Source organism: Bacillus sp. S14(2024), assembly GCF_050473785.1.
Lineage (GTDB): Bacteria > Bacillota > Bacilli > Bacillales > Bacillaceae_G > Bacillus_A > Bacillus_A yunxiaonensis.
In genome coordinates this window covers 3,959,624-4,074,966 of sequence record NZ_JBFLUP010000006.1, presented here as the reverse complement: position 1 = coordinate 4,074,966, position 115,343 = coordinate 3,959,624, and the positions used below count along the sequence as shown (strand labels likewise).

At 37.1% G+C, this 115,343-nt stretch carries 108 protein-coding genes, 19 tRNA genes, 3 rRNA genes, 1 pseudogene, 6 riboswitches and 2 other annotated features (2 of these 139 running past the window's edge); of the genes and pseudogenes, 86 read left to right on the top strand and 45 right to left on the bottom strand.

What is annotated here, in order from left to right; all coding sequences use genetic code 11:
• The 3 genes in view from AB1279_RS20690 to AB1279_RS20680 are tightly spaced (each overlapping or abutting the next) and all read right to left on the bottom strand, a layout consistent with a single transcriptional unit that may run on beyond the window.
• Window positions 1-773 carry the 5' portion of a nucleoside recognition domain-containing protein gene (locus AB1279_RS20690; RefSeq protein ID WP_429760725.1) on the bottom strand. 628 nt of this gene lie to the left of the window's left edge, so 773 of the gene's 1,401 nt are visible here — the first part of the coding sequence; the start codon lies at window positions 771-773; its stop codon lies beyond the left edge, outside the window.
• Window positions 751-1,473, bottom strand: a complete 723-nt coding sequence (locus AB1279_RS20685; RefSeq protein ID WP_429760724.1) for a FeoB small GTPase domain-containing protein — start codon at window positions 1,471-1,473, stop codon at window positions 751-753. The genes AB1279_RS20690 and AB1279_RS20685 overlap by 23 nt, the downstream gene beginning before the upstream one ends.
• Complete coding sequence (locus AB1279_RS20680) at window positions 1,470-1,727, bottom strand: FeoA family protein (protein ID WP_429760722.1); 258 nt, start codon at window positions 1,725-1,727, stop codon at window positions 1,470-1,472. Before AB1279_RS20680 ends, AB1279_RS20685 begins: the two co-directional genes overlap by 4 nt.
• 509 nt (window positions 1,728-2,236) lie before the next feature.
• Here AB1279_RS20680 and AB1279_RS20675 point away from each other — a divergent pair.
• From AB1279_RS20675 to AB1279_RS20660, 4 genes are all read left to right on the top strand, one after another.
• The gene (locus tag AB1279_RS20675; protein ID WP_429760721.1) at window positions 2,237-3,136 is read left to right on the top strand and encodes a phosphate ABC transporter substrate-binding protein PstS family protein; all 900 of its coding nucleotides are present in this window, start codon (window positions 2,237-2,239) and stop codon (window positions 3,134-3,136) included.
• 70 nt (window positions 3,137-3,206) lie between these two features.
• Window positions 3,207-4,091 (top strand): phosphate ABC transporter permease subunit PstC, encoded by an 885-nt coding sequence (gene pstC, locus AB1279_RS20670; protein ID WP_336483948.1) that lies wholly within the window; start codon window positions 3,207-3,209, stop codon window positions 4,089-4,091.
• Window positions 4,092-4,093: 2 nt separating this feature from the next.
• Window positions 4,094-5,014 carry a phosphate ABC transporter permease PstA gene (gene pstA / locus AB1279_RS20665; RefSeq protein WP_429760720.1) on the top strand — a complete coding sequence of 307 codons (921 nt, stop codon included), beginning with the start codon at window positions 4,094-4,096 and terminating at the stop codon, window positions 5,012-5,014.
• Between the two features lie 625 nt (window positions 5,015-5,639).
• Window positions 5,640-7,142, top strand: a complete 1,503-nt coding sequence (locus AB1279_RS20660) for a malate:quinone oxidoreductase (protein WP_429760718.1) — start codon at window positions 5,640-5,642, stop codon at window positions 7,140-7,142.
• Window positions 7,143-7,347: 205 nt separating this feature from the next.
• Here the strand turns inward: AB1279_RS20660 and AB1279_RS20655 are convergent, their stop codons facing one another.
• On the bottom strand, window positions 7,348-10,392 hold the full coding sequence (locus tag AB1279_RS20655) for an efflux RND transporter permease subunit (protein WP_429760717.1): 3,045 nt from the start codon (window positions 10,390-10,392) through the stop codon (window positions 7,348-7,350).
• A 423-nt stretch (window positions 10,393-10,815) separates the two neighbouring features.
• Between AB1279_RS20655 and AB1279_RS20650 the strand changes: the two genes are divergently transcribed.
• The 24 genes from AB1279_RS20650 (at window position 10,816) to AB1279_RS20535 (ending at window position 20,141) form a co-directional block, all read left to right on the top strand.
• Window positions 10,816-12,366, top strand: a 16S ribosomal RNA gene (locus tag AB1279_RS20650).
• A 242-nt stretch (window positions 12,367-12,608) separates the two neighbouring features.
• Window positions 12,609-15,530: ribosomal RNA gene (locus AB1279_RS20645) — 23S ribosomal RNA — on the top strand.
• Between the two features lie 93 nt (window positions 15,531-15,623).
• Window positions 15,624-15,739 (top strand): 5S ribosomal RNA (gene rrf, locus AB1279_RS20640).
• The 16S, 23S and 5S rRNA genes sit together here with 19 tRNA genes alongside, the layout of an rRNA operon.
• Before the next feature lie 4 nt (window positions 15,740-15,743).
• Window positions 15,744-15,819 (top strand) — tRNA-Val (locus tag AB1279_RS20635).
• 16 nt (window positions 15,820-15,835) lie between these two features.
• Window positions 15,836-15,919: transfer RNA gene (locus tag AB1279_RS20630), tRNA-Tyr, on the top strand.
• 65 nt (window positions 15,920-15,984) lie between these two features.
• Window positions 15,985-16,059 (top strand) — tRNA-Gln (locus AB1279_RS20625).
• Window positions 16,060-16,064: 5 nt separating this feature from the next.
• Window positions 16,065-16,140: transfer RNA gene (locus AB1279_RS20620), tRNA-Lys, on the top strand.
• Between the two features lie 17 nt (window positions 16,141-16,157).
• Window positions 16,158-16,238: transfer RNA gene (locus AB1279_RS20615), tRNA-Leu, on the top strand.
• Window positions 16,239-16,274: 36 nt separating this feature from the next.
• Window positions 16,275-16,349 (top strand) — tRNA-Gly (locus AB1279_RS20610).
• Window positions 16,350-16,363: 14 nt separating this feature from the next.
• Window positions 16,364-16,452 (top strand) — tRNA-Leu (locus tag AB1279_RS20605).
• Between the two features lie 3 nt (window positions 16,453-16,455).
• Window positions 16,456-16,529 (top strand) — tRNA-Arg (locus AB1279_RS20600).
• 9 nt (window positions 16,530-16,538) lie between these two features.
• Window positions 16,539-16,612, top strand: a tRNA-Pro gene (locus AB1279_RS20595).
• Between the two features lie 14 nt (window positions 16,613-16,626).
• A tRNA-Ala gene (locus AB1279_RS20590) sits at window positions 16,627-16,702 on the top strand.
• Between the two features lie 10 nt (window positions 16,703-16,712).
• A tRNA-Ser gene (locus AB1279_RS20585) sits at window positions 16,713-16,805 on the top strand.
• 28 nt (window positions 16,806-16,833) lie between these two features.
• Window positions 16,834-16,910: transfer RNA gene (locus AB1279_RS20580), tRNA-Met, on the top strand.
• 2 nt (window positions 16,911-16,912) lie between these two features.
• A tRNA-Asp gene (locus AB1279_RS20575) sits at window positions 16,913-16,988 on the top strand.
• Window positions 16,989-16,998: 10 nt separating this feature from the next.
• Window positions 16,999-17,071 (top strand) — tRNA-Phe (locus AB1279_RS20570).
• Between the two features lie 20 nt (window positions 17,072-17,091).
• Window positions 17,092-17,167, top strand: a tRNA-Thr gene (locus AB1279_RS20565).
• Window positions 17,168-17,170: 3 nt separating this feature from the next.
• Window positions 17,171-17,241: transfer RNA gene (locus AB1279_RS20560), tRNA-Trp, on the top strand.
• Window positions 17,242-17,254: 13 nt separating this feature from the next.
• Window positions 17,255-17,331: transfer RNA gene (locus tag AB1279_RS20555), tRNA-Ile, on the top strand.
• A 3-nt stretch (window positions 17,332-17,334) separates the two neighbouring features.
• A tRNA-Asn gene (locus AB1279_RS20550) sits at window positions 17,335-17,409 on the top strand.
• A gap of 1 nt (window position 17,410) precedes the next feature.
• A tRNA-Glu gene (locus AB1279_RS20545) sits at window positions 17,411-17,482 on the top strand.
• 625 nt (window positions 17,483-18,107) lie between these two features.
• Window positions 18,108-18,527 (top strand): CBS domain-containing protein, encoded by a 420-nt coding sequence (locus AB1279_RS20540; protein WP_429752158.1) that lies wholly within the window; start codon window positions 18,108-18,110, stop codon window positions 18,525-18,527.
• Between the two features lie 462 nt (window positions 18,528-18,989).
• The gene (locus AB1279_RS20535) at window positions 18,990-20,141 is read left to right on the top strand and encodes a DUF3965 domain-containing protein (protein ID WP_429760715.1); all 1,152 of its coding nucleotides are present in this window, start codon (window positions 18,990-18,992) and stop codon (window positions 20,139-20,141) included.
• Window positions 20,142-20,574: 433 nt separating this feature from the next.
• Here AB1279_RS20535 and AB1279_RS20530 read toward each other — a convergent pair whose 3' ends face one another.
• Window positions 20,575-20,910 carry a hypothetical protein gene (locus AB1279_RS20530; protein WP_429760714.1) on the bottom strand — a complete coding sequence of 112 codons (336 nt, stop codon included), beginning with the start codon at window positions 20,908-20,910 and terminating at the stop codon, window positions 20,575-20,577.
• Window positions 20,911-20,916: 6 nt separating this feature from the next.
• A complete protein-coding gene (locus AB1279_RS20525; RefSeq protein ID WP_429752152.1) occupies window positions 20,917-22,071 on the bottom strand; it encodes an SH3 domain-containing protein in 1,155 nt (384 codons plus the stop codon).
• 498 nt (window positions 22,072-22,569) lie between these two features.
• A riboswitch (TPP riboswitch) is annotated at window positions 22,570-22,678 on the top strand.
• A gap of 58 nt (window positions 22,679-22,736) precedes the next feature.
• Window positions 22,737-22,837, top strand: a riboswitch (TPP riboswitch).
• An 85-nt stretch (window positions 22,838-22,922) separates the two neighbouring features.
• Here AB1279_RS20525 and tenA point away from each other — a divergent pair.
• The 19 genes from tenA (at window position 22,923) to AB1279_RS20430 (ending at window position 39,080) form a co-directional block, all read left to right on the top strand.
• The gene (tenA, locus tag AB1279_RS20520; protein ID WP_429752150.1) at window positions 22,923-23,618 is read left to right on the top strand and encodes a thiaminase II; all 696 of its coding nucleotides are present in this window, start codon (window positions 22,923-22,925) and stop codon (window positions 23,616-23,618) included.
• On the top strand, window positions 23,587-24,336 hold the full coding sequence (locus AB1279_RS20515) for an ABC transporter ATP-binding protein (protein WP_429760712.1): 750 nt from the start codon (window positions 23,587-23,589) through the stop codon (window positions 24,334-24,336). The genes tenA and AB1279_RS20515 overlap by 32 nt, the downstream gene beginning before the upstream one ends.
• Complete coding sequence (locus AB1279_RS20510) at window positions 24,333-25,085, top strand: ABC transporter permease (RefSeq protein WP_429760711.1); 753 nt, start codon at window positions 24,333-24,335, stop codon at window positions 25,083-25,085. The genes AB1279_RS20515 and AB1279_RS20510 overlap by 4 nt, the downstream gene beginning before the upstream one ends.
• Window positions 25,082-26,083 (top strand): ABC transporter substrate-binding protein, encoded by a 1,002-nt coding sequence (locus AB1279_RS20505; protein WP_429760710.1) that lies wholly within the window; start codon window positions 25,082-25,084, stop codon window positions 26,081-26,083. Before AB1279_RS20510 ends, AB1279_RS20505 begins: the two co-directional genes overlap by 4 nt.
• A gap of 10 nt (window positions 26,084-26,093) precedes the next feature.
• Complete coding sequence (gene tenI / locus AB1279_RS20500) at window positions 26,094-26,723, top strand: thiazole tautomerase TenI (RefSeq protein WP_429760709.1); 630 nt, start codon at window positions 26,094-26,096, stop codon at window positions 26,721-26,723.
• The gene (thiO, locus tag AB1279_RS20495) at window positions 26,707-27,816 is read left to right on the top strand and encodes a glycine oxidase ThiO (RefSeq protein ID WP_429760707.1); all 1,110 of its coding nucleotides are present in this window, start codon (window positions 26,707-26,709) and stop codon (window positions 27,814-27,816) included. Before tenI ends, thiO begins: the two co-directional genes overlap by 17 nt.
• 15 nt (window positions 27,817-27,831) lie before the next feature.
• Entirely contained in the window at window positions 27,832-28,035 is a 204-nt protein-coding gene (gene thiS, locus AB1279_RS20490) for a sulfur carrier protein ThiS (RefSeq protein WP_429760706.1), read from the top strand.
• Between the two features lie 2 nt (window positions 28,036-28,037).
• A complete protein-coding gene (locus tag AB1279_RS20485; RefSeq protein ID WP_429760705.1) occupies window positions 28,038-28,808 on the top strand; it encodes a thiazole synthase in 771 nt (256 codons plus the stop codon).
• Entirely contained in the window at window positions 28,801-29,820 is a 1,020-nt protein-coding gene (locus AB1279_RS20480) for a thiazole biosynthesis adenylyltransferase ThiF (RefSeq protein WP_429760703.1), read from the top strand. The genes AB1279_RS20485 and AB1279_RS20480 overlap by 8 nt, the downstream gene beginning before the upstream one ends.
• Window positions 29,821-29,834: 14 nt before the next feature.
• Complete coding sequence (thiD, locus tag AB1279_RS20475) at window positions 29,835-30,647, top strand: bifunctional hydroxymethylpyrimidine kinase/phosphomethylpyrimidine kinase (protein ID WP_429760702.1); 813 nt, start codon at window positions 29,835-29,837, stop codon at window positions 30,645-30,647.
• Between the two features lie 95 nt (window positions 30,648-30,742).
• Window positions 30,743-30,889: riboswitch (cyclic di-AMP (ydaO/yuaA leader) on the top strand.
• Window positions 30,890-30,982: 93 nt separating this feature from the next.
• Window positions 30,983-31,384 (top strand): hypothetical protein, encoded by a 402-nt coding sequence (locus tag AB1279_RS20470; RefSeq protein WP_429760700.1) that lies wholly within the window; start codon window positions 30,983-30,985, stop codon window positions 31,382-31,384.
• Between the two features lie 17 nt (window positions 31,385-31,401).
• A complete protein-coding gene (locus tag AB1279_RS20465; protein ID WP_429760698.1) occupies window positions 31,402-31,638 on the top strand; it encodes a hypothetical protein in 237 nt (78 codons plus the stop codon).
• Between the two features lie 240 nt (window positions 31,639-31,878).
• Window positions 31,879-32,022, top strand: a riboswitch (cyclic di-AMP (ydaO/yuaA leader).
• A gap of 98 nt (window positions 32,023-32,120) precedes the next feature.
• Entirely contained in the window at window positions 32,121-32,222 is a 102-nt protein-coding gene (locus AB1279_RS20460) for a signal peptide protein (protein WP_336483268.1), read from the top strand.
• Entirely contained in the window at window positions 32,222-32,302 is an 81-nt protein-coding gene (kdpF, locus tag AB1279_RS20455) for a K(+)-transporting ATPase subunit F (RefSeq protein WP_429761517.1), read from the top strand. The genes AB1279_RS20460 and kdpF overlap by 1 nt, the downstream gene beginning before the upstream one ends.
• A gap of 19 nt (window positions 32,303-32,321) precedes the next feature.
• The gene (gene kdpA / locus AB1279_RS20450; protein ID WP_429760697.1) at window positions 32,322-33,989 is read left to right on the top strand and encodes a potassium-transporting ATPase subunit KdpA; all 1,668 of its coding nucleotides are present in this window, start codon (window positions 32,322-32,324) and stop codon (window positions 33,987-33,989) included.
• A gap of 13 nt (window positions 33,990-34,002) precedes the next feature.
• On the top strand, window positions 34,003-36,102 hold the full coding sequence (kdpB, locus tag AB1279_RS20445) for a potassium-transporting ATPase subunit KdpB (protein WP_429761516.1): 2,100 nt from the start codon (window positions 34,003-34,005) through the stop codon (window positions 36,100-36,102).
• A gap of 18 nt (window positions 36,103-36,120) precedes the next feature.
• Window positions 36,121-36,702 (top strand): K(+)-transporting ATPase subunit C, encoded by a 582-nt coding sequence (gene kdpC, locus AB1279_RS20440; RefSeq protein WP_429760696.1) that lies wholly within the window; start codon window positions 36,121-36,123, stop codon window positions 36,700-36,702.
• 216 nt (window positions 36,703-36,918) lie between these two features.
• Window positions 36,919-38,064, top strand: coding sequence for a KdpD-like non-kinase potassium sensor (gene kdpDN, locus AB1279_RS20435; protein WP_429752124.1), 1,146 nt, complete (start codon window positions 36,919-36,921; stop codon window positions 38,062-38,064).
• Window positions 38,065-38,225: 161 nt separating this feature from the next.
• Entirely contained in the window at window positions 38,226-39,080 is an 855-nt protein-coding gene (locus AB1279_RS20430) for a patatin-like phospholipase family protein (protein WP_429752122.1), read from the top strand.
• A gap of 36 nt (window positions 39,081-39,116) precedes the next feature.
• Here AB1279_RS20430 and AB1279_RS20425 read toward each other — a convergent pair whose 3' ends face one another.
• From AB1279_RS20425 to AB1279_RS20410, 4 genes are all read right to left on the bottom strand, one after another.
• A complete protein-coding gene (locus AB1279_RS20425) occupies window positions 39,117-40,127 on the bottom strand; it encodes an ABC transporter permease (RefSeq protein WP_429752120.1) in 1,011 nt (336 codons plus the stop codon).
• A complete protein-coding gene (locus AB1279_RS20420; protein WP_429761514.1) occupies window positions 40,111-41,595 on the bottom strand; it encodes a sugar ABC transporter ATP-binding protein in 1,485 nt (494 codons plus the stop codon). The genes AB1279_RS20425 and AB1279_RS20420 overlap by 17 nt, the downstream gene beginning before the upstream one ends.
• A complete protein-coding gene (locus AB1279_RS20415; protein WP_429760695.1) occupies window positions 41,592-42,704 on the bottom strand; it encodes a sugar ABC transporter substrate-binding protein in 1,113 nt (370 codons plus the stop codon). Before AB1279_RS20415 ends, AB1279_RS20420 begins: the two co-directional genes overlap by 4 nt.
• An 84-nt stretch (window positions 42,705-42,788) precedes the next feature.
• Window positions 42,789-42,897, bottom strand: a riboswitch (SAM riboswitch).
• An 89-nt stretch (window positions 42,898-42,986) separates the two neighbouring features.
• Window positions 42,987-44,288, bottom strand: coding sequence for an NCS2 family permease (locus tag AB1279_RS20410; RefSeq protein ID WP_429752114.1), 1,302 nt, complete (start codon window positions 44,286-44,288; stop codon window positions 42,987-42,989).
• Window positions 44,289-44,521: 233 nt separating this feature from the next.
• On the opposite strand from AB1279_RS20410, the gene AB1279_RS20405 reads away from it, so the two are divergent.
• The 3 genes from AB1279_RS20405 to AB1279_RS20395 all read left to right on the top strand — a co-directional run bounded on the left by AB1279_RS20405 (window position 44,522) and on the right by AB1279_RS20395 (window position 46,970).
• Window positions 44,522-45,391 (top strand): SDR family oxidoreductase, encoded by an 870-nt coding sequence (locus tag AB1279_RS20405; protein ID WP_429760693.1) that lies wholly within the window; start codon window positions 44,522-44,524, stop codon window positions 45,389-45,391.
• Window positions 45,392-45,784: 393 nt separating this feature from the next.
• Window positions 45,785-46,558 carry a L,D-transpeptidase gene (locus AB1279_RS20400; RefSeq protein WP_429760692.1) on the top strand — a complete coding sequence of 258 codons (774 nt, stop codon included), beginning with the start codon at window positions 45,785-45,787 and terminating at the stop codon, window positions 46,556-46,558.
• Between the two features lie 139 nt (window positions 46,559-46,697).
• Window positions 46,698-46,970 (top strand): hypothetical protein, encoded by a 273-nt coding sequence (locus tag AB1279_RS20395; protein ID WP_429760690.1) that lies wholly within the window; start codon window positions 46,698-46,700, stop codon window positions 46,968-46,970.
• Between the two features lie 51 nt (window positions 46,971-47,021).
• Here the strand turns inward: AB1279_RS20395 and AB1279_RS20390 are convergent, their stop codons facing one another.
• From AB1279_RS20390 to AB1279_RS20370, 5 genes are all read right to left on the bottom strand, one after another.
• The gene (locus AB1279_RS20390) at window positions 47,022-47,237 is read right to left on the bottom strand and encodes a DUF1540 domain-containing protein (protein WP_429752108.1); all 216 of its coding nucleotides are present in this window, start codon (window positions 47,235-47,237) and stop codon (window positions 47,022-47,024) included.
• A 74-nt stretch (window positions 47,238-47,311) separates the two neighbouring features.
• Complete coding sequence (locus AB1279_RS20385) at window positions 47,312-47,728, bottom strand: thioredoxin family protein (protein ID WP_429760688.1); 417 nt, start codon at window positions 47,726-47,728, stop codon at window positions 47,312-47,314.
• Window positions 47,728-48,159 carry a disulfide oxidoreductase gene (locus AB1279_RS20380; protein WP_429760686.1) on the bottom strand — a complete coding sequence of 144 codons (432 nt, stop codon included), beginning with the start codon at window positions 48,157-48,159 and terminating at the stop codon, window positions 47,728-47,730. The genes AB1279_RS20385 and AB1279_RS20380 overlap by 1 nt, the downstream gene beginning before the upstream one ends.
• A 153-nt stretch (window positions 48,160-48,312) precedes the next feature.
• Window positions 48,313-49,212: an LCP family protein gene (locus AB1279_RS20375; RefSeq protein WP_429760685.1), complete on the bottom strand. Its 900-nt coding sequence runs from the start codon at window positions 49,210-49,212 to the stop codon at window positions 48,313-48,315.
• 176 nt (window positions 49,213-49,388) lie between these two features.
• Entirely contained in the window at window positions 49,389-49,646 is a 258-nt protein-coding gene (locus tag AB1279_RS20370; RefSeq protein WP_429760683.1) for a YhdB family protein, read from the bottom strand.
• 161 nt (window positions 49,647-49,807) lie between these two features.
• Here AB1279_RS20370 and AB1279_RS20365 point away from each other — a divergent pair, with 161 nt between their 5' ends.
• Together AB1279_RS20365 and AB1279_RS20360 are read left to right on the top strand one after the other, a co-directional pair.
• On the top strand, window positions 49,808-50,287 hold the full coding sequence (locus tag AB1279_RS20365; RefSeq protein WP_429760681.1) for a PH domain-containing protein: 480 nt from the start codon (window positions 49,808-49,810) through the stop codon (window positions 50,285-50,287).
• Window positions 50,280-51,701, top strand: coding sequence for a PH domain-containing protein (locus AB1279_RS20360; protein ID WP_429752096.1), 1,422 nt, complete (start codon window positions 50,280-50,282; stop codon window positions 51,699-51,701). Before AB1279_RS20365 ends, AB1279_RS20360 begins: the two co-directional genes overlap by 8 nt.
• Window positions 51,702-51,925: 224 nt before the next feature.
• Here the strand turns inward: AB1279_RS20360 and AB1279_RS20355 are convergent, their stop codons facing one another.
• From AB1279_RS20355 to AB1279_RS20335, 5 genes are all read right to left on the bottom strand, one after another.
• The gene (locus AB1279_RS20355) at window positions 51,926-52,489 is read right to left on the bottom strand and encodes a PCYCGC motif-containing (lipo)protein (protein ID WP_429760679.1); all 564 of its coding nucleotides are present in this window, start codon (window positions 52,487-52,489) and stop codon (window positions 51,926-51,928) included.
• Between the two features lie 58 nt (window positions 52,490-52,547).
• Window positions 52,548-53,639, bottom strand: coding sequence for a GerAB/ArcD/ProY family transporter (locus AB1279_RS20350; RefSeq protein WP_429760677.1), 1,092 nt, complete (start codon window positions 53,637-53,639; stop codon window positions 52,548-52,550).
• A gap of 13 nt (window positions 53,640-53,652) precedes the next feature.
• Window positions 53,653-54,735 carry a Ger(x)C family spore germination protein gene (locus AB1279_RS20345; RefSeq protein WP_429760675.1) on the bottom strand — a complete coding sequence of 361 codons (1,083 nt, stop codon included), beginning with the start codon at window positions 54,733-54,735 and terminating at the stop codon, window positions 53,653-53,655.
• Window positions 54,732-56,258: a spore germination protein gene (locus AB1279_RS20340; protein ID WP_429760674.1), complete on the bottom strand. Its 1,527-nt coding sequence runs from the start codon at window positions 56,256-56,258 to the stop codon at window positions 54,732-54,734. The genes AB1279_RS20345 and AB1279_RS20340 overlap by 4 nt, the downstream gene beginning before the upstream one ends.
• A gap of 182 nt (window positions 56,259-56,440) precedes the next feature.
• Window positions 56,441-57,073 (bottom strand): hypothetical protein, encoded by a 633-nt coding sequence (locus AB1279_RS20335; RefSeq protein ID WP_429760672.1) that lies wholly within the window; start codon window positions 57,071-57,073, stop codon window positions 56,441-56,443.
• Between the two features lie 183 nt (window positions 57,074-57,256).
• Between AB1279_RS20335 and AB1279_RS20330 the strand changes: the two genes are divergently transcribed.
• From AB1279_RS20330 to AB1279_RS20320, 3 genes are all read left to right on the top strand, one after another.
• A complete protein-coding gene (locus tag AB1279_RS20330; RefSeq protein ID WP_429761513.1) occupies window positions 57,257-57,943 on the top strand; it encodes a winged helix-turn-helix domain-containing protein in 687 nt (228 codons plus the stop codon).
• A complete protein-coding gene (locus AB1279_RS20325; protein ID WP_429760671.1) occupies window positions 57,930-59,336 on the top strand; it encodes a sensor histidine kinase in 1,407 nt (468 codons plus the stop codon). The genes AB1279_RS20330 and AB1279_RS20325 overlap by 14 nt, the downstream gene beginning before the upstream one ends.
• A gap of 330 nt (window positions 59,337-59,666) precedes the next feature.
• Window positions 59,667-60,227, top strand: coding sequence for a nitroreductase family protein (locus AB1279_RS20320; RefSeq protein WP_429760669.1), 561 nt, complete (start codon window positions 59,667-59,669; stop codon window positions 60,225-60,227).
• 41 nt (window positions 60,228-60,268) lie between these two features.
• Here the strand turns inward: AB1279_RS20320 and AB1279_RS20315 are convergent, their stop codons facing one another.
• The gene (locus AB1279_RS20315; RefSeq protein WP_429752081.1) at window positions 60,269-60,610 is read right to left on the bottom strand and encodes a DUF952 domain-containing protein; all 342 of its coding nucleotides are present in this window, start codon (window positions 60,608-60,610) and stop codon (window positions 60,269-60,271) included.
• A 158-nt stretch (window positions 60,611-60,768) separates the two neighbouring features.
• On the opposite strand from AB1279_RS20315, the gene AB1279_RS20310 reads away from it, so the two are divergent.
• From AB1279_RS20310 to AB1279_RS20290, 5 genes and pseudogenes are all read left to right on the top strand, one after another.
• On the top strand, window positions 60,769-62,184 hold the full coding sequence (locus AB1279_RS20310) for a SpoVR family protein (protein ID WP_429760668.1): 1,416 nt from the start codon (window positions 60,769-60,771) through the stop codon (window positions 62,182-62,184).
• A gap of 471 nt (window positions 62,185-62,655) precedes the next feature.
• Entirely contained in the window at window positions 62,656-64,251 is a 1,596-nt protein-coding gene (locus AB1279_RS20305; protein WP_429760666.1) for a spore germination protein, read from the top strand.
• Window positions 64,248-65,438 carry a Ger(x)C family spore germination protein gene (locus AB1279_RS20300; protein ID WP_429760665.1) on the top strand — a complete coding sequence of 397 codons (1,191 nt, stop codon included), beginning with the start codon at window positions 64,248-64,250 and terminating at the stop codon, window positions 65,436-65,438. Before AB1279_RS20305 ends, AB1279_RS20300 begins: the two co-directional genes overlap by 4 nt.
• A 27-nt stretch (window positions 65,439-65,465) precedes the next feature.
• A complete protein-coding gene (locus tag AB1279_RS20295; protein WP_429761512.1) occupies window positions 65,466-66,554 on the top strand; it encodes a GerAB/ArcD/ProY family transporter in 1,089 nt (362 codons plus the stop codon).
• 111 nt (window positions 66,555-66,665) lie between these two features.
• Window positions 66,666-66,818, top strand: a pseudogene (locus AB1279_RS20290) (stage V sporulation protein R); the annotation flags it as partial.
• A 59-nt stretch (window positions 66,819-66,877) separates the two neighbouring features.
• Here the strand turns inward: AB1279_RS20290 and AB1279_RS20285 are convergent.
• From AB1279_RS20285 to AB1279_RS20250, 8 genes are all read right to left on the bottom strand, one after another.
• Window positions 66,878-68,080, bottom strand: coding sequence for a macrolide family glycosyltransferase (locus tag AB1279_RS20285; protein WP_429760664.1), 1,203 nt, complete (start codon window positions 68,078-68,080; stop codon window positions 66,878-66,880).
• A gap of 403 nt (window positions 68,081-68,483) precedes the next feature.
• The gene (locus AB1279_RS20280) at window positions 68,484-68,978 is read right to left on the bottom strand and encodes a CcdC family protein (protein ID WP_429752071.1); all 495 of its coding nucleotides are present in this window, start codon (window positions 68,976-68,978) and stop codon (window positions 68,484-68,486) included.
• 13 nt (window positions 68,979-68,991) lie between these two features.
• The gene (locus tag AB1279_RS20275) at window positions 68,992-69,390 is read right to left on the bottom strand and encodes a DUF2871 domain-containing protein (protein ID WP_429760662.1); all 399 of its coding nucleotides are present in this window, start codon (window positions 69,388-69,390) and stop codon (window positions 68,992-68,994) included.
• A gap of 74 nt (window positions 69,391-69,464) precedes the next feature.
• On the bottom strand, window positions 69,465-69,833 hold the full coding sequence (locus AB1279_RS20270) for an HsmA family protein (protein ID WP_377885164.1): 369 nt from the start codon (window positions 69,831-69,833) through the stop codon (window positions 69,465-69,467).
• A 226-nt stretch (window positions 69,834-70,059) separates the two neighbouring features.
• Complete coding sequence (locus AB1279_RS20265) at window positions 70,060-70,773, bottom strand: ABC transporter ATP-binding protein (RefSeq protein WP_336483299.1); 714 nt, start codon at window positions 70,771-70,773, stop codon at window positions 70,060-70,062.
• The gene (locus AB1279_RS20260; RefSeq protein WP_429761511.1) at window positions 70,773-71,846 is read right to left on the bottom strand and encodes an ABC transporter permease; all 1,074 of its coding nucleotides are present in this window, start codon (window positions 71,844-71,846) and stop codon (window positions 70,773-70,775) included. The genes AB1279_RS20265 and AB1279_RS20260 overlap by 1 nt, the downstream gene beginning before the upstream one ends.
• Window positions 71,847-72,003: 157 nt before the next feature.
• Entirely contained in the window at window positions 72,004-73,398 is a 1,395-nt protein-coding gene (locus tag AB1279_RS20255) for a sensor histidine kinase (protein ID WP_429760661.1), read from the bottom strand.
• 395 nt (window positions 73,399-73,793) lie between these two features.
• Entirely contained in the window at window positions 73,794-76,010 is a 2,217-nt protein-coding gene (locus AB1279_RS20250) for an MMPL family transporter (protein ID WP_429761510.1), read from the bottom strand.
• A gap of 250 nt (window positions 76,011-76,260) precedes the next feature.
• On the opposite strand from AB1279_RS20250, the gene cdr reads away from it, so the two are divergent.
• The 9 genes from cdr to AB1279_RS20205 all read left to right on the top strand — a co-directional run bounded on the left by cdr (window position 76,261) and on the right by AB1279_RS20205 (window position 82,736).
• Window positions 76,261-77,928, top strand: coding sequence for a CoA-disulfide reductase (cdr, locus tag AB1279_RS20245; RefSeq protein WP_429760659.1), 1,668 nt, complete (start codon window positions 76,261-76,263; stop codon window positions 77,926-77,928).
• A gap of 230 nt (window positions 77,929-78,158) precedes the next feature.
• Window positions 78,159-78,422, top strand: a complete 264-nt coding sequence (locus tag AB1279_RS20240; protein ID WP_154712724.1) for a metal-sensitive transcriptional regulator — start codon at window positions 78,159-78,161, stop codon at window positions 78,420-78,422.
• An 86-nt stretch (window positions 78,423-78,508) separates the two neighbouring features.
• Entirely contained in the window at window positions 78,509-79,078 is a 570-nt protein-coding gene (locus AB1279_RS20235; RefSeq protein ID WP_429760658.1) for a sulfurtransferase TusA family protein, read from the top strand.
• 48 nt (window positions 79,079-79,126) lie between these two features.
• Complete coding sequence (locus AB1279_RS20230; protein ID WP_429760657.1) at window positions 79,127-80,257, top strand: MBL fold metallo-hydrolase; 1,131 nt, start codon at window positions 79,127-79,129, stop codon at window positions 80,255-80,257.
• A 69-nt stretch (window positions 80,258-80,326) separates the two neighbouring features.
• Window positions 80,327-80,554, top strand: coding sequence for a sulfurtransferase TusA family protein (locus AB1279_RS20225; RefSeq protein WP_429760656.1), 228 nt, complete (start codon window positions 80,327-80,329; stop codon window positions 80,552-80,554).
• Window positions 80,555-80,575: 21 nt separating this feature from the next.
• Window positions 80,576-80,944 carry a rhodanese-like domain-containing protein gene (locus AB1279_RS20220; RefSeq protein ID WP_429760654.1) on the top strand — a complete coding sequence of 123 codons (369 nt, stop codon included), beginning with the start codon at window positions 80,576-80,578 and terminating at the stop codon, window positions 80,942-80,944.
• 16 nt (window positions 80,945-80,960) lie between these two features.
• On the top strand, window positions 80,961-81,257 hold the full coding sequence (locus AB1279_RS20215; RefSeq protein WP_429760652.1) for a rhodanese-like domain-containing protein: 297 nt from the start codon (window positions 80,961-80,963) through the stop codon (window positions 81,255-81,257).
• A gap of 108 nt (window positions 81,258-81,365) precedes the next feature.
• Window positions 81,366-81,845 carry a DsrE/DsrF/DrsH-like family protein gene (locus AB1279_RS20210; RefSeq protein ID WP_098308181.1) on the top strand — a complete coding sequence of 160 codons (480 nt, stop codon included), beginning with the start codon at window positions 81,366-81,368 and terminating at the stop codon, window positions 81,843-81,845.
• A gap of 111 nt (window positions 81,846-81,956) precedes the next feature.
• The gene (locus AB1279_RS20205; RefSeq protein ID WP_429760651.1) at window positions 81,957-82,736 is read left to right on the top strand and encodes a sulfite exporter TauE/SafE family protein; all 780 of its coding nucleotides are present in this window, start codon (window positions 81,957-81,959) and stop codon (window positions 82,734-82,736) included.
• A 168-nt stretch (window positions 82,737-82,904) separates the two neighbouring features.
• Here the strand turns inward: AB1279_RS20205 and AB1279_RS20200 are convergent, their stop codons facing one another.
• Complete coding sequence (locus AB1279_RS20200; protein ID WP_429760649.1) at window positions 82,905-84,038, bottom strand: LCP family protein; 1,134 nt, start codon at window positions 84,036-84,038, stop codon at window positions 82,905-82,907.
• Between the two features lie 247 nt (window positions 84,039-84,285).
• Between AB1279_RS20200 and AB1279_RS20195 the strand changes: the two genes are divergently transcribed.
• Both AB1279_RS20195 and AB1279_RS20190 read left to right on the top strand, forming a co-directional pair.
• Window positions 84,286-85,182 (top strand): ABC transporter permease subunit, encoded by an 897-nt coding sequence (locus AB1279_RS20195; RefSeq protein WP_429760648.1) that lies wholly within the window; start codon window positions 84,286-84,288, stop codon window positions 85,180-85,182.
• 2 nt (window positions 85,183-85,184) lie between these two features.
• Entirely contained in the window at window positions 85,185-86,174 is a 990-nt protein-coding gene (locus AB1279_RS20190) for an ABC transporter permease (protein ID WP_429761509.1), read from the top strand.
• A 346-nt stretch (window positions 86,175-86,520) separates the two neighbouring features.
• On the opposite strand, the gene AB1279_RS20185 is transcribed toward AB1279_RS20190, so the two are convergent.
• Window positions 86,521-87,879 carry an amino acid permease gene (locus tag AB1279_RS20185; RefSeq protein WP_429760647.1) on the bottom strand — a complete coding sequence of 453 codons (1,359 nt, stop codon included), beginning with the start codon at window positions 87,877-87,879 and terminating at the stop codon, window positions 86,521-86,523.
• 55 nt (window positions 87,880-87,934) lie between these two features.
• Window positions 87,935-88,191, bottom strand: a binding site (T-box leader).
• Window positions 88,192-88,375: 184 nt separating this feature from the next.
• A complete protein-coding gene (locus tag AB1279_RS20180; RefSeq protein ID WP_429760646.1) occupies window positions 88,376-88,966 on the bottom strand; it encodes a DUF2441 domain-containing protein in 591 nt (196 codons plus the stop codon).
• A 538-nt stretch (window positions 88,967-89,504) separates the two neighbouring features.
• Window positions 89,505-89,769 (top strand) — a binding site (T-box leader).
• Window positions 89,770-89,845: 76 nt separating this feature from the next.
• Here AB1279_RS20180 and trpB point away from each other — a divergent pair.
• A complete protein-coding gene (trpB, locus tag AB1279_RS20175; protein ID WP_429760644.1) occupies window positions 89,846-91,042 on the top strand; it encodes a tryptophan synthase subunit beta in 1,197 nt (398 codons plus the stop codon).
• A gap of 270 nt (window positions 91,043-91,312) precedes the next feature.
• Here trpB and cotJC read toward each other — a convergent pair whose 3' ends face one another.
• From cotJC to AB1279_RS20160, 3 genes are read right to left on the bottom strand one after another with little or no spacing between them, the layout of a single operon-like run.
• On the bottom strand, window positions 91,313-91,882 hold the full coding sequence (gene cotJC / locus AB1279_RS20170) for a spore coat protein CotJC (RefSeq protein ID WP_098308199.1): 570 nt from the start codon (window positions 91,880-91,882) through the stop codon (window positions 91,313-91,315).
• Between the two features lie 12 nt (window positions 91,883-91,894).
• On the bottom strand, window positions 91,895-92,146 hold the full coding sequence (locus AB1279_RS20165) for a spore coat protein CotJB (protein WP_377885167.1): 252 nt from the start codon (window positions 92,144-92,146) through the stop codon (window positions 91,895-91,897).
• Window positions 92,147-92,166: 20 nt separating this feature from the next.
• Window positions 92,167-92,382 carry a spore coat associated protein CotJA gene (locus tag AB1279_RS20160; protein ID WP_098308201.1) on the bottom strand — a complete coding sequence of 72 codons (216 nt, stop codon included), beginning with the start codon at window positions 92,380-92,382 and terminating at the stop codon, window positions 92,167-92,169.
• A 107-nt stretch (window positions 92,383-92,489) separates the two neighbouring features.
• On the opposite strand from AB1279_RS20160, the gene AB1279_RS20155 reads away from it, so the two are divergent.
• Window positions 92,490-92,879, top strand: a complete 390-nt coding sequence (locus tag AB1279_RS20155) for a lactoylglutathione lyase (RefSeq protein WP_429760643.1) — start codon at window positions 92,490-92,492, stop codon at window positions 92,877-92,879.
• A gap of 96 nt (window positions 92,880-92,975) precedes the next feature.
• A complete protein-coding gene (locus AB1279_RS20150) occupies window positions 92,976-93,755 on the top strand; it encodes a DUF2935 domain-containing protein (RefSeq protein WP_429761508.1) in 780 nt (259 codons plus the stop codon).
• A gap of 84 nt (window positions 93,756-93,839) precedes the next feature.
• Here AB1279_RS20150 and AB1279_RS20145 read toward each other — a convergent pair whose 3' ends face one another.
• Window positions 93,840-94,661, bottom strand: a complete 822-nt coding sequence (locus tag AB1279_RS20145; protein WP_429760642.1) for a Ku protein — start codon at window positions 94,659-94,661, stop codon at window positions 93,840-93,842.
• Between the two features lie 423 nt (window positions 94,662-95,084).
• On the opposite strand from AB1279_RS20145, the gene AB1279_RS20140 reads away from it, so the two are divergent.
• The 3 genes from AB1279_RS20140 (at window position 95,085) to AB1279_RS20130 (ending at window position 96,264) form a co-directional block, all read left to right on the top strand.
• Window positions 95,085-95,363, top strand: a complete 279-nt coding sequence (locus tag AB1279_RS20140; protein ID WP_429760640.1) for a YkvA family protein — start codon at window positions 95,085-95,087, stop codon at window positions 95,361-95,363.
• A gap of 11 nt (window positions 95,364-95,374) precedes the next feature.
• The gene (locus tag AB1279_RS20135) at window positions 95,375-95,977 is read left to right on the top strand and encodes a DedA family protein (RefSeq protein WP_429760639.1); all 603 of its coding nucleotides are present in this window, start codon (window positions 95,375-95,377) and stop codon (window positions 95,975-95,977) included.
• Window positions 95,978-96,063: 86 nt separating this feature from the next.
• Window positions 96,064-96,264, top strand: coding sequence for a hypothetical protein (locus AB1279_RS20130; RefSeq protein WP_429760638.1), 201 nt, complete (start codon window positions 96,064-96,066; stop codon window positions 96,262-96,264).
• 47 nt (window positions 96,265-96,311) lie between these two features.
• On the opposite strand, the gene AB1279_RS20125 is transcribed toward AB1279_RS20130, so the two are convergent.
• Entirely contained in the window at window positions 96,312-97,715 is a 1,404-nt protein-coding gene (locus AB1279_RS20125) for an amino acid permease (RefSeq protein WP_429760637.1), read from the bottom strand.
• A gap of 316 nt (window positions 97,716-98,031) precedes the next feature.
• On the opposite strand from AB1279_RS20125, the gene AB1279_RS20120 reads away from it, so the two are divergent.
• Window positions 98,032-99,159, top strand: a complete 1,128-nt coding sequence (locus AB1279_RS20120; protein WP_429760636.1) for a cation:proton antiporter — start codon at window positions 98,032-98,034, stop codon at window positions 99,157-99,159.
• 91 nt (window positions 99,160-99,250) lie between these two features.
• On the opposite strand, the gene AB1279_RS20115 is transcribed toward AB1279_RS20120, so the two are convergent.
• A complete protein-coding gene (locus AB1279_RS20115) occupies window positions 99,251-100,012 on the bottom strand; it encodes an SDR family NAD(P)-dependent oxidoreductase (protein WP_429760635.1) in 762 nt (253 codons plus the stop codon).
• 108 nt (window positions 100,013-100,120) lie between these two features.
• Between AB1279_RS20115 and AB1279_RS20110 the strand changes: the two genes are divergently transcribed.
• Window positions 100,121-100,483, top strand: coding sequence for a MerR family transcriptional regulator (locus tag AB1279_RS20110; protein WP_429760634.1), 363 nt, complete (start codon window positions 100,121-100,123; stop codon window positions 100,481-100,483).
• A 309-nt stretch (window positions 100,484-100,792) separates the two neighbouring features.
• The gene (locus AB1279_RS20105; RefSeq protein WP_429760633.1) at window positions 100,793-101,926 is read left to right on the top strand and encodes a hypothetical protein; all 1,134 of its coding nucleotides are present in this window, start codon (window positions 100,793-100,795) and stop codon (window positions 101,924-101,926) included.
• Between the two features lie 183 nt (window positions 101,927-102,109).
• Here the strand turns inward: AB1279_RS20105 and AB1279_RS20100 are convergent, their stop codons facing one another.
• Window positions 102,110-103,039 carry a DMT family transporter gene (locus tag AB1279_RS20100; protein WP_429760632.1) on the bottom strand — a complete coding sequence of 310 codons (930 nt, stop codon included), beginning with the start codon at window positions 103,037-103,039 and terminating at the stop codon, window positions 102,110-102,112.
• Window positions 103,040-103,307: 268 nt separating this feature from the next.
• On the opposite strand from AB1279_RS20100, the gene AB1279_RS20095 reads away from it, so the two are divergent.
• Window positions 103,308-103,805, top strand: a complete 498-nt coding sequence (locus AB1279_RS20095; RefSeq protein WP_429760631.1) for an Lrp/AsnC family transcriptional regulator — start codon at window positions 103,308-103,310, stop codon at window positions 103,803-103,805.
• A gap of 6 nt (window positions 103,806-103,811) precedes the next feature.
• Here the strand turns inward: AB1279_RS20095 and AB1279_RS20090 are convergent, their stop codons facing one another.
• Complete coding sequence (locus tag AB1279_RS20090; RefSeq protein WP_429760630.1) at window positions 103,812-105,548, bottom strand: ABC transporter substrate-binding protein; 1,737 nt, start codon at window positions 105,546-105,548, stop codon at window positions 103,812-103,814.
• Window positions 105,549-105,652: 104 nt separating this feature from the next.
• Between AB1279_RS20090 and AB1279_RS20085 the strand changes: the two genes are divergently transcribed.
• The 3 genes from AB1279_RS20085 (at window position 105,653) to AB1279_RS20075 (ending at window position 108,094) form a co-directional block, all read left to right on the top strand.
• A complete protein-coding gene (locus AB1279_RS20085) occupies window positions 105,653-106,912 on the top strand; it encodes an MDR family MFS transporter (protein ID WP_429760629.1) in 1,260 nt (419 codons plus the stop codon).
• A gap of 75 nt (window positions 106,913-106,987) precedes the next feature.
• Complete coding sequence (locus tag AB1279_RS20080) at window positions 106,988-107,533, top strand: N-acetyltransferase family protein (protein WP_429760628.1); 546 nt, start codon at window positions 106,988-106,990, stop codon at window positions 107,531-107,533.
• 15 nt (window positions 107,534-107,548) lie between these two features.
• On the top strand, window positions 107,549-108,094 hold the full coding sequence (locus tag AB1279_RS20075) for a GNAT family N-acetyltransferase (RefSeq protein WP_429760627.1): 546 nt from the start codon (window positions 107,549-107,551) through the stop codon (window positions 108,092-108,094).
• A gap of 96 nt (window positions 108,095-108,190) precedes the next feature.
• On the opposite strand, the gene AB1279_RS20070 is transcribed toward AB1279_RS20075, so the two are convergent.
• The 3 genes from AB1279_RS20070 to AB1279_RS20060 all read right to left on the bottom strand — a co-directional run bounded on the left by AB1279_RS20070 (window position 108,191) and on the right by AB1279_RS20060 (window position 111,711).
• Window positions 108,191-108,763 (bottom strand): manganese efflux pump, encoded by a 573-nt coding sequence (locus AB1279_RS20070; RefSeq protein ID WP_429760626.1) that lies wholly within the window; start codon window positions 108,761-108,763, stop codon window positions 108,191-108,193.
• A 241-nt stretch (window positions 108,764-109,004) separates the two neighbouring features.
• The gene (locus tag AB1279_RS20065) at window positions 109,005-110,204 is read right to left on the bottom strand and encodes an ABC transporter permease (protein ID WP_429760625.1); all 1,200 of its coding nucleotides are present in this window, start codon (window positions 110,202-110,204) and stop codon (window positions 109,005-109,007) included.
• Window positions 110,205-110,292: 88 nt separating this feature from the next.
• The gene (locus AB1279_RS20060) at window positions 110,293-111,711 is read right to left on the bottom strand and encodes an amino acid permease (protein ID WP_429752012.1); all 1,419 of its coding nucleotides are present in this window, start codon (window positions 111,709-111,711) and stop codon (window positions 110,293-110,295) included.
• 130 nt (window positions 111,712-111,841) lie between these two features.
• Window positions 111,842-112,021, bottom strand: a riboswitch (Lysine riboswitch).
• 288 nt (window positions 112,022-112,309) lie between these two features.
• Between AB1279_RS20060 and AB1279_RS20055 the strand changes: the two genes are divergently transcribed.
• The gene (locus AB1279_RS20055; RefSeq protein WP_429760624.1) at window positions 112,310-112,687 is read left to right on the top strand and encodes a hypothetical protein; all 378 of its coding nucleotides are present in this window, start codon (window positions 112,310-112,312) and stop codon (window positions 112,685-112,687) included.
• Between the two features lie 62 nt (window positions 112,688-112,749).
• Here the strand turns inward: AB1279_RS20055 and AB1279_RS20050 are convergent, their stop codons facing one another.
• Window positions 112,750-112,929, bottom strand: a complete 180-nt coding sequence (locus AB1279_RS20050) for a hypothetical protein (protein WP_429752009.1) — start codon at window positions 112,927-112,929, stop codon at window positions 112,750-112,752.
• A gap of 393 nt (window positions 112,930-113,322) precedes the next feature.
• The gene (locus tag AB1279_RS20045; RefSeq protein WP_429760623.1) at window positions 113,323-113,502 is read right to left on the bottom strand and encodes a hypothetical protein; all 180 of its coding nucleotides are present in this window, start codon (window positions 113,500-113,502) and stop codon (window positions 113,323-113,325) included.
• A 657-nt stretch (window positions 113,503-114,159) separates the two neighbouring features.
• Here AB1279_RS20045 and AB1279_RS20040 point away from each other — a divergent pair.
• Window positions 114,160-115,343 carry the 5' portion of an ABC transporter ATP-binding protein gene (locus AB1279_RS20040; RefSeq protein WP_429760622.1) on the top strand. Its footprint extends 571 nt past the window's final position, so 1,184 of the gene's 1,755 nt are visible here — the first part of the coding sequence; the start codon lies at window positions 114,160-114,162; its stop codon lies off the right edge, out of view.

Genomic DNA, 115,343 nt, shown 5'->3' with positions numbered 1-115,343 from the left:
CCAATTACAACCATGCCGACAACAACTCCAGCTGTTACAAGGGTTTGCATCCCGCCTGTATATCCAGCAGTCATAAATAAAGATGCTAATAAAATAAGCGTTGGCCATCGACCGTTACAAGGAACAAAGTTATTTGTTAAGATTGCGAGCATACGTTCACGAGGTGATTCAATAATACGTGTTGACATAATTGCAGCTGCGTTACATCCAAATCCCATCGCCATTGTTAATGATTGTTTCCCATGTGCTCCGGCACGTTTAAAGAGGCGGTCCATGTTAAAAGCAACGCGTGGTAAGTAACCGTAGTTTTCTAGTAAAGCGAAAATTGGAAAGAAGATTGCCATGGGCGGTAACATAACGCTAATCACAGCTCCTGTTCCACGGAATAGACCAAGAATAAGAACACCATGTAGCCATTCTGGTGCATGCATCGCTTGGAACCAAGATGTTAAATAATTTTCTGTCCATCCAAAGAATTCAGCAATTTTATCGGATGGAACGTTTGCGCCAGCAATTGTAAGATAGAAAATCACAGATAAAACAGCAAGCATAATAGGGAAGCCGAATATAGGAGAGGTGAAAATTTTATCGAGCTTCTCTGAACGATATAATTTATTTTTATCTGTATATTGAACTGAATCTTTACAAATATTAGCTGAAGCACGGTAAATATCACCGACAATTTCATCACGAATGTCTTCTTTAACAAGCGTTCGTGCATGATGAACGATATAGTCTAATGGAAGAGCCTTACTGGTTGAATGAGATGCCATTAATTATGACCTCCCTTACAAGCGGTTCTTCATGATGCTTTTGAAGAGATTCTAAGAAGCTCTTGTCGCCATCTAAAATACGAAGTGCAATCCAACGAGCAGGATAAGAGTCCCCAAAAACTTTATATATTTGCGGTTCGAGTTCCTGAATCATCTTTTCTATTTTCTCGTTATAAGTAAGTTGAAAGGGAGTAGGAATTAATTTTCTATTTACTACTTTTTCAATTGTGTTTAGTAACTGACTGATTCCGATTTTGTTACGGGCAGAGACTTTTACAATAGGAACTCCAAGAGATTTTGCTAATTTTTTCTCATTGATTATAATGCCTTTCTTTTCTGCTTCATCAATCAAGTTCACACATATAATCACTTCTTTAGTCATTTCCATAACTTGCAGTGCTAAGTTTAGATTCCGCTCCATGGCTGTTGCATCCAATACAACGACGGTTACATCTGGTTTTTCGAAGATAATGTAGTCACGTGCAACTTCTTCATCGGCAGAGTTGGAATATAAAGAATACGTTCCAGGTAAATCTATAATCGTATATAAATCTCCGTTATGTGCATACTCGCCTTCAGCTTTTAATACTGTTTTTCCTGTCCAGTTTCCAGTATGTTGTTTTAATCCGGTTAATGTATTAAATAACGTACTTTTTCCTGTATTCGGATTTCCTGCTAATGCAATGCGGCGCTTTTTCATTTTGGCTCATCTCCTATCAATGTCCCAATTATTTGCGAACTTTCTTCATTTCGAAGTGCAATTGTCGTATTACTTACTTGATATGCAATGGGATCGCCAAGCGGACTTTTTTGTAACACTTTAATCGTTGCACCAGGAATAAATCCTAAATCAAGCAGGCGGCGTTTCATTGTTCCTTCTAACTGAATTTTTTCAATTTGTACGAGTTGGCCTGTTTTGAAAGTAGAAAGTGGCTGGGTTTTAACCGATACCATAAGAGTTACCTCACTTCTATTTTTTTAGTACGAGTTCAAAATGTTTCCTTAGGGAAACATTTTATTAATAACATACTAGGTGATATTGAGCGCTGTTGTCAATTCTTATTTTAAAAATATTCAGATATTTTTCGAATTGTTCCAGTTTATAGGGCTAACTTGCATGTTATTCCATTTTTTGTTGTGTATGTTGGGATTTTAACAAGGGGAAGTAGAATTTTTCAGAAAAACATCTTAACAAAGGTGTAAAAGTAAGGATATGAATTTACAATAAATTTACATTATTAAAATTAGCTTTACAATACGTTCTGTTTCTTATGGTTTTTTCATTGTTTTATGTTGAAAACAATGAATATATATGGTTTTTTCTATGAATCCACTTCCTTTACTTAAAATTAAAAAACGCTTAACACTGACATAATATTATTGTCCTACAATGAATTTGTACTACGAGATATGCACATAATAATGTAGAAGTGAAAAGTGATAATCAAATGGGGGTACAAGACATGGTTATGAAAAAAGGCTTTAAATTTTCGTTAGCAGCATTAGTAGTTGCAGGTGCTTTAGTAGGTTGTGGGAAAACAGACACAACAAAGACGGAAACTGCTAAAGGTGGTAACGAAACGAAGCAAGAATTATCCGGTACAATTACGGCGGCTGGTTCTACGGCGCTTCAACCACTTGCAGACGAAGCTGCTAAAGAATTTATGGGAACAAATTCAAAAGTATCAATTACAGTTCAAGGTGGCGGTAGTGGAACTGGAATTAACCAAGTAGCTTCTGGTGCTGTTCAAGTTGGTAACTCTGATGTTCCTGCTGCAGATAAAATAAAAGAAGCTGATAAAGCAAAAGAATTAGTAGATAACAAAGTTGCAGGTATCGGATTTGCATTAGTTGTAAATAAAGATGTAAATGTTGATAACTTAACGTTAAAACAAGTACAAGATATTTTCTCTGGTAAAGTTACAAACTGGAAAGAAGTTGGCGGAAAAGACGAAAAAATCAATGTAGTTAATCGCCCAGCTGCTTCTGGTACACGTGCTACGTTTGAAAAAACAGTTATGAAAGACGTAAAAATTAACGATGCTACTGGTACAACACAAGATTCCAATGGTGCAGTAGAGCAAGCAATCAACTCTACACCAGGATCTATTAGTTATTTAGCTAACTCTTACATGGTTGGTGACAAAAAAGGTACTTTAAAAACATTGAAAATTGATGGTGTAGAACCAACAACTGAAAATATTTCTTCTGGTAAATACCCGTTTTGGTCTTATGAATACATGATCACAAAAGGTGAAGCAAAAGACGCAACAAAAGGTTACATTGATTATGTAAAAGGTAAAGACTTTGAGAAGAAAGTAGAAGAAATGGGTTACATCCCAATGTCTAAATTAAAACAATAATATAAAACGGGGCTGGCTATTTAGCCAGTCTTGTTCATTTCCATATATGAAGTGAGGTTGTGCTCTTGTGATGAAGGGGAAGAAACAAATTAACTACGTAAAAAGTGAATATATTGGAAGAACACTTGTGACGCTTTGTGGTTTATTAATCGTTGCTGTTACATTAGCTATTATCGCATTCATTTGTGCAAAAGGAATTCAATCATTTACGCAAAGTAATATCTCAATTTCAGAAATATTCACATCAACAAAATGGGCTCCGAATGATGGAAGTTTTGGCGCTGTTATTTTTATAGTTGGATCTACTGCTGTATCTCTCGGTGCAGTAATTATTAGTGCGCCGATTGCAATTGCACTAGCAGTATTTATGAATTTAATTTCACCAAAGTTTGGAAACAAAGTATTAAAGCCGGTTTTAGAATTGTTAGTAGGGATTCCGTCTGTTGTATATGGTTTACTAGGGGTTACAATTTTAGTTCCGCTTTTACGTAATTCTTTTGGTGGTGTAGGATTTAGTTTAATTGCAGGGATTATTGTATTAAGTATTATGATTTTGCCAACGATTGCAAGTATTGCTTCCGATGCAATTCGTGCAGTTCCTTTTGAATATTTAGAAGCCTCTTATGGTTTAGGATCGACGAAATGGCAAGCGATTAGCCGCGTCATTGTTCCGGCAGCAAAAAAAGGTATTTTAACAGGGGTTGTTCTTGGATTAGCTCGTGCTTTTGGTGAAGCATTGGCAGTTCAGATGGTAATCGGTAATACAATAAAATTACCAGAAGGACTATATAGTCCAACTTCAACTTTAACAGGTATTTTGACAATGGATATGACGAATACGTTAAATGGGACAGCTTGGAATAATGCGCTATGGACATTAGCGATGATATTACTTCTTATTTCTTTCTTATTTATCGTAGCAATTCGAGCGATTGGCCAAAGAGGTGAAAGATAACGATGAATGCTAGAACAGTTAATAGTATATGGACAGGGATTTTATATGCGGTTGCAGCATTTGTAGTCGCTTTACTCGGTTTTCTTGTATACGAAATTTTACGACAAGGTTGGGGATTCTGGGATCCAAGTTTTTTATTTGGAGAACCAAGTAATACAACAGCAGGAGGAGGAATTGGTCCTCAATTATTTAATTCCTTCTATATGCTTGTCATTACATTAATTATTTCAATTCCTTTAGGTCTTGGTGCGGGAATTTATCTTGCGGAATATGCAAAGCAAGGTCGATTTTTAAATTTTGTTCGTCTATGTATTGAAACAATGGCATCGCTACCTTCTATTGTAGTTGGTTTATTTGGATTACTTGTGTTTGTTACGATGGCAGGTTGGGGTTATACTGCCATGGGTGGAGCGTTAGCTTTAACGATTTTAAATTTACCAAGTTTAACGCGCGTTTGTGAAAATGCAATTACAGAAATTCCATCTAATGTGAAAGAAGCAAGTCTCGGATTAGGTGCAACAAAGTGGCAAACAATTGTTAGAATTATTCTTCCATCTGCATTGCCACAAATTATTACAGGTGTTATTTTAGCGGCTGGACGTATTTTTGGTGAAGCGGCAGCACTAATTTATACAGCTGGATTAACGTCACCAATTTTAAATACAGCAGCAGACCTTTCAAGTCCTGCTAATCCGTTGAACCCATTTCGACCAGCAGAAACATTGGCAGTGCATATTTGGAAGTTAAATTCTGAGGGAATTATTCCTGACGCGAAGCTAATTGCAACAAAATCAGCAGCAGTATTAATTATTATGGTACTACTATTTAATATTCTTGCTCGCTTTATAGCATCCGTACTGCATAAACGCTTTACTGGTACGAAAAAATCTCGTAAAAGAAGTAAAGTAAAAGCAGCGGCATAACTACTTGTACTCTATATAAAATAAAGAGGGTGTCCTAAAAGTTCGATAAAATCGATCTTTTAAGGATGCTCTTTTTTTAATCCCGCTATTCACGGGCAGTAAGACCCCCGCCTCAAGATTGAGAGAGAATCGTTGTCCAGCTCTAGCCGCTTCCACTTTTCTACAGAAGATAGGTGGGGGAGTGGATTTGAAATAAAGTTCGACCGTTATTCCATTAAATGGCCAGATTATGAAAGAGCGAACTTATAGATGATATGGATATTTTGGAGAATGTGCAGTATTATACAGTTAAACTAACTATAGTAAACGTTTTACTCCTTATTAAGTGCGGAGAACCATACCAAAAGTAACGGCAAACCAAAGCCTTAGCCCTTTGTAAGGAGCTGAGTTAAAGCCTTTTGGACGGACTATTCACTTTTTAACGAACTTTACATAGTTTATAATTATCAGATAATGGTAGATATTTTACTCTATAAATAATTATAATAGAATATGATATGGTGTTATAATTGAGACAGAAAAGGTGTGTTTCTAGGTGGGGTCTAGATGGCGTCTTGCTTTTTGCGACATCTAAGCAGGAGTGCCTACTCTTTTTTGTAAAATATAGGGGATGAGGAAGGTTAAAATGAGCAAAATACAGAAGAAAACAGACGTTATCTTAATTGGTGCCGGAGTCATGAGCGCGACTTTGGGAGCATTACTAAAAGAGTTAGTACCTGAATGGGAAATCAAAGTGTTTGAGAAACTCGCAAACGCAGGAGAGGAAAGTTCTAACGAATGGAATAATGCCGGTACGGGCCATTCTGCACTATGCGAGCTCAACTATACATCCGAAAAATCTGACGGATCTGTAGATATTAGCAAAGCTATAAAAATTAATGAACAGTTTCAGCTTTCAAGACAGTTTTGGGCATATCTTGTAAACAGCAATCTGATTCGTAACCCGCAGGACTTTATCATGCCAATACCTCATATGAGTTTAGTACAAGGGGAAAAAAATGTAAAGTTTTTGAAGAACCGTTTTGAAGCGCTTTCAAACAATCCTCTGTTTCAAGGGATGGAATTTTCCGATGACCCTCAAAAACTGAAGGAATGGATTCCGCTTATCATGGAAGGACGTACAGCGGATGAACCGATAGCGGCAACAAAAATTGACTCTGGGACGGATGTTAACTTTGGTGCTTTAACACGCATGTTGTTTGACCACTTGCAGACTAAAAACGTCGAGATAAACTACAAGCATAGCGTTGAGGATATTAAACGTACTAGCGACGGCTCTTGGGAAGTAAAAGTGCATGATATCGATAGTGGTAAAATCGAATACCATACTGCAAAATTTGTCTTTATCGGCGGTGGAGGCGGAAGTCTGCTTTTACTACAAAAAACCGGTATTCCTGAGTCAAAACATATTGGAGGGTTCCCGGTAAGCGGCTTATTTATGGTATGTAACAATCCAGAAGTTGTAGAGCAGCATCATGCAAAAGTATACGGTAAAGCTAAGGTTGGTGCTCCCCCAATGTCTGTTCCGCATCTTGATACAAGATATATCGACAACAAAAAAACATTGCTGTTTGGACCGTTTGCCGGCTTCTCACCAAAGTTCTTAAAAACTGGTTCAAATTTTGATTTAATAGGTTCCGTAAAACCGAATAATGTCTTGACTATGTTGGCGGCAGGCGTAAAAGAGATGGCATTGACAAAATATTTGATCCAGCAAGTTATGTTATCGAATGAAAAGCGCATGGAAGAATTACGCGAGTTTATTCCGAACGCCAAAAGCGAAGATTGGAATACAGTGGTAGCGGGCCAACGTGTGCAAGTTATCAAAGATACTGATACTGGCGGTAAAGGAACACTTCAATTTGGTACGGAAGTTGTTAGTGCTGCTGATGGCTCGATAGCTGCATTGCTTGGCGCTTCTCCGGGTGCTTCTACTGCCGTTCACGTTATGCTTGAAGTATTAGGAAAATGCTTCCCGCAACATATGAAAGAGTGGGAACTGAAAATAAAAGAAATGATTCCTTCTTATGGCGTGTCACTAGTGGAAAACCCAGAGCTTTTCCAAGAAATCCATACTTCAACAGCGAAGACGCTTGGTCTAAGCGAAAAAGAACCGATTCATAGTTAATTCCTTGGATGTAGAAACAAAGGTATTTAATGAAAAGTTTAAGCAACATAAGAAACCACTGATGGAAGTTTCACTTTAGTTGAGAAGCCCCTATTCTCAATGTAGGTAAAAAATACAACAACCGCATTCAGAAGTCTGAGTGCGGTTATTGTATTTTAGCCCGTTATTCGCGGGCAGTAAGACCCCAACTTATGGAAGTTTCACTTTATGAGTTTGGAACGTCTGTATAAGATTCATGTTGTTTTTTGCGATGCTTCCTGCTACCAATTCGATCTAGTAATTCGTACATAACAGGTACAACAACGAGTGTTAGTAATGTGGAAACTAATAAACCGCCAATTACTACAACAGCTAAGCTTTTTGACACCATGCTTCCAGCTTGTGTATCACCGAATAGTAGAGGAAGCATTGCGAAGATGGTTGTAATAGCTGTCATAATAATTGGGCGTAATCTTATCGAGCCAGCTTCTAATAGTGCTTCTCTTGTTGACATTCCTTTTTCGCGATTTTGTTGTACACGTTCTATTAATACAATTGCATTTGTCACGACGATTCCGATTAGCATTAAGGCACCGATAAGGGAGTTTAAATCAACCGGTGTTTGTGAAATAATTAAACCTAAAATACCGCCGACAGCAGCTAATGGAAGGGAGAATAAAATTGCAAATGGTGCACGTGCTTGCCCAAAAGTAACAACCATAATTAAGTAAACAACACCAATTGCAATTCCCATAATTTTAAATAGATCAGTGAAGCTTTCTTGCATTGATTCTGTTGCTCCGGCAATGTTAACTTTCGCTCCATTAGGTAATTTTAAATTTGTAATAGCTGTATTTACGTCTGTACTTACTTTACTTAAATCTTCACCTTTTGCTTCCGCTGTAACTTGAATTGTTTCTTTTCCGTCCTTATGGAATATTTCTGTTTGTATTTGTTTTTCAGAAATGGTTGCAATATCTTTTAATGGGATCAAACCAGTAATTGGAGACGAAATATTTGAGTCTAGAATTGCATCTTTATTATGGATGTTTGTTTTTTCGTGTTCTATTACAATAGTTGTCTTTTCATTATCGAGTGAAATTTGGCCAATTGGTGATTTTTTCATTAAAAATGCAACTTGTTGTGCGATGACTTCAGGAGTTAATCCTGCTTTCTCTGCTTTTGTTTGATCAACGTTGATGACCCATTCATTTTTCTCCTCTTCCATATTTGTTTTTACTTTTGAAAGACTATTTAAGCTTTTTAATTTTGTGGTAACAAGATCGGAAGCTTTCTTTAAATGTTCACTATTGTTGGCCGTAATGTTAAATTGTAAAGTGTTCCCGCCACCGAAACTTGAAAAACTCACTTTTATATAATCAAATGTTGCTGGTTGAAATTGATTCTGTTCTTTTTTTAGTTTGTTAATGTATGTTTCAAGGTCAATTCCTTTTTTAAATCCTACATATATACTTGCAAGATTGTTTTTTGTCACTTGGCCCCACTGTGCATCTTCTGAAGCAGAACCCATTCGTAAGGTAACGTCTTGTACTTGTGTATCTGCAAGTAATTTCTTTTCGAATTCGAAAGCTTGTTGTTTCCCTTTTTCTAAATCGTAATTAGCGGGGAATGTCATATTGATAGAAAGCATTGTGTTATCGTCAGATTTAATATTTGCTTTTGGAAGTACAATGTAAGCTGCAATTGAACCGACAAACAATAAGAAAGAAGTAAGTAAAATGATAAATTTATGTGATAACGACCATTTTAAAATGGCTGTATAACGTTTCGTTTCTTTTTGCTCTTCGTGTCTTGCTTTCTTTAAAAGTAGAAAAGCCATGAGCGGAACAACTGTTAAGGCCACTACTAGAGAGGAAAGAATTGAATATACAACTGCCAACACCATAGGTAGCATAAATTCACCGATTCCGCCTGATACAAAGCCAATTGGTAAAAAGACAGCGACGGTCGTTAAAGTGGAAGACGTAATTGCGATTGCAACTTCTTTTGTAGCATCAATAATAACTTCTTTTGAGAAAGAATCTTTTTGTAAACGACGGAAAATGTTTTCGATTACAACGATGCTATCATCAACAAGGCGTCCGACAGCAACTGCTAGTCCTCCTAATGTTAAAATGTTTAAAGTGATATGAGATTGCTCAAGTAAAAAGAGTGTAAGGAGTATAGATAAAGGGATACTAACAACAGCGATTAAAGTAGTACGAATGTTACGTAAGAAAATTAAAATGATGAATGTAGCGGCAATGGCACCGAGAACAACTTCTTTAGCCATACTTGTAACAGCATTTTGGACTTGTTCGTGCGTTGACATAAGTGTTTTTATAGTGAAAGTGTCTTTATATTGCTTGCTCATATCATGAACTTTTTTCTCAATTTCTTTTCCAATTGTAACAGCATTTTTGCTGGGTTCTTTCATAACGACTAATACGGCACCATCATCTCCGTTTATATGGGAAATTGCATCATGATGTTGTTTTAGCTCAATTTTTGCGATATCACTTAGCTTTACTTCTGGTGTGAGGGGAATGTTTTTTATGTCTTCAATATTTTTTATTTCTCCAATTACACGAAGTAAATGATTTTCGTTATTTATAGATATTTGTCCAGCAGGTATAGAAACTTCTTTTCCTTGAAGAGCAGATACAATTTGTGGTGTTATGATATTTTTATCTTTCATTTTAACGGGATCTAATACAATAGATAATTCAGATGTTGATTTTCCGTAAAACATAACATTGGACACGCCATCGATATTTTCAAGTTGCGGGATAACTTCTTTTTCGATTTGTTTTTCATCAGCCTTTGTAAAGCCATTTTTCTTTTGAACTGTGATTTGTGCGAGTGGAATCATAGAGGTGTTTAGTTGGCTGACAACTGGTTTCATTGTATCTTTTGGAAGTGGTACTCCGTTTGTGAGTTTTTCAACTTCACGCGTTGCATCTTTCATATTTGCTTCTGAGGTGTAGGCAATATCAATCCGTGATAAACCTTCACTTGTTGATGATGTAATGGTATCGACGTGTGAAAGGTTTCGAAATTGTTTCTCGAGAGGTTCGGTTACTTCTTTTGTCATTGTTTCAGCATCTAGTCCTTCGGATAAAGTGGTGATTGTTATTACGGGATTATCGATGCTTGGTAAAAACTCCATCGGTAACTTAGAGCCGGAATAAATACCTAATACAGAGATGAGGAAAACCATGATGATAATAGCGGCCCTATTTTTTAATGAAAACTTTGTCAATCTTTCCATAAATAAATTCCTCCATGATAGGGTTTGATGGTTTACTGTTTTACTATATAACAAATGACAAGGAAATAGAGTTAAAAATATGTAAAAATTTTCTAAAAAACCCTTAAGTGAGGAACTCATTTTATGGTTAGTTAACGAGTGAAAGATATGTTATACAATAATTTAGTTTATACGAAAAAAACTTTATATATTTTTAAAAAAGTGCTTGCGCTTTAAAAATGTAGATGATATATTAATAAACGTCGCTGCTGCACTACAGCAGAAAGCGAAAAGAAAAAAGAAATAAAAAACAATGTTGACATCGAAAAACAAAGATGCTAACATAAGGAAGTCGCCAATTGAGCGGCGGACAAGTTCTTTGAAAACTGAACGAAACAAACAACGTGAAACGTCAATTTTTATTTATGATGCTAGACAAACACTTTATTGGAGAGTTTGATCCTGGCTCAGGATGAACGCTGGCGGCGTGCCTAATACATGCAAGTCGAGCGAACCGATTAAGAGCTTGCTCTTATGAAGTTAGCGGCGGACGGGTGAGTAACACGTAGGTAACCTGCCTGTAAGACTGGGATAACTCCGGGAAACCGGGGCTAATACCGGATAACATTTTGCACCGCATGGTGCGAAATTGAAAGGCGGCTTCGGCTGTCACTTACAGATGGACCTGCGGCGCATTAGCTAGTTGGTGAGGTAATGGCTCACCAAGGCGACGATGCGTAGCCGACCTGAGAGGGTGATCGGCCACACTGGGACTGAGACACGGCCCAGACTCCTACGGGAGGCAGCAGTAGGGAATCTTCCGCAATGGACGAAAGTCTGACGGAGCAACGCCGCGTGAGCGATGAAGGCCTTCGGGTCGTAAAGCTCTGTTGTTAGGGAAGAACAAGTGCTAGTTGAATAAGCTGGCACCTTGACGGTACCTAACCAGAAAGCCACGGCTAACTACGTGCCAGCAGCCGCGGTAATACGTAGGTGGCAAGCGTTATCCGGAATTATTGGGCGTAAAGCGCGCGCAGGTGGTTTCTTAAGTCTGATGTGAAAGCCCACGGCTCAACCGTGGAGGGTCATTGGAAACTGGGAGACTTGAGTGCAGAAGAGGAAAGTGGAATTCCATGTGTAGCGGTGAAATGCGTAGAGATATGGAGGAACACCAGTGGCGAAGGCGACTTTCTGGTCTGCAACTGACACTGAGGCGCGAAAGCGTGGGGAGCAAACAGGATTAGATACCCTGGTAGTCCACGCCGTAAACGATGAGTGCTAAGTGTTAGAGGGTTTCCGCCCTTTAGTGCTGAAGTTAACGCATTAAGCACTCCGCCTGGGGAGTACGGCCGCAAGGCTGAAACTCAAAGGAATTGACGGGGGCCCGCACAAGCGGTGGAGCATGTGGTTTAATTCGAAGCAACGCGAAGAACCTTACCAGGTCTTGACATCCTCTGACAACCCTAGAGATAGGGCTTCCCCTTCGGGGGCAGAGTGACAGGTGGTGCATGGTTGTCGTCAGCTCGTGTCGTGAGATGTTGGGTTAAGTCCCGCAACGAGCGCAACCCTTGATCTTAGTTGCCATCATTAAGTTGGGCACTCTAAGGTGACTGCCGGTGACAAACCGGAGGAAGGTGGGGATGACGTCAAATCATCATGCCCCTTATGACCTGGGCTACACACGTGCTACAATGGACGGTACAAAGAGTCGCAAGACCGCGAGGTGGAGCTAATCTCATAAAACCGTTCTCAGTTCGGATTGTAGGCTGCAACTCGCCTACATGAAGCTGGAATCGCTAGTAATCGCGGATCAGCATGCCGCGGTGAATACGTTCCCGGGCCTTGTACACACCGCCCGTCACACCACGAGAGTTTGTAACACCCGAAGTCGGTGGGGTAACCTTTTGGAGCCAGCCGCCTAAGGTGGGACAGATGATTGGGGTGAAGTCGTAACAAGGTAGCCGTATCGGAAGGTGCGGCTGGATCACCTCCTTTCTATGGAGAATTGATGAACGCTGTTCATCAATAAAGTTTCCGTGTTTCGTTTTGTTCAGTTTTGAGAGAACTATCTCTCAATTAGATACAGTGCAAGTAGTTTGTTTTTCTTGCGGTTGCGTCTGAAAGTGAATTCCACGATGATGGGTTCCTCACCGCATGCCAGCTAAGAAGCAAATTCAGCGCAGTAGGCATGTTCTTTGAAAACTAGATAACAGTGTAGCTCATATTTTTTTAATTTTGGTTAAGTTAGAAAGGGCGCACGGTGGATGCCTTGACACTAGGAGTCGATGAAGGACGGGACTAACACCGATATGCTTCGGGGAGCTGTAAGTAAGCTTTGATCCGGAGATTTCCGAATGGGGAAACCCACCATACGTAATGGTATGGTATCTTTATCTGAATACATAGGGTAAAGAAGACAGACCCAGGGAACTGAAACATCTAAGTACCTGGAGGAAGAGAAAGCAAATGCGATTTCCTGAGTAGCGGCGAGCGAAACGGAATCTAGCCCAAACCAAGAGGCTTGCCTCTTGGGGTTGTAGGACATTCTATACGGAGTTACAAAGGAACGAGGTAGACGAAGCAGCCTGGAAAGGCTCGTCATAGAAGGTAACAACCCTGTAGTTGAAACTTCGTTCCCTCTTGAATGTATCCTGAGTACGGCGGAACACGTGAAATTCCGTCGGAATCCGGGAGGACCATCTCCCAAGGCTAAATACTACCTAGTGATCGATAGTGAACCAGTACCGTGAGGGAAAGGTGAAAAGCACCCCGGAAGGGGAGTGAAAGAGATCCTGAAACCGTGTGCCTACAAATAGTCAGAGCCCGTTAAAGGGTGATGGCGTGCCTTTTGTAGAATGAACCGGCGAGTTACGATCCCGTGCGAGGTTAAGCTGAAGAGGCGGAGCCGTAGCGAAAGCGAGTCTGAATAGGGCGTTTAGTACGTGGTCGTAGACCCGAAACCAGGTGATCTACCCATGTCCAGGGTGAAGTTCAGGTAACACTGAATGGAGGCCCGAACCCACGCACGTTGAAAAGTGCGGGGATGAGGTGTGGGTAGCGGAGAAATTCCAATCGAACCTGGAGATAGCTGGTTCTCCCCGAAATAGCTTTAGGGCTAGCCTCAAGTGTGAGAGTCTTGGAGGTAGAGCACTGATTGGACTAGGGGTCCCCATCGGATTACCGAATTCAGTCAAACTCCGAATGCCAATGACTTATCCTTGGGAGTCAGACTGCGAGTGATAAGATCCGTAGTCAAAAGGGAAACAGCCCAGACCGCCAGCTAAGGTCCCAAAGTGTGTATTAAGTGGAAAAGGATGTGGAGTTGCTTAGACAACTAGGATGTTGGCTTAGAAGCAGCCACCATTTAAAGAGTGCGTAATAGCTCACTAGTCGAGTGACTCTGCGCCGAAAATGTACCGGGGCTAAATACACCACCGAAGCTGCGGATTGATACCTATGGTATCAGTGGTAGGGGAGCGTTCTAAGTGCTGTGAAGTCAGATCGTAAGGACTGGTGGAGCGCTTAGAAGTGAGAATGCCGGTATGAGTAGCGAAAGACGGGTGAGAATCCCGTCCACCGAATGCCTAAGGTTTCCTGAGGAAGGCTCGTCCGCTCAGGGTTAGTCAGGACCTAAGCCGAGGCCGACAGGCGTAGGCGATGGACAACAGGTTGATATTCCTGTACCACCTCTTTATCGTTTGAGCAATGGAGGGACGCAGAAGGATAGAAGAAGCGTGCGATTGGTTGTGCACGTCCAAGCAGTTAGGCTGGTAAGTAGGCAAATCCGCTTACCGCGAAGGCTGAGCTGTGATGGGGAAGCTCCTTATGGAGCGAAGTCTTTGATTCCCCGCTGCCAAGAAAAGCTTCTAGCGAGATAAAAGGTGCCTGTACCGCAAACCGACACAGGTAGGCGAGGAGAGAATCCTAAGGTGAGCGAGAGAACTCTGGTTAAGGAACTCGGCAAAATGACCCCGTAACTTCGGGAGAAGGGGTGCTTTCTTAACGGAAAGCCGCAGTGAATAGGCCCAAGCGACTGTTTAGCAAAAACACAGGTCTCTGCGAAGCCGTAAGGCGAAGTATAGGGGCTGACACCTGCCCGGTGCTGGAAGGTTAAGGAGAGGGGTTAGCGCAAGCGAAGCTCTGAACTGAAGCCCCAGTAAACGGCGGCCGTAACTATAACGGTCCTAAGGTAGCGAAATTCCTTGTCGGGTAAGTTCCGACCCGCACGAAAGGTGTAACGATTTGGGCACTGTCTCAACCAGAGACTCGGTGAAATTATAGTACCTGTGAAGATGCAGGTTACCCGCGACAGGACGGAAAGACCCCGTGGAGCTTTACTGTAGCCTGATATTGAATTTTGGTACAGCTTGTACAGGATAGGCGGGAGCCTTTGAAGCCGGAGCGCTAGCTTCGGTGGAGGCGCTGGTGGGATACCGCCCTGGCTGTATTGAAATTCTAACCTACGGGTCTTATCGACCCGGGAGACAGTGTCAGGTGGGCAGTTTGACTGGGGCGGTCGCCTCCTAAAAAGTAACGGAGGCGCCCAAAGGTTCCCTCAGAATGGTTGGAAATCATTCGTAGAGTGCAAAGGCATAAGGGAGCTTGACTGCGAGACCTACAAGTCGAGCAGGGACGAAAGTCGGGCTTAGTGATCCGGTGGTTCCGCATGGAAGGGCCATCGCTCAACGGATAAAAGCTACCCCGGGGATAACAGGCTTATCTCCCCCAAGAGTCCACATCGACGGGGAGGTTTGGCACCTCGATGTCGGCTCATCGCATCCTGGGGCTGTAGTCGGTCCCAAGGGTTGGGCTGTTCGCCCATTAAAGCGGTACGCGAGCTGGGTTCAGAACGTCGTGAGACAGTTCGGTCCCTATCCGTCGTGGGCGTAGGAAATTTGAGAGGAGCTGTCCTTAGTACGAGAGGACCGGGATGGACGCACCGCTGGTGTACCAGTTGTTCTGCCAAGGGCATAGCTGGGTAGCTATGTGCGGAAGGGATAAGTGCTGAAAGCATCTAAGCATGAAGCCCCCCTCAAGATGAGATTTCCCATAGCGTAAGCTAGTAAGATCCCTGAAAGATGATCAGGTTGATAGGTTCGAGGTGGAAGCATGGTGACATGTGGAGCTGACGAATACTAATAGATCGAGGACTTAACCATATAATATGAAGCAAATGTTATCTAGTTTTGAAGGAATATATTTTTTTGAAATTCCTGTTGACATTCTAAAAAGAATGTGTATAATAATAAAAGTCTGGTAATGATGGCAGAGAGGTCACACCCGTTCCCATACCGAACACGGAAGTTAAGCTCTCTAGCGCCGATGGTAGTTGGGACTTTGTCCCTGTGAGAGTAGGACGTTGCCAGGCAAATGGAGGATTAGCTCAGCTGGGAGAGCACCTGCCTTACAAGCAGGGGGTCGGCGGTTCGATCCCGTCATCCTCCACCATATAATTTTTAATGTCGGAGGGGTAGCGAAGTGGCTAAACGCGGCGGACTGTAAATCCGCTCCTTCGGGTTCGGCAGTTCGAATCTGCCCCCCTCCACCATTTATAATTAATCTTCATATTAAATGATTTACTTTAAATGAAGTAATTTCATAAAGAAAAATCAATGGGCTATAGCCAAGCGGTAAGGCAACGGACTTTGACTCCGTCATGCGCTGGTTCGAATCCAGCTAGCCCAGCCATTTAAGAGCCATTAGCTCAGTTGGTAGAGCATCTGACTTTTAATCAGAGGGTCGAAGGTTCGAGTCCTTCATGGCTCACCATTTTTAAAATGTAATATGCGGGTGTGGCGGAATTGGCAGACGCACCAGACTTAGGATCTGGCGCCTTTGGCGTGGGGGTTCGACTCCCTTCACCCGCACTTTTAATTAAATAAGCAATCAGTCATATATGTTTTGCGGAAGTAGTTCAGTGGTAGAATACAACCTTGCCAAGGTTGGGGTCGCGGGTTCGAATCCCGTCTTCCGCTCCAATTTTCAATATGACGCCGGGGTGGCGGAACAGGCAGACGCACAGGACTTAAAATCCTGCGGTGGGTGACCACCGTGCGGGTTCGACCCCCGCCCTCGGCACCATATGCGCCCGTAGCTCAATTGGATAGAGCGTTTGACTACGGATCAAAAGGTTAGGGGTTCGAGTCCTCTCGGGCGCGCTTTATTAACGGGAAGTGGCTCAGCTTGGTAGAGCACCTGGTTTGGGACCAGGGGGTCGCAGGTTCGAATCCTGTCTTCCCGATAGTTTTAAAAAATGGGGCCTTAGCTCAGCTGGGAGAGCGCCTGCCTTGCACGCAGGAGGTCAGCGGTTCGATCCCGCTAGGCTCCACCATTTATATAACGGAGGTATACCCAAGTTCGGCTGAAGGGATCGGTCTTGAAAACCGACAGGCGGCGAGAGTCGCGCGGGGGTTCGAATCCCTCTACCTCCTCCATTTTTTATTTAAAAGAATATTATATCATCGCGGGGTGGAGCAGTCTGGTAGCTCGTCGGGCTCATAACCCGAAGGTCGCAGGTTCAAATCCTGTCCCCGCAACCAATGGTCCCGTGGTGTAGTGGTTAACATGCCTGCCTGTCACGCAGGAGATCGCCGGTTCGACCCCGGTCGGGACCGCCATTTACATAAAGGCTCGGTAGCTCAGTCGGTAGAGCAGAGGACTGAAAATCCTCGTGTCGGCGGTTCGATTCCGTCCCGAGCCATCATTTTTTTTTGTAAACTAGCCGGCTTAGCTCAATTGGTAGAGCAACTGACTTGTAATCAGTAGGTTGGGGGTTCAAGTCCTCTAGCCGGCACCACTTAGGGGCATAGTTTAACGGTAGAACAGAGGTCTCCAAAACCTCCGGCGTGGGTTCGATTCCTACTGCCCCTGTAGAAAAGATTAAGGGCCTATAGCTCAGCTGGTTAGAGCGCACGCCTGATAAGCGTGAGGTCGATGGTTCGAGTCCATTTAGGCCCACCATATTCCGCAGTAGCTCAGTGGTAGAGCTATCGGCTGTTAACCGATCGGTCGTAGGTTCGAGTCCTACCTGCGGAGCCATGGCCCGTTGGTCAAGTGGTTAAGACACCGCCCTTTCACGGCGGTAACACGGGTTCGAATCCCGTACGGGTCACTAAAAAAAGAGTCAGCAATATGCTGACTCTTTTTTTTTGAAGAAAATAGATACTATATCTTTGTTTTATCAAACCATAATTACTTCCTTGATTAATAATCTCCTTACAAACATGTTTATCCTATTATTTCTAAATTCACCTTAAGACTCATGTGATAACTGCCCATAAGAGCTCGATTAGTGAGGGATGAAGAAAACCCTATTGATGAGAATGTCACTTATTTTTTACATATTATGAGATATTTCATTTTTTATTGTGAATAATGAAGGATTTTGTATTATTTTGTGTAATTAGGAAAGAACATTGTACATTATATTTTATCGATTGACTATTTTAGCTGCCCTGATGAATAAAATCAATATTTTCTCTTCTCAATTCTAATGATCTTAGATGGATTGTCATATTTTAGAATACTCAATTTAATTTATAGTTCTATGACTAGTAACTAAAAGTCTAATTGTCCTTAGGTGGCGCTATTTAGACAATTCTTCGAGGTTGTTAAAGAGCAAATTCCTTTGTTTTTACAGAGATGAGCGTATCGTATTGCATTCATCTTTCTAGGAACCGTGAATTTAAATAAGGAGAATTGGAAAGGCTAAAGTGTGTAAAGGAGGGAATATATTTATGACAACTGTTAGAGAATTGATGAGCACAAATATTGTACATTGTACGCCGCTAGATAATGTGTATGAAGCAGCTGTGAAAATGAAAGAAGAAGATATAGGGATGATTCCTGTTGTAGAGAATAGTCACGTTATTGGTCTTGTAACAGACCGTGATTTAGTTGTGAGAGGAATTGCAGAAAAGCACCCGGGTTCTAATCAAATTACAAATGTTATGACAACACAAATTATTTCAGTGTCTCCTGATGACGCTGTTGAAAAAGCGTCAGAGTTAATGGCACGTTACCAAATCAGAAGATTGCCGGTAATTGAACATGGACAAATTGTGGGAATGCTATCACTTGGAGATTTAGCTACAACTAAATATGCAGATAATCAAGCGGGTGTTGCCTTAAGTGAAATATCAGAGGATACAAAGTAAAGAATAGAATATTTTATGCTGTTTTTTATCCCGTAATTCGCGGCCAACAAGAACCCCACCTTAAGATTTAGAGAAAAGCATTGTCCAGCTCTAGCGGCTAGAATCTCCGGTCGTTTCCGCCCCTTGGACGAGGCAAAAGCGCCTCTCTGCCTTGAGCGTAGGCGTCCTGCGATGCTGAGCGAGCCCCTTCCGCTTTTCTTAAGAAGATAGGTGGGGATAACTGTCAGTAAATGTTTTATTGGTAAGAGCTTTCCAACAGTGAGGGATGAAAAAACTCACTGTTGGAAGTTTCACTTTATGTAATTTACTTTTGAAATTTTTGTTAACAACTATTATCATATGAAAAAAGTGGTATACTAATAAATATAAGTATCATATGTTATTTTGAATATAGTAATATTAATAATATAGATTAACATGTAAGCATTTTATCATACATATAGAAAAGGGAGGGGGAATTATATGACGATTATGCAAACCGAACCTAATTGGAATTTGGTTACGGATGCGTATGAAAAGCCGGAACATTTTGCGGATTTATTCTCTTTGCTTATACCAGAGCGTCCAAAAGGTGAAGGAAAAGAACGAACTATTTTGGCTTGGAAAGAAAAAGAATTTTACAAGAAAGAAAATTTAATTCCTTTTATTTTATATGGAATGAAAAAATCACATGATTTACCAAAGTTTCATAAAGATGAAATGCCAACTTTAGTTCGAATTATTCGTCTATGTCAAGAAGTAGGATGGTATAAACAAGCTTATTGTTTTATGGTTGAAGAAGGATTAGAGGAATTCGTACAAACATCTTTAGAGTATGAATCATGGGATGTGTTTACACAAGTAGTTGCTTGGAATTATTTAATTATAAAACAAAAAGCTGCTGAGTTAGATAGCAATGATTATTTTATTTGGGAAAGAATTAAATTTAATGTAGAGTGTATTGAAAAGTATAAGGTACTTTTGTCGCATAAAGAAATGTTGGAATTTATGTTTCTATATCTTTGTAAACAAGCAAAGACATTATCCAAAGAGAAGTTAGATGAAAATTTAATGGAGTTAGCGATATATTGTAATACATACATTTATGATTTATACACACTAGATTTATTGAAAAAATATAGAAAATGCACGGATTTCTTAACATATTATGAACCAAGCCGAGCTGTTGTAGCATGTCAGCATGCGGTGATTGCACAAATATCAGATCATCTTAATCCATTAAAGACAACTCATGTTGATGATTATTTATTTGTTATAAAAGAAATAATGGAATATATGTCATTTGAATTTATAAAAAAATATGAGCATTTTATCGGGAAATTATTATCATATGTTCCATTTTTCGAGATGATTCAAGTTCCACAGCATGCATATTATTGTGAAGAACTCATGTATATATGTAAAGGAGTAGGCTACAAAGAGGAACTACTACGCAATTATATATTTATACAATTACCAAATTGTTTCCCTTCTTTTATTAAGCAATTTTTAAAGAATAAGCGCTATGCATCAATACATGACATTTTATTTTACTGGTGTAGCGATGAACAGCGTATGAACTTAGAACATAAATATAACTTAAGTTTTATTTATGAACAATATGCCTGTGGCTAAAGTGAGTTTTCCACTAATGGTTATGTGAATTTATAAAGTTCGTTCCTTTGAGAAAGCATACTTTATCCTGCGATTCTGTTCGAGCCGCTTTTGCTTTTCTAAAGAAGTTAAGTGAGAGATAAACTGCTGGCATGCGCCCGATTGGTGAGGGCTAATAATCAGTGGGGATGAAGAAACCCCCACTGATTAAAGTTTCACTTTATCTAATAAAAAGAAATAGCGTAGAATACAAATAAGGATTCCACTTTATGTGGAATCCTTATTTAATAGTAAATAAAAAAAGAGATTATTATGAGAGAAATCATTCCATATAAAAGGAATTGGCTATTTCTATTTTCTTTAATACCAAAAAACTCATTCATTCTTTCATATAAGTCTAAAAAATATTTTGTAAGACTAGCTTCGAATAAACGTTGCAACATTTTCCCTCTTTCTATGTTTCTTGATATTGCTGTTTACGATATTCTGGAACATATATATATTGAGATACTATAAGAAGAATAGTCATAAAGAATACCGGAAAAATTGTAGCGGCATGTAGGCCAGTAAAAATAATATTTGTTAGTAAGGAACTTATAATGAACAGAGCAGTATATATGTGTGAAATATGTCGTTTTAATCGAATTTTGAATACTTCCATCATCACTTCACAAGCAACAAATGCAATAGTGATGCTTAAAAATACAATGTTTGTATTGTAAATTAATAAGCAACAAATTAGACCGAAAAACGCTAAATACTCAATAATTAGTGAAATATTACGTGTCATCTTACATCACCTAATTAGGTAAGGAAGCGGATTTACTGCATTTGTTTTTTCAAAATTCCATTCCCCGTTATGTAATTCAAAATGTAAGTGTTGGCCAGTAGAATGTCCTGTATTTCCCATATAACCGAGCAATTGGCCCGTTGCTACGTTATCGCCTACTTTAACCGCACGATTGCTCATGTGAGCATATACAGTTGTATATAAATTCCCATTTATATGATGGGCAACAAATACAACATTTCCATAACTTGTAGAATAGTATGACTTAACAACAGTGCCAGGTGCAGCAGCTTGAATTGAAACATTTCCGGTTGCCGCAAAGTCTACACCATAGTGCATCTGTCCCCAACGTACATCAAATGTTGAGCTCACGTTCCCTTGAGTTGGATATTTAAATACAGCTGGAATAGATGGTTTAGCTTGTGGTTGCTGTTGCTGCTGTCCTTGCAGTATATATTGTTGCCCGACATAGCCATATCCTGATCCGTAGCGAATTTTATACCATGTGCCAACTTTTCCGACGACTTGTACTTGTGCTCCGTTCTGTAAAGAGCCAATAATGGCTGTATTTGTTCCTGCACCGCTGCGTACTTTTAATACTGGAGTAGCCACATAATAAGAACTTCCGCCTTGTACAGTAATTCCTTTTACTAATGGCTGAGCTACGTTAGATAAAAATTCTTTCTTTACATAGCCACTTGTTCCATTATGTATAACTTTATACCATCCCTCTTGTTCTTCTTGAATCGTAACAAATTTTCCATTGGGTAATACATCAATAATTTCAGATTGCGTATTTGGCTCAGAGCGAACGTTTAATGCATCTGCATTAACGATATATTGTTGCGTATTATTGCTTGTTTTTGTTAAAGAAATTGCTTCTTTTTTTACATAGCCAGTTTTATTTTGAGTGTGAATTTTATACCATTCGTTTGTTGTTTCAAGAATTGTAACTGGAGTGTTCTGTGTAATGGTTTCAATAACAGAATCTGTTGCTTTAGGACTAGTGTACACTTGTAATGTATTCGTTTTTACATAACCAATTTTCATTTTTGGTTTTTGCTGTGCTGATACAGTTTGTACAGTGGAATCTGTCATAGACGGGAGCATAGAAGCGACTGCGACAGTAGCTGCTGTCATTGCTGCGGCTTTCATGTTCATATAATTAGAGGCCTCCTTATGTAATAAATTTCTATATTATTAATTATAATATAACAATATTTAATTTGTCTCGTATGCATAGAAATGTAATATAAAAAAATAAATAAACATTTTTTTATATTATAAAGTCATATAATAAAAGGATAGCAGATTTATCAGTGTTATGGGAATAGATAGAAGGAATTTGCGTTTTTCTGAACTTACAAAATACATAGAATGATATTTTATCCTGCTACTTTAGGGCAGTAAGACTTCCACCTCAAGGTTCTGAGAAAACAAAGAAGATAAGTGGGAGATAACTGCTGAAAGTTTCACTTTATCTTGCTCAAAACATTGATATTTTAGGGAAAAGCTTTAAGATGAAAAACCTCCCGTAAGACATAGAGTGGCCTAACTAGCCACCTTTTGTTTAAAATTACCGCTGATGGAATTTTGACTTTATAACTCAAAAGAGTTGCCGATGATATAGGGCGATGGTATACTGACTATGTTAAATGAATATAATGCTAGGGGAGCTAGTGTTGCTAGCTGAGAGTAAGACCTATAGTCTTTGACCCTTGAACCTGATCTAGATGATGCTAGCGTAGGGAAGCAATTGGACGATGTATATAACGTCCCCGTTTCTTTGCGTATAGAAACGGGGATTTTTTATTGAAAATTTTATAGAACACCACTAGGGGTGCTTGAAAGCTGAGAGAGGTAGAAACCTTAACCCTTATAACCTGATCTAGGTGATACTAGCGTAGGGAAGTGGAAACAACAAATAGAGTTTTCTTTTGTTTGCTGTGACCACTTCTTATATAGAAGTGGTTTTTTATTTGGAAACATATATACAGGAAGGGGAAGCGGAGATGACATTTTGTGAAAGACTATTTGAAAAGGTGCAACCTGTTTGGGAGAAGAGTCATAATCATCCATTTGTAACAGGTATGGGAGATGGAACGTTAGAGAAAGATAGATTTCAATATTATATTGTTCAAGATTATTTGTATTTGTTAGATTACGCAAAATTATATGCAATCGGTGTTGTAAAAGCAACAAATCCAAAAGTAATGGCGAAGTTTGCTGAACAAATTGATGGAATTTTAAATGGAGAAATGACGATTCATAAACAATACGCAAAGCGTTTAGGAATTTCTGTTGAAGAAATGGAATTAGCAAAGCCGTCTGCTATGAATCTTGCATATACAAACTATATGATGTCCGTATCACAAAACGGTACACTAGCTGAGTTAATCGCAGCGTTGCTTCCATGTATGTGGAGTTATTGGGAAATTGGAAAGCGTTTAAATGATATTCCAGGAGCACGCGATCATGAATTTTTTGGCGAGTGGATTCAAGGGTATAGTTCTGAAGAATACGGAAATCTTTGCGTGTGGTTAATTGATTTATGTAATGAAATTGCAATTGGAAAAACAGAAGAAGAACTAAATCGTTTAGAAGAAATCTTCTTATATTCCAGTCGTTTTGAATATTTATTCTGGGATATGGCATATCGTAAGGAGATGTGGGGTTTTGAGGAGCAAGAACATACTACAATTTCATAACGTTTCCTTTCATTATGATGAGAAACAGATTATAGCGAACCTTGATGCTGCAGTACAACAAGGAGAATTCGTTAGCATTATTGGCCCAAGTGGCTGCGGAAAAAGTACATTGTTTCGGCTCATTACAGGACTCGAGAAAGCAAGTGAGGGTACTGTTAAGGTGATAGGAGAAACGAATCATCCTGTTGGTTATATGCCACAAAAAGATATGTTACTTCCATGGCGAACGATTATCGAAAATGCAGCATTGCCTCTTGAATGTCAAGGTGTGAAGAAAAAAGAAGCACAAATGCAAGCACAAAAATTATTGGAGCAGTTTGGACTGCAAGGATATGAAAATAAACAGCCAAAAGATTTATCAGGTGGAATGCGTCAACGTGTATCTTTTATTCGTACGTTGTTAACGGGCGGCGACCTTTTACTATTAGATGAACCATTTAGTGCACTCGATGCATTGACGAAAGCATATCTGCAAGAGTGGCTGTTTGAACAATGGAAACATTGGCAAAAAACGATTGTATTTATTACACATGATGTAGAGGAAGCGCTTTATCTTTCCAATCGTATTTTTATCGTAACAGAGCAGCCCATTACATCATTGACAGAGCGGATTGTACCTCTTGGGCAAGAACGATTTCGAAAGGATTTGCATCGTCCAGAAATGCTGGCATTAAAAGATGAAATCATTGGGATGTTACAAAAGCAGGTACTTGTATGAAGAGAATTGTAGACTATGTTCCAGCTTTTATTGTTATTGCTATTTTTCTTATTGGTTGGGAAGTAGGGGCGCGGATTCTCGATGAAATGTACATTTTACCATCCCCAAGTGCCATTGTTCGAAAAATATGGGATTTGCGGGATATATTGCTTACGGTGCATTTACCAGCAACTCTTTCTGTTACAGTTATCGGTATTGGCATTTCCGTTGTATTAGGTGTTAGTTTAGCGATGGTGATGAGTATGAGCTCATTTGCTGAGAAAGCATTTTATCCATTATTAGTTGCTTCACAAACGATTCCGATTACAGCTTTGGCACCATTATTTGTTTTATGGTTTGGCTACTCTATTTGGAGTAAGGTTGTTGTCACAGTACTTATTACGTTCTTTCCAATTGCGGTGAATACATATGATGGTCTCCGCAGTACGAACAAGGAATGGGAAGAGCTTTTAATTACATATGGTGCAACAAAAAAAGATGTTTTCTTAAAATTGAAATTACCATCCGCACTTCCATACTTTTTCTCTGCTTTGAAGGTGGCTGTGCCGTTCAGTGTTATTGGAGCAGCAATGGGGGAATGGCTTGGAGCGCAAGCGGGACTAGGTTATTTTAGTAAACGAATGATGACACAAATGGATGGTGCGGGTGTATTTGCACCAATTGTCTTATTGTCATTACTTGCTATTTTCTTTGTATTATTCATTTCTATATTAGAGAAGAAGTTTATTAGTTGGAGGAAGCATTCATGAAATTATTAAAACGCATCTTTGTGTTTACATTATTAATTGCGATGATTGCTGGGTGTTCTAGCAATTCGGCATCAGAAAAGAAAAAGGGTGAAAAAGAAGTAACAGTAATGCTTGATTGGTATCCAAATGCAGTGCATAGCTTTATTTATGCGGCAATTGAAAAGGGTTATTTCAAAGAAGAAGGTATAAAGGTAAATATTAAATTTCCTTCAAATCCAACTGATCCATTAACGTTAGCTGCAGCAGGAAAAGTAACGGTTGGATTATACTATCAGCCGGATGTGGTTATTGCTAGAGCGAATGAAAACATTCCTGTGAAATCTATCGGGGCGGTTGTTCGCTCACCTTTAAATCATGTTGTATCGTTAAAATCAGCTGGCATTTCTTCTCCAAAGGATTTGGAGGGAAAAACAGTTGGATATTCAGGAACACCGTTAAGTGAAGAGTATTTAAAAACGATGATTAAAGAAGATGGTGGCAATCCAAATAACGTAAAAGTAGTTGATGTTGGTTTTGATTTAGTACCGGCTCTTACTACGAAAAAAGTAGATGCTGTTACAGGCGCATATATTAACCATGAAGTACCAGTACTACGCCATGAAGGGTTTGACCCAGCATATTTCAATCCAGCAGATTACGGTGTACCAAATTATCATGAACTTGTGTTTGTAACTGGCGATAAAACATTGAAGAAAGATAAAGAAACATTGCAAGCCTTTTTACGCGGGGCAAAAAAAGGTTATGAATTTATGAAGAAAAATCCAGATGAAGCATTAAACATTTTATTAGACCATCAAGAAAAAGAGAATTTCCCTCTTATTCCAGAAGTTGAAAAAGAAAGTATGAAAATTTTATTAGATAAAATGGAAACAAAAGATGAACCATTTTTATCAGATACAGCAGATTCATGGGAAAAGCAAAATAAGTGGTTGAAGGAAAAAGGAATGGCAAAAGAAATTGTTCCAGCAAACGAGTTGTTTGAAAACATTTTAAAGTAGGCGGATGTATATGAAAGATGAGCTTCACGTCATATCAAATGGTCGTATGTCATTTGAAGAGTTAGCAAATATAGCAACTGAGATTGAAAGTGAAATAGATTATTTGCACATTCGTGAGCGGGAGAAAAATACGAAAGAGTTATATGAAGGTGTAGAAAAGCTCTTAAATAAGGGCTTTCCTTCTTCTAAACTTGTAATCAATGATCGGATTGATATTGCGATTTTATTAAATATTAGGCGTGTGCAGCTTGGCTATCGAAGTGCTGATATAAGGTTTGTTAAAGAAAAATTTTCTTATTTACATGTTGGCTATTCTGTTCATTCACTTGAAGAAGCTATTGCTGCTTTTAAAAGCGGTGCGGATTCTCTTATGTACGGGCATTTGTTTCAAACAAACTCCAAAAAAGGAGTTCCCCCAAGAGGATTAGAAGAAATTACAGAAATGGCAAAACGTTTAACAATTCCGATTACGGCTATTGGAGGAATTACTCCCGATAATACAGCAGAAGTACTTGGCACCGGGGCTACTGGTATTGCAATTATGTCCGGAATTTTAAGCGCAGTAAAGCCGAATGAACAAGCGAAACTATATAAGGAAACGATACGAAAGTGGGCGAGAAATCATGAAAAAAATATATGATGTTGCCATCGTTGGCGGCGGTGTAATCGGAAGTTCAGTTGCACATTTTCTTGCTGAAAGAGGCTATAAAGTTGCCATCATTGAAAAACAAAAGATTGCTTCTGAAGCGTCTAAAGCAGCGGCTGGATTACTAGGTGTACAGGCGGAATGGGATGAATACGATCCGCTGTTTGAATTAGGTAGGCAAAGCCGCGCGATGTTTCCAAAGCTTGCAAGTGTATTGCGTGATAAAACCGGAATTGATATAGGATATGAAGAAAAAGGAATTTACCGCATTGCTCAGAGTGAAGAAGAGAGCGTGCGACTCCTTCATATTATGAAATGGCAGCAGCAAACAGGAGAAGAGTCACATTTTATCTCAGGTGAAGAGCTGCGCGAAAAGGAACCATTTTTATCCTCTTCTATTATTGGAGCGGTATATCATCCAAAAGATGGCCATGTAATTGCACCTGAGCTGACGAAAGCATTTGCCCACTCTGCTGCGATATCTGGAACGGATATATATGAAGAAACTGAAGTGTTTGATATTCAAATTAAGGATAATCACGTGACAGGATTGCTTACAACCGAAGGAACTATATTATGTGAGAAAGTAGTAATTGCTGGAGGTTCATGGAGTACAAAACTACTAGAATATTTTCATAGTGAGTGGGGGACATATCCTGTTAAAGGTGAAGTTGTTGCGGTGCGCAGTCGTAAGCCGCTGCTACAAGCCCCTATTTTTCAAGAGCGATTTTATATTGCACCAAAACGAGGTGGACGTTATGTCATTGGAGCGACAATGAAGCCCCATACATATAACAAAGCGGTACGTCCAGAGAGTATTACTTCTATATTAGAGCGTGCCTATAGTATCCTTCCGGCATTAAAAGAAGCGGAATGGGAAAGTGCATGGGCAGGATTACGTCCACAATCCAATCATAGTATGCCATATATCGGTATGCATGAAGAAATTACTGGTTTATATGCTTGTACTGGCCATTATCGAAATGGAATTTTATTAAGTCCAGTTTCGGGTCAATATATAGCTGATCTTATAGACGGAAAGCAAGATAATCGTTTACTAGATTCATTGCTTTCACAATCTATTTAGTAAGGGGATGAAAGATTGAACTTAAAAATTAACGGCAGGCAAGTAGAGGTGCCAAGTGAGGTTAAAACGGTAGCCGATTTGCTTGTTCATTTAGGATTAGAGATGAAAATTGTTGTTGTAGAACGCAATCAAGACATTTTACAAAAAGATGATCATCAAGATACATCTGTTTTTGATGGAGATCAAATTGAAATTGTAACATTCGTAGGAGGCGGTTGATTATGTTAAAGATTGGACCATTTACTTTTCATTCTAGGTTGTTATTAGGAACAGGGAAATTTTCTGATTTTGATGTACAGAAGAAAGCAATTGAAGTATCAGAGGCAGAAATTTTAACATTTGCGGTGCGCCGTATGGATATTTTTGATGCAGAGCAACCGAATTTATTAGAAAAAATTGATGTAACAAAGTATACACTTCTTCCAAATACAGCAGGAGCAAAAACAGCAGAAGAAGCAGTGCGTATTGCGAAACTAGCGAAAGCATCAGGATTATGTGACATGATTAAAGTAGAAGTAATCGGTGATGATAAAACGTTATTGCCAGATCCAGTTGAAACGTTAAAAGCATCCGAAATGTTATTAAAAGAAGGGTTTATTGTTCTGCCGTATACGTCTGATGATGTTGTGTTAGCACGTAAACTACAAGAATTAGGTGTCCATGCAATTATGCCAGGTGCATCACCAATCGGTTCTGGTCTTGGTATTGTAAATCCGTTAAATTTAAGCTTTATTATTGAGCAAGCAACTGTTCCAGTTATTGTTGATGCTGGTATCGGTAGTCCAGCTGATGCAGCATTTGCGATGGAATTAGGTGCAGATGGTGTTTTATTAAATACAGCTGTTTCTGGAGCAAAAGATCCTGTGAAAATGGCGGAAGCAATGAAACTTAGTATTCATGCAGGACGATTAGGTTTTGAGGCAGGACGTATTGCACGTAAGCGTTGTGCGACTGCAAGCAGCCCGTTAGAAGGAATGAGTATTCTTGAATAGTCGATATTCTCGTCAAGTGTTGTTTTCTCCAATTGGAGAAGAAGGACAGCAAAAAATAAGAGAAAAACATGTATTCATTATCGGGGCAGGAGCACTTGGCAGCGCGAATGCAGAGATGCTTGTTCGCGCTGGAGTTGGCAAAGTAACGATTGTTGACCGCGATTACATTGATTGGAGTAATCTTCAGCGCCAACAGTTATACTGTGAGGAAGATGTACAAAATCATTTACCAAAAGCAGTGGCAGCAAAGCGCCGCTTACAGGCTATTAATAGCGATGTAGTTGTAGAAGCTTACGTACAAGATGTAACAGCGGAGGAACTAGAGGAACTTGTTACAGGTATAGATCTTATTATCGATGCAACAGATAACTTTGAGACCCGTTTTATTGTAAATGATATATCACAAAAACATTCAGTGCCATGGATTTATGGAGCTTGTGTCGGTAGTTACGGTCTTTCTTATACGATTTTACCAGGAAAGACACCGTGTTTATCTTGTTTATTACAATCTATCCCTCTTGGCGGAGCGACATGTGATACAGCAGGGATTATTTCACCTGCTGTATCAATCGTTGTAGCACATCAAATTGCAGAGGCATTAAAGATTTTAGTAGAGGATTATGAAGCCCTTCGTGATGGACTTGTTTCATTTGATGTATGGAAAAATGAATATTCATGTATGAATGTACAGAAATTGAGAAAAAAACAATGTTTATCATGCGGAGAGGAAGCAATTTATCCATATTTAAGTAAGGAAAATACTTCTAAGACAGCTGTTCTATGCGGCAGGAATACAGTGCAAATTCGTCCGCCATATAAAGAACAGTTCGATCTTTCTATGTATAAAAATCTCCTGCAAGATCGTGTCGCAGATTTAACAGTTAATCCGTATCTATTGTCGTTTTCTATTGACGATAAACGATTAGTAGCATTTCAAGACGGTCGTGTGCTCGTACATGGTACAAAAGATATTGCAGAAGCAAAAACAATTTATCATCGTTACTTTGGTTAAAAAGGGTGAGTAAAATGAAAGTGAATAAAGCATTAACAATTGCTGGTTCTGATAGCGGCGGCGGTGCAGGTATTCAAGCGGATTTAAAAACGTTTCAAGAGCTTGGTGTGTACGGAATGACTGCAATTACAGCGATTACTGCACAAAATACACTTGGCGTGCAAGGAGTATATCCTGTTCCAGTGGAAGGTATTCAAGAACAGTTACATTCTATCGGTGCGGATTTAACGCCAGATGCAGTAAAACTTGGTATGTTATTTAGTAGTGAAATTATTAAAATCGTAGCTGAAAACATTAAATCATTTTCATGGAATAATATTGTGTTAGATCCTGTTATGATTGCAAAAGGTGGAGCATCTTTATTACAACAAGAAGCTGTTGCTGCATTAAAAGAACATTTGTTGCCGCTTGCAACGGTAATTACTCCAAATGTTCCAGAAGCTGAAGTGTTAACAGGAATGAAGATTCATACAATTGAAGATAGTAAAGAAGCTGCCAAAGTATTGCATCATTTAGGTGCAAAGTTTGTTGTCATGAAGGGCGGGCATGCCGCATATCAAGGAAATGAAGTAATAGACTTATTGTTTGATGGCAATGAATTCATGGAGTACAGAAGTGAACGCATTGATTCTACGCAAACACACGGAAGCGGATGTACATTTGCCGCAGCTGTAACGGCAGGATTAGCAAAAGGTTATGAGATTGAAGAAGCAGTTCGTGAAGCAAAGCATTTTATTAGTATAGCAATTGAAGATGAACTGAACATTGGAAGCGGTCACGGACCAACAAATCATTTTGCTTATGGACGTAGAAGTATAAATGCATAAATATGTATTGTATTTTGGGAAGCCAGTTAAAAAAACTGGCTTTTTTCTTGTTTACTTTTTCCAAAATTAGGAGTACTATATCAGCCAGAATCTATTTTTTTAGAACGCTTAATCCAGAAACTGGAGCGGAGGAACCAATTTCGTGCATTGTCACTAGGGGTGAATCTTTCACAACGAAAGTAGGGCTACTCTCAAAGCCCGAATCCGACAGCTAACTCCGTAAGCGTATTGAGAGAGGATGATGCAAATGAATACATCAATTCATCGGTCCGACTAGTGTAAAAGAATTTTAATAACATAATTTAAAATTCTTTTATGCGGGGAGGATGAAATACATGGATGAGGAAAAAGAGTACACACTCATTTGTGTAGGAGAAGCGGAAAAAATTAAGAGTTTACACAGTTTAGCGCCTTTACAAAGTAAAATAATCATTTTCACAGAGAATGAGCATATGGTTAATGAAGTGAAAGCTTGTGGATTTCAGCAAGCGTATTACTGTCCAACTGATTCAAGAATGATTGTGAAAATGTGTAAAGGAATTAAAAAAGTAATTTTGCTAGCAGATGAATTATCCACAATTAGTTTTTTTGCAGAGCGTATTCGCTTTTCTTTTTATGCACCTATTACGGTTGTCACGCGAAATAAACAATATCCAAAGCACCTCTATAAAGCTATTGGAGCTAACTTAGTAGTGTTTACAACTTGTGATAACATTTCATTTTTGATTTTAGAGTAGGAGCGGAGGAAACGAATATGAAAATATTCCTTTGTCGTGATTTAGCAAAGCGCTGGGCTCTATCATTAGAACGAGTACATGAGCTAGTTGAATATGATCCACTCTTTCCGAAGCCATCTGCAATTCTGCCACCAGAAGATATTTGTTTATATTTAGAGCAAGACATTATCGAATATGAAAAACAACATGAAGAATTAGTGCAAGTATATGTTAGGGGGCGAAATTTACGTTCGTTTTTTCATGATTTAGATTAATTATTTTGAAGGTTATCTCATGTATTGAGGTAACCTTTTTGTTTTAAGTTTGCAAAAGAACGTCTATTTTATGAAAAAAGAAGAAAACAACAGAAAAAAGATGATAAAAGCGTATTTTATCTCAATGTAAGCGTTTAAAAGGTCTTATATTTTCATATTTTAGCCATTTCACCTCTTTACAAGTGAAATTTAGAGGAGTATATTTACTTTCATAAATTGTTCATAAAATTTCCAAAAAACAACCTGATATCGCTGAGTCCAGAAATGGAGCGGGGGAACCAATTTTGTGCATTGTCACTTGGGGTGAATCTTTCATTACGAAAGTAGGGCTACTCTTTAGGCCCGAATCCGACAGCTAACCTCGTAAGCGTTTGGAGAGGAGGTTTACTTTTGTGTTGTTCATTTTCGAACACTGAGTAGAGCCTCAGTGTTCTTTTTTATGCTTCGAATGGTAAAATTTTACAATCAGTGAGGGATAAAGAATGTTGGATATCGCTATGATAGGGATTTTAATCGTGTTAGTTGGATCAATGATTGGCCTTGCAAGATGGTCGGATAATGTTGTGAAGGAAGGGAAGAAGTAATGATTATTGCAGTATCAATTATTGTTGCCTTACTTACCGTGTACTTAGTTTATGCATTATTAAATCCAGAAAAGTTTTAATTAGGGGGAAGCGTTTATTATGATTTGGATTGCAGTTTTGGTCACAATGTTATTATTTATTCTTGTTGCAAAGCCAACCGGAATTTATTTAGAGAAGGCGTTCCAAGGGAATCGTAAATTAGACAAAATATTTGGCCCTGTTGAAAAAATCATCTTCAAAATCTCGGGTATTAAGCCTTATAACCAGAGTTGGAAGCAATACGCATTATCATTAGTTGCTCTTAATGGTTTTATGATTGTTGTTGTGTATTTCATCTTTCGCTTGCAAGGAGTATTGCCATTAAATCCAGCTCATGTTAAAGGTATGGAACCTACGCTTGCTTTTAATACAGCTATTAGTTTTATGACAGATACAAATTTACAGCATTATAGCGGTGAAAATGGTTTATCGTACTTTTCGCAATTAATCGCGATTACGTTTTTAATGTTTACAGCGCCAGCAACAACATTAGCGCTTGTAATGGCTTTTATAAGAGGATTAGCGGGTAAGGAACTTGGGAACTTCTTCGTAGATTTTACACGCGCGTTAACAAGGGTTTTTCTTCCAATTGCGTTTGTAACAGCGTTGGTCTTCGTTGCTCTAGGTGTACCGCAAACGTTGGACGGAGCAGTTACAGCTCATACAATTGAAGGGGCCAAACAAAGCATATTACGTGGTCCAGTTGCTTCTTTCCTTTCTATTAAGGAATTAGGGAACAACGGGGGAGGATTTTTTAATGCGAATTCGGCGCATCCATTTGAAAATCCGGGTCAAATAAGTAATATCTTACAAATGATGCTAATGATGCTGTTACCAACATCTTTACCATTTACGTATGGAAGAATGGTTGGGAATAAAAAACAAGGACGTGTTCTTTTCGCTTCTTTATTCATCGTGTTTTTAATGGGATTTGCAACAATTGTGACGGCAGAATTACATGGAAATCCAGTGTTAAATCAAATAGGCATGCAGCATAATCAAGGCAGTATGGAAGGAAAAGAAGTTCGATTTGGAACAGTATTTTCGTCACTGTATGCTACCGTAACAACTGCAGCAGAAACAGGTGCTGTTGATACAATGCACGATACGTTAACACCAATTGGTGGATTGGTACCACTTGTAAATATGATGTTAAATACAGTATTTGGCGGAGTTGGTGCTGGTTTTGTCAATATCATTATGTACGCAATGATCGCTGTCTTTATTTCAGGATTAATGGTGGGGCGTACACCAGAATTTTTAGGGAAAAAGATTGAAGGTAAGGAAATGAAATTGATTGCGGTAACAATACTATTTCATCCTTTACTGATTTTAGGATTTTCAGCATTGGCATTTTCAACTCATTTAGGAACAGATGCAATTTCAAATTCAGGATTTCATGGTTTGACACAAATTGTATATGAATATACCTCTTCAGCTGCAAATAATGGTTCAGTTTTTGGAGGGCTAGGAGATAGCGCACCATTTTGGAATATTACGACTGGCATAGTGATGTTCTTGGGACGTTATTTCAGCTTAATTACAATGTTGGCTGTAGCATCTTCATTAAAAGAGAAAACGGTAGTGCCAGAAACAATCGGAACATTCCGTACAGATAATAGTTTATTTGGCGGCATTTTCATTGGAACAATCGTAATTGTTGGTGCATTAACGTTCTTCCCGATGTTAGTGTTAGGGCCAATCGCAGAATTTCTTACATTGAAGTAACGGAGGGTAAATGATGAAACCTGTAGTGGTAAAAGATAAACAACCGAATCAATCGATTGCATCATCAAAAATAGTAGCAGAAAATGAAGTAAAGCAAGAGAAAAAAATGGATCGTGATATTATCACACATGCTATAAAAGAAGCATTTGCAAAATTGAACCCGCGAGTTATGGTGAAAAATCCGATTATGTTCGTGGTGGAAATTGGATTTTTCCTAACGTTGATCTTATCATTTCTACCGAATGTATCTAAAAATATACCAGGGTGGTTCAATATAACGGTTTCTCTTATTCTATTATTCACTGTCTTGTTTGCTAATTTTGCAGAAGCATTAGCAGAAGGGCGGGGAAAAGCGCAAGCTGATTCTTTAAAACAATCTAAAAAAGATGTATTTGCAAATGTAATAAGAGAGAATGGAAATGTTGTTCAAGTTTCAGCAACTGAACTGAGAAAAGGTGATGTTGTTATTGTAAAGCAAGGCGAAATGATTCCAAGTGACGGGGAAGTTATTCGCGGCTTAGCATCTGTTGATGAATCAGCTATTACAGGAGAATCTGCACCAGTTATGAAAGAGGCTGGTGGTGATTTTTGCTCCGTTACAGGTGGTACGATCGTTGTTAGTGATGAAATTACAATTCAAATTACGAGTAATCCTGGTGAATCTTTCTTAGATAAAATGATTTCTTTAGTAGAAGGAGCATCTCGTCAAAAAACACCAAATGAAATTGCTCTTAATACGGTATTAACGAGTTTAACACTTATTTTCTTAATCGTTGTTGTTACGTTACCAATCTTTACGAATTATCTTGGTTTTCAAATTGATATGTCTATACTTGTTGCGCTTCTTGTTTGTTTAATTCCAACAACAATCGGTGGTTTGTTATCTGCAATTGGGATTGCAGGGATGGATCGTGTAACGAAGTTTAACGTTTTAGCAATGAGTGGTAAAGCAGTTGAAGCAGCTGGTGATATTAACACAATTATTTTAGATAAAACAGGTACAATTACATTCGGTAATCGTATGGCGCACACGCTTTTGCCAGTGGGAAATGAAACAATTGAACAAGTTGCAAAATGGGCAGCGCTTAGCTCTGTATTAGATGAAACACCAGAAGGACGTTCTGTTATTGAATACGTACAATCAAAAGCATTTTCTTATAATGGTACACTTGCTGAGCAAGGTGAGTTTGTTCCATTTAAAGCCGAGACACGAATGAGCGGTGTTGACTTAGTAGATGGTACAAAAGTACGAAAAGGTGCAGTTGGTGCTGTACTTGAATGGGTACAATCACAAGGCGGTACAGTTCCGAAAGACTTAAATCAAAAAGCTGATTTAATTGCGAAAGAAGGTGGTACACCACTTGCAGTTGCAGCGAATGATCGTATTTACGGATTAATTTATTTAAAAGATACTGTCAAACCAGGTATGCGTGAACGATTTGAACAGCTTCGTCAAATGGGGATTAAAACAGTAATGTGTACAGGTGATAATCCGCTTACTGCCGCAACAATTGCAAAAGAAGCGGGTGTGGATGAATTTGTAGCAGAATGTAAGCCGGAAGATAAAATTGCAGTAATAAAAGCAGAGCAAGAAAAAGGAAAGCTTGTTGCGATGACAGGTGATGGTACAAATGATGCACCAGCTTTAGCACAAGCGGATGTTGGTCTTGCGATGAATAGCGGTACCGCTGCAGCGAAAGAAGCGGCAAATATGATTGATTTAGATTCAAACCCAACGAAAATTATTGAAGTTGTAGGAATTGGTAAGCAGCTATTAATGACACGCGGTGCATTAACAACATTTAGTATCGCAAATGATATTGCCAAATACTTTGCGATTATTCCAGCAATGTTTACATTGGCAATTCCACAAATGGAAGCCCTGAATGTTATGAAATTACATTCACCGTTATCAGCGATTTTATCAGCGCTTATTTTTAACGCGATTATTATCCCGCTGCTTATTCCGCTAGCAATGAAGGGGATTGCTTACAAACCGATGAGTTCCAATGCATTGTTAGGACGTAATTTATTTATCTACGGACTTGGTGGAATGGTTGTTCCATTCGTTGGTATTAAGCTGATTGATATGATTGTAGCGCTGTTCATTTAAGGAAAAGGGGAAATGAAAATGTTTGAAAAACAAAAGATACTTTCACCTGTCATTCGTATAACCTTTACGTTTCTTATTGTATGCGGGCTTGTATATCCATTGCTTGTCACAGGAATCGCACAAGCGGTTATGAAAGATAATGCGAACGGAAGTCTTATATATAATGAAAAAAATGAAGTGATTGGTTCAAAGTTAATTGGTCAAAACTTTACAGATCCACGTTATTTTCATGGACGTGTGTCTAGTATAGAATATAAAGCAGAAGCATCCGGATCTAAAAACTATGCACCATCTAATCCAGATTTATTAAAACGTGTAGAAAAGAGTGTGGAAGATTGGAAGAAGGAAAATCCAACAGTTCCTGTAACTGAGGTTCCGATGGATTTAGTAACGAATTCAGGTTCAGGATTAGATCCTGATATTAGTCCACAGGCAGCTTACGCACAAGTGGATCGTATCTCTAAAATAACGAATATTCCGAAAGAAAAAATCAATAAGCTTATTGAATCTCAAACAGAGGGGAAAGCACTCGGACTATTTGGTGAAGATCGTGTCAATGTGTTGAAGTTAAATTTAGAATTACAAAAAATGATCAAATAAAGTGAAACTTCCATCAGTGGGGCGCTTTATTCCCCACTGATGGAAAGCTCGCACCAATCGGGTTTTTACGGGCAGTTATTCTCCACCTATCTTCTTCGCTTTTCTCTGAATCCAAGGTAGGGGTCTTACTGCCCGCGAATAGCGGGATAATAACAATGCTACCTCAATCTATGTGATTGGGGTAGCATTGTTTGGTAGGGAGAGGGGGAATTTGTGATGTATGCAGATGACTATAAGCCAACATTCCAAAGGCGTACACCAGAAGAATATTTAGAATATATTCGTCAACTGAATCGAGGAAAATTAAAGCTTTATGTCGGAGCAGCTCCTGGAGTGGGGAAAAGTTATAAAATGCTATTTGATGCGAGAGAGATGCGAAAAGAAGGCATTGATGTTGTTATTGGTTTAATTGAAACACATGGGCGAAAAGAAACAGACGATGCTATCGCTGATTTAGAGGCTGTTCCTTTAAAAGAAATTGAGTATAAAGGAAAAGTGTTTCACGAGCTTAATGTAGAAGCAATTATAAAACGGGCACCGCAAGTTGTTATTGTTGATGAGTTGGCTCATACAAATATTCCAGGCTCTAAACATAAAAAACGTTATATGGATGTGGAAGAATTAGTGGATGCCGGTATTGATGTTTTATCTGCATTTAATATCCAGCATCTAGAAAGCGTACATGATATTGTGGAGCAAATTACAGGTGTGAAAGTAAGGGAGCGCATTCCTGATTTTATTTTACAAAAGGCAAATGAAATTCAGCTTGTGGATGTAACGCCGGAAGTACTTAGAAAACGATTGATGGATGGAAAGATATATAAGGAAGAAAAAATTCAGCGCAGTTTAAATCATTTTTTTACGCTTAATAATTTAGGTGCGCTCCGTGAATTGTCACTTCGAGAAGTTGCAGATGATATGGATGAGAAAATTAGCCAATTTGCTGAAGAACCAATTGGAGTGAAAGAAAAAATCCTTGTTTGTGTTCAGTACAGCTCAACGGCGGAAAAGCTCATTCGTCGAGGCTGGCGCATGGCAAACCGTTTAAATGCAGAGTTATATGTATTAAATGTAGAAAGAGAAAATATTGAATCTTTATCAGAAGCAAAGAAACAGGTTATTAACGAATGGAAAGCTTTAACGAGTCAGTTTGACGCCACATTTTTATTAGAAGAAACCAAGGGAAATAAGCCTGCGGATACGATTATTCAAGTTGCAAAACGATTGCAGGTAACACAAATTTTATTAGGACAATCAGCAAGAACAAGATGGGAAGAAATTCGAAAAGGCTCGATTGTAAATGAAATTATGAGACAGACGAAGAACATTGATATTCATATTGTGGCGGATCAGCGGATGTAGGGCATACTCGAATCGTATTCATGTATATGAATACGATTTTTTCCATTTTGTAAGTCTTCTGAATAGGGTTTCTTAAAAATTTTCTATATAATAGAAAGAGATACTTAACAATGTGAATGATTAAAGTCTATATATATATTATGTAGAAAGAGGAGAAGGAAATGCTCAAAAATACGGGTCTAGTATTAGAAGGCGGCGGTATGCGCGGTGTATATACAGCGGGTGTATTGGAGTACTTTATGGAAAATGATTTATATTTTCCATATGTGATTGGTGTATCGGCAGGTGCATGTAATGCAGCGTCGTATCTTTCAAGACAAAAGGAAAGAAATAAAACAGTAAACATTGAATATGTGACGCATCCAAGATATTTATCGTATAAAAACTTGTGGAGAAAGCGTCAGCTGTTTGATATGGACTTTATTTTTCGTGAAATCCCAAAGCAGCATGTTCCATTTGATTTTGAAACCTATTTTAATACGGAACAGCGTTTGCTTGTAGGAGCGACGGATTGTGAAACTGGACAGCCTGTTTATTTTGAAAAGGGACGTACACAAGAAGAAGCATTAACATTACTACAGGCATCAAGTTCATTGCCATTTGTAGCACCTGTTGTAGAATTTGGCGGGAAAAAGCTATTGGATGGTGGAATTTCAGATCCAATTCCTGTTCGGAAGGCACAGGTAGATGGTTATCAAAAATCAGTTGTTGTTTTGACAAGAAATAAAGGCTATGCGAAGAAAAAATCAAAATTTGGCTGGATTGCAGCGAAAGCGTATAAAAAATATCCTAATTTAGTAAACACCATGCTAGCCCGTTATGAAATATATAATGAGACACTTCATTATATTGAAAAAGAAGAGGCAGCAGGGAATATATTTGTTATTCGTCCGACAGACCAATTAGAAGTGGATCGTATGGAGAAGAATCCAGAAAAATTACAGCGCTTGTATGAGCAAGGATTTCAAGATGCTGAGAAAATGCATGAAGATTTAGTGCAATTTCTTGCTAAGTAAAAAGGTGACTCAAGATAATATGAGTCACCTTTTTATTTAGCGAGCAAGCTTCTTTTTGGTGAATGAAAAGGCAAGAGCAGCAACGAGAATACTTCCTTTTACAATATCTTGAGCATAATAAGGAACGTTCATCATTGTTAAACCATTTAAAATGATACCAATTAGAATAGAGCCAAGAAAAGTTCCAATTACGTTCGGTTTTTTGGCACCGAACATTGCATAGCCAATATAAGCGGCAGCGACAGCGTCCATTAATAGTGGTGCACCAGCTGATACTTGACCAGTCCCAATACGGCTGCTAAGAACGATGCCGCCAATAGAAGCGAGAAGCCCACTGATCATATACGCATATAAACGGTAACGATCTGTAGGAATTCCGGCTAATCGAGCAGCTTCACGGTTTCCACCTGTCATGTAAAAGAAGCGTCCATACGTTGTTTTTTCTAAAAATAAATATGAAATGAGTACAATGATCAGCATGATGATTACAGGAACTGGGACACTCGCGATAGAACCTTGACCAATAAATAAAAAGGAAGGGATAAAATGTCCGGAAGCAGTGCCGTTCGTGCTAGACATTCCTTCATAAATAGAAGAGCCTTTTGAAAATGTTAGGTGAATTCCGTTAACAATGTACATCACACTTAATGTAGCAAGTAAATCAGATAGTTTAATACGGATAATGAGTAATGCGTTTAGTAATCCAACTAATAGCCCGCAGCAAATGGGGATTAGTAGTGTAAGTAACAATTCCTGTCTGTATAAAACAAGACATGCTGCAGAAGCAATTGTTGCTAAGCTAGCTGTTGATCCAACTGATAAATCGAAACCGTCAACTATTAATGTAAATGTAACTCCGATTGCAAGTAATGTAACAATAGAAACAGAGCGTAAAATATCACTAATATTTTTATAAGTTAAGAAAGAATCATTTACAATTGAAAAGAAAATCGTAACACCTATAATAATAGCGATTGTGCTAAATTGATAGAAAAGATTAGTAGGTATAAGTTGCTTTTTTGATTTTGTTTCATGAACTAGATTCAATGGAATGGCTCCCTTCAGATAGATGTAAAAGTTGTTCTGGAGATAGTTCATGTGGAAGATATTCTCCTATAAATTCTCCGTTTGCTAATATAAGAATGCGATCTGCGATTTGTAATGCTTCATCTTGTTCTCCAGTGAAATATATAACCGAGTTACCAGCTGCTGTGATTTGTTTAATAAATTGAAAGATATCTTGCTTCGCAGCAACGTCTACTCCTTTTGTAGGTTCGTCTAAAAGAAATATGTTTGGGTTAAATCCAATCCATTTTGCTATAGAAACCTTTTGTTGATTCCCGCCGCTAAGTGAATGGATGAATGCATTTGGATCGTTTGGCGAAATACGAAATGAAGAAATGGCTGCTTCCGCATGATTTCTTTCTGAACGCGATTGTTTCCAGCCGGATTGATGTAAATTTAAATGATCTGTAATGCTTTCCGATAAAAATAATCCTTGTTTTCTTCTTTCTTCGGGTACGAGCGCAATCTTTGCTTGAATGGCATCGCGCGGCGTTTTAATTTTTATGTTCTTATTAGTAATGACTGCTTTATAAGAATGACGAGCACCAAATAATGTTTCTGCAAGAGTCGTTTTTCCGCTGCCTATTAATCCATATATGACAACTGTTTCCCCCTTACGAATGTGAAGGGACAAGGGAGGACGATTCCGATATGTATAAAGATTGTCAGCTTGAAATATATATGGTGTTTCTAATTTACTTTGTGTATTTGCATGCATTGTTATTTGTTTTCCTGTCATCGCTTCAATAATTTGTTGGTCGCTAATTGTTGAGGTAGCTTCAGACAGTGCAACTTTTCCGTCTCGTAATACAGTTACAACATCTGCATATTGTCTAATTTCTGAAATGCGATGAGAAATTAAAACAATTCCAATTCCTTGTGCTTTTAATTGTTGTAATAAATTACCGAAGTTTGCTGCTTCTTTAGGACCAAGTGACGAAGTAGGTTCATCTAATAAGAGAAAAGTTGCGTTATTTGATAGGGCACGAGCAATGAGAAGCAATTGTTTTTCGTGTAAAGAACAATTTGAAATGTCTTTCCATACATTCAGATCAACATGTACGGCGTGCAAGTAATGTTCTGCAAGCTGCACGAGTTTTGATTTTGAAAAAAATGTTTTGTTTTGCATAGCTAAATAATCAAGGAGTACATTTTCTAGTACAGACAAATTTGGAACTAATCCATGATCAACTTCTTGTGTTACGAAAGCAATGCCATGTTTTTTTGCATCTCGTGGTGAAGAAAAAGAGACTACTTTCTCATCGATGAGAAGTTTTCCAGCAACCGGAGTGATTTCTCCGGTTGCAATTTTTAATAAAGTACTTTTTCCTGCTCCGTTCATTCCTAGTAACGCGTGTATTTGTCCTTTTTTAATCGTCATAGAAACATCTTGTAATACCGGGACATCTGTATAATGATGTGTAATGTTTTGGAGTGAAAATGTCATTATTTCTTCTCCTTCTCTAATTTATTCATCCAAGGTGAGTAAGCATCTTTTGAGTTGCCCCAGCCGTTTATGTATTTCGATAGCTGTTCCATTGCTACATTTTCAGTCGGTAAATTACTTTTCTTTACAAGGTGTGGTTCTAATGAATAAATATCTGGCGTATGTTCTCTTGCAATCTTTTGATATAAGAAGCGTACTTGTACTTTCCCTACTTCAGCTGGATCTGTAGCAGCTGTTGCGACCCATGGAGAATTTGATTTTTGCATGAGTTGTAAATCTTCGTTGCTTAAATCAATACCGTACACTTTTATATCTGTTCGGCCTGCTTGTTCTAGTGCTTTTACTGCACCTTTTGCAAATTCATCCCAAGCTGCAAAAATAGCATCTAACTCTCCCTTTTTTGGATATTTTTTTAGCAATGCTTCTACTTGTGCTTGCGTATCTAGAGCGGTATTGTTACTAGCTGTACCAAAGCGAGCTACTTCTTTTATGTTTGGGTAACGTTTGTAAAAGGCATCGATAATGACGCTGCGGTGTTCCATCGGGGCAAATCCGCCAACCCATACAACGGCAATATTTCCTTTTCCGTTTAAATCTTCAGCTAATGTTTTTAATGATTTCCATGCGAGGCTATAGTCATCTTGATCAATAACAGTAACACCAGGTAAACGTAAATCGTTATCGAATGCTACGACGGGAATATTTGCTTGTAATGCTTTTTCTACACCTTGTTTTAATGCTTCAGAGCGCCCATGATCAATTAAAATTCCATCCACTTTTGCGTTAATAGCAGCATCTAAATTGGCAGCCATCTTTGCTAAATCGTTATCGGAGTTGTACACTTGAACGCTTCCGCCGAATTGTTCAATTTGCTTTTTTACTCCTTCAATATATTGAGAAGAGAAAGTGCCAATAGACATTTGCATAATTAAAGCAACTTTTAAAGGTTTTTGTACTTGTTTTGGAATTTCCGTTTGTGAAGTTTCTTGTTTTGAAGTTGTTTCTTTTGTAGCTGTTTGTTGTTTTTGTGTTGAAACAGCATCTTGTTCATTTTTACAGGCTGTTAATGTGAATAATAGAATAATTAATAAGATTGAACATAATTTCTTCATAAAAATCCCTCCCCAATTTACAAGAGCGGGGAGGGAGAGGAAATAAAAAACGTCTTTTCATAGAAAAGACGTCTTATCACATTTCTCTTATCTCTCAACACATGATTGTGTTGTAAGAATTAGCACCGTGCCCATTTATGGGTCGGTTGCCGGGCTTCGTAGGGCTCATCCCTCCACCTGCTCTTGATAAGACATCGAATATTTGACTAGTTTGAATTATTCCACATTTCTATATAGGTGTCAAACATTTTTTATGAAAAAACTTCCTCATAAAGAGGAAGCTTAATGTGGTATGAATACTAACTGATAAGCGAATAAAATACCGAATACGTATAAAAGCGGATGAACTGCACGAAATTGACCTTTTGCCATTTTCATAAGCGGGTATGAAATGAAGCCGAGCGCAATACCTGTTGCAATGCTTGATGTAAGCGGCATGGTTAAAATAACTAAAAATGCTGGGAAAGCTTCATCAAATGTATCCCAATCAATATGACGAACTGTGCCCATCATTAAACTACCAACAATAATTAATGATGGAGCTGTAATTGCGGCAACACCAGATACTGCGCCGACAAGCGGGCCGAAGAATGCAGCTACTGCAAATAATATCGCAACAGTTAGTGTTGTTAAACCTGTACGCCCACCGGCAGCAACACCAGCAGAAGATTCGATATAAGCAGTCGATGGTGTTGTACCGAACATTGAGCCAATCGTTGCTGAGATAGAATCTGAAAGAAGGGCACGACCGGATTTTGGAAGTTTACCATCTTTCATAAACCCGCCTTGCTGTGCAACTCCAAGTAATGTACCTGTTGTATCGAATAATGTTACAAGGAGGAGCGAGAAGACAACACCGTATAATCCATAGTTAATAACGTCAGAAAATGCTGTAATTGGATTAGAAACAATCACGCCTTCAGGTAAACCTGGCAGAGATGTAATTCCGTTTGAAAATGTTAATTGACCAGTAAAGTAAGCGATAACTCCCGTTAATAACATACCGATAAATAATGCACCGTTCACGTTTAAAGACATAAGTACTAATGTAATACCGAGTCCAGCTAATGCAAGTAAAACAGGCGGAGAGTGAAGATCTCCAAGCCCAACTAAATTGGAGGGATGTTTCGTAACGATGCCTGTCAGACGTAAGCCGATAAATGCGATAAATAAACCGATACCAGCTGTAATTGCATGTTTTAAGTTTTCAGGAATAGCTTCCATTAATTTTGTACGGAAAGAAGTTAATGATAGCAAAATTAAAATTAGACCTGCTACGAATACAGCAGAGAAAGCAATTGCATATGTCATACCTTCATGAGTTTTTACAACAGAGTAAGCAAAATAAGCATTTAATCCCATTCCTGGTGCAAGTGCAATTGGTAAATTTGCAAAGAATGCCATAAATAATGTTCCGACAACAGCAGCGATGATTGTCGCTGTAAATGCTTGTTCAAATGGAACGCCTGCATCACCAAGGATGACTGGGTTTACGACAATAATATATGCCATTGTTAAGAAGGTAATAATACCAGCCATAATTTCAGTTTTAATAGAAGTTTGATGTTTTGAAAGGTTAAACATAAAAACATCCTTTCTTTTTACGAATAATTTACACAACAGTTATATATAATATTCGTTATTTTGTTTTTTGGCAAGAGGTTTACATAAAAAAACTTACATTTCTCTTTATTTTATGTAGAAATTTCGAATATTAAAGGTCTTTTTTACGTATATATTTCGCTTTTGTAAGAATAAGTATATTTTTTGATTTGGCACATCATAAGAAAGAGATATGATAAGGAGGTTTTTTCTATATGACGCAACAAGAACAACCAAAGAAAACATTGCCCCCGCAGCATCAAGAGAAACAGCCGGGTATTGAGAAAATCATGAATCCACGCCCAAAATGTATAGATGAGAAGTATAAAGGGAGCGGGAAGTTGCAAGGGAAATACGCACTTATTACAGGAGGAGACAGCGGAATTGGCCGAGCAGTAGCGATTGCTTTTGCAAAAGAAGGCGCGAATATAGCAATTGCTTATTTAGATGAACATGAAGATGCAGAGGAAACGAAGCGTTGGGTAGAAGGGCAAGGTGTACAATGTTTTTTATTTCCGGGAGATGTAAGTGATGAACAGCATTGTCAGCAAGTTGTAGCGGAGGCTGCAAAGCAATTGGGAGGTTTAAATATTGTTGTGAATAATGTTGCTCAGCAATATCCGCAGCAAGGTTTAGAGCAAATTACAGCAGAGCAGCTGGAAAAGACATTTCGTGTTAATATCTTCTCGTATTTTTATATAACAAAAGCAGCACTAGCTCATTTAAAACAAGGCGATACAATTGTGAATACTGCTTCCATTACGGCATACGAAGGAAATGAGCAGTTAATCGATTATTCAGCAACAAAAGGTGCGATTGTCTCCTTTACACGTTCATTGGCAAAATCGCTAGTTCCAAAAGGTATTCGTGTTAACGGAGTTGCACCAGGTCCCATTTGGACACCCCTAATCCCGTCAAGTTTTGATAAGAAAAAAGTATCGGAATTTGGCAGCAATGTACCAATGAAACGGCCAGGACAACCATCTGAGTTAGCGCCAGCATATGTGTATTTAGCTTCTGATGATTCTACTTATGTTTCTGGACAAATACTTCATGTTAATGGCGGCGTTATTGTAAACGGTTAGATGGTATTGGACTAGCTGGTGGACCGACTATTTGCATGTCGGAGGGTCTTTATATTGTGTCGAAGCGCCGATAAAGTGAAACTTCCATCAGTGGGAGGTTTTATCCCCACTGGTGGAAAGCTCTCATCAATCGGGGGGCGTATGCCAGCAGTTATCCTCCACCTACCCTCCACCTACCCTTTTCGCCTTTTTTGGAATCTTGAGGTGGCGGCTTACTGCCCGCGAATAGCGGGATAAATGTACTATTTCCGCCGATATTTTTAAGAGCGCGTAAAAAAGAGACTGACCTTTAAGGTCAACTCTCATTCATAAGAATTGAATTTATAGTAAAAACTAAATGAACCACATAGCATATTATGGTGAGATTTCAAGGAGAATGTGGAGGTGACATTGATGAAAAAAGCATGTTCACTTACATTATTATTTCTTTTCTTATTTTTATATGTACCAATTGTTTCTGCTGAGAGAACAGATCATTTATTACTTATAAATTTAGTGACAAACCAACTATCTTTTTTCAAAGATGGAAATTATGTGCGAACTTTTTCTGTAACAACAGGAAGGGCAAGCACTCCTACGCCAGAAGGAACATTTTGCATTATTAATAAATATAAAAATAAAGCATATCACAGAAAAAATATTCCGGGCGGTGCACCTAATAATCCACTCGGCACTAGGTGGATGGGCTTAAATAAAAATGAATATGGGATTCATGGGACAAATCGTGAATGGTCGATTGGCAGTCGTCAGTCAAATGGATGTATTCGTATGTATGATCGAGATATTCAATGGCTGTATGAACGAGTTCCATTACAAACGAAGGTAATTATTGCTCATTTTCATACATCTCCTGAATATGCAGCACATAAATTTGGATACCGGGTTGTCAGTTGGAATGGAAGAGTGGTAAAGGAAGAGCAAATTGGTAAGATTAGGACGATAGATCAAACGAAAATATATTGGCAAGAACCGAACGGGCAATTTACAGCAGTTAAAACAGTATTACCAAATGAAGTATATCCTGTGTATTCGCAAAGAAAAAAAGGACTGTATTACATAGGGAATAATTTATATATTATGGATGAAAAAGAAACAATGGTAAGGTACGAACAAATTCCTTATTCTGTACTGAGTGATATATACAAACGAAAATATGAAGTGGAATGAAGTGAAACTTCCATCAGTAGGGGTTTTACTGCCCGCGAATAGCGGGGATAAAGGGTACCGCTGGGACAGGGTATCCTTTTTTTACGCAACAAAATCCCTCTCTGAATATAATATTGTAAAGCTGAGGGGGACATATGCTATGCAAAATGGAGACAGTAAATTTGCATTTACAATTTTTTTAATTACACTTTGTTTATTTGTTATATATTTGTTTGTTTCATTTATTTTTTCTATGTACATTCCATATATAGACTTATTATTATTAGTGGGATTTGTATGGGCATTTGTTGAGGCAAGAGAATGTGGAAATGATATATATCGATGGGTTACATTATTTGGTACGGTTTTTATTGTTATTGTATATATTTCAATGATGCATGCTTCCTGGAAACAGGGGGTTATTTTATTATAAAAGCGTACGATTCATCGTACGCTTTTATCCCGCTACTCGTGGGCAGTTGTTTTAGTATCTTGGTTGAAAGGTATGGCAACATGTTTCTACACTCGTTGTTGCCGAGCTTTCTATCGTTTGTCCAGATAATATTGTATCTGTAAATGACTCGTCCGCTGATTGTATAGATTCTTGAGAGTCAGGTTGAACGAGGATGGCATTTGCTTGACAAAAGTTACCTTGTCCCCAAAATGAGCAGTTGGAGACAGAACATCGTACTTCTGGCATAGGATCCCCTCCTTATATAAGTAGTGTGAGATTTTTGTACTCACTTCATGTATAAAGGAAGTTTCCTTTTCTTGTTACTTCTTGTTTGCAGTAAACCATTCTTTAAACTTGTCTTTCGGTTGTTCTCCATCAATACGGCTTACTTCTTTGCCATCTTTAAAGCGAATAATAGTTGGTGTACCTTCAATTTTAAATTCGTCCCATACAGCATTTGGTTGATTTTCTAAGTCAATGACTTTCATATCGATATTCATATCTTTTGCCATTGGAACAATAATCGGTGATACTTTTTTACAATGTACACAGTCTGTTTGGTAGAAGTAAATCGTTTGATCTTTCTTTTCTGTTATATTTTTTCGGAGATCTTCTAAAGAAATTTTATTTGTATAGTAGTCTGTTGCATTCTCTTGTTTTTGTTCAGTTTTTGTTACTGCAAAAATAGCGATTAATAAAACGACGACAATGCCGCCAAAAAGAAACATTTTCTTCATTATTTCATCTCCTTATTTGTTTTTAGTAAAAGAAAACTGCAGATGGCAATAATTACAAAAGCAGTTAGTGCTAGAAATGGAATTGTGATAAAGCCAAACCAATTAATATACTCTCCTGTACAAGGAACCCGCCCACATACTGCTCCAGCTTCTGAGAAAGCAGGTATCTTTTGAATAGCATAATGATATAGCGAGATACAGGCACCGATGCTTGCGATTGGTAAGGAATATGTGGCAATGCGGTAATCTTTGCGTGCGACTGCAATGCCAAGTAGTAACACAAATGGATACATAAAGATACGTTGGTACCAACATAATGTACATGGTTCAAATTTCATAATTTCGGAAAAATATAAGCTTCCGAGTGTAGCGATAAACGAAGTTCCCCAAGCAGTAAATAACAAAGTTTCTTGTTTTTTTTCGCGATCCATTCTTTATACCTCTCTTATAATAGTTACATACAAAATTATAGTACGAGAAGGAGTGGAAAAGAAAGAGAAAACATTCAACAAAATAAAAGTTTTTTGCGCTGAAAACTTGGAAATAAAAAAACAAGGTGATGTACACCTTGTTTTTACTTGGTTTTAACGACTAACAGCTTTCGTTGAATCGTTAAAAAATTTTTGAATTGCTTCTTTATTTTTTTGTGGGTGAAGCTGTAATACTGACCCGGCATGCTCGTATGTGTTTGGTTCATATCCATTTGCCACTGGAATGCGCATTGTTTCCATCTTTTCAATAGGATGAAATAAAACGTTGCTACCGAGTGAAAACAATGTTTGAGTATCCATACTAGTGTGGATATAAGGGAGAAGGTCTTGTATGATCATAGGTAATTGGAATACACCGTCTACGGATTGAATTTTTTCGGTAAAGGTTTTTTGCAGAGCTTGCAGTACTTCTTGTTGGCGCCCGACACGTCCGAAGTCACTTTCAGCATCATGACGGAAACGTGCATATTTTAGCAATTCTTTTCCATGTAATCGTTGGGATCCAGGTTGTAAATGTAATCCCATATCATCGATGATTGTTTGCGTTACGTTTACGGTAATTCCTTCTGGGGCAACGGTATCTACAATTTTTTCGAATGCTGCAAAGTCAATTGTAACGTAATGTGATACATTGATTCCGAAATTATGTTGAATGGTTTTTCGTAATAATTCAGGACCTCCATAATAGTAGGCGGCATTAATTTTATTATATTTTTTATCATAGGTAGGAATTTCTACGTAGCTATCACGCATAATGGAAGCGAGTTTTACGGTTTTTTCTTTTTTATTGTATTGTGCAATCATAATTGTATCAGCTCTAGCTTGTTTTTCTCCGCGAGAATCATTTCCGATAAGTAGTACGTTAAATGGTCCTTGCTCGTTTTTATCTCCATGAAATGGTTGGAAGTGTTCCGGATTATTTTGTTTGGATGATTTTTGGCAGCCAATCATAAATAATGCAATAATTAAAAATAAGTACATATGTTTTCTCACATGATCACGTCCATCTACGTAATATTCATTATGTATTATGAACGATGATTTGGAAAAATATACAAAAAGCTATCCCAGTGCGTAGGGATAGCTTTTTATGTTAGTAAGAGCCCGATTGATGAGAGCTTTCCATCAGTGGGGATGAAGCGCCCCCACTAATGGAAGTTTCACTTTATCTACATATGAACTTGCTCTACTTGTTCCGCTTGTTCTGTATATGTTTTTTGCGTTGCATGATCAATATATTGAAACAAAAGTTGGAGTTTTTTATCAACTTCTGATAAATCTTTACCGTATTGATAAGCATGCAGAAAGTGTTCAATTCGTTTCGAAAACAGCTCATCTTCTGTTTGTACCATAAGTACAAGCAGCTTCTCCCAATTACAGCAATACGTGTAATAGAGAGCTTTATCGTAGTCGGTGTATGTGTGCATGGTGTACCTCCTTAGTGAGGAGTTATATATAGTTTGTGACGGAAAAGAAGAAATACACTTGAAAGAATTTGTTAACAGAATGTTATAGGAAAGAAAAGGAAATATGTTTATAATGAATAGTAAGAATATTATGAAAATAGAGAGACGGAGAGGGTGAGTCAATGAGTCAAAGGTTACTAAAATCGGTTGATGAGCGAGCGATTCAAGTATGGAGATTAACGGCATTTTCAATCAATATTCTTGTTTGGATTGCTTATGGCGGAGCGATATATTGGCTTGACGCATTTCGAAGTATGACAAACTTACAACTCTTATTTCTTTGTTTTTTTGGTGGACATGCTATCTTTACAATTGGTATATATCCAAAGCTTAGATGGAAGAGGTGGCGCTATATGATACGCGGGCAGGAGGTTGACTTACAGCGAGGTGTATTTATCACAGAGAAAACATTAATTCCTATGATTCGTGTGCAACATGTAGATGTAAGGCAAGGCCCATTTTTACGTTATTACCAATTAGCATCAGTGGATATTACGACAGCAGCGGCAACTCATACAATTCCAGCGATTGCATATGAAGATGCAGAATATTTACGGGAGCAACTTTCTACTTTAGCGCAGGTGGCGGTTGCCGATGTATAGAAGAAATAGAATTCATTCGTTGTCAATCCTATTGTCAGTTGTGAAACATGCATCGGCATTATTTCCCCTTTATCTTATTTTCTTATTTAAGTTTCGCAATAGCTTACCGTTTTCTATTTTGATAAATACGATTATTTTTAGCTTTGTGCCTTTGTTTATTCTTATCTGTATTGCTTGGATGCGTTGGTATCGATTTACATATACGATTACTGAAGAACAAGTAATTCTTGAGAAAGGATGGTTAAATCAAAAACGAAAGTACATTCCGAAAGAACGAATTCAGGCAATTCATGAATCACAAAATATAATTCATCGTTTGTTTGGGTTAACGGAACTGCAAATTGATACGGCGGGAAGTAGGGAAGGAGCAGAAGTAGTATTACAAATCATTACAAAAGAAGAAGCGAGTCATATTCAAGAGCAGCTTTCTGAAAGAAAGAGAAGGAAACAAGAGGATATTGCTGTGCTGCCAGTATTCACATTATCGAATAAAAAGACGTTTCTATATGCGGCTACATCAGGCAGTATTGGGTTTGTATTTTCGGTGCTGCTTGGTATTTATACAGAGATAGATGAGTACGTTTCGATTCATTTTAAGCTAGAAAATTTTCAGTCACAAACACCTTCTTTTTACGGAGAAGTTGCAATTGCGGTTCTTGCAGCGGGATGGTTACTCGGTACGTTGCTTGTATATCAAAAATATCATGGATTTACAGTTGTGAAACAAAAGGATGACCTTGTTATTACGAGGGGATTATTTGAGAAGAAAAAACTTATCGTTCCGCTTAATCGTATACAAGCAATTAAAGTAGAGGAAAATATAATTCGGCAATGGCTTGGTTATGCTACAATTCGTTTTGTGAGTGCAAGTTCGAAAGAAGAAGAATACGCAGGTTTTCGCCTTGTCTGTTTTCCGCTCGTAAAGCGAAGTCATATTCCATATTTATTGCAGCGTTATTTTCCTGATTATCGAGCTCCGTCTTCGTTTCAACATTTACCAAAGCGATCATTTGAGCGCTATATGATAAGAGTTATTGTGCCTGTTCTTTTATTCATAGCGATTACATTACCTCAAACTGCAATGGTAAAATATGCAGCACCTATTTTTCTTATTGTTGGCGCAGTCTTAGGTTATCGGAGATACTATGATGCGCGTTGGTGTATTACGGGAGAGCAACTTACTGTTATATATCGCCGTATTGGAAGAATAACGGTGTATACAAAAAAAAGTCATATACAGGCGTTAACGGTTTCCAAAACATTACTTCAAGAACCATCAGCGTTATGTAATGTGAAAATATGTGTGAAATCGGGTGCGAAAAACATGACATTTCGTATAAAAGATGCAGACGATACAGTTGGAACTTCGCTTCGGAGATGGTATTCTTACGAAAAAGAGAGTGATTTCGCATAAAAAACGAGGGATTATCTCCCTCGTTTTTTATCATGCTATTCTTGGAGTAAGCCCTTCACTGATGGAAGCCTCACTTTACCCCGCTATTCGTGGACAGTAAGCCCTACCTCGAGGGTGAGAGAAAAGCGAAGAAGATAGGTGGGGGACAACTGTCCGTAAAAGCCCGATTGGTTCGACTAACCATCAGTGGGGGATAAAGCCATCCCACTGATGGAAGTCTTACTTTATTCTTTTGGCATTGGAGTAGGTGTTGGTTTCGCATATCCTTCCTTATACTTATTATCGATGTATTTTCGAATTTCAAGCGGTGATTTTCCCTTGTCTTGTAATCTTGCTGATTCTAGCGCAATCTCTAGGCAGTTTACACAAGTTGTTGCATGAGAGTCCCAAACAACTTGACCATTTTTTTTGATTTCACGAATGAAACAGTCTTTATTGCTTTTATGTCCGACGCTTTCACCGCATCCACAGTAACATGGAATCCATTGAAGTAATTCAGCGTGTTTTGCTGCTATAGCGTAAACTTGTTTTATTTGTGCATCGTGTCCAGATAAGAAAGAAGGGAGCGTATCGATTCCTTTTGTTGTTTCGGCGATATCCCTTTGTTCTTGGTGATGTTCATGTGGTGAAGTGGAGGAACTTGTTTCTTTTGCTGGTTGTTTATGTTCATGTGATGAAGTGGAAGAACTTGTTTCTTTTGCTGACTGTTTATCTTCAGTATTCGTGCAGCCTATCATTGTAAAGGCAAGTATTCCTGTCATGCTGCATAATAAAAGCGGCTTTCTCATCAACATTTCTCCTTTATTTTAATTTTACTAAAATTGTAACAAACTTCCCAGTTGTTTCCTATGAGGAAGTGTTATTTTTCAACCGATAGCAAAAGTAGTGCCAAACAAAAAGGACAGGTATATAAACATATATTAAATACAATCCAATTTTAGAAGTATACGTATTTAATGTGTTGATGGATTCACGGTTCATAAAAAATAAGGAGCTAATATAAATGATTCCAATAAATATTGGAAAAGCAACTCTAAATGGTAGCTGAAAAGAACGATGTGCAGCTTGGCAAGAAGCCCATGTTGTTAAGCAAAGATTCGGTAAAATGATGAGAAACCAAAGGAAGATAACTACGTATTCAAATCGTTGAATAAAAGGAATTTTAATGATTTTAAACATCGTTAATGTCCCCCATACTGTATGCTGCAGCAGGCCCTCACTGAAATAAACAAATGATAGCAAGGCTACAAGCACATATAGAAAGGTTGTAAAAAAAATGCTAAAATGTGCCCACCGCTTTACGCCTTTCCCTTTTTCAATAAGTGGATAAAACATGAGTAATGCTTCAAATCCTAGAAATTCTAACGAAGCCTGCTTTGTCGATAACATAATATCGGAAAAAGAGTGAGTAAAAACAGGTAAAATATTGCGGAAATGAGCGTATTTAAGTGGGAAAACGAAAAAGGAAAGTATTAAAAGAGGCAAGATAACGCCCCAAAAACACATGCCTGTTATAGAGCGAAATCCTCCGCTTAAAATGTAGTACACGACGAATAAAATAATAAGCCCGACTTGCCATAATTTTATAGTAGGGAATACCCATACTTGAACAACTTCAATATATGTTCGAAAAATAGTAAGGCAAGATAGTCCGTAATATATCATAAAGAATATTGTAAAGACTTTACCTAGCCATTTTCCGAAGCATGTAGTATGAATGTTAATTAAATCATTATCTTTTTCAAGCATTTGAAGCATACAAAATAAAACGAAATGCGTAATGATTCCCATGATAATAATGGAAATCCAAGCATCATAGCCAGCATGTTTAATAAGAATACGCTGAAAGCCTAAAATTCCCACTCCTATTTGAAGAGAGTGAATTAAAAAAAACGTAAAATAAGGAGAAACCGTAAATTCTTTGCTAGGTAGATTCATTTTTTTCTCCTCCTCATTCTCCGATTCCAGATTGTACAATGTTGACTTTTGCTTTTACAGCAACATTCATAGATGGATACATGTTTGAAAGTTGTTCCATATTCCATTTTCTAGAGTGACTTCTAATTTGATCACGAACTCCAAGTGGATCTATGTTTTTATTTTGAAATTGACGAATGAGCGCTGTTACATGCTTCTCAATATTTTCTTGTAATTGTGCTTCAATATAAGAAATATTTTTAGGGTTTTGTAAATTAATCCAGCTAGGGAAATCTTTAATTAAACCATTTAGTTTTACTTTAATTTCTACTTTAGGTGAAGAATTGTTATCTGTAATATGATAGGTGCTGTTTCCCGATAAGCTGTGAATGACAGCAACACCTTTATTTTTTCCTCTTTGTATATTCATTTCGTATCGGCCATTTTTCATTGGATTCATGATTAATTTGATTAAAAATGAGTCTTCATTATTCGTATACATCATAATTTTATCTTTTTTTAAAAATGCAAGGCCTTGAAGAGAAGCGGAATCTTCACCGTCTATTCGGATATAGGGAAGAAAAGGATCACATCCAAATGAGAAATAATTATATAGAAAAACGTGTAAATTTGTTGTCGGTATACTTTCGTTTGCAACATTTTGATCAATTAGTTCTGATAAATATAGAGATCCGTTTTTAATCGTATGGTTTAGTAATTGTTCTGCTGTGCCATCTACAATTGCAATTTGTACATCTCGCCCAATATTCGGATCGCGTTGCAAGTTTCCAATTATATTTGAAATTCCCTGTTTAGCTAAACTTGATCCAAATGCAATCATTCGTGTTTGACCTACTACTAGCTTGTGAGGAGATTTGGCAGCTAAATTAGCTGCCACTACTTCCCCTGAGCGTCCGACTGATGATAATATTTTTGGGGGTTTATTTTTCCCAAGATTGTAAACAGGGTATAGAATCGTTCCTTTAATTTTGTTGTCTTTAGTTAAATCAAACCCAACAGTATGAACAATTCGCATTTCATCTACAACTTGTGATTGTGCACAACTAGAAAGAAAAAATGGTAAGCCTATAAGGAATGGAAAGAAAAAGTGTCTCATGTTTTGTCACCATTCTGTTTTGTTTTTGCTTTCTTTGGATTAAAGCGCCAGTCTAATTTTGGCCTGAGGTAAGAAGGGCGCTTTGCTGACATACTGAACGGATAGCGGACAAATGCTTCCGATGAATCAATACCCCTAAATGGATAAAGTGGTAATAAGTAAGGTGAACCAAGTGATTTTAAATGAATTAAGTGAGCTAAAATAAGAGTAAAACCAATTATTAAACCGAGACCACCCATCATACCAGCTAATATAATAAGTGGAAAGCGTAGGATACGAATCGTGCTAGACATTTTAATTGTTGGTGTTGTAAAAGCAGCGAGTGCTGATAGAGCAACAGCAATGAGTAAAATTGTACTTGTCAAAGCAGCCTGCACTGTTGCTTGCCCGATGACAATGCCACCGACGATACCAAGCGTTTGTCCAATCTTTGGCGGTAAGCGTGCTCCTGCTTCTCGTAATAATTCAATCGTAATTTCTAAAAAAAGAACTTCTAATACAGGTGGAAAAGGGACATTTGCTCTAGAGAAAATAATAGGGCCTACTAAATCTGTTGGAATCATTTGATAATGATATGTTAAAACAGCTGTATAAATCGCTGAAGAAAAAATAGAGAATAAAGCTCCGAAAAATCGAATAAAACGAAAAAATGATCCAATAATCCACGGCAAATAATAATCTTCTGGTGAAACAAAGAAGTCAAGTAAATTTGTTGGACCGGCCAAAACATAAGGCGAACCATTTGTTACAATGATTATTTGCCCAGCTATTAATGCGTATATAGCGCGATCTAAGCGCTCTGTAGATAACAGAAGCGGAAAGAGTGAATTACTATTATCACTAATAAGTTGTTCAACTAATGTTGCGTCAAATGGAACATCAAAATCAATATTTTGTAACCTTTGCACTACAGTGTTGACATGTTGTTCATTTGAAATTCCTTCGAGATAACCAACAACGATTTGTGTTTTTGATATAGACCCAACTGTAACTTCTTTAAAGATAAGGTTTTCTGTTACAACGCTTTTTCTCAATAAATGAAGATTGACATCGAGACTTTCAACAAATCCAACTTTCGGTCCAATAACACTATATTCATTTTCAGTATCATTATATATACGGCTGCCTGGAACGGTACTTTCGGCACGAATTAGAGCATAATCATCCTTTTGTGAGACATTTCGAAGCTGTATTAATATAAATCCCCCTAATAATTTTTCACGAATATCTTCTATAGAAGGAGATAAGATAATTTCTTCAATCGGAACAATGTTAGATAAATCTTCTATTTTTTCAATGTTTGCTAGCTGTTCTTTTATAGGAGAAAGAATAAAACGCTTTAGTACAAGTTCTTCTGATACGGATTTGATATAAAATATACGTAAACTCCCATTGTCCGTTATGTTGAAATGCAGAAAATCCATAGATTGTTTCATCTTTTCAATAAATTCTGGTATGGAACAATTATTTTTGTTATTCTTTTGTTGTTTTTCCTCTTTTTTTCCGAATGGTAAACGAAACATAGGGTTCACCTCTTTCCGGTTTAGAAAATACCTCTGTTAGTTTTTAGAAATAAATGTAGAATTATACGGAGAAATATGTGAAAAATAGGTTGGGATATTCCGTGTTTTTCCATAATGATAGTGGAGGAAAAGAAACATAAAAATAAGGAAGAAGCATGTAGTTGCTTCTTCCTTATTTATACTTATTGTGCTTTTTCCGTTTTCAGTGATGCTTTTAATTTTTTCATTTCTGCTTTAATATCTTCTTTTTTTACATTTAATTTTTCAGCAATTTGTTTTACATTCATACCGTCTTTTTTCATTTTTAATACATCATTTAATGATGTACCGCTTTTTTGTGAAATAATGTTCAGTACAGCAAGGTGGAATAAAGATACTTCATAGTCGCGCATTGTTTGTTTCACTTGATCTGGAGTAGATTTTTGCATCTCTGCTACTTTTTGTAACAGTTTTCCTTCCATTTCTTTACTCATATGATGTTTATGAAATTTATGAAGTTTCTTTGGATCAACGCCAAAGTGCTGCGCAGTTTCTTTCCATGTATGCTTTTGCTTATAGTACTCTAATACAGCATTAATATCTTTTCCACTTAGCTTTGCGATGCGTGCTGCTTTCCAAATCTCATGTTTTTTATATCCTTTTTCTATTAGTGATTTGTATTGTTCTTCAGAAATGAATTTGTGATGTTTCGCTACTTGTTTCGTTTCTTGTTTTGTTTCTGATTGCGAGCTATCGGTAGAAGCGTATGCCGTTAGCGATGTTGCTCCGCACAATAATGATAACGCTAACATTCCTGTTACTAACTTTTTCTTCATGTTTTATCACTCCTATAAGTAGTAAACTGCTTGCGTTATATAGCTTATCCAAAAAGTATGACAAAACTATGAACAAATTATGTTTTTCTTTGTAAGATTGAAAAGAGAAATAGAAAGTTGTTTCCATATGATAAGAGTTTTAAAATGGAGAAAAAGATTTCAATGAATGGAGAAGATGCTGCGATGCATGTGTTAATTGTAGAGGATAATGAGAGCGTGTGTTCAATGCTTGAAATGTTTTTTATGAAAGAAGACTTTCAAGCAACATTTGTCGCAGATGGTTTAGAAGCATATTCATTGTTTCAAAAGAAAGATTGGGATTTGCTTATTGTAGATTGGATGATTCCAGGCATGGATGGTATAAAACTATGTCAAAAAATACGAGAAAGCAGTGATGTTCCTATTATCATGTTAACCGCAAAAGATAGTGAAGCCGATCAAGTACTAGGATTAGAAATTGGGGCAGATGATTATGTTACGAAGCCGTTTAGCCCGCTTACGTTAATCGCAAGGATGAAGGCGGTTGTACGCCGTTTATCAAAAAAACAGGTGAAAAACGAAATTAATCATTTTCATATTAATGAAGAAACAAGAGAAGTATTTTTAGACGGTGAAAAAGTGGAAAATTTAACGCCAAAAGAGTTTGAGTTGCTCGTTTTTTTCACGAAGCACCCGCGCCAAGTATTTCGAAGGGAACAGCTCTTAGAACGCATTTGGGGATATCAATTTTACGGGGATGAACGAACGGTGGATGTACATATTAAACGGCTTCGTAAAAAAATTCGCACTGACTCACATATGTGGATTCATACGGTTTGGGGCGTTGGTTATAAATTTGATGAAGTGGTAGCTGGCTGTGAAAAGGATTAAATATTTTTATAAGCTATTGTTCAGTTACATTTTTATTTTACTTGTTGCATTTATTCTATTAAGTGTCCTGTTTTTAAGTTTAGCCGAAAATCTTGCTTATGAGACAAAAGTGGAAGAGCTTACTTCTTATGGAACTAAAATTATTGATGAGCTTGAGAAAAAGGACATGAATATTCATATTGTGAAATTGAAGCATTTCTCTAGTCTATTGCATGCACGTGACACGAAATTTTTTATCTTTAATGAAAAGGGAGAAATTACACAATCACCAGTTCGGGTAAAGAAAACCTCATTATTAAGAGAAGAAGAATGGAAGAAAATTCAGCATGGTGAAACATTGAAAATAAAACGAGACGTGAAAAGATTTGAACAACCTGTATCAATTGTTGCCATTCCATATATGAGAGATGGTGAACTGCAAGGCGGTGTGATGTTAACGGCTCCAATTCACAGCACACTTGAAATTATTACGGAATTAAATCGTTATTTATTAATTGCAGCAGGGGTTACGTTTCTAATTGTGCTAGTGGTCAGTATTTTTTTCTCACGCTCTTTAGTAAGGCGGGTGCAGCGTCTTCGACAGGCAACCGCAATGATTGCAAAAGGTCAGTATGATGTGCATATTCCTATTAGCCAATACGATGAAATTGGCTTGCTTGGAGATGACTTTAACAATATGGCACAACAGCTTCATAAAGCACAGACAGAAATCAATCGTTTAGAAAAGCGAAAACGGCAATTTATTGCTGACGTTTCACATGAATTAAAAACACCGCTTACGACAATCAATGGTTTAGTAGAAGGAATGAAAAATGACCTCATTCCGGAGGGGAAAAAGCAGCGCTGCTTTGAGATGATGGAACAAGAAACGAAACGACTCATTCGCCTCGTTAATGAAACATTAGACTACGAAAAGATTCTTTCTAATGAAATCGCACTTCAAAAAGAAGAGATTGAAGTAAAGGAAATCTTTGAAGTAATTAGTGAACAATTGGAACTGCAAGCAAAGGAGAAGGGAAATACAATTAGGATTCATGTTTCTGCTAGTTTATTTGTTTATGCTGACTATGACCGGCTATTGCAAATTTTGCTGAATATCACAAAAAATAGTCTGCAATTTACCGAGAATGGAACAATTATGTTGCGGGGAAAAGAAGAAAGGCAAATGACAATTATTGAAATTGAAGATACTGGTATTGGGATGGACCGAGAAGAGGTATCTGCAATGTGGTCACGTTTTTATAAGGCTGATGCATCTAGAACAAATAGTTACGGTGAATTTGGATTAGGATTATCGATTGTAAAAGAACTTGTGAAATTGCACAATGGAACAATTGAAGTAAAAAGTGAACAAGGTAAAGGAACAACGTTTATCATATGTTTTCCGCGATGAAAAATCGTCTTACTATATAAGGTAAGGCGATTTTTTATCCCGCATTAACGGGCAGTAATACTCCCACCTCAAAATTCAGTGAAAGCAAAGAAGTTAGGTGGGAGATAAACTGCCCGTAAAAGCCCGATTGGTTCAACTAATAACCAGTGGGGGATAAAGACCCCCCCCGCTGATTAAAGTTTCACTTTATTTTGATGTAACGGTCCATATTATGTTTCTCAGTATTAAATATTGATTTATATGAGGAAACTAGTTTATAATTGAAATTGATAATCTTTATCAATTATTGGCGTATACATATAGATATAAAATGATGAGGGAGAGGAATATATGACAACTTATACTTCTATTGCAAGTGTTATTAAAGAAAGAAGATCTATTCGCACCTTTACAAATAAAGTAGTGGAAAAAGGATTATTAATTGAACTATTAAATTATGCAACATGGGCACCGAATCATCAGCACCGCGAGCCATGGAAATGTAAATTATTTATAGGGGATGGCCGTAAAAAATTTGTAGACGCTGTTTTAAACTCTTTTTCACCAGAAGAAAGAGAAAAACGCGGAAACATGTTAATGGAACGTTTTATGAGTACACCAGCTCAAATTGTTGTTTATATGGATGAAGATCCACGCCAAGCGCAGCGTGATGAAGATTATGCCGCTGTATGTGCATTTATGCAAAACTTTCAACTCCTAGCTTGGGAACGTCAATTAGGTGTTGTTTGGAAAACTGGCGGGCTTATTTACAATCCTGCTTTCATGAAAGCAATTGGTGTAACGAAAGGACAACGAATCGTTGGTATTTTACATGTTGGGTATTTTGATAAAGCTCCAGATGGCAAAGAGCGTACACCAATTACGGAGAAATTAGAGATTATTGAAGGATAATGAAAGAAGGATGCTTATTAAATTGTAAGCATCCTTCTTTGTTATATAAGTTCTGCTGGAAGTGTAAAAGTTCTATCTTCATGCTGATTCAACGTATGAATGTTTATAATCGCACTCGTATGTATAACACCATAAATATGTGGATAATGCTCCCCGTTTGCAGCTAATTCATACTTAATTTCTGCTTGTACACGCTCTGGATCAATTGTTAAAAATACAATAGACGATTCTGCTGCAAAATGTTTATGAGCAACTTGTAATGATTGATTAAGAAATGAGCAGTGAATGAATCCCTCTTCCTGTAAGGAAGGTTCGGTAATTATTCCTTTTTCTTTTGCATTTTCCCATGCCTGAAGTGTCATAACTTTTATGATTGTATTCATAAGATTCTCCCCTTTGTATGAATGTTCTCTAAAGAAAAGTTTACATGTTTTGCAAGGTAATTGTAACCAAAATAAATGGAGGGAATTTCTTTAATTTTCATGAAAGCTTGTTTCCCTTCATACACTTTTATAAGGGAATGTGTAAGGAGGGGACAGAGATGAGAAGTAGTGAGGACAAAGCATTACAATATGCAATTGCAGAAATTACGGAAATTGCGACAGGATTTGGGTTAGATTTTTATCCGATGCGTTATGAAATTTGTCCAGCCGATATTATTTATACATTTGGTGCATATGGTATGCCAACGCGTTTTTCACATTGGAGTTTTGGGAAGCAATTTTATAAGATGAAACTGCACTATGATTTAGGACTTAGTAAAATATATGAGCTCGTTATTAACTCTGATCCATGTTATGCCTTTTTGCTCGATACAAATTCATTGATTCAAAATAAACTTATTGTCGCTCATGTATTAGCGCATTGTGATTTCTTTAAAAACAATATTCGTTTTTCTAATACGAAACGCGATATGGTTGAAAGTATGGCGGCAACTGCAGAGCGAGTTAAAAATTATGAACATAAATACGGAAAAAAAGAAGTAGAAACTTTTTTAGATGCTGTGCTAGCCATTCAAGAGCATATTGATCCTTCCCTTATGAGACCGAAGCTTGCATGGAGTGCGGATGATCAAGAAGAGGAAGAAGTAAAGAGGGCTGCCACACCGTACGATGATTTATGGAATTTAGAGGATCGAAATAAGAAACGAGAGTTACCTAATGTGCGGAAGAAAAGAAAAATTCCTCCGCAGCCAGAAAAAGATTTACTCCTTTTTATTGAAGAATATAGCCGCGAATTAGAAGAGTGGCAGCGTGATATTTTAACGATGATGCGTGAGGAAATGCTGTATTTCTGGCCGCAGCTTGAAACGAAAATCATGAACGAAGGCTGGGCTTCGTACTGGCATCAACGTATTCTTCGCGAAATGGATTTAGGTTCAGATGAAGCAATAGAATTTGCAAAACTAAACGCAGGGGTTGTACAGCCGTCAAAAACAAGTATTAACCCATACTATCTCGGCATCAAAATTTTCGAAGATATTGAAGAGCGCTACAATAATCCGACAGAAGAAATGATACGCCGAGGCGCAAAACCAAACTCAGGAAGAGAAAAAATCTTTGAAGTGCGCGAAATTGAATGGGACGTATCATTCCTGCGAAATTACTTAAACAAAGAACTTGTTATGCGGGAAGATATGTACTTATTCCAGCGGCAAGGGAAAGATTATAAAGTCGTCGATAAAGATTGGGAAAATGTTCGGGATCAGTTAGTGAATATGAGAACAAACGGCGGTTTCCCGTATTTAATGGTTGAAGACGGAGATCATTTAAAGAACGGAGAATTGTACATTAAGCATTATTATGAAGGAATTGAACTGGATTTAAAATATTTAGAGAAAGTATTACCATATATTTATCAGTTATGGGGAAGAACGGTGCATATGGAGTCGATTGTGGAGAATAAGAGTGTTGTATTTTCTTACGATGGGAAGATGGTGCATCGGAAGTATGTGTAGCATGAAAAGCTGTTATGAAGAAAAAAGATGGAAGAAGGATCACAGAAATGGTCATACTTTTTTATAAAAGAATGATTCAATTAAATAAATTAAGAGCGTGTTTTGATCAATCTTTCTTCAAAACATGCTCTTTCTTTTTTGTTCGTTTATCAAAGGTTATTCGTATCAATTTGACCAAGCATGATTCGAAAGTTACGTTATGGATCACCCCGTTTTAGATTAACTAACTTACAGAAATAATTGAATAATTTTCCTGTTGAGGGAGATTTTAAGAAGGATGTCGAGGGTGTATTTTCCTGTTGGAATTTTTCAGACAAGTGATTTTATCTTCCAAAAATCATTATTTATTCAAAAACTATTTGGCGGGAAGGTTTGTAAAACTTTGCTGTCAAGGAATCATTAACACTAAGGTCCAAGTATAAAAAATCTATTTTTTATAAAAAACATAAACCATATTATAAATGGGGTAGTATGATGAAAAAACTTCGTAAGATAAAGCGATTAAAAAAAGATATTCAGGAACTTGAGAGTACCGACATACTGCTACCAAATGTTCAAGATTGTGAACTCGAACAGAATATATCTGCGAATGAAGAGGTTTTGAAGCAAGTTTTTGAAAATTGTTCCGATATTGTTTTTCGTCCAATTTTCGTAAATAGTCAAACCAAAATGCTTCTTGTTTATATAGATGGATTAATGGATACAAAAATAGTAGACCAGGTTGTTTTGAAACCAATGATGTACGAAGGTATGCCTAATGGATTAAAGAGTGTGGACTCAATAGGGGAAATCATTCAAGATCGGCTTATTGCTGTATCCCAAGTAAAGACGGTTTCAAAGGTTCGTGAGGTTATAGAGGGAGTAATGAAAGCTAATATCGTCGTTCTAACAGATGGAGAGAATCAAGCCCTAGTTGCTGATTTAAAAGGGTTTGAAAAACGTAGTATTGAAGAGCCTGCTGCCGAAATCTCTGTTCGTGGCCCTCGGGACGGGTTCACGGAAACGCTAAGAGTCAATACGAGCCTTCTTCGCCGAAGAATTCGGAGCCCAAGGCTAAAAATGGAACCCTTTTTGATTGGGGAATTATCACAGACAGATGTGGTGATTGCCTATATTGAGGGGATTGCTCCAAATTCGGTTTTGGAGGAAGTTCGACAAAGGGTTCAGCGAATTCAAATTGATGGGGTGTTGGAGTCAGCCTTCATTGAAGAGTTTATCGAGGATCAACCTTTTTCTCCTTTTCCGCAAATCCAGAATACCGAACGACCGGATGCAGTGTGTGCAAGCCTATTAGAAGGGAAAGTCGCCATTTTAGTGGATAACACACCTTTCGTTCTGATTGTTCCAATGACATTCTGGACAGGTCTGCAAGCAGCGGAGGACTATTATGAACGATCCATCTACACAACCTTTATTCGATGGATACGTTTTGTATTAATCAATATGTCATTATTCCTTCCTTCTCTTTATGTTGCTATTACAACCTTTCACCCGAAATTGATCCCGACAAATTTACTTATTAGTATTGCAGCGGCGCGAGAAGGCATTCCATTCCCGGCTGTCGTAGAAGCGCTGATGATGGAATTTTTATTTGAGGGTTTGAGAGAAGCGGGTGTTCGGTTGCCAAAACCCATTGGATCAGCAGTCAGTATCGTGGGAGCACTTGTCATCGGACAAGCTGCCGTACAAGCGGGCATTATCTCGGCACCCTTGGTTATTGTTGTAGCTACAACCGGTATTGCGTCGTTTGCTTTTCCACGCTACAACTTGGGAACAGCTTATCGGATGCTGCGCTTCCCGATGCTGCTATTGGCGGGGATGCTTGGGCTGTATGGCGTTGCTATAAGCACCATTGCGATTATGATTCATCTAACCAACATTCGTTCTTTTGGTATTCCTTATCTAAGCCCAGTTGCTCCTCAGACTCCTCGTGATTTGAAGGACGTTTTGATCCGAACGCCTCGGTGGAACATGACCCACCGCCCCATAATGGTATCTGGAGAGGAGAAAATGCGTTTTCCAGATGGACAACAACCAGGTTCGAAACGAGGAGGGGAGACAGAATGATCCTGCACAAGACACTTTGTACGATACTAGTCGTTTCTTTATTTTTCTTGACGGGCTGTTGGGATCGTACGGAGTTAAATGACCTGGCAATAGAATTAGGCTGGGGACTTGATCAAGCAAAGAATAACAAGGTTAAAATTAGCGCTCAATTTATCATCCCTTCAAAAATGGGAATGGGACAGAGTGGAAGAAGTGCTGCAGGAAAATCGGTTTTTATTGAAACGGGAACTGGAAAAGACACAATTGAAGCTGGACAAATGATACAAACAAAATTGTCAAGAGAAATCTTTCGAGGGCACCAGCGTGTGATATTGATTGGTGAACAATTGGCTAGACACGGTCTCGCTCCTGTTTTAGATGTCTATAGTCGCGATCCTGATATTCGATTACGAGCAGATGCATTAGTAGTAAAGGGGAGTACTGCAGAACAGTTTCTGGAAGCATCCAAACCTTTAGAAGCTATCCCGGCACTTGGGGCACTTAAAGAACATATGCAAATAGAGGAATTGGGAGATACGTCTTTATTAAATTTTCTTATTGCCGGTACGAGTGACGGAATTACCCCAATCTTGCCCGTGATTAAACTGACCCATATTTCTAAAAAACAAGATAAAACCGAATTCAAAGGATTTCAAATTGTGGGTGGTGCTGTATTTAACAAAGACCTTAAATTGGTAGGATATATAAATATACAGGAATGGCTAACCACTCTTTGGCTTGTTAATCGTTTAAGTAAACAGAATATTACTGCAACTGTCCCAAAAGAAAATGGTAGTGCCAGTTTATATATGACGAAAATTGGCAGAAAAATCATACCCATTATTCGAGGGAACACCATCAAGTATGACATTCTTCTTTCTGGTGAAGGAGTCATTCGAGAGAATAATACGAATTTAGATCTTACGCAGCCTAAAAATCTTACTCTTTTAGAACATGTATTGGAAAAAAAGGCCGAAAAACAAGCTCTCCAAACCATCAAAAAGGTTCAAAAACAATACGGAACCGATATCTTTGGCTTGGGAGAAGCCATTCATCAAAAATATCCATCCCAATGGAAAGGACTAAAGAAGAATTGGGACAAACAGTTTCGAAAAGTAGAGGTCTCTGTCCATGCAAATCTGACCATTCGGCGAGTAGGTCTGACCGGACCATCGTTGCAGTTAAAGAAAAATGAAATAAAAAAATAAGGAGGTATATGGATTGTGAGAAATTCAATGAAAATCTCCGGCACGCAAATCTTTTGGATGATGTTCACATTAGAAGTGGGGCAAACACTTCTTCTGATCATCCCATCGACGGTCCGTACTGCCAAACAAGATGCATGGATTTCGATAGTGATTGCGGGGCTTGCTGGGATTGCTCTTACTTTTCTAGCAACCAAACTCGGCTCGCTTTACCCGAATCAAACTATGATTGAATTTAGTCAAACTATTCTCGGTAAATGGCTAGGAAAGCTGATGGTGATTCCCTATTTACTTACATGGTACTGGATTAATGGGATAACCGTCCGTGAATTTGGTGATTTCATTATTACCGCCTTGTTTCATAATACACCTTTGTGGGTCATTGTCTTTACTGCCATGTTACTGGTTATTTTTATCATTTACCAGGGGGGGGTGGAAGGCATTGGACGCTTAAGTGAAATCGTTGGGCCCATGGTGCTTTTAATGATAACGTTTGTAATCATTTTGAATCTTGGCAATATGAATTGGCATAATATGCTACCCATTTATCATGATTCTGGATGGCTTCCAATCCTTAAAGGTTCCTATCAGCCTGTAGCCGCTTTTTTTGGGGAGTCTGTCATGATGACAATGTTTGTCTTCTTTATGGACAAACCAGACCAAGCGTCATCACGGGCGATGTGGGGAGTAGGACTGGCCGTTTTCATGATAACGATCGGAACATTAGCGGTGATTTTAACATTCGGTCCGAATTTGCCTTCAAGGTTTTTGTATCCAGTTTACGATTTGAGCCGATTTATATCCGTCATGGAATTCATTCAAAATGTGGATATTCTGATTGTTATTATTTGGTTTTTTAGTATATTTGTTAAACTGGCGTTATATATGTTTCTTGCTTGTTATGGAACAGCACAAATGTTTCACCTGAAGGATTGGCGAAAAGTGGCTTGGTTTCTTGCTCCTATTTCGTTTATCATGGCTGTGTCGATTAAAAATATCCATATATTTACCTATTATTATTACATGTTTTTCGTGATTCCAATTGCATTTCCAGTCTATGAGTTAGGGATTCCCTTGCTGTTGTTGGTGGTTGGCAAGATCCGAAGAAAATATGCATAGATCCAATTGGAAGCTTGATTAAATGTAATGGTGAAAGGGTACTTAATTTTTATACGAAAATAAAACGCGTTTTTTGAAATTGATTAGCAAAAAGGTTGATGATAAATCTAGGAAGGAATTGAACTAGATTTAAAATATTTAGAGAAGGTATTGCCGTAAATTTATCAATTATGGAGAAGAACGGTGCATATGGAGTCGATTGTGGAGAATAAGAGTGTTGTATTTTCTTACGATGGGAAGATGGTGCATCGGAAGTATGTGTAAGAGCCGCTGGGGGACCAGCGGCTTTTTTTGTTGGCAATGTAAAAGAGAGCTATTTATATTTAGATATCATATTTACTTTTAAATTCAAAAATCTCATCAACAGCTTGGTGATACCCGCCCGATTTTTGAAAGGATTTACTAATGTTGCCAACAGCCTCTAGGAAAGATGGATTGTGTAATACTTGGTCCGCAGTTTCACGGAGTTGGTCAGCGCTCAGACTGTGCATGCTTAAATTGATACCTGCTCCGATATTAGCAACTCTTTGAGCAACAAAAGGCTGATCCGCGCTTTGTGGGATTACAATTAGCGGAACCTCGTAATAGAGACCTTCATGGGTACTGTTCATTCCACCATGTGTGATAAATAATTTAGAGTGTTTTAGCACTTCGGTTTGTGGAACATAATTTTTTACAATGAAGTTTTTAGGAATATCCCCTAAATCAGATATTTGAACCTTTTTCCCAATAGACATGATAACGGTATGATTAGTGTTCCCAAATGCCTTAAAACAAAGCTTATAGAAATCAATTGCTTGATTAAAGACAGTACCCAGTGAAATATAAATTGGGCTTTTTCCCTTGATTGTAGTAAGGTCGAAGTTTTCTTGCGTTAATCGTGAAGAGATGGATGGACCTACAAATTTGTATGTTTCGTCAAATGTTTCTCCAGAAGGTTGAAATTCTCTAGTTGTATAAACGATTGTAAGTGGTGCAGGGTTACAAAAAACTTCATAAGGAGAATTGATTTCAACATCATATTTTTCTTTAATTTTTGTTGTTAGGTTTTGAAAATCATTGTTTATCTCTTTAGCAACTTCTGTTGGGATATTTTGCGAAAGATGTTCTAACATTCTTTCAAATGACATTTCAGTCTGAGCAAAAGATGTATACGAATTAATTGCAGGGAGCTTTAGAATTTGGGAAAGTAAACGTCCGCAACCAAACATAGAATCGTGAATGATATAATCAAAATGTTCTCCCTGAATCTGTTCAAGAACGCTAGGTATAATGATATCCGACGTATGTAAAAGACCGTTGATTCTTTCGGATAAATAATTTCTTCCACCTGAGATAAAGGCTTTTATAAATTTTTGGTCATCAAATGTTCGTACAGTAGCTCCTGTTTTCTCGATACGCTCCCGAAAAGCTTCTGTTGTGAAGTACACTACCTCTTCTCCGCGTTCAATAAGCTCTTGTACAACACCAATTGTTGGATTGATATGTCCTTCTGATCCACCATTAATAAATAAAACACGTGCCATTATAATCACTCCTTAGGTAAAATGTTCTCTAAATTGTGTAATAGTACGGATCACTGTCGTTCATCATTGTTCAACTCAATTACTAGTATCAGAATATACTAGTTGTGTGTCCTCTATGTGACCTAACGTATGCTAAAAAATAAATTTTTCATAACTAATTACTTCATTTTTTACTTTAAACGTTGTTTCTTTCTTTTCTATACAATCCACGAAATGCAAATCGGTTATTCTTTTAACAACTGCTAATCTAAGCTCGTAGCTTTTGGGTGTTCTTGTTATGTAAAAACTAATAAAGTAATGGTTTTTCACATCGGAAGTGTGTGTAAAGTTCGCTAGGGAAGCCAAACACTATAAAAAATAAATAACGTGAGCTCGGTACAATACCAGGCTCACGTTATTTTAATTAAAGACTGCTTTCTACAGAATTCATTTCCTTTTGCAGTTTCGTAAATGCACGATACATTCCAACTCTCCAAGATACGATCATCGCAAAAGCAAGTAAGAAGAACATACCGCTTAATTGTCCTAAATCAATTGATTGACTTAAATATTCTTTCATACCGATGCGGACAGCAAGTAACCCGACTAAAATAAAAATAAATGCTTTAGAAGGTATCAAATAGATATCTTTTCCGCGTATTTCAAATTTTGATGTTTTAATAAGAAAAATAGAGAAAAATAAACCAACGATAACTGCTTCCCAAATTTCTGATGTTGTTAATCGAAATTCTGGTAAGATGTACATGCATGCTCCCGTACTCATAAAAATCGGTGGGAGTATAATTTTTTTTAATGATACAGGTTTCTTTGCTGATTTTAAGCGAATAATCATCATTCCAATAGCCATACAAAGAGCAACAATACTCATTATGACAGGGAAGTTTATATTTAAATTCATAATTTACCTCCTTTTATCCTTTGTATGATTTTTTTAATAAAATCATAAACCAAACTAGAGCGATGCCAATGATAGTGTGAGACGTTCCTGCTATATGGCTTAATCCTTTAAAATCAGTTCCATTTATTTGAAGAAGTCCGCGGGCCGCCAATGAACCAACTGTTGAAATCAGTCCTATATTATAAATGATGAACCACGCGTTAAAACCTTTTACTTCATGGAATGCAAAGGATTTTGATAATGCAAAGGCAATTAAAAAGAATAAAAATCCAAGAACTAACATATGCGTGTGCAAAAGGTTCAGCAGAGTAGTGCCTTGAATTCCCTGCGCTTTTGCAAATTCTCTTGCAAATACACCGGAAAATAAACCGATAATTAAATAGGCAAAAGATGCATTATATAACTTTTTCATAATAACCTCCTAAGGTAGTATTAGCAATGTTTATTTTTGGGAATAGAGCCATATTTAAAAACCATGTTTGAAAGCTACCTTGTCATTCCGTATATGAGGCCAGAAATATATGGGATTAACCAAATGAACCATACGATAACGCTTAGTGTATGGAATGTTGTCATCATTTTTCTATCTTTTCTTATTAACACAACAGTTGCCCAAACAGCATGGAATAGCATAAGTAAAATTGCTGATAAGCCTGTTATTCCGTGAAAGCTGAGGAGAGATCCTGCTGAAGCCATTTTCTCCATTAATGTAGTTCCGAGCGTATCACATACTAATCCAAGCCAAAAAATAATAACATGCCAAGGTTTTAATGTCTTTTGAAATTTTTCACTCCATACTCCGATTGTATAAAAAATGAGTGCAGCTGTAATACATGTAATAGCAGATGCTAACACGTTCATCATTCCTTCCTAAGAATCATTTGCTTTATATAAAGCATGTTACATGAGAATTATGAATAGAATATGAACGCAATATTACATAAAAATTTGCTTAATCATTATATTAGAATTGTATTATGATGTAAATAAAAAGTGAAGGTGTATTTTAAATGAAAGAAAACTTTCTTATTCCCTAGTCAAATAAGGGGATAAGAAAGTTTTTCTAATTTAACATTTGCTTTTAAATTTCGTTGCTTTTTAGTAATTTTCCATCTCGAAGTGTTAAAATTCGATCACATACATCAAGCATTTTTTCATCATGTGTAATCATAATTGCTGCTTTTTTCTTTTTCTTAACTTCATGCTTCATTAATTCAACTACTTCTCTAGCACGTTTTGAATCAAGACTAGCAGTAGGTTCATCGGCTAAAATTAAGTCTGGATTATTCATAAAAGCACGAGCAATGGCTACACGTTGTTTTTCACCGCCTGAAAGTTGATTTGGATAATGATTCATTCGATGCGATAATCCAAATGTTTTCAGTAATTCAGTTGCAAACTTGTCAGCTTCTTTTTTATTTTCCCCCTTTAACTTAGCGATATATAAGAGTTGTTCTTTAACCGATAAGAAAGGTACAAGATTTGCGAATTGGAATATGAATCCAATTTTTTCTAAACGAATACTTGTCATCTCTTTTTCTGATAAATTCGTTACGTTTTGGTTAGAAATATAAATGTTTCCTTTTGAAGGAGAGAGAAGTGCACCTGCAATGGAAAGCAATGTACTTTTTCCTGAACCTGATGGACCAACAATACCGATAAATTCGCCCTCTTTTACATCTAATGTAATTGGATGCAGGGCAGTTACTTCTGTATCTCCTTCGCCATATACTTTACTTACTTGTTCAAGCTTTAATAATGACGCTGGGTTATCCCATTTCACTTCTGTTACCATTACATTCCACCTCCGATTGCTTCTAGTGCATCTACTTTCAATACTTGATATAGAGAAATTAGTGTACCGAATATACTAATTAAGATAAAGATACCTGAATATTGCGCGATTGTTGTTGTTGTTAATAAGAATGGCATGCCGGCTGGTAAAATAGTTTCCACTGCAAGGATTAAGCCAATGCCGATTACAAGAGCAACACCAGATAAGAACATAGATTGTACAACTAAATTACCTGCTAAATATGAGTTTTTTGTACCGATTGCTTTTAATACGCCTAATTGGTGTGTTTTTTGTAATGTAATAACATAGAAGAAAACACCGATTAATAATGCTGAAATTACAAGTAAGAACGCAATAATCATCGTTAATGTTCCTTGTTCTTCTTTATAACCTGGAATACCTTGCAATACTTCTTTTTTATCAACAATTTTTACATGATCTGCATTATCAATTTTTTTATCAGTATTTAGAGCGATGATACTGTAATCTTTTTCATTTGGCATTGCAATGCTGCTCCATACATTTTCATTCATATGAACAACTGGTGTATGGCTGAACATTTGATTTTCTGTAAAACCGACAACTTTGAAAGTTTTCTTAGAAATAGGATCTACTAACTTATCTCCAAGCTTTATACCTTTTTCTTTGATGGATTCATCAGCAACGATTTCATCGTCTGCTAAAGCACTGTTTTTCCCTTCAATCACTTTTGGGGCAATGAATGAATCTTGTTTACTTGAAAAAATAGTAGCGTCAACTTTCTTTGAACTTCCTTCTTTTTCAAATGTCGTCATTTTAAGATGCATTGGAACCGCATCTTTTTCATTAACTTGTGCTAATACTTTATCTACGTCGTCTTTCTTAATTTGAGAGCGTAATAATTTACCCTCGGCATCACTTGATACGACAAACTTGTCTGCTTTCATTTCGATAATGGAAGAGGCATTATCATGAGATAAACCATTTGCTAAACCTGATATGGTAAGTACAAGAAATGATAAAAGTATCATAATTGTACCGATTAATCCGTATCGTAATTTTGATTGTTTTAATTCTTTAAGTGCTAAAAACATTACGTCCATTCCTCCTTGTTTCGTTCTATGCTCTTATCATAAAGAGGAAATATGAACGGAATATGAACAAAAGATTACAGATTTTCCGAACAGGAAAGTGCGCGTAAAACGTAGCCGTCTTTAAACGTGATAGTCTCAAAAAAGAAGAGCCTATCCTTTAGATAGACTCTTCTTCTTTTTTTGGAAGATAAATAGAGAAGGTAGTGCCTTTTCCAAGCTCACTATCAACCGTTATTGCTCCGCCATGAAGATCAACGACTTTTTTTACAATAGAAAGACCTAATCCGCTTCCGTTTACATTTCTGTTTCGGGCAGTATCGACTTTATGAAAACGATCAAATATTTTTTTTATTTCATTCTCCGGTATACCAATACCTATATCAGTAATGGAAATACGCCATTCTGTTTCCAGTTCTTCTACTTCAAATGAAATCGTTCCGCCGCTTTCTGTAAATTTAATGCTATTGGTAAACAAGTTGGTCCATACTTGATGAAGCAAGTTTTCATCTCCGTAAATTTGTATGCTAGGAACATCCATTTCAACTGCAAGTTCTTTTGTTCGCCATTCCCACTCAAGCATAAAAATAATATCTTTTATTTGTTTCCCTAAATCAACAGGTTGCTTAAGTAAGGTAAGATCTTCTTTATCAAGCGATGCTAGCATTAATAATTGTTTACATAAACTGGACATGCGCCTGCTTTCTGATTCAATGATTTCTAAGTAATATGTTTGCTCAGATTTCGTTAAATCATTTGTTTGTAATGTTTTGGAGAATCCTTGAATAGATGATAATGGTGACTGAAATTCATGCGAAACATTCGAAACAAATTCTTGTCGCATCTGCTCTGAATTTCGTAATCTTTTGGCCATTTTCCGAAAGCTAGTTGCAAGTGTTCCAATCTCATCGCGCCGATTTTCTGGCAGTGCTAAATCATAGTTACCACTTGCAATTTCTTTTGTCGCGCCTGTAAATCTTTGAATAGGGCGAACGACAAAGCGGGTAGCTATCGCGATACAAATGAGGCTGATTATAATAGTTAATCCTAATAAGACAGCATAGAAAATACGTAATTCTCCAAATTTCTGTTGAATATCCGGGCGAATAAATAGCGCATATACTTTACCGTTATTTTCAACAGGAATTCCTATACTATTCGAAAGTGTATTGTCAAAAAAGCCGGTCGCAAATAAACGATTAGGATATGTTAAAATCCCATTGTATATATTTCCGTTTAATACATGTTCAATCGTCCCTGCGCTAATATTCATTTTCTTGAAATCATCACCGTACCGCTTACCTTGCTTTTTATCGTCTACTAAGTAAATTTCAAAGCCGAGGCTAGAAATAGATTGTAAATAATCATCTTTATTTTGTTCTGTACTTTTTTCATATAAATATTTTACTTCTTCTGCATACTTTAAAATTTTCTCACTGTTATATGGTTTTAAGTACACATGATAATATACATTTGTAAGTAAAAATGCTACAACACTACTAATTAACATAATAAAAATCGATATAATGACAAATCGTGAATATAATGATCGCATAGTATTTCACCTCTAATTCATTTTTCTAATTTTGGACAGTAAGACTTCCACCTTAAAATTTTGAGAAATAAACAGAGAAGTGGGGAGGAAGAAAAAACTGACGGAGTTCTACGTTTGTAGAATAAGAAATGTTTATGAACAGAAGATGAACACGTTATTACAATTGCGAATAAAGCGAAAAGTGTGCTGTCAACAAATCTGATAGCACACTTTTCATTTTATCCCGCATTAACGGGCAGTAAGACCACCACCTCAAGAGTGAGAGAAAAGGGAAGAAGATAGGTGGGGGATAACTGCCAGTAAAAGCCCGATTGGTTCAACTAACCATCAGTGGGGGGGGGAAGAAAACCCCCACTGATGGAAGTTTCATTTTATTTAAATGATGAACCATTAGGTTATTTCAAATCTGTTGGAATTGAAGAAATTTGCTTAGAACGGTTTGGTTTGAAAAAAATTAGAATTGAAGGGAGCAACATACCGCGAACAAGGAATGTATCAATCAAAATTCCCATTGTCATCGTCAAACCGAACAGAAAGAGTTCCTGCAGCGGTTGCGTAATGAGCACACCGAATGTAGCTGCAAGTATAATACCAGCTGATGAAATGACGCCTCCTGTTAAAGCAACCCCGCGTGCCACAGCTTCTTTCCATTCATATTTTTGCGCCTCTTCCTTGATTCGGGATACAAGCATAATATTATAATCGACTCCTAGTGCAATAAGAAACACAAAGGTGTAGACCGGCAGACGATAGCTAATCGAGTCGTAACCTAAAATATAATGAAAGATCATCCATCCCAGCCCTAGGGTTGCCGCATAGGAAAGTAACATTGTTATCATCATTGTTAATGCTATAATGATAGATCTTGATTGGAATGCAAGCATAATGAAAATGAAAATTGAAATGAGTGAGAACGTCACGATTGTATCTTTTTCATTTAAAGATTGCACATCTAGTTGCTGTGCTGTCTGCCCACCATAATGCAATGAATATTGTTCTGAATCGAAGCCGCTTTTCGTTAACAAGTCCTTACTATTGCCCTGGAGCGTACTTATTGTATTTAAAGCTACTTTGTCGTAAGGATTGTCTTGTAAAGTCAATTGCAGTCTGAGGGCATGTTTTTCTTCTGATAAGAAATTTTTTGGTAAGTTAGCATTGGGTGCCGTTAATGCGGAAGTGATTTCCGGTGTGACGGTATTTATCCCATCTAGTTTTTTCATTGCGTTTGATAATGAAGCTAATTTATCAAGGAAGGATTGATCCAGTACAATTTCTTTGTCTGATTTTAAAATGACAGTCACAGGTGCCAATTGTCCTGGTGGAAAGTTTTCCTCTAAAATTTCAAAACCTTGCCGCGATGAAGTGTCATTTGGAAATGACTTCATTAAGTTAAATGAATATTTCATGGATCCGACATTAATTGAGGCAAGGATTAGCATAATTAAAAGTATACCTGCTGTGATGGAAGGCTTTTTCTTTACAAGAGTGCCTACATTTGTCCAGAAGCCGCTTAACTTTTCTTCTTTTTCGGCTACTTTTGGAATGAAAGGCCAAAATGCTTTTCGACCTACTAGTGCAAATAGAGCGGGAATGAGTGTGATGCCTCCAAGAAGAATGAACACCATGGCAACTGAAAATACTGGGGCAAAGTTATGATATGCATTAAAAACAGCAAAGAACAATGTAAGCATCGCAACCAGCACTGTTCCGCCGCTGAATAAAATAGGTTCTATTACTTGCGTTAATGCGACTTGCATAGCCTCGTATTTTGAACTCCTCTTTTTTAACTCTTCTCTATAACGGGCTAAAATGAACAAACAATAATCTGTTAAAACTGCAAAGAGCAGAATCATCATAATGGAAAGAGCTTGTTTTTCAACGACGAACCATCCATTTTGGCCTGCTAATCCTAAAATGCGATCGACTACTTCATATACGATACCGGCAATGATTAATGGAATGACAGCGAGCAATGGGGAGCGATAAATGATGATTAATATAATGAGAATTAATCCGATTGTTGCAAACATTAATACGAAGTCAGCATTTTTGAACAGTGTAATCGTATCCGCTGCAATTCCAGCTGGACCTGTAATCTCAAGCTTTAAGTCACCAATATCCATTTGTTTTACATGGTTTCGAATTTGATCTAATGTCTCATAAATTTGATCTGATTCTAAACCTTTTGTCAGGGCAACATTTAAAAGAATGGTTGTGTTATCTTTGGAGAACATTTTATCTTGTGTGGCTTTGGGGAGTTGGTGAAATGGTAAGGCACTTGCTACATTTTTGGGTTTATCATCTGAAGAAAGCCACTTGCTAATTTCTGAAATTTTTGCGCGCTCGGCATCAGTGATGGCGTTTTTTCCATGAAAAACAAGGAGGGCGACGGCACCATCTTTAGATGGAAATTGTTCGTCTACTATCTTTTGCGCTACAGCAGACGGCGTATCTTCATGTATGCTTCCTTCACCGCTGCTTGTTGCGTATTTTTTGGCTGATGGTGCGATGAAACTTAAAACGCTAATAGCGAGAATCCAAGCAATTAAAACGATTTTGGCACCCTTTGGACTACTTATGAAGCGAGCAAGTTTGGATAAAGGACGATTCATCACATATGTAACCTCCTTTTTTAGTCTCAGGAAAATTTTAGAATAGAAATATGAACGGAATATGAACAGAATATTACAAAAATTATGTCGATAATTAGCTGTTAACTTTGTTTCTGTTTTGTGAACAAATGGAAATATGGAGCTCGAAATGTTGCTTACATGTTTTTTTATGTTTATTATATACCTGTAGGGGTATTTAGGGTTGGGAAGTAAAAATGATTGAACCATATATGTAAGGAGGAAAAGAAGGATGAGTAAAAAAATTCTTTTAGTTGGCGGAGTTGCTGGCGGAGCATCAGTGGCAGCGCGTCTTCGTCGTTTAAGTGAAGATGATGAGATTATTATGTTTGAGCGCGGAGAGTATATTTCGTTTGCAAACTGTGGACTGCCCTATTATATTGGCGGAGTCATTCAAGAAAGACAAAAACTATTAGTACAAACAGTTGAGAAAATGTCAAAGCGTTTTAATTTAGATATTCGCATTTTAAGTGAAGTGATAAAAATTAATAAAGAAGAAAAAACAATTGTTGTAAAAAATGTAGTTACAAATGAAACTTACGAAGAATCTTATGATGTTTTAATTCTTTCACCTGGTTCTAAGCCGATGGTACCGCCAATTCCAGGCATTGAAGCAGCGAAAGCGTTATTTACATTACGAAATGTACCTGATACAGATCGTATAAAAGGATATATTGATGAAAATAAACCGCGTCATGCGACTGTAATTGGCGGGGGATTCATCGGTGTTGAGATGGCTGAAAACTTGAGAGAAAGAGGCATTGATGTAACACTTGTTGAAATGAACAATCAAGTAATGCCGCCGATTGATTACGAAATGGCAGCATACGTGCATGAACATATGACAAAGCATGGCGTTCAGCTCATTTTAGAAGATGGGGTAGAAGCATTCGAAGAAGATGGAGCAGTTATTCGTCTGAAAAGCGGTACAAAAATTCATACAGATATGATTATTCTCTCTATCGGTGTGCAACCTGAAAGCAGCTTGGCAAAAGAGGCAGGACTGGAACTAGGCGTTCGAGGGACAATTAAAGTAAATGAAACACTGCAAACTTCTGATCCATCTATTTATGCGATTGGAGATGCAATTGAAGTAAAAGATTTTGTTACGGAAACGGAAACAATGATTCCACTTGCTTGGCCGGCAAATCGCCAAGGTCGTCTATTAGCGGATATTGTTCATGGTCATGCAGAGTCTATATATAAAGGAACAATGGGTACATCCATTGCTAAAGTATTTGAAATGACAGTGGCTTCAACAGGAGTAAATGAAAAAGTATTACAACGTTTAGAGATACCCTATGAGGTAGTTCACGTACAAGCAAACTCCCATGCGGGGTATTATCCAAATGCATATCCAATCTTACTAAAGCTCATCTTTAATAAGGAAACAGGAGAAATTTACGGAGCACAAGCTGTAGGCCGTGATGGTGTAGACAAACGAATCGATGTCATTGCAACGGCAATGAAAGCAAAATTGAAGGTAATGGATTTACCTGATTTAGAATTATCATACGCCCCACCGTATTCTTCTGCTAAAGATCCTGTAAACATGGTGGGATATGCAGCAAGCAATATGATTGAAGGACTTGTTGATACAGTGCAATGGCATGAAATTGATGATATCGTTGAAAAAGGCGGGTATTTAATTGATGTACGGGAACCGCATGAATTAAAACAAGGAATCATAAAAGGATCTGTGAATATTCCATTGGATGAATTGCGTGATCGACTGCATGAAATTCCAACAAATCAAGAAATTTATATTACATGTCAACTTGGCATGAGAGGTTACGTAGCAGCACGTATTTTAATGGAAAATGGGTATGAAGTAAAGAATGTCGATGGTGGTTTTAAACTATATGCGACAGTTTTACCAAACCGCGTTGCACATGAATAACTTAAGCTTGTTTATTATAAGTGATAACTGCCCCTAAAAGCCCGATTGATAAGAGCTTTCTATCAGTGGGGGATGAAGAGCTCCCCACTGATAGAAGTTTCACTTTATCACAAAAAAAATAAAAAAGAGGGGTTTACAAAATACCCTGCAGGGTATAATATACGTGTATAAGGTTAAATAAACACTTTACTTTAATATAAAACAAATGAAAGTATGGAGGTGCTTATACATTGGAATATAGCCAAGATATGAAAAATCGTTTGAAGCGAATTGAAGGACAAATTCGCGGTGTGCTTCGCATGATGGAAGAGGGAAAAGATTGTAAGGAAGTAATTACACAATTGACTGCATCACGCTCTGCGATGGATCGTACGATTGGATTAATTGTCGGAACGAACTTAGAAAAATGCCTTCGCGAGCAGTTTGAAAAAGGTGATACGTCTAATGAAGATGTAATAAAAGAGGCTGTACAACTACTTGTGAAAAGTAGATAATCTGTCAATTCATTGACAGATTTTAAAAACGATTTCAATATACCCATACAGGTATATGTATGATAATAGTTTCAGGAGGATGAAACATGAGTATAAAAGTTAATACTACTTTGGATTGTAAAGGTTTAGCATGCCCGATGCCAATTGTTCGGACGAAGAAAGCAATGGACACACTAGAAGCAGGGCAAGTCATTGAAGTGGAAGCGACAGATAAAGGCTCAGTAGCTGATATTCAAGCTTGGGCGAAAAATGTAGGACATCAATATCTCGGTACGAAAGACGAGAACGGTGTTTTGAAGCATTATTTACGAAAAGCACGTCAAGAGGAAATGAAGGAAGCCATTCAATATCCTCATACAATGACCAATGAAGAACTACAAAATAAATTAGCATCTCAAGAAGACTATATTGTATTAGATGTACGGGAACCAGCTGAATTTGCTTTTGGTCATGTGCCATCTGCTGTCTCAATTGCGTTTGGCGATTTATACGAAAGATGGAGTGAACTTGATAAAACAAAACTGATTTATGTCATTTGCCGCACAGGCAGACGCAGTGATCTAGCATGTCAGTTATTAGAAAAACAAGGTTTCTTGAATGTGAAAAATGTAGTTCCTGGTATGTCGCAGTGGCAAGGTACTTTGGAGCAGGAATAAAGAGTTTTTTATTTTTTTAAATGAAAATATACCATAGGGGGTAAGGTAATGGGTGTTATAGGATTACAAGCGAAAGATGTTGCTGAGAAAGTGTTGTTTGAAGAGCTGTTTATTTTAGATGTTCGTAATGAAGCCGATTATGTGGATTGGAAAATCGAAGGAAAGCAAGTAGCATCTATTAATAAGCCATACTTTGATCTATTAGAAGGTGTAGACGGTATTTTGGCTGAATTGCCAAAAAATCAAGATATTCTTGTTGTATGTGCGAAAGAAGGATCTTCTATGTTTGTTGCTGAACAACTCGTAGAAGCTGGCATAGAGAATGTCTATTATTTAGTTGGTGGTATGAAAGCTTGGAGTGAGTATGTTAAACCAATTAAAGTAGGTAATTTAAAAGATGGCGGCAGCATGTATCAATTCAACCGCGTCGGAAAAGGCTGTTTATCATATATGGTTGTTTCGAATGGTGAAGCGGCAGTGATTGATTCTGTACGCACAATCGAAGCTTATGAAAATTTTGCGAAAGAACAAGGTGTTGTAATTACGAATGTTTTAGATACACATTTACATGCCGATCATATTTCTGGCGGTCGTAAGTTAGCTGAGAAGGTAAATGGTACGTATTGGTTACCACCAAAAGATGCAGAAGAGGTCGTATTTTCTTATGAGCCGCTTGTAGAAGGAACTGTCATTACAGTTGGAACAACAAAAATTGACATTCAAGCAATTTATTCACCAGGTCATACAATTGGAAGTACGTCATTTATCGTAGATGATTCTTATCTTCTATCAGGTGATATTTTATTTGTAGATTCCATCGGTCGCCCAGATCTTGCGGGTAAGGCAGAAGACTGGGTAAGTGATTTACGTACTACTTTATATAAACGTTACAAAGAACTATCTCAAGAGTTAGTTGTTTTACCAGCTCATTATTCTAAAGTGAGTGAAATGGATGAACAAGGCGTAGTTAGCGCAAAATTGAAAGATTTATTTGTACAGAATGCAGGATTAAATATTGAGGATGAGGCAGAGTTTCGTAAAACAGTTACAGAAAACTTACCACCACAGCCGAATGCATATCAAGAAATTCGTCAAACGAATATGGGGAAAATCAATCCAAATGAAGAAAAACAGCGTGAAATGGAAATAGGACCAAATCGCTGTGCAGTACATGAATAACATGAGATTCTAATTATCTTCTATTAGGAAACAAATTTACAATAAAACATACCACTGGAGGTATATAAAATGAATGTAAAACAAGTATTAGATGCAAAAGGATTAGCATGCCCAATGTCAATCGTCAGAACAAAAAAAGCGATGGAGGCCTTGCAATCTGGAGAGGTGCTAGAGGTTCATTTAACAGATAAAGGTGCTATAAAAGATATTCCAGCATGGTCACAAACAGGTGGACATGAAGTGTTACAACATGTTGAAGAAGACGGAGTTTTAAAGTTCTGGATTAAAAAGGCATAAGAAATTTGGAGGGCATGTTGGATGAGTACGAATGCAGTATTGAACATCGTTTTTATTACACTTATTGCTTGGTTTATTGTTTCTCGTTTTTTACCTGTTAAGGGAGTAAAAAATATAAGTGGAAAAGAACTAAAAGATGAGATTATGAAAAAGAATAAGCAATTGATTGATGTACGTACACCAGGGGAATTTAGAGGCAATCATATTCAAGGTTTTCGTAACATTCCACTAAATGAGTTAGTACAAAAAGCAAATAGCTTAGATAAAAATAAAGAAGTGGTCGTAATTTGCCAGAGTGGAATGAGAAGTAAACAAGCAACAAAAGTATTAAAGAAAATGGGATTCCAACATATTAAAAATGTTTCAGGTGGCATGAACACTTGGAGTTAAGGAGGATATATGAAAGATGAGAGAAATTAGTGCTAAAGAATTAGAAAATAAACTTATGGGTAATGAAGTAGTAAGCGTTATTGATGTACGTGAAGTAGAAGAAGTTGCGGAGGGGAAAATTCCAGGAGTGCTTCATATTCCACTTGGCTTATTAGAGTTTCGTATGCATGAATTAGATAAAAATAAAGAGTACGTGATTGTATGCCGCTCTGGCGGTAGAAGTTCACGAGCAGTTCAATTTTTAGAAAGTCATGGTTTCCAAGTTATTAATATGAATGGTGGTATGTTGGTTTGGGAAGGGAAAACAGAGTAGTGATGAAATAGATGAACAGAAGATAGAAAGTCCTTTCAGTTGTGAAAGGACTTTGTACGGATTTTTCAATTACCTATACGGGTATATGTAGTGACGGGAGGATTCAATATGGAACAAAAGAAAAAAACAACCATTGTTTTGTTTAGCGGAGATTACGATAAAGCGATGGCAGCGTATATTATCGCAAATGGTGCTGCAGCGTATGATCAAGAAGTAACCATCTTCCATACATTTTGGGGATTGAATGCGCTTCGTAAAGATGAGCCGATAAAAGCAAAGAAAAATTTCTTAGAGAAAATGTTTGGAAAGATGATGCCCCGCGGTGCAGATAAGATGGGGTTATCGAAAATGAATTTTGCAGGTATGGGGCCGAAAATGATTAAGCATGTCATGAAAAAACATAATGCAATGCCGTTGCCAGATTTAATTGATATGGCGAAAGAACAAGGGATAAAACTAGTCGCTTGTCAAATGACAGTGGATTTATTAGGACTAAAAGAAGAAGAAATTATGGAAGATGTCGAATTTGCAGGAGTAGCAGCATATTTAGCGGATGCATCTGAAGGAAATGTGAACTTATTTATTTAAATTCAACCCCTTTTAAATCTTTAATGGGTAGTTGTACGTATCGAAATAAAGAAATTGATTAGGGTATTCTATGAATAGGATACCTTCTTTTCAAAAGGGGGAAGAATGAACATGAGTCTTGGATTTATCGTTGTGCTCTTTATCATTGGATTTATCGGTTCATTTATTTCAGGAATGGTCGGCATTGGCGGTGCCATTATTAACTATCCCATGATTTTGTATATTCCTGCGTTATTAGGATTTGCTGGGTATACGGCGCACGAAGTAAGTGGAATTACAGCTGTACAAGTGTTTTTTGCGACTTTTGCAGGTGTATGGGCGTATCGTAAAAGTGGTTATATAAATAAAACATTAGTGTTATATATGGGAACGAGTATTTTAGTAGGAAGTTTTATAGGGAGTCTCGGTTCAAAGGTATTAGATGAGAATCAAGTAAATATTGTGTATGCGATTTTAGCTACAATTGCAGCCATTATGATGTTTGTACCGAAAAAGAATCGTGATGATCTTCCTTTAGAGGAACTTACGTATAATAAATGGTTAGCTAGTGTTTTAGCTTTTATTGTAGGCTCTGCTTCAGGGATTGTTGGAGCAGGAGGAGCTTTTCTTCTAGTACCTATTATGCTTGTTATCCTGAAATTGCCTACACGTATGACAATCGCAACGTCATTAGCGATTACGTTTATTTCATCTATAGGTATTATGGTTGGAAAAATTTCTACGGGACAAGTGGTTGTATTTCCATCTATTATCATTGCCATTGCAAGTTTACTTGCATCGCCTATCGGAGCGAGTGTCGGTAAAAAAACGAATCAAAAAATATTACAGTGGATATTAGCGATATTAATTGTCGCAACATCGGTTAAAATTTGGATGGATATGTTGTTGTAATTTCTTCGCTTTTCTCTGAACCTTGAGGTGGGGGTTTTACTGCCTGTTAATGCAGGATAAAATCGCAAGATGGTGTATGCGAAGTACGAGGAAGAGCCGCTAAGAGATTAGCGGCTTTTTTTGTTTATAAAAAAATAAGCCCTATTTTCATAGGACTTATCTCTCACATTAATTGTCATTGGTTGATTTGGTTGATTTGCTTGTTTTACTCTTGGATGATGATTTTTGATTATCTTCTGATTCTTCTTGTTCTACACGCTTTGTATCAGCAGGAAGTCCAAGATGATCCCGGAGTTGTTTTGTTATGTCTGTTATACTTTTTTTATCAGGCATGTAGTAATACGTATGTTTCGGAGCATAAGTAGGTTTACAGATTTTATCCTCTGACATATAGCAGTCTTCGCCGGCTAGTTGTTCTTTTGTAATGGAAGAACCTATACCATATTTGTAGAATGATAACATGTCATCAAATGAGAAGTTTGTTTTAAAATCCCCATTAATATCATCAATGATTTTTCCTACTTTTGTTATGGAACCAGCACTCGCTAATTTTTTCACAGTAGCTTCAATAACAAGCTGTTGACGTTGACCGCGCATAGCATCGCTATCGATTTTGCGTGTTCTTGCTAAGGCGAGAGCTTGTTCTCCGTTTAGATGCTGGTATCCTTTCTCAAGATGTATGGCACCAGCTGTATCGTTACTATCTTGTTCTGTAAATGTAACGGGTACATCCATATCGATTCCCCCTAAATCATCGACAACTTTAATGAAAGATTTAAAGTTAAATTTTACAAAATAATCGACAGGAACATTAAATAGTTTTTCTACTGCATCAATAGTAGCTTGAGGGCCACCATCTTTTCCATTTTTCACAGAACCAAATGCATATGCATGTGCAATTTTATCTTTTTTCTTTTCTATTGGAAGATACGAGTATGTATCACGTGGAATACTTACTAGTTTTACTGTTTTACTATCTTTATTAAAAGTTGCGAGTAGCAGCGCATCTGTATGAAATGAGCCAGCGTACTCTTTTTCGCGTCCTTGATTTTCATCAATCCCCATAATTAAAACAGATACGTTATTAGAAATAGGTTTGACAGCCTGTTCACGTAATTTGGATTTATCACCGCGTTCTAGATCATGAGAAGCATTTCGCACAGCAGAAGATGCCTTATTCACTAAAAACCAAGTGTAGCCTCCCCCGCTAACTAAAAATAATACAAGAACAAGTGCTGCAATTTTAAAACCTCTATAGCTTTTTTTATGCCTATGTTCACGCAAATTTGGTTGTTGATCCATTTGATATACTCCCTTATCAATAATTGAAGCTAGTGTAACGCTTACATCAATTAATTATAATTCTTTGTTATAAAAAAGAACATTACAATTTACGAATTTTCGGTCTATTTTTTATAAAAAAAATCTGTCCAAAAAGTAGTTATTTAGATATTTTGGAGCCGATGACTTTAAAATATTAATTTACGGAAAATATTTACAATTACAAAAACTGTATATAAAATGGTAGAAAAAGGATGGGAGCATGGGTATGGTAAAGAAGGTTTTCATACATAGTTCGGAAGTAATTGTGCAGTTCGCTTTATCGATTATCGGAATTATTTGCTTAGGAGCGTTGCCTGGTTTATTTCAAGGTTTAAAAATAGATTTTCATAAATATATAGAGACGGTAAAAATGGTGTGTAATAATTTGTTACATATGTCCTCGATGACGTACTTACCAATTAGTAAAGATCCGCAGCCAAGACCGCTATTTCCTCAATTATTTGTCCATTATAAAGAAACGATGATTATCTTTTTAGCTTCTTTTTTTATTTCACTTTTGATCGCTTTTCTAATTGTTTATATTATTTTACGCAGCAGTACGAGTGTTCAAGAAAAAATCAAATCATTTTTACTCTTTCTTGAATCTATTCCGGATATTCTTCTCATCATTGGCTCGCAAATTTTCGTCATCTGGATTTTTAAACAAACAGGTATTTTAGCTGTAAATATTTCGGGGATAGGAGAGAAATCTATTCGAGGATTACCAATCATTTGTTTAAGTGTACCGACAACGATTCTGTTTGTAAAATTATTATTACTGCGTTTTGAAACAGAGCTTGAAAAAGATTATGTACTGTTTGCAAAGGCAAAAGGATTAAATAAGCTCCATATTTTAAATCATCATGTATTACGTAATGTATTATTAAGCACGCTCTTTTTTGCAAAAACAAATATTTGGTTTATGCTATCAAATTTGTACATTATTGAATGGCTGTTTAATACGTATGGCATGTTTGTATTTGTAAGGGAAGCCACAGGTGTTAATTTTGCAGCAGGTATTCCTGTTTTTACAGTGAGCTTATTGCTTCTTTATATACCTATTTTTATTATTTTTAAATTGTTTCATTATCTCGTTCCAAATGCAATGAAAGAGAGGCTATAATGATGTGGCAATATATAAAGCGTGATAAACGGTTTTGGATGAGTGTGTCATTTATTGTTATATTCGTTCTATTAAGCGTTGGAAACACCCTTTTTAATGATGGGCATATTAGAAGAGTATCCATTCAGTTTAGTAAAGACGGAACACCTGAAGTACCTCCATTTCCGCCTTCATTTCAGTTTTGGCTTGGAACAAATCGCGAAGGATTTGATTTATTAAATTTAGTCATCGAAGGTGCGAAGTGGACAATCGGTGTATCTGTACTTATTGCGCTATTACGCATTGCATTTGGCATTTGTTTCGGTGTTTTTCTTGGAACATACATAAAGCGAGGATTTACAAAAATAGAGGCTTTTTTTGATAGTTTTACAATCATTCCAATGATTATGATTGTGGATTTTTTACTACGTTATGCGCTTCCATTTAACAATGGCGAGGAAACTTCTACCTTTTTTGAACGAGCTTCATTTGAAATTATTTTATTAACGGCGCTGGCGGTTCCGACAATTTCTTTATACATTGCCAATGAAATTCGTAAGTTATTAACAGAAGAATTTATTGATGCTGCTAGAATTTTAGGAGGCAGTAAACGGCACATTATTATGAAACATGTTTTTCCGCACTTGTATTCAACCTTTGTCATTGTATTTATGCAGCAATTCGTGCAAATACTTATTATTTTGCTACATCTCGGTTTATTAGGGTTATTCTTTGGAGGAACTGTTATTTTTTATGAGGGAGTGGATTCATATACTCATGAATGGTCGGGGTTAATTGGATTCTATTTTCGGTCTTTAACAGTTCATCCGTGGATTCCACTTGTACCTATTACATGTTTTGGATTAACCATTTTTTCAGGAAATATAATTGTAAAATGTATACAGGATGCAGCAATGAAGGCAAAGCTAGGAGAGAGTACAAAACAGGAGAAAAGGGAAGAGAAACAACCTATAGCAACAGAAGAGTTGTTTGCGTTTAAGCATACGATGTAAACGCAGTACTGTGTTGTTAATGAGGAAGACCATTTGTAGAAAGTGAAAAATAAGCAGCTGGATGAATCCAGCTGCTTTTGCATGTTTTCTCGCTATTCGTGAGTTTATCCCGCTACTTTAGGGCAGTAAGACTCCCACCTCTGGATTCGATACCACGTAAGTTACTTGAAATTTGAATAAATTGTTGATAACTAATATGATTGGAATGAAACGAAACGTATGTTCTGTTTTCTGGTGCATGAGTTACCTTCTAAATTTCTTTTTTCTCAGTTTCTATTCACTCAGTTAAAATTCTAATTTGAACGTGAAATAGAATTTTGCTCCTTGACGGGGAACGCCCACTCCATTAAGCAGCTTGTTTCATGGTGAAACGAGAAGAAGCTTTGAAATAAATCAAGGTAATCAATAAATAAATACAAAATGTGATAATTGTTACCATTATAGAAGTAGTAGCAACTACACTTACTAATATGGAAATTAAAATTAAAAGAGATACGAATGTTGTATAAGGAAAATAGCGAGCTGAATAGGTATTTTGCTTCCATTGTTGCACACGAATTTTCAAATACGCTAGCGTAATAATAATCCAAATGCATAATACTGTATACGCAAGAGACCCCATTAAATAGTTAAACGTTTTGCTTCCGGCGAATAAAGAGATAAGCACCCCTACATATAAAGAAGATGTACAAGCTAGGATTGCATAAACAGGGACCTTTTTTCGAGATAATTTTGTAAATATTTTTGGAAGTTGTCCATCTTGTGCTTGTGTATATACGATACGTGAAGATGCGTATAATCCAGCATTCATGGAAGAGATAATGGCTAATAGGATAATTGCATTCATAACGTGATCCGCATATGGAATTCCTATAGCTTTAAATACCATTACAAACGGACTTTCTGGAACCCCATTTACTTGATTCCATGGAATCAAACTGACTATGATAAAGAAAGGTAAAATGTAAAAAGAAATAATTCGAATTAGTGTTCCTCTTACAGCCTTTGGTATAGCTTTTTCAGGATTTTTCGTTTCCGCTAAAGTGACACCTATCATTTCGGCTCCACCATATGAATAGATTACGACTAGCATAGCTGAAATTAATCCATGCATACCGTTTGGAAAAAATCCACCGTGTGATGATAGATTAGAAAATCCTATTGCAGTATGAGTTTGAAATGGAACGAGTAGAACAATAAAACCAAATACAATAAATAATACAATGACAGTAATCTTTAATAAGGCAAGCCAATATTCTGTTTCTGCGAATAGTTTCACTGAAAATAAATTTACTATAGTAACAGCGATAGAAACGATGAAAGCTAAAATCCAAATTTGTATATTTGGAAACCAATATTGAAGGAATGTAGCTGCTACTAATGATTCTGCAGCTATATTTAGTACCCACATTTTCCAATAAATCCAATCTAAAAAATATCCTGCATATTTACCTAGAACGGGTTGGATTAAATCTCGAAATGTTCTAGCTTGTCGATTTTCTAATGCCATGTGAGCCATGCCTTTCATGACAAACATTAAGATTATTCCTCCAAATAAATAGGCAATAATTACCGATGGTCCTGCCATATCGATAGCTGTACTACTTCCTTTAAACAGACCAGCTCCTATAGTCCCGCCTAGGGCCATCATCATAATATGGCGCGCTGTTATTGTACGTGTTAAACTTTCTTGTTTATTTGTCATATGATTTTCCCTTCCTCTCTATGTTGTAAATATATAAAAAGGCCCATCATCTCTTTGAAGAGACGATGGGCCTAGAACCTACCGCGGTACCACTCTTATTGACTTCCTCACATACAGGGAAATCCAGCTTTTTGCACATTATTTATGCTAAATTTTATAACGTAAATCAACCGTAAAAGCCTAACATATCTTACTTTGTTCAGCTTTTCCACTCCTAGGCGAGTTCGAAGTTTCATGTGACTGTGTTCCACCACCCCACAGCTCTCTGCACATCATGAGAATTCTTCTACTACTCCTAATCATTGTGTTTATTATGTCTGTCTTATAAGATGTTTTGTTAATGTTATGGATTAATATATAGAAAGAAAATTTGTATGTCAAGAATTTTATGAAATTTTATATACTTCAGAATCAAAGGTAAATAAAGGAACTCTCACATTGTGAGAAGGATTTAGGACTTTTATATTTTAATTTTTCTTTAAGATAATTTACTGGCTTATGAGAAATCATTAATAATTTCTACCACTTCAATTTTTCCGTTAATCAATAGCTCAGGAAGCTCGTTTTTTACATTACCTTTCCAATATTCTTTAGCTTGTTCAATTTTTTGAGAGAAAGGAATTCCATCTTCCTTTGGTAAAAGTTTTCCATCTCCCTCGAAAGAATTCCCAATAACTCGTAGTTTCACAATCTGTAAAACTTTACGATTGTAAGAGTCAAATAACTCTTTCCATTTCAATGCGTCTTCATAGCTTTTCGCAGCGTATAAGCAAGATAACCTTGAAGGATATTCAGGACATTCCTGCAGTCTAACCATTTCTACTATCACTTCCCTAATAGCTCTGATTGTTTGGTCTATATATTGAATAGCTACCTCGGAATCCTCTTTATTCAAGTTCAAGCCTTCATTTGTATAATGATCTTGAAAAATTTGAATAAAGTCTTCGCCTTTTGAATTCAATTGTTCCCTCTCAAAGAAGAAATGGTATAAGGTATTGTTTTGGTTCTTATCAAAGTTGATTATCTGCCCAAGACTCATTTTCTTTCTGGTAACAATATGATAAGCGTACAATTCGTTTTCTTTCATAATCTGCCTCCTATTTCATTAGTAGCCGCAAATGGTTGGGTGTTACACTGATTGCCGTTTATCCCGCTATTCGCGGGCAGTAAGACCTCCACCTCAGATTCAGAGAAAAGCGTTGTCCAGCTCTAGCGGCTAGAATCTCCGGTCGTTTCGCCCCCTCGGACGAGGCGAAAAGCGCCTCTCTGTCGGGTGCTCCAACGTCCTGCGATTCTGGGCGAGCCGCTTCCGCTTTTCTACAGAAGATAGGTGGGGGATAACTGCCCGTAAAAGCTCGATTGGTGAGAGCTTTCCGTCAGTGTGGGATGAAGAAAACCCCCACTGACGGAAGTTTCACTTTATTTTAATTGTACTATTGTTATAAAACATTTGCTTAATACAACGATATTTAAAAAAACAGCGTTATAAAAAAATAAATGATCTTACCAGATGTATTCGAATTGCGAGAACTATTGTTATGTTAAAATAATGTAGATTCTTGTCATTCTGTTTTAGTTGACACTGCATTACAAGCTATATATAATCAAAATCAAATCTAAATAAGTAAAAATCGATGAGTAAGAAGAGTACCTATAGTTGAGGCGTTGCAGAGAGCTGGGAATGGTGTGAACCAGTACGACAGATCATAGGGAATGGGCTTACGAGAGGTACGTTGAAACAGTTGGAGTATGCGACCCGGGTTCCGCCGTTACAAGGATGAGGATATCGAATGTGACATTCCGTATCCAATAAAAGTGGATTCTTTTATTCTAGCAGGATAGAAGATCAATAGAGGTGGCACCACGGTATCGTAATATATCGCCCTCTACATACCAATAGGTATGTAGAGGGCTTTTTTATTGCTCAAATTCTCATCGTTTTTACTTTGAAAGGGAGGATAAAAAGATGGAATTATTACAAGCAAAAGAGGGCTTCTTTGGAGAATATGGAGGAAGCTTTGTACCAGAACCATTACAGAAAGCATTACAGCATTTAGAAGAGGCTTTTGATATGTACAAAGATGATCCAGAGTTTATAACGGAATTTCAATATTATTTAAAGGAATATGTAGGTCGTCCGAATCCGTTATATTATGCCAATCGTTTAAGTGAGCAGTTAGGTGGTGCCAAAATTTATTTAAAGCGTGAAGATTTAAATCATACAGGTGCACATAAAATTAATAACGTAATTGGCCAAATATTATTGGCAAAACGCATGGGAGCGAAGAGAGTTATCGCTGAAACAGGAGCAGGGCAACATGGAGTTGCAACAGCAACAGCATGCGCGATGTTTGGCATAGATTGTACGGTTTATATGGGTGGTTTAGATACAGAGCGCCAAGCGTTAAATGTATTTCGCATGGAACTACTGGGCGCTAAAGTGGTTGCTGTGCAAGAAGGAGGACGCACGTTAAAAGAAGCTGTGGATGCTGCTTTAGTAGATTATGCAACTCATTATGAAAATACATTTTATTTGTTAGGTTCTGCATTAGGTCCGCATCCGTATCCAACGATTGTTCGTCATTTTCAATCTGTAATTGGATACGAGGCGAAACAACAACATCTTGAAAAAGAAGATAGTCTTCCGGATTATATCGTTGCATGTGTAGGCGGCGGCAGTAATGCCATCGGTTTATTTGCACCATTTTATAATGATGTAGAAGTAAAAATGGTTGGTGTTGAACCAGGAGGAAAAGGAATTGAAACAGGTCTGCATGCTGCGCCATTAACAGCGGGAGAGCCGGGAGTTATTCATGGCTTTAAATGTTATATGATGAAAGATGAGAATGGTGACATTGCTGAGGCGCATTCCATTGCAGCTGGTTTAGACTATCAAGGAGTTGGTCCTGAACATAGTTATTATAAAGATACGGGCCGTGCAGAATATGTATCTATTACAGATGATGAGGCATTAGCAGCATTTCATGCGTTATCAAAAGTAGAGGGCATCATTCCTGCACTTGAAAGTTCACATGCTGTAGCGTATGCGATGAAGCTTGCACCTACTTTATCGAAAGAGCAAACAATTATTGTAAACTTATCTGGTCGCGGCGATAAAGACGTGCAACAAGTATTTGAATTAGCAAATAAAAATGAAAAATAAAAAGAAAGTATCTCGTTCTAGTACAACGAAATACTTTTGTAAAATAATAAAGCGCATATAGTATAAAAGATTTTAAGGTAAAGTGAAACTTCCATCAGTTGGAGGTCTTATCCCCACTGATGGAAAGCTCTCACCAATCGGGCGCATGCTAGCAGTTATCCCCAAACTATTTTCTTTGCTTTTCTCTGAATCTGGAGGTGGGGGGCTTACTGCTCGTTAATGTGGAATAAAGAATGCACATACTATAATTAGTATGTGCATAGTTACATTTTAAAAATAAATTTGTCGATCTCGTTCTTCTTTTAAAATTTCGACTGCTTCCCGAAAGCGTAGGGAGTGAACAATTTCGCGTTCTCGTAGAAAACGTAATCCATCATTTATATCAGGATCGTCAGACATATTAATAAGCCATTGATAGGTTGCTCTTGCTTTTTCTTCCGCAGCTATATCTTCGTATAAATCTGCAATTGGGTCGCCTTTTGCTTGTATGTATGTTGCTGTAAAAGGGGCGCCTGCGGCATTGTGATAGAAAATGGCACTATCATGGTCAGCATAATGAGCATCAAGTCCGGCCTCTTTCATTTGCTCAGGTGTGGCATCTTTTGTTAATTTATACACCATTGTCGCAATCATTTCGAGATGTGCAAATTCTTCTGTTCCAATATCTGTTAATAAACCGACAACTTTGTCTGGAATGGTGTAGCGTTGATTTAAGTAGCGTAATGCGGCAGCTAATTCGCCATCGGCACCGCCGTATTGTTCAATTAAAAATTTCGCAAGCTTTGGATTACAAGTACTTACTTTCACAGGGTATTGTAATTTTTTTTCATATATCCACATATGTTTGCTCCTTTACATTTGCCATGGCCAAGGCCCTTTATTCCATTCCCAAGGTGCATTTGAATAACTATTTCCATATTGTTGAAGAGGACCATATTTTTCTTCTATTTTTTGTTTTTGTAATCTACGTTTATAGGAAAAGTCATTAAATTGTTTAATTGATGCAACATCATCAGGATGGGTATCTAAATACAAAGTGAGCTCTACTAATACAAAATCGAGTTCCTGCAGTTCTTCCATCCATTTATAAAATTCATCTGGCATTTGTTGAGCCACGATTTTTCTCACCGTCCTTTCTTATATGGGTTTTCATAGTAATCATATAAAGCAGGCCACAACGTCCCTTTTTTTAAGGCTTCATTTGGCGGGAATTGCGGTAAATTTGGTGGTTGGAATCCCATATATAAATGCGGCGGAGTAAAGTAGTATTTTTTTCCTATTGGTGGACATGGGTCATTAGGACCGTGAAATGGTACATATGATTTCACAGATTTATCCAATATGCACACCTCCTATATGAAACACTGATATTATGTATTGTATTCGCACATAATTACTATTTATGACTCATATACAACAACTAATAGGTGCGAAAGGGGGCTGGATTGTGGACAAGGTTGTACATTCTGTTTTATTAGAGGTAAGAGATTTGAAGAAAACATTATATTTTTATGAGGGGATATTAGGTTTGGAGCCTAGTAGGCACCGTCCTCAATTAGATTTTCCGGGAGTATGGTATGATGTTGGATCTGTGCGAATTTGTTGCATTGTAAATAAAAGAAAACAAGCGGTGAATGAGGAAGGGATTTTTCCAAAAATAGAAGTGAATATGCAATTGTGTGAGGTAGAAAATCTGCTTAAAAAATTAGATTACTACCATGTAACGTATACAGAAATGGAAGATTATGTAGAGGGGAAAAAAGTGCTATCCGTTTATGACCCGGATCAACATATGATTCAGCTGGAAGCACAATTGAAGAGTGAAAATTTAGCTTAACATCTTCTAGAGTTTTTTTCTGCCTCGGGTACACATACAAAAAAGCCTGATGAATATACATAATAAAGAATGTTTGCTGCGAGGGGGAAGAATATGATGGATCGGGCTTATGAAGAAAGTGCCTTATTTGAGCATAAATTTTGGCTAAGAGTTTTGGAAGATCACGCACACTTTCTAGGAGATGCTTTAGCCCCAAAGGAAAAGGAAGAAATTCAAAAGGCAATGAATTTTGAGCGAAAATTTGGTGATTTGTCAACGAAACTTCAGAATGCCAACTTAATTTCATTTGCAAAAGAGGCGAATGAGGCAGCGAATGCAATTAGAGAATTTAAACTGCATATTATTCGTAAGCAATTAGAAGGGAAAATCGTCATTCATTTTACTCCTACATTTCTTAATCATATGGTGAATGAAGTAGAAGAATACATAACAGTACTAAAAAACTTGATGGAAGGTAAAGTTCCTCCTCTTTTTCACGAATTACATTATCATCTCGTATGGTTAACAGATGCAGCCGGTCATGCAGGAGCCATTTCTAGCGAACTAGACCTTGTTGAGAAGCGTTTAAAAGAAAAAAGTGAAGCATATGTAAAACATTTTGAGCAATTTTATTTAAAAGCGGTTGAAATGACTGGTTATTTACGGACAGAATTATCATCTTTTCCTGCTTTAAAGAAATTCACCAAAGATGTTTCATTAGAACTTACTTTATTTTCGCGTTTTCTTCATGAATTGGAAGAACTAGAGTTATCGGAACAAATACTAAGTTCGTTTTCGGCGAGAATAGCGGATCATATGGCAAGAGAAGAGTGCTATTATCTGTTGAAACTTGCACAATCTTCAGGAATAGAAATTCCGAATTGTACTCCTTTTTAGAAGTAGCTGATTTATCCCGCTACTTCTGGATAGTGAAATTTCCATCAGTGTAAAATAAAGTCCCCCACTGATGGAAGTTTCACTTTATTTTGCTTTTCGTTTGTTGGGCTTGCTCTTTTGTTTAGATCGTTGTTTTGTTTGTTCAATACTCGCATTTAATGTTGCCATGATATCTACAATATTTTTAGGTGGAAAAATGGTTTCAGTTTTTTCGTCATGTTCTATTTTTTCTTCAATGAGGTCAAGGAGGGCTTCTCTATATTCATCTGTATATTCTTCTGGTGTAAAGGGAGTTGTCAGGTGGTGAATGAGATTCATTGCAGCAACGAGCTCTTGTTTTTGCAAAGGTGTTTCTTCATGTTTCGGCAGATTTGGAATACTTTCCACTTTTCGTATTTCATCCGAATAGTGAATGGTTTGCAGCATTAATCCTTGATGAAAATTACGGATGATTGCTAAATGTTGTTTTTGACGAAGGGAAATATGGACAAGTCCTAACTTATTTGTGCGTTCAAGCGCTTCTTTTAGTAATAAATATGCCTTTTCTGAACCTGGAGTAGGACCAATAAAATAAGAACGATCGAAAAAAATAGAATCTACTTCATCTTGTTGAACAAATGAAAGAATGCGGATTTCTCGTAATTCATGTTCTTTTTTCAAATCATTTAATTCTTGTTCTTCTAAAATAATATATTTATGGGGTTCGTATTCGTAAGCTTTCACAATTTCTGCTTCTTCTACTTCTTCATCTGAACAATCGGGAGCAATCTTTTTATATTTAATAGGGGTGAGACAATCTTTGTGAAGGTGTAGTAACTTAACATCTTTTTCTTCTACTGCACTATACAATTTAATCCCGATCTTTAATAACCCAAGTGAGAGAGAGCCTTTCCAAATTGTATGCACAAGAATATCCTCCTTTATATAGAATTATTGTTATGTAAAGAAAATGAATATACATATTATGCTAGCGATGGAGGTTTCTTATACATAGGCGCTTCAGTAGACAGCGTTACTAAGTAATAGCGCTAAGTATCTCATTCATCAAAGTTTTAGGTGAATCAACTAATGCAGTGATAGAAAGCATTGACATTTTCTATTAAACCTTTTAAGATGACCTTATAAAATTACGTGTATAAAGGGGAGTAACTTTCATAATAAAGTCGTCATTACAGGGAGAAACCCTCGGCTTTATTAGCAACAATATGTTGTTAGTGAGACCTTTACCAGACGTGGTAGAGGCCCCTTATTGTCTTTTTAGGACCTTTACCATTTTGGTAAAGGTCCTTTTTGTATGCTGTAATAGGAGATTGAGAGAGGAGAAAGGATATGAGAAAGTTGTGGAAAAGAATACGTTTAATCTTCCAAGTTCGTAAATTTATTCCGTTTTTATTTGAATTCTTTACATCAAAGGATGTGGAATTTAAGAAAAAGGTACTTTCTATCTTATTTTTATGTGGATATGTTATGTTTCCGTTCGATATCATTCCAGATTTTTTATTGTTTTTTGGTGTGCTGGATGATGTAGCGGTGATTCTATTTATTTTGCAGCGCATTGTTAAGATGGCACCTGTTCATTTGCAGGATAAATATGGATTAGCAGAATAGGAGAAAGATAGATGGAGCAGCTTATTTTAGATTTTATTCATTACTTAAAGCAATTCTCTTATTTTGGCGTTATTTTTGCTTTAACGTTTGAATTTGTTCCTGCTGAGATTGTATTACCGCTCGTTGGATACTGGGTATATGAAGGCGATATGAGTTTTTGGATTGCGGTTTTAGCAGGAACAATTGGGGGAACAACAGGACCATTAACATTGTATGCCTTAGGATATTATGGAGGCCGTCCACTATTACTTAAATATGGAAAGTGTTTTTTTATTAGAGAAGAACAAATTCAAAAAGCGGATCATTTCTTTGCAAAATATGGCCCTGTGGTAGCATTTACAGGACGATTTGTTCCAGGTGTACGCACACTTATTTCGATTCCATGCGGAATGGCGAAAATGAATATTGTGCAGTTTACCATCTACACATTTGTGGCGATGGTACCGGTAACCACCCTTTATATTTATATTGGAATGAAGCTTGGACCGCATTGGCAGAAGGCTGGTGCTATTGTGGATCAGTATATGTTGCCTATATTAGGAGTTGTTTTCATTTTTATGATTGGAATGGTTATTTTCAAAATGGTTAAGAAGAAAAGTAGAACGGACTATTGATATGTAGACTCTATAGATGACCGTTCTTTAAAGAAAAAGAGAGTGTGTTAAAATAGAATAGATATTGTTTATAAGGAGCGGATTAGATGTCGAAAAAGGCGATAAAAAGAATTCTTGAATATATATGGATTATTGTTGTGCTCCTAGTCGGATATAAATATTTGCAAGAGAAAAGTCTGTGGGTTCTTTTTTTAGTCACTTTTATATTAGCGGGACTAGGAGCATTGTTTATTAACTTTTTCTTTGAAAGTATTGAAACTTGGAAAAAGAGGAAAGAACAGAAGTGATGACGGAAAACGTAAGTAAGCTCGCTAAGGATAGCGAGCTTACTTTTTTACGCTTCTTTTTTTTCATCATCCGTTTTGGCAATGAGTAGATTACTGTTTTGTTTTGAATAGAAAAAGTATACGCATAAACCGATTGTTAGCCATACTCCAAATCCAATCCATGTTTCTTTTGAAAGGTTAAACATTAAGTATAGACAGCAGCAAATTGCAACGATTGGTAAAATAGGAACGAATGGCACTCGGAATGCTCTCGGTAAGTTTGGATGTGTTTTTCGTAAAATAAGTACCGCTAGGGAAACGAACGTGAATGCTGTTAATGTGCCGATGCTTACAAGATTTGCAAGTATATGTAGATCTAATAAACCAGCAAGTGCAGCAGCAGCAATCCCCATAATCCATGTGTTTATTAAAGGGATTTTGAATTTTTTATTTACGCGAGATAACGCTTTTGGCAATAATCCATCGCGGCTCATCGCATATGAGACACGTACTTGTCCATACATAACGACGAGAATAACAGTTGTCATTCCAGTCATTGCCCCTACTGCCAGCAAACTAGCGATCGTGTCTTCACCGACAAACCTTAAGGCATAAGCAACTGGATCTGTCACGTCTAATTGTGTATAAGGCACCATACCTGTTAATACAACGGAAACAATGATATACAATGCGGTACAAATAAGAAGGGAACCGATAATTCCAATTGGTAAGTCGCGCTGTGGTTTCTTTGTTTCTTCGGCAGCAGTTGCAATCGCATCAAAGCCTAAAAAAGCAAAGAATACAGTTGCAGCACCGGCGATAATGCCGTCGTAACCAAATGGTAGAAACGGTGTCCAGTTTGCTGGTTTTACATATTTTGCGCCGGCAACGATAAAAGCAATAATGACGGCTAGTTTAATGAGTACCATAATATTATTTATGCGGGCACTTTCGCGAATGCCTCTACTTAATAATGTTGTAATAAGAAGTATAATGAGGACAGCTGGTAAATCAACGATACCGCCTTTTCCTATACCGGGGGCAGAGGCGATGATAGCCGGGAGTTTTATCCCAAATCCGAGCAGCAGGGATTGTAAATAACCAGACCAGCCGACGGCAACGGCAGCAACTGCGAGCAAATATTCAAGCATTAAACACCAGCCGATGATGAAAGCAACAATTTCCCCAACTGTCATATAAGCATATGTATAAACACTTCCTGAAATTGGGATAGAAGATGAAAACTCAGCATAGCAAAAAGCGACGCATGCACACGTAAAGGCAGCGAGTAGAAAGGATAGCATAATACCAGGACCAGCGTGCTTTGCCGCAACAATACCGGTTAAAACGAAAATACCGGTTCCGATAACAGCTCCAATTCCTAAAAAGGTTAAATCAAGGGCACTTAATGTTCGATTGAGTTGACGTGGTGCTTCGGTCGTAAGGGGTTTCTTTCGTAAAAGTGTTTTCAAATTTCAATCTCCTCTCTATAAGGTTAATCATTAGCGGGGGTCTTACTGCCCGTTAGTACGGGATAAATAGATACAACTGCTAAGTTTGAACGTAGCCCCTTAGAGCACTAAGTAGAGAGTAGAAATGGTATTATGTATAAATAAAATGGAGAATGGTGCAGTTGTACGTTATTTTTAGGATAAATATGTAATTTCATTAGTAAATTTATCATAATTCAGAATATTTAGTCAATATAAAGTATAACAAATAAAACGACATACTTAAGTAAACACTATTGTAAGAAATTAATGCATTTTTTATGTAGGAGTAGATACTATGTTATTTTATTTTGAACTTGTCATCATTTTACTTTGTACAAAACTTGCTGGTGATATTAGTGTTCGGCTTGGACAACCAGCTGTATTAGGAAAATTAATTATTGGAATTGTTATTGGTCCAGCTATGTTTGGCATTATTAATAGTTCTGCGCTTATTGATGAATTAAGTGCAATTGGTGTATTGCTTCTTATGTTTATGGCGGGGCTTGAAACAGATTTAGAAGAATTAAACCGCAATCTTACATCGTCCTTTGCTGTAGCAATAGGAGGAATTATCTTTCCGTTTATTGGAGGATATGTTGCAGGCCTTTTATTTGGAATGTCGCAGGCACATGCAATTTTTTTAGGACTGCTTCTTTGCGCTACGTCCGTTAGTATTTCTGTTCAAACATTGCGAGATCTTGGGAAAATGAATACGAGGGAAAGTACAACGATTTTAGGAGCAGCTGTATTTGATGATGTGATCGTTGTTATATTGTTAGCATTTGTGATGAGTTTTCTCGGTTCACAAGATGTGAATGTAACGCTCATAATCGCGAAGAAAGTCATCTTTTTTGTTACTATTTTCCTAATTAGCTGGAAAGGTGTCCCTTTCATTATGAAAGTATTGTCACCGCTTCGTGTTTCAGAGTCGCTAATTAGTGCAGCGCTCATTATTTGTTTTTCATTCGCTTATTATAGTGAAATCATGGGGATTGCCGGAATTATTGGGGCATTCGCTGCCGGAATCGCAATTTCACAAACTTCATATAAGCATGAAGTAGAACGTAAAATTGAGCCAATTGCGTATGCGATTTTTGTTCCCGTCTTTTTCGTTAGTATCGGAATGGAAATTACCTTTCAAGGATTAGGAAACCAAATATGGTTCATTGTCATTATGACCATTATTGCTATAGTAACAAAATTAGTCGGTTCAGGACTTGGCGCAAGATTAACGGGATTTGATTTACGATCCTCTATTAGTATTGGAGCGGGAATGGTATCAAGGGGAGAGGTGGCACTTATTATCGCTTCTAACGGATTGACTGCGAATCTGTTAGCGAAAGAGAATTTTACGGCGATTGTGATTGTTGTTATTTTGACAACGATTATCACGCCGCCTTTGTTGAAGAAGTATTTTGTTTGAGAGTGTAATAGTGGTAATGACAGCACTCTGTTATTACCACTATTAAGAATTACTGATTTCTTAACGTACCGGAAATCGGTGATTTTAAAAACTATTTTCTTGTCCGTGTCACATACGGATAAATGGGATCTCTTAATTCGAATTTATACGTTTCTCCATCCACAATTCCAAGTACCTTCTCGCTATCGTAAAGATCTAACATAAATCCGGCCATTTCTTTTGCAGTATGAAATTTTGGAACGGCTCCTTTATAAGTAAACTCATCTGCATCTAAAGAACGTTTAGCAAATTCAGTTTCAGTTGCAGCAGGAGCTAATACTTTTGCTTGCATGGCTGCTCCTTTTTCTTTCAATTCTTGTGCTAGCCCTTCTGTAAAGGCACTTACATAGAACTTTGTCGCACAATAGGTCACAGCATCGGCAACAATCACGTATCCTCCTCCAGAAGAAATATTGATGAGTTGCGTTCCTTCAATATTTGCATAGTCACGTACATAAAGAGAGGACAGAATAGTTAAGGCTTCAATATTCAAGTGAAGCATCTTCTCAATTTTATTTAAATTTTGTTCCCCAACGGAAGCAAAGTTTCCAAACCCAGCATTGTTGATCCAAGTCTCAATCTGATAATCCTGAAGACTTTCGTAGAATTCATAAACATTTGCAGTAACAGATAAATCAACAGTTCGGATGACAACATCCAGATCTGCGTTAATGTCAATCACTTTTGATTTTAATTTTTCCAATTCCTCCGTTCTGCGTGCTGCTAGGATTAAGTTTTGTCCGCGAGCTGCAAAAGCAAGAGCCGTTTCATACCCGATTCCTGAACTGGCACCCGTAATAACTGTATATTTCATATAAATTCCTCCTGAATTTTATTTAATTTAATTGTGCAAGAACTATGAGCTGATTATACTGATTAGAGTGAACTCTAAGTCAAGAGGAAATTAATGTGGAGGTTTTTTATGCACACTATTGGTGAAGTGGCTAAAATGTTAGGGATAAGCACGCATACATTGCGGTATTACGAAAAGGAAAAAATTATAATTCCCGTTCGTGATGCCAGTGGAGACAGACGATATAACGACTCGCATATGAAATGGCTGCAATTTGTTATCAAGTTAAAAGAAACACAAATGCCCATCGCGAAAATAAAGAAGTATGCTTCATTAGCATTAGAAGGAGATCATACTACAACAGAGCGATTAAACCTTTTAGAAGAACATAAACACTCTATTCAGGAACAAATCAGAACGTTAAAAGCCGCGGATGAGATGCTTGAGTATAAAATTTCCGCTTACAAAGATTTCATCAGTAAACAAGATTAGACGCAGGTTCTATAAGAGAAAATAAATTAAGTGTACTGCGCTCTATATAATTTGAAATCCCGTCACTTCATTCTTTAAAGAGAAGTGGCGGGATTTATTTGGCATATTTAATATTTTAGCTACTACGTGCAAAGTTAGTACTTGTATGCTGCGGGGGTGTATATTTTTGTTTAGGAACTGTTTTAGATTATAAGGAAGTTTCATTTTGTGTTAAATTTTACCTGAGGAAAATTTATAGACAGGAAAATCTTGCGATTTTATAATAAGGCGAACTAAAAAGATAAGATTATATAGAAAGGAATTGATTAAATGAAAAGTTGTTTTTTACTGTTTTTAATTGCTTCAATCTACTTCACTTTTTCTCTTCCTACATATTCACAGGCGATGAGTGATTCTGTACAACAGGTGAATGTAGATGAAGAAGAGAGTATATTTAATTCGCAATATTATCCGCTTGCTCCGAATGGTGTATATCTTGGGAATTTAATAGACAGCAAGGGGAATGAACATAAATTAGCATCTTGGGTGGCAGATAAGAATTCGATTGATATAGAAGTAGATCATAGAGACGTTGCCTCTCGAGATAGGAATTATGTAATGGAACTGTTTCGCGAAAAGGAAAATGGTTCGTTAGAATACATAACAGAGAGTAAATTCACATCTGGAGAAGAAGATCCCATAATGTATCATTTTACATTTGAGGAAAAAGATTTTGAGAATGATTTATACATTTACGCGCGTTTTGGAGTTAGTCCTGATGCGAATGCAGATGAATATTCAGATGTCATGCAATTTAAAATTTTAAATCCGTCTATGCATTTTGAAGGTTGGTTATTGGACGAAGATAAATGGTACTATGTGTTGAATCCTTACGACGATTATTATTATTATATAAGAAATTGGCGGTCTATTGAAGGCAAATGGTATTATTTTGATCCAAACACAGCACAAATGATGACTGGTTGGGTTGAAGATGAGAATAAATGGTATTATATGAATCCGTCCGGCGAAATGGCAGTTGGTTGGATATACAATCAAAACAAATGGTATTATTTAAATCCGTCTGGAGAGATGAAAACAGGATGGTTCCAATATGGTGGTAAATGGTACTATTTAAATGCATCAGGAGAAATGGCAAAGGGATGGATTCAAGATAAAAATAAATGGTATTATTTAAACACATCTGGTGAAATGCAAACAGGTTGGATATACGAAAGTGGAAAGTGGTACTATTTAAATCCGTCTGGCGAAATGGCAGTAGGTCTTAAAACTATAAACTATAAATCTTACTATTTTTATGCATCAGGCGAAATGGCGACTGGCTGGGTATATGATCAAAATAAATGGTATTATTTTATGCCTTCTGGACAAGCTGCTTTTGGGCCAGTATATGTAGATGGGAAGAAATATTATTTCTCAGGAACAGGCCAATTACTAAATTAAAATATAATAGCTTCTTTTTGTTGAAAATGAAATTCTATAAAAATAGCTGTTTTATACAAATTTTTTGAGGATTTATGAAGAAAAAAGACTTCGGTTATACTGAAGTCTTTTTTCATTGCGTTTTATATAACTCTAAATCCCGCTGCTTTATTCTTTAAAGGAAAGCGGGGGATTTCTTTGTCATTAGTTACTCCGTGCTAGGGGAGTGTTTGTATGTTGCGTCGTTGTATATTCTTGTTTAGAAATCGCATGAGATTTAAAGTGTGAAAATAAATAACATCCTGCAATAACAATCATACTTCCGACAACTTGAATCCATGTCATTTGTTCACCTAATAATAGAAACGCTAAAATAGCAGTGAAAATAGGATTGAAATTTAAGAAAATACCTGAAGTAGTCGCACCTAATTTTTGGACACCGATATTCCAAAAAACCATACATAACACAGTTGAGATAACGCCTGTATACATAATGGATCCTAAGAATGAAGCGTTCATATTTGAAATAGTAAAATGAGAGATGTTAAAAGGAACGAGTATGATGATACCAAAGGTACCAGAATATAAGGTAGACATCAGTGGTGTCGTCTTTTTCGTTGCCCATCTACTGCAAACTGAATAGATTCCCCATACACATACCGCAGCCATCATCCATAAATCACCTATATTAAAATGTAAGGAAAACAATGTATCTATTTTCCCTTTTGAAAGAACGAGAGTAACGCCGAAAAATGAGACAATCATAGATGTAATTTGAAATATATTAATTTTTTCTTTTAAAAATAAAGCTGAACAAACAGCGATAGAAATCGTATTTAATGTAGAAATAAGACCAACATTTGTTGCTGATGTATGCTCTAATGCCCAAAACTGAAAAATGTTAAAGAAAACAACGCCAGTAACCCCCATAAGAAATAAAGGGAGAATTGCATCTTTTGGTGGAAAAAGTTTCTTTTCTTTCAACCATACAATGGGGAACAGACAAATGACTGCAATAATCCACCGAAGAGTAGTAAGTGTCATAGGGGAAGCGTGCCCGACAAGGGATTTTCCCACTACGAAATTTCCGCCCCACAATAAGCTTGTGATGAGTAATAAAATGACATAAGGCATAATATGAGTTAGCTCCTTTACAAGAAAGTAGGGCTTGCGCATTGCCCATTTGATGAAAGACAGCCACTGTGCACGGTGGTAGGATATATACTGTAAACTATGTAAATTGTAGCATTTTTCTTGTTTGTCATATATGTTATTTTGTATAATTAATAAAATTCGAAATAATGTAAAGTTGTTGTGTTATTTAGCAGAATTTTATTCATTTTAAGTACAGTTGTTATATGTTTTGGTGAATAATCGTTTGTTGTAAAAAAGGAGATTGGAAATGGAACATGTAGTTCGCAAAGGGTTAGATGATTTAGATATACAAATTTTAGATGTGCTGCAACAAGAAGGGCAGCTTAGTAACGCTGAGGTTGCACGCCGCGTGAATCTTTCACCGCCAGCTACGCATGCACGGGTGAAACGATTAGAAAGTGAAGGGTTTATTAACCGGCAAGTAGCGATTTTAAATCAAGAGAAATTGGGATTTGGTTTATTATGCTTTATTTTTGTCAGTACAAATATTCATCAAGCGGAGAAGCTGGAAGTGTTAGAGAAGGCCATGAACGAAATGCCAGAAGTATTAGAATGTCATTGTTTGACGGGGGAGTATGATTATATTTTAAAAGTTGTACACCGAGATCGAAGCGAGCTAGAACGTTTTATTCGTAAATTAAATATGCTCGGTATTACGAGAATTCAAACGAGTTTAGCACTGCGAGAAATTAAGTATTCTACTGTATTGCCTCTGCAGAGCGAAAAAGATGGCGGAGCTGTTTAGCTCCGCCTATTGTGTATGGGGACGAATCCACAGTTTTGCAAAGTCTGTCCATCCGAAAGAATCAATGGTGACATTTTGCAAAGAGGAAGGGAAACTTCTTCTTTTTAAGACATGATAGTAAAAGACAAGAAGGTATTGATCCCTAAGGATTTTTTCTATTTCGTATATTAAGTTGTATCGTTTTTCTTTACTTGGTTCTGCTACAAATTGATCGAGCAGTTTATCAATTTGTTTTTGAAGATGTGGATGTCTAAATCGATGAACAAAACAGCTTTTATTTTTGAATATATGTAAAAAGGCCATTTCAAGATCTGCATCGAGAACTTCTCCTGTTAAAATGATATCAGCTTGTTTTGTAATATCTTCGTTAAAGTAATCGGTGATTGGAAATGGGTGCAACTGTAAACGTATGCCAAGTGGTTCGCAACGTTTTTGTAACCAGATCGCATCGTGCTCACTGCCTTTAAAGGCAAAGAAATAGATGTGTATAGTCTCTCCATTATACGTACTTTGTTGTAAATATTCTTTTGCCTTAGATAAAGATGTTTCTTTATACATTGTTCGGCTCTTATCAGGAAAGAAGCTATGAGCTGGTATCGTACGTTTCCCGCCGAGGTCTTGAATTAATGATGTAGGGTCCATTATTTCTGCCCATGCTTTTCGGAAGTAAATATCATGCTGCGGGCCGTCTTTTTGAAAATTAAATGCTGCGTATATACAGCCGATTTCTTCTGTTTCCACCGCTTTTTCTTCTTCACATCTCATATTCGGTAATACGTAATTTGTTTGTATATTGGACTGTTCTGGAACGAGCCAAAATTCAATTCGATCCAGCAGTGCCCGTTCTTTAAAATAATCGGGAAATGCTTCTAAGATAATGTGATCTTCGGTGAAGCTTTTGATTTTAAAGGGACCCGTACCAATATACTGGTGATTTTGGATTATTACGTCATGCGGTAAAATCGATAATTGTACAGAGCTTATGTAATGTAGAAAAAAACGATTTGGTTTTCGTAAATGAAACACTACCTGCAAAGGAGAAGGAGTGTCCATTGAAGTAATTTCATCTGTTAACCAAGTAAAAGGTGAGTGAATGGTTTGTAGTCTTTCGAAGGAGAAGATTACATCTTTTCCCGATAATGTTTTGCCGTGGTGGAAACGAACCCCTTTTCGTAAATAAAATGTCCACGTCAATTGATCTTCACTAATTTCCCACGTATGTGCTAAATGCGGCTCGAATGTATCTGTTTCTTCGTTATATCTCACCAATGTGTCAACGATTTGGCTAATAAGATGACTTTCAGTTGTAACGGCAGCAAATGCCGGATCAATCGGCAGTAATTTTCGTTTATATGGAATTTTTAATACATCATATAAATCATCTGAAGTTGTATGTCCAAAATAAGTGTTTAATCGCTCTTCTATCTTTTCTCGTAGTAAGAAAGGCAGCGGTTCTTTCAATAATAAAAATACTTCCTTTAACTTCTCATTTTTTAAAAGTTCTTCAACATGCGGTAAAATCGCTTCTCCAAATGTTTGCAGGAAGTGAACTTCTGTTTTATTTCCCCGGCCTCTTCCTGGTATCCATTCAATCAGTTTTTCTTCACTCATTTTTTTTAGTAAAATCTTCACATTTTTTGTACTGCAAAATAAGATAGCAGCCAATTCTTGGAGACTATTTTGAATATGTTGTTCATTTGGAAAGGAAAGTCTTAGCCGAATATAGTGGTCCATAATTTTCATGTTTACATCTCCTTTTTCTAAAAGGGGAAACTCTTCAGAATATTTTAACCTTTTTCTTCCACTTTTTCAAAGTAAAATGAAGAAACAGAAGGAGGGGGAAACAGATGGGATTTTGGTCTATGCATCGCAACATTAAAATTAGAATTATTACATCCTTTTTAACTCGGACAGTAGGAACAATGATTTTTCCGTTTATGGCAATTTACTTTTCTGTAAAATTAGGAGCAGCATTAGCGGGGTTCTTATTGTTATTAAATGTCATTGCCTCACTGATCGTTGGCCTATATGGAGGTTATATTGCTGATACATTAGGGCGGAAAAAGGTCATGATTATTGGGCAGGTAATTCAAGTAGTCTCTATTGCTTGCATGGGGGTTGTGAACTCAGATTATATAGATTCACCTTGGCTCACATTTGTCTTTTTACTTATAAACAGCATCGGTTCCGGTGTAATGAATCCAGCAACAGAAGCAATGTTAATTGATGTAAGTACACCGGAAAATCGAAAAATGATGTACAGTATTAATTACTGGGCAATCAATTTATCTATCGCCATTGGTGCAATTTTCGGAGGACTTCTTTTTGAACACTATAGATTCCAATTATTTATGCTGCTGACAGGCATTGCGTTATTAACACTGTATTTAATTACAGTGTATATGGAAGAAGTATATGTAGTTGAAAAGAAAGCAGAAAAGAAAAACGTATTAAAAGATATGGTAAACAATTACCGAGTTGTCGTAAAAGACCGAGCATTTATCATATTGTGCTTGGCAAGCATATGCGCATTATCATTAGAGTTTCAAATTAATAACTATATCGGCGTTCGTCTGCAGAAAGAATTTGAAACAATGACATTTTCACTATGGAACGGAAATCACTTTGATTTAACAGGTATTCGAATGCTAAGTTGGATTTCCACCGAGAATACTGTATTAGTTGTTTTATTTTCAGCTTTTGTTGTGAAAATCATGAATCACTTTCAGGACAGGAAAGTACTTTATATAGGCCTGTTTATATATACGATTGGATTTACGCTATTCGGAGCAAGTAATAGCCTATGGATTCTATTACTAGCAGGTTTGTTCCAAACCATTGGAGAGATGATGTATGTTCCAGTGAGCCAGTCTATTCGGGCGGATATGGCAAGGGATGATGCAAGAAGTTCCTATATGGCGATTAACGGCATGGTCTTTCAAATTGCGAAAATGGTAGGAACACTCGGCATTATGATTGGTTCTGTTATTGCTTCTTGGGGAATGAGCATCTTGTACTGTTTAATAGGGATAAGCAGTATTCTTTTATTTAAAAAAGCAGTTGATATGTATCATCGTCAAGGGGAGAAGGTAGAGAAGATAGGATAGTGAGAAGGCTGCTTGTGTTGAGGACAAGTGGCTTTTTTTAAAGGTGTTAAATAGCTCGGATAGGAGGTAGTTGTAATGAAAATTAGCCCAAAAGAATTTTATATTCGTAATATACGTTATATGATTAGGTCTGCAATGGAAGAGGATGCAAAAAATTTATCCGAAGTACGATTACAAATAGATGGCGAAACAGAAAACTTAGATAGAGAGAAGGGCGAAGCGTACATAGATGAAGTTGGTTTTAAAAAGATCATTAAAGAGGATACAGACAGTGTTAGTAATTTATTTTTAGTAGCCGAACTGAATGGAAGAATTGTAGGTTTTTCAAGGTGTGTAGGAAATAAATTGAAAAGAACAGCTCATAAAGTAGAATTTGGTGTCTGCGTATTACAAGAGTATTGGGGATATGGAATCGGAAAGAACCTCTTAAAAGAATCCATTCATTGGGCAGACGCAAATGGAATTAAGAAAATGACGTTGTATGTTCTAGAAATGAACGCGAAAGCGAAAAGCCTTTATGAAGGATACGGTTTTGAAGTAGAGGGTATCTTGAAAAATGACAAAGTTTTATCGGATGGGAATTACTATAATACTATTTTGATGGGGAGATTTCATGGATAAAAGGGGAGTGGGAGAATGTTTCCTATACTAGAAACAGAAAGACTAATCTTGAGAGAGTTAATAGAAGATGATGCACAAGGGATATTGAATTGCTTTTCGAATGAGGATGTATTACGTTACTACGGACAAAATCCATTAACAGATTTAGAACAGGTGAAAAATATAATTAGAAACTTTTCAAATAACTACAAAGAAAAACGAGGAATAAAATGGGGAATTGAAAGAAAAGAAACAGAAGGGATTATTGGAACGATTGGATTTCATGACTGGTCTTCTGAACATAAGAGAGCTGAAATAGCTTATGCACTTTTACCTGAGCACTGGGGGAAAGGGTATGCTACTGAAGCAGTTTTAAAGGTTATATCATATGGATTTACTGAGCTTGAATTAACTCGTATTGGAGCAGTTGTTTTTACAGAAAATAAAGCATCTAATGTGTTACTAACAAAACTAGGCTTTCAAAATGAAGGCGTTCTTAGAAATTATATGTATCAAAATAATGTTCCATATGACACGAACGTTTACTCCTTGCTTCCAACTACCGCTTTTACTCGGAATTAAGTTTATTGGTGCTTTGGTAGAAAATAAAGACCCTTCGGCAATGTTCGATATAAAAAGAATCCATTTTGACCAAAATGGATTCTTTTTATTTTCTGGTCATGCGAAAAATTCATATACACCAATTACAATGAGTAAAAGGCCGGATAAAACATTTGAGTATTTGCCAATGAATGTTTGTGACAGCTTATATCCAGACTGCGAACCAATCATAATGGAAACGAATGAAAAGAATCCAACAGATACTGCAGTCCAAATGGGAGAAAGTCCACTCATTCCACCGCCAAACCCCATCGTAATACAATTAAGAGATAAAATAATTCCTAAGTAAAAAGATTCTTTCCAAGAAATTGTATGATTAGCATCTTTGTCTACTTGCTCTGGATTTTGAAGTACAGGAGAGGGGCGTGATAAGTATTCAGATAAGATAGTCCATGCACCTAGACCAATAAGGAGAATGCAGCCGCTTATATTTGCGGCATCTTTAGAGATATATTGCGAAATAAATGAACCAGCTACAACGGAAAGATATACAGCGCACATAGAGATAATAGCAATAAAGAGATTAGCCATTACTGTAATGCGCATTTTTTTCATTCCAAGAGATAAACCGATCCCCAAATTGTCTAAGTTTGCTCCAATTCCGATAAGTAAAATGGATAACCAATGCATAGGAAAACCTCCAAAAAATAAAGTGAAACTTCCATGAGTGAGTTTTTTTATTTCCCACTGAACTTTTTCTTTCCATTCCCCTGAATATTGCGGCGGCGTTTTACCGAGGAATAAATCTGTTCTTACTATATGAGGAGGTTATGGAATTGGTGCCTAGAAAATAGAAAAAGGCTACTATGCGCGGTTTTGCGATAGTAGCCATATAGCTTGCTTAGATAAGGTGTAAATATGGAGACGGAACTTATAAAGTAGAAATATATACTTTTGCTTTTTTTAGAACAATGAAATGAATAAAAAGGATACTTCCACCTAGTAGTAAGAGTGTAAATAAGAGATGAGCCGTAATAAGTAGAATCATAATTGAAAAGAACATTAGCTGCATGGTTGTCACTAGAAATACAAGCGTAATAAAAGCGTGTTTTCGTTCTATAAGCGAAACTGGATACAATGCTACAATACTATTTCCCGAAAAATAATTCCAAAGGGCACGAATTTGTAAGGCAGATATGTATAAGATGCATAACGTGATGATTCCCTTTCCGATGAACGTAGGAATGTAGTATAAAACAATGCATCCTACTACGGTCAATCGTATGTAAATGCCAAGGTAACCGTTCACGCGTAAGAAGGATAAACTATACAAATATAAAAAAGGAGATCGTTTTTGATGCAGTAATGTTTCAATCCCAGTGGTGAGCCATTTTCTTTGTTTTACTTGCTGTTTTACTTGCGGTACATCCGTAAAGAAATGAACAAATTGATAAAAGCGCATGTCCATTTTTTCTTCTTGCTCTATTACATATTCCCACTGAATTTGCCGTGTGTTTTTGTTTATCGTATATAAAAATAAAAGGGCTACTAAAAGTAGTAGACTTCCCATGATTGTAATAGAAGTAAATTGGAAGAGTGCATATGTAATTGTCGCATTGCAGATGATTCGGATGATAAACCAAAGTTGAGCAAATTCTGTACTTCCATGCGTCCAATGCAGATACATATTCCAGCCTTTTATAAGAGCAAGAATGAAAAAAGCTCCGAATAAAAACGCAGAAGTCGTATGTAATGACTGCTTTGCAAGAGGTGTAATGATCAGTACTGCGCATAATAATGGAAAGAGCTGAATGATATAACTGTACAAAAGAGAGCGTCTAAAATAATATGCTAGTTTTTCTTCCAGTGGCAATACATATACGATATCCGGTTTTTGTAAAAATGTCCGAATGGGAGAACGAGTAAGTACAATTGTAAGTAAAATCGTCACAATGGTTAATACAACAAACTTAGGTGGAAGTGAGCGAAGAAATTTTGCATAATAATAGCCGCCTACACTAAGAAGAAAAAGGAAGCTATAAACTAAACTGCTTGCAATACGTGCAAAGTACATTGTGACTTTTTGTAGATGTTGCTGAAAACGATCATTCCAAAGCGTTTCGATTGTCACTGAAATCACTCCTTTGTTTCATTATAAGCAGGATTGTGTTCTTCTTGCTACCCGCGAATAGCGGAATAAAAAAGCAAGTTACCTTTTATTAGGCAACTTGCTCGTCTTGTTTATCTTTTTTCTCGTCACGTTTCATTAATGGATAGAAAGCAAAGCCAACTATAAATAATCCAATGCCAAGGAGGAATGTTTTCATATCAGCAGAGCCAGTTTTAATAACCCATAATGCATAAATAAGAGCAATAGCGGCAATGATTCCGTCCGTTATACGAGCACCTTTTTGTTTTTCGTATGTTTCACCTGTCACAACAAGCTTCAGCTGGAAGATTGGAGAAACGAGGTATGGGATTAAATAGGCAAGTGTTGAAACGGTAATAACAAATGTATACGCCTGCGCAATTGTCCCGGATAGTGTTGAGAATAGGAACACTTGCGACATAATATTTGTTAAACGAAGCGAATGAATCGGGCTTCCTTTTTTATTGGTTTTTGTGAAGAAGGATGGAAAGAATCCTTCTTTTGCTGCTTGATATGGTACTTCTGAGCTTAATAAAATCCATCCAAGAATGGATCCAAATAAAGAAGTAAGTGCAAGCAGCGCCATTAATTTTCCGCCGTTATGTCCCATTACTGCAGTTAATGCATCCGCTAATGGTCGTTCAGATGCTTGTAGCTTATCTATATGAAGAACACCCATTGTTAAAATCGTAATCCCTAAATAAATACAAACTGTTAATAATAAACCAGTAACAGTAGCACGTTTTACCGTTTTTGGTGAAACAGCACGATTGGATAATAATACAGCTGACTCAATGCCGATAAAGGCCCAAAGTGTTGTTAATGCTGCTAAGTTTACTTGTGATAGTAATCCGTGTGAAATACCTTCTTTATCAATAATTGGTGTATACCATTGCCCCAGTTTAGAAGCTTGGAATGCAAATAATGTCACAATGATGAAAAGAAGGAATCCTGTTATTTTCGTTGTTGTTGCTAAAAAGTTTAATTTACCAGCACCGCTTATACCGTTCGCCAAAATCATATGTGTACCCCATAATAAAATGGTACAAATGGAGAACGTAATCAATTTTCCAACTTCAATGTCGAAAGTTCCAATTGAAAACAATATGTGAGTATCTTTCATAATTGGGAAAAAGAGTGATAAATAACCAGCAAATGATGTAATGATGGCTACGTTGCTTGCCCAGTTTGCAACCCAGTAGCCCCATACGATGCTAAATCCTGCCATTTTTTTTGTTTTTTGTGAAGAAAAGAGCGCATAGGCATGACTTTGCGGACCTGTTGTTAAATCAGGACGACGAATCGCTAAATTACCGAAAACAAGAGCTAGCATTAATACGCCAAATCCTGTTGTTAACCAAGCTAATGTAACACCAAGAGGGCTAGCTGTTTGTGCCAATGTACTTGGAACCATGAAAATACCAGCCCCAACCATATTTCCAACTACAAATGCAGTGAGTACCCAAAAGCCCCATTTTTTTTGTTGCATAAAAACTACCTCCAAAATTAGTATAACCAAATCAAGCGCGGAGATATGTATGTGTTTGAAGTTCCAAACAAAACAAAAAAACGCGTATGTTCACGCGTTTTTCAATCTTATTAAGAAACCCACGGACATATCTCTTGATAGCTCTCCACAAGCAAAAAGCCCGTGACAGTCCTGCACTTATTCAATGCAGTCCCAGCAAGAAAGTACTGTGGATACTTCTTACTTCGGCAATCATTCCTTTCTGATTTGTTCAGCGATGCCACACATCTTCTAAATCATACTATTAATAATTGCAACCTCTACCTCACCGAGATACGAATGAGGATTTATGTATAAAGTTAACATAATCAAGGGTAACAAATGGCTTTTTATTCGTCAATGCAAATAAACATAATCAGATTATTATGAGAATAGGTATGTTCACGATAATGAAACAACTTAAGGCTTCGCAACATATAATATGTATATGAAATGAGGTATAAAGCAAAGCTGTCATTAGTAAGTTTTTTTCGTACTTTACTGATGGCTAGCTTTATTTCCTTAAAACTTTGGTGGAAGTTTTACTGCCCGCCAATAGCGGAATAAAGAGGGATAGCGGATGGAGAGCTGGTTTAAGAGAAACTGCTTTATATGTGGGAAGGAGATTCATAGGCACCAGGAGACAGATACAATAGAGAAGTTAAAAAAGCAAAATGAAGAGCTCGCAGCTTCTTTAGAACGATGTATGAGACTACTCTATGATACACAAAAGAATGTAAGTAAAAAAAAAGAAAAGAGTGCAAGTGCATTGCCGCCTATTTTTTCATTAGGAGATAAGATAGAAGTATTTGATGGGGAGACACGTACAGAGGGGATCTTTATTGAGTGTACAAGCGAATGGTTATATTGGGTTAACGTTGATTATGATCTAACCATTAGTCATATAAAAAGTGTAAAAAATATTATAAAAAAAGAGTCTATTCAAAAAAAGGTTTAAATAACTCTTTTTGAAATAGACTTTGCTTTTTTGTCCTAGGAGTTAGAACACTTTATGAGTGATTAGCATACTCTACTAATGCTAATTGTATCTAAACTTGTAACATTGATATTAGCGCGGTTGTCCACCCAGATTAAGAAGTTGCCTTCGAAGCGAATGAAAACACCTCGACCATCGATTTCACGTCCTGCTGAGAAAACGCGGATTTTGTCGCCTTCTGTTAAGCCGTTTAATGTTGCCATGTGACCACCACCTCTCTATCGGAAGCTAATATATATATATGAAAATGATAGAGAGTGTGTGCGAGAGAAATGTAGTACTAGCAACTATTTTTATAAAATATAGAGGTGAGTAGAAATTATTTTTTACTCACCTTTATAGAGTTACATTAAATTCAATACTGTTATTTTCTCACGTGTCATAGATTCAAGATTTTTACGAATACCTTATGCGTCCACTAATCTGAACAGAGCCATTTGTTATGGTTAATGTTTTGTATGTAACCATTAGTCATATAAAAAGTGTAAAACGTATTATAAAAAAGAGCCTATTCAAAAAGGTTTTATATAACCTCTTTTGACATAGACTCGTCTTCTTTTAGTGAAAAGAATTTAGAATATTTTCTTTATAGGTAATTAGGAAATTTTACTAATGTTAATTGCACTTAAATTTGTAACATTGATATTAGCGCGGTTGTCCACCCAGACTAGGAAGTTGCCTTCGAAGCGAAGGAAAACACCTTGACCATCGATTTCACGTCCTGCTGAAAAAACGCGGATTTTGTCGCCTTCTGTTAAGCCGTTTAATGTTGCCATGTGACCACCACCTCTCTTTCAGAAGCTAATATATATATATGAAAAAGATAGAGAGCGTGTGTGAGAGAAATGTAGTGCTAGCAACCATTTTTGTAAAATATAAAGGTAAATAGAGATATTTTCTACTTACCTTTATAGCGTTACATTAAATTTAATTCCGCTATTCGTAGGTAGTAAGACTACTACTGATGGAAGTCTCATTTTGTTTTTCCATAAAAATGAAAAAATAATTGACAGAAAAGTCTTTAAAGTTATACAATTAAAAATGGAAAATAAAAGAAGAAGGAGGTGTGCGTGATGATTGTAATTGTAAATATGACTGGATCAGGTGTTTTACGCAGTGAAAACAATAAATATCATCACGCAACCTCTACGGACAAATAACGCTTCTTTTTAGTTGAAAAGGAAAGCGTACGTTGCGTGTGTCGTGACGTACGCTTTTATGCGTTTTTCGCATATCGTCAAAGCGACGGTATGCTTTTTTTGTCTCTTTTTTTAGATTGTTTCTATACATTTGTATAGTTTCAATAAATAAATCAATTTGAGAAAGGAAGGAATGACGATGGAAAAGTATGGAGTGCGAATGGTAAAAACGGTGACGCTGGATAGTGGATAACAAGCCTATGTTTACACAACAACGAGAAGGGAGAGGTTATATTGTTTTCTGTATTACAAAAATTAACGTGGTTTTTTAAGACGCATTGGAAAAGGTATAGCATTGCCATTGTTTGTTTACTTCTTGTCAATGTGGTCGAGATTATTCCGCCAAAGTTAATTGGATTGGCAATTGATGATATAAAAGCCGGAGATTTAACAAACGCGGGGATTATGAAGTATGTAGGGATGTTACTTGGTGCAGCAACTGTGGGTTATGTACTTTCTTATGTGTGGCAATATCATTTATTTGGCGGTGCATTTGTGCTTGAAAAAACGATGCGTTCCAAATTTATGGGGCATTTGCTGAAGATGACGCCAACTTTTTATCAAAGGAATCGCACTGGTGATTTAATGGCAAGAGCAACGAACGACTTGAAAGCTATTGCCATGACAGCTGGATTTGGTATTTTAACGCTCGTTGATTCGAGTTTATATATGCTCACAATTGTGCTTATGATGGGGTTTTCGATTAGTTGGAAGTTAACATTCGCTGCTTTATTGCCGCTTCCGATTATGGCGTATGCAGTGAGTGCTTATGGAAAGAAATTACACGAGCGCTTTACAGTTGCACAAGATGCATTTGGAGATATGAACGATAAAGTGCTGGAGTCGATTGCCGGTGTACGTGTCATTCGCGCTTATGTACAGGAAAAAGAAGATGAGAAGCGATTTCATACGTTAGCAACAGATGTGTATGCAAAAAATATGAAAGTCGCAAAAATTGATTCACTGTTTCAACCGACAGTGAAAATGCTTGTTGGAATGAGTTATTTAATCGGGCTTGTGTACGGAGCGTTTTTAGTATTTCAAAACGAGGTAACGATTGGGGAACTTGTATCGTTTAACGTGTACCTTGGCATGATGATTTGGCCGATGTTTGCAATTGGGGAGCTGATTAACGTGATGCAGCGCGGGAATGCTTCACTTGATCGTGTAAACGAAACGTTGGCATATAAACAAGACGTAAAAAATATCAAGAAACCATTGCGTGTGCATCAACCAGACTGCATTGATTTTGAAGATGTATCCTTTTCGTATCCAACATCTCCTACATTGAATTTGAAAAACGTTTCGTTTTCGTTGAATAGAGGGGAGACACTTGGGATTGTTGGGAAAACAGGAAGTGGAAAAACAACGCTCGTTCGGCAGTTTCTTCGCCAGTATCCACTAGGAACAGGTGAAAT

What these genes read in the sequence shown, in the direction of transcription:
- AB1279_RS20085 (WP_429760629.1), top strand. Translation starts at nt 105,653, where the DNA reads ATGGGATTTTGGTCTATGCATCGCAACATTAAAATTAGAATTATTACA.
- AB1279_RS20055 (WP_429760624.1), top strand. Translation starts at nt 112,310, where the DNA reads ATGGAGAGCTGGTTTAAGAGAAACTGCTTTATATGTGGGAAGGAGATT.
- AB1279_RS20165 (WP_377885167.1), bottom strand. Translation starts at nt 92,146, where the DNA reads ATGCCAGATGAATTTTATAAATGGATGGAAGAACTGCAGGAACTCGAT.
- AB1279_RS20120 (WP_429760636.1), top strand. Translation starts at nt 98,032, where the DNA reads ATGTTATTTTATTTTGAACTTGTCATCATTTTACTTTGTACAAAACTT.
- AB1279_RS20060 (WP_429752012.1), bottom strand. Translation starts at nt 111,711, where the DNA reads ATGCAACAAAAAAAATGGGGCTTTTGGGTACTCACTGCATTTGTAGTT.
- AB1279_RS20330 (WP_429761513.1), top strand. Translation starts at nt 57,257, where the DNA reads ATGCATGTGTTAATTGTAGAGGATAATGAGAGCGTGTGTTCAATGCTT.
- AB1279_RS20305 (WP_429760666.1), top strand. Translation starts at nt 62,656, where the DNA reads ATGATGAAAAAACTTCGTAAGATAAAGCGATTAAAAAAAGATATTCAG.
- AB1279_RS20370 (WP_429760683.1), bottom strand. Translation starts at nt 49,646, where the DNA reads ATGCACACATACACCGACTACGATAAAGCTCTCTATTACACGTATTGC.
- kdpB (WP_429761516.1), top strand. Translation starts at nt 34,003, where the DNA reads ATGAAACCTGTAGTGGTAAAAGATAAACAACCGAATCAATCGATTGCA.
- AB1279_RS20265 (WP_336483299.1), bottom strand. Translation starts at nt 70,773, where the DNA reads ATGGTAACAGAAGTGAAATGGGATAACCCAGCGTCATTATTAAAGCTT.
- AB1279_RS20285 (WP_429760664.1), bottom strand. Translation starts at nt 68,080, where the DNA reads ATGGCACGTGTTTTATTTATTAATGGTGGATCAGAAGGACATATCAAT.
- AB1279_RS20280 (WP_429752071.1), bottom strand. Translation starts at nt 68,978, where the DNA reads ATGAATTTAAATATAAACTTCCCTGTCATAATGAGTATTGTTGCTCTT.
- AB1279_RS20680 (WP_429760722.1), bottom strand. Translation starts at nt 1,727, where the DNA reads ATGGTATCGGTTAAAACCCAGCCACTTTCTACTTTCAAAACAGGCCAA.
- AB1279_RS20105 (WP_429760633.1), top strand. Translation starts at nt 100,793, where the DNA reads ATGAAAAGTTGTTTTTTACTGTTTTTAATTGCTTCAATCTACTTCACT.
- AB1279_RS20530 (WP_429760714.1), bottom strand. Translation starts at nt 20,910, where the DNA reads ATGACACGTAATATTTCACTAATTATTGAGTATTTAGCGTTTTTCGGT.
- AB1279_RS20220 (WP_429760654.1), top strand. Translation starts at nt 80,576, where the DNA reads ATGAGTACGAATGCAGTATTGAACATCGTTTTTATTACACTTATTGCT.
- AB1279_RS20415 (WP_429760695.1), bottom strand. Translation starts at nt 42,704, where the DNA reads ATGAAGAAATTATGTTCAATCTTATTAATTATTCTATTATTCACATTA.
- AB1279_RS20070 (WP_429760626.1), bottom strand. Translation starts at nt 108,763, where the DNA reads ATGCATTGGTTATCCATTTTACTTATCGGAATTGGAGCAAACTTAGAC.
- AB1279_RS20205 (WP_429760651.1), top strand. Translation starts at nt 81,957, where the DNA reads ATGAGTCTTGGATTTATCGTTGTGCTCTTTATCATTGGATTTATCGGT.
- AB1279_RS20400 (WP_429760692.1), top strand. Translation starts at nt 45,785, where the DNA reads ATGAAAAAAGCATGTTCACTTACATTATTATTTCTTTTCTTATTTTTA.
- AB1279_RS20140 (WP_429760640.1), top strand. Translation starts at nt 95,085, where the DNA reads ATGAGAAAGTTGTGGAAAAGAATACGTTTAATCTTCCAAGTTCGTAAA.
- AB1279_RS20115 (WP_429760635.1), bottom strand. Translation starts at nt 100,012, where the DNA reads ATGAAATATACAGTTATTACGGGTGCCAGTTCAGGAATCGGGTATGAA.
- AB1279_RS20075 (WP_429760627.1), top strand. Translation starts at nt 107,549, where the DNA reads ATGTTTCCTATACTAGAAACAGAAAGACTAATCTTGAGAGAGTTAATA.
- AB1279_RS20230 (WP_429760657.1), top strand. Translation starts at nt 79,127, where the DNA reads ATGGGTGTTATAGGATTACAAGCGAAAGATGTTGCTGAGAAAGTGTTG.
- pstC (WP_336483948.1), top strand. Translation starts at nt 3,207, where the DNA reads ATGAAGGGGAAGAAACAAATTAACTACGTAAAAAGTGAATATATTGGA.
- AB1279_RS20255 (WP_429760661.1), bottom strand. Translation starts at nt 73,398, where the DNA reads ATGCGATCATTATATTCACGATTTGTCATTATATCGATTTTTATTATG.
- AB1279_RS20235 (WP_429760658.1), top strand. Translation starts at nt 78,509, where the DNA reads ATGAGTATAAAAGTTAATACTACTTTGGATTGTAAAGGTTTAGCATGC.
- AB1279_RS20365 (WP_429760681.1), top strand. Translation starts at nt 49,808, where the DNA reads ATGAGTCAAAGGTTACTAAAATCGGTTGATGAGCGAGCGATTCAAGTA.
- AB1279_RS20675 (WP_429760721.1), top strand. Translation starts at nt 2,237, where the DNA reads ATGGTTATGAAAAAAGGCTTTAAATTTTCGTTAGCAGCATTAGTAGTT.
- pstA (WP_429760720.1), top strand. Translation starts at nt 4,094, where the DNA reads ATGAATGCTAGAACAGTTAATAGTATATGGACAGGGATTTTATATGCG.
- AB1279_RS20045 (WP_429760623.1), bottom strand. Translation starts at nt 113,502, where the DNA reads ATGGCAACATTAAACGGCTTAACAGAAGGCGACAAAATCCGCGTTTTT.
- kdpC (WP_429760696.1), top strand. Translation starts at nt 36,121, where the DNA reads ATGTTTGAAAAACAAAAGATACTTTCACCTGTCATTCGTATAACCTTT.
- kdpF (WP_429761517.1), top strand. Translation starts at nt 32,222, where the DNA reads ATGATTATTGCAGTATCAATTATTGTTGCCTTACTTACCGTGTACTTA.
- AB1279_RS20150 (WP_429761508.1), top strand. Translation starts at nt 92,976, where the DNA reads ATGGATCGGGCTTATGAAGAAAGTGCCTTATTTGAGCATAAATTTTGG.
- AB1279_RS20210 (WP_098308181.1), top strand. Translation starts at nt 81,366, where the DNA reads ATGGAACAAAAGAAAAAAACAACCATTGTTTTGTTTAGCGGAGATTAC.
- AB1279_RS20320 (WP_429760669.1), top strand. Translation starts at nt 59,667, where the DNA reads ATGACAACTTATACTTCTATTGCAAGTGTTATTAAAGAAAGAAGATCT.
- AB1279_RS20090 (WP_429760630.1), bottom strand. Translation starts at nt 105,548, where the DNA reads ATGAAAATTATGGACCACTATATTCGGCTAAGACTTTCCTTTCCAAAT.
- AB1279_RS20390 (WP_429752108.1), bottom strand. Translation starts at nt 47,237, where the DNA reads ATGCCAGAAGTACGATGTTCTGTCTCCAACTGCTCATTTTGGGGACAA.
- AB1279_RS20655 (WP_429760717.1), bottom strand. Translation starts at nt 10,392, where the DNA reads ATGGAAAGATTGACAAAGTTTTCATTAAAAAATAGGGCCGCTATTATC.
- AB1279_RS20470 (WP_429760700.1), top strand. Translation starts at nt 30,983, where the DNA reads ATGGATGAGGAAAAAGAGTACACACTCATTTGTGTAGGAGAAGCGGAA.
- AB1279_RS20360 (WP_429752096.1), top strand. Translation starts at nt 50,280, where the DNA reads ATGTATAGAAGAAATAGAATTCATTCGTTGTCAATCCTATTGTCAGTT.
- AB1279_RS20050 (WP_429752009.1), bottom strand. Translation starts at nt 112,929, where the DNA reads ATGGCAACATTAAACGGCTTAACAGAAGGCGACAAAATCCGCGTTTTC.
- AB1279_RS20080 (WP_429760628.1), top strand. Translation starts at nt 106,988, where the DNA reads ATGAAAATTAGCCCAAAAGAATTTTATATTCGTAATATACGTTATATG.
- AB1279_RS20685 (WP_429760724.1), bottom strand. Translation starts at nt 1,473, where the DNA reads ATGAAAAAGCGCCGCATTGCATTAGCAGGAAATCCGAATACAGGAAAA.
- AB1279_RS20295 (WP_429761512.1), top strand. Translation starts at nt 65,466, where the DNA reads ATGAAAATCTCCGGCACGCAAATCTTTTGGATGATGTTCACATTAGAA.
- AB1279_RS20350 (WP_429760677.1), bottom strand. Translation starts at nt 53,639, where the DNA reads ATGAATCTACCTAGCAAAGAATTTACGGTTTCTCCTTATTTTACGTTT.
- trpB (WP_429760644.1), top strand. Translation starts at nt 89,846, where the DNA reads ATGGAATTATTACAAGCAAAAGAGGGCTTCTTTGGAGAATATGGAGGA.
- AB1279_RS20460 (WP_336483268.1), top strand. Translation starts at nt 32,121, where the DNA reads ATGTTGGATATCGCTATGATAGGGATTTTAATCGTGTTAGTTGGATCA.
- AB1279_RS20385 (WP_429760688.1), bottom strand. Translation starts at nt 47,728, where the DNA reads ATGAAGAAAATGTTTCTTTTTGGCGGCATTGTCGTCGTTTTATTAATC.
- AB1279_RS20405 (WP_429760693.1), top strand. Translation starts at nt 44,522, where the DNA reads ATGACGCAACAAGAACAACCAAAGAAAACATTGCCCCCGCAGCATCAA.
- AB1279_RS20095 (WP_429760631.1), top strand. Translation starts at nt 103,308, where the DNA reads ATGGAACATGTAGTTCGCAAAGGGTTAGATGATTTAGATATACAAATT.
- AB1279_RS20395 (WP_429760690.1), top strand. Translation starts at nt 46,698, where the DNA reads ATGCAAAATGGAGACAGTAAATTTGCATTTACAATTTTTTTAATTACA.
- AB1279_RS20355 (WP_429760679.1), bottom strand. Translation starts at nt 52,489, where the DNA reads ATGAGAAAGCCGCTTTTATTATGCAGCATGACAGGAATACTTGCCTTT.
- AB1279_RS20275 (WP_429760662.1), bottom strand. Translation starts at nt 69,390, where the DNA reads ATGAAAAAGTTATATAATGCATCTTTTGCCTATTTAATTATCGGTTTA.
- AB1279_RS20315 (WP_429752081.1), bottom strand. Translation starts at nt 60,610, where the DNA reads ATGAATACAATCATAAAAGTTATGACACTTCAGGCATGGGAAAATGCA.
- cdr (WP_429760659.1), top strand. Translation starts at nt 76,261, where the DNA reads ATGAGTAAAAAAATTCTTTTAGTTGGCGGAGTTGCTGGCGGAGCATCA.
- AB1279_RS20485 (WP_429760705.1), top strand. Translation starts at nt 28,038, where the DNA reads ATGTTAAAGATTGGACCATTTACTTTTCATTCTAGGTTGTTATTAGGA.
- AB1279_RS20540 (WP_429752158.1), top strand. Translation starts at nt 18,108, where the DNA reads ATGACAACTGTTAGAGAATTGATGAGCACAAATATTGTACATTGTACG.
- AB1279_RS20185 (WP_429760647.1), bottom strand. Translation starts at nt 87,879, where the DNA reads ATGACAAATAAACAAGAAAGTTTAACACGTACAATAACAGCGCGCCAT.
- AB1279_RS20340 (WP_429760674.1), bottom strand. Translation starts at nt 56,258, where the DNA reads ATGTTTCGTTTACCATTCGGAAAAAAAGAGGAAAAACAACAAAAGAAT.
- kdpA (WP_429760697.1), top strand. Translation starts at nt 32,322, where the DNA reads ATGATTTGGATTGCAGTTTTGGTCACAATGTTATTATTTATTCTTGTT.
- kdpDN (WP_429752124.1), top strand. Translation starts at nt 36,919, where the DNA reads ATGTATGCAGATGACTATAAGCCAACATTCCAAAGGCGTACACCAGAA.
- AB1279_RS20215 (WP_429760652.1), top strand. Translation starts at nt 80,961, where the DNA reads ATGAGAGAAATTAGTGCTAAAGAATTAGAAAATAAACTTATGGGTAAT.
- AB1279_RS20260 (WP_429761511.1), bottom strand. Translation starts at nt 71,846, where the DNA reads ATGTTTTTAGCACTTAAAGAATTAAAACAATCAAAATTACGATACGGA.
- AB1279_RS20100 (WP_429760632.1), bottom strand. Translation starts at nt 103,039, where the DNA reads ATGCCTTATGTCATTTTATTACTCATCACAAGCTTATTGTGGGGCGGA.
- AB1279_RS20535 (WP_429760715.1), top strand. Translation starts at nt 18,990, where the DNA reads ATGACGATTATGCAAACCGAACCTAATTGGAATTTGGTTACGGATGCG.
- AB1279_RS20190 (WP_429761509.1), top strand. Translation starts at nt 85,185, where the DNA reads ATGTGGCAATATATAAAGCGTGATAAACGGTTTTGGATGAGTGTGTCA.
- AB1279_RS20250 (WP_429761510.1), bottom strand. Translation starts at nt 76,010, where the DNA reads ATGAATCGTCCTTTATCCAAACTTGCTCGCTTCATAAGTAGTCCAAAG.
- AB1279_RS20510 (WP_429760711.1), top strand. Translation starts at nt 24,333, where the DNA reads ATGAAGAGAATTGTAGACTATGTTCCAGCTTTTATTGTTATTGCTATT.
- AB1279_RS20300 (WP_429760665.1), top strand. Translation starts at nt 64,248, where the DNA reads ATGATCCTGCACAAGACACTTTGTACGATACTAGTCGTTTCTTTATTT.
- AB1279_RS20380 (WP_429760686.1), bottom strand. Translation starts at nt 48,159, where the DNA reads ATGGATCGCGAAAAAAAACAAGAAACTTTGTTATTTACTGCTTGGGGA.
- AB1279_RS20130 (WP_429760638.1), top strand. Translation starts at nt 96,064, where the DNA reads ATGTCGAAAAAGGCGATAAAAAGAATTCTTGAATATATATGGATTATT.
- thiD (WP_429760702.1), top strand. Translation starts at nt 29,835, where the DNA reads ATGAAAGTGAATAAAGCATTAACAATTGCTGGTTCTGATAGCGGCGGC.
- AB1279_RS20110 (WP_429760634.1), top strand. Translation starts at nt 100,121, where the DNA reads ATGCACACTATTGGTGAAGTGGCTAAAATGTTAGGGATAAGCACGCAT.
- cotJC (WP_098308199.1), bottom strand. Translation starts at nt 91,882, where the DNA reads ATGTGGATATATGAAAAAAAATTACAATACCCTGTGAAAGTAAGTACT.
- tenI (WP_429760709.1), top strand. Translation starts at nt 26,094, where the DNA reads ATGAAAGATGAGCTTCACGTCATATCAAATGGTCGTATGTCATTTGAA.
- AB1279_RS20345 (WP_429760675.1), bottom strand. Translation starts at nt 54,735, where the DNA reads ATGAGACACTTTTTCTTTCCATTCCTTATAGGCTTACCATTTTTTCTT.
- tenA (WP_429752150.1), top strand. Translation starts at nt 22,923, where the DNA reads ATGACATTTTGTGAAAGACTATTTGAAAAGGTGCAACCTGTTTGGGAG.
- AB1279_RS20195 (WP_429760648.1), top strand. Translation starts at nt 84,286, where the DNA reads ATGGTAAAGAAGGTTTTCATACATAGTTCGGAAGTAATTGTGCAGTTC.
- AB1279_RS20525 (WP_429752152.1), bottom strand. Translation starts at nt 22,071, where the DNA reads ATGAACATGAAAGCCGCAGCAATGACAGCAGCTACTGTCGCAGTCGCT.
- AB1279_RS20335 (WP_429760672.1), bottom strand. Translation starts at nt 57,073, where the DNA reads ATGAAGAAAAAGTTAGTAACAGGAATGTTAGCGTTATCATTATTGTGC.
- AB1279_RS20225 (WP_429760656.1), top strand. Translation starts at nt 80,327, where the DNA reads ATGAATGTAAAACAAGTATTAGATGCAAAAGGATTAGCATGCCCAATG.
- AB1279_RS20310 (WP_429760668.1), top strand. Translation starts at nt 60,769, where the DNA reads ATGAGAAGTAGTGAGGACAAAGCATTACAATATGCAATTGCAGAAATT.
- AB1279_RS20660 (WP_429760718.1), top strand. Translation starts at nt 5,640, where the DNA reads ATGAGCAAAATACAGAAGAAAACAGACGTTATCTTAATTGGTGCCGGA.
- thiO (WP_429760707.1), top strand. Translation starts at nt 26,707, where the DNA reads ATGAAAAAAATATATGATGTTGCCATCGTTGGCGGCGGTGTAATCGGA.
- AB1279_RS20430 (WP_429752122.1), top strand. Translation starts at nt 38,226, where the DNA reads ATGCTCAAAAATACGGGTCTAGTATTAGAAGGCGGCGGTATGCGCGGT.
- AB1279_RS20200 (WP_429760649.1), bottom strand. Translation starts at nt 84,038, where the DNA reads ATGGATCAACAACCAAATTTGCGTGAACATAGGCATAAAAAAAGCTAT.
- AB1279_RS20135 (WP_429760639.1), top strand. Translation starts at nt 95,375, where the DNA reads ATGGAGCAGCTTATTTTAGATTTTATTCATTACTTAAAGCAATTCTCT.
- AB1279_RS20180 (WP_429760646.1), bottom strand. Translation starts at nt 88,966, where the DNA reads ATGAAAGAAAACGAATTGTACGCTTATCATATTGTTACCAGAAAGAAA.
- AB1279_RS20505 (WP_429760710.1), top strand. Translation starts at nt 25,082, where the DNA reads ATGAAATTATTAAAACGCATCTTTGTGTTTACATTATTAATTGCGATG.
- AB1279_RS20465 (WP_429760698.1), top strand. Translation starts at nt 31,402, where the DNA reads ATGAAAATATTCCTTTGTCGTGATTTAGCAAAGCGCTGGGCTCTATCA.
- AB1279_RS20410 (WP_429752114.1), bottom strand. Translation starts at nt 44,288, where the DNA reads ATGTTTAACCTTTCAAAACATCAAACTTCTATTAAAACTGAAATTATG.